The 115343-nt window shown below is 51.7% G+C and carries 79 protein-coding genes and 1 tRNA gene (1 of these 80 only partly in view); 51 read left to right on the top strand and 29 right to left on the bottom strand.

Annotated features, from left to right (window positions below):
* The first annotated feature begins 850 nt into the window (after positions 1–850).
* The gene (locus B212_RS0126560) at positions 851–2092 is read left to right on the top strand and encodes an ISL3 family transposase (protein WP_019909810.1); all 1242 of its coding nucleotides are present in this window, start codon (positions 851–853) and stop codon (positions 2090–2092) included.
* Positions 2093–2234: 142 nt separating this feature from the next.
* Positions 2235–2987: a hypothetical protein gene (locus B212_RS0126555; RefSeq protein ID WP_198015895.1), complete on the top strand. Its 753-nt coding sequence runs from the start codon at positions 2235–2237 to the stop codon at positions 2985–2987.
* Between the two features lie 200 nt (positions 2988–3187).
* On the opposite strand, the gene B212_RS0126550 is transcribed toward B212_RS0126555, so the two are convergent.
* A complete protein-coding gene (locus tag B212_RS0126550; protein WP_019914308.1) occupies positions 3188–5632 on the bottom strand; it encodes a TOTE conflict system archaeo-eukaryotic primase domain-containing protein in 2445 nt (814 codons plus the stop codon).
* A gap of 460 nt (positions 5633–6092) precedes the next feature.
* On the opposite strand from B212_RS0126550, the gene B212_RS35570 reads away from it, so the two are divergent.
* A complete protein-coding gene (locus B212_RS35570) occupies positions 6093–6338 on the top strand; it encodes a hypothetical protein (protein ID WP_232231509.1) in 246 nt (81 codons plus the stop codon).
* A gap of 171 nt (positions 6339–6509) precedes the next feature.
* Here B212_RS35570 and B212_RS0126535 read toward each other — a convergent pair whose 3' ends face one another.
* Together B212_RS0126535 and B212_RS0126530 are read right to left on the bottom strand one after the other, a co-directional pair.
* Entirely contained in the window at positions 6510–8891 is a 2382-nt protein-coding gene (locus B212_RS0126535; protein ID WP_019914305.1) for a GH36-type glycosyl hydrolase domain-containing protein, read from the bottom strand.
* 769 nt (positions 8892–9660) lie between these two features.
* The gene (locus B212_RS0126530) at positions 9661–9966 is read right to left on the bottom strand and encodes a hypothetical protein (protein ID WP_019914304.1); all 306 of its coding nucleotides are present in this window, start codon (positions 9964–9966) and stop codon (positions 9661–9663) included.
* 336 nt (positions 9967–10302) lie between these two features.
* Here B212_RS0126530 and B212_RS0126525 point away from each other — a divergent pair, with 336 nt between their 5' ends.
* Positions 10303–12192 carry a helix-turn-helix domain-containing protein gene (locus B212_RS0126525; RefSeq protein ID WP_019914303.1) on the top strand — a complete coding sequence of 630 codons (1890 nt, stop codon included), beginning with the start codon at positions 10303–10305 and terminating at the stop codon, positions 12190–12192.
* A gap of 55 nt (positions 12193–12247) precedes the next feature.
* Here B212_RS0126525 and B212_RS0126520 read toward each other — a convergent pair whose 3' ends face one another.
* On the bottom strand, positions 12248–12643 hold the full coding sequence (locus tag B212_RS0126520; RefSeq protein ID WP_019914302.1) for a VOC family protein: 396 nt from the start codon (positions 12641–12643) through the stop codon (positions 12248–12250).
* Between the two features lie 514 nt (positions 12644–13157).
* Here B212_RS0126520 and B212_RS0126515 point away from each other — a divergent pair.
* The 6 genes from B212_RS0126515 to B212_RS0126485 all read left to right on the top strand — a co-directional run bounded on the left by B212_RS0126515 (position 13158) and on the right by B212_RS0126485 (position 22572).
* Positions 13158–13805, top strand: a complete 648-nt coding sequence (locus B212_RS0126515; protein WP_019914301.1) for a FusB/FusC family EF-G-binding protein — start codon at positions 13158–13160, stop codon at positions 13803–13805.
* Between the two features lie 287 nt (positions 13806–14092).
* Positions 14093–16792, top strand: a complete 2700-nt coding sequence (locus B212_RS33480; RefSeq protein ID WP_232231508.1) for a pectate lyase family protein — start codon at positions 14093–14095, stop codon at positions 16790–16792.
* Positions 16680–17102, top strand: coding sequence for a DUF6809 family protein (locus B212_RS35850; RefSeq protein WP_332258112.1), 423 nt, complete (start codon positions 16680–16682; stop codon positions 17100–17102). The genes B212_RS33480 and B212_RS35850 overlap by 113 nt, the downstream gene beginning before the upstream one ends.
* Before the next feature lie 174 nt (positions 17103–17276).
* Entirely contained in the window at positions 17277–17999 is a 723-nt protein-coding gene (locus tag B212_RS0126495; RefSeq protein WP_019914297.1) for a GntR family transcriptional regulator, read from the top strand.
* A 298-nt stretch (positions 18000–18297) separates the two neighbouring features.
* Positions 18298–20682: a phosphoketolase family protein gene (locus tag B212_RS0126490; RefSeq protein WP_019914295.1), complete on the top strand. Its 2385-nt coding sequence runs from the start codon at positions 18298–18300 to the stop codon at positions 20680–20682.
* Positions 20683–20850: 168 nt separating this feature from the next.
* Complete coding sequence (locus B212_RS0126485) at positions 20851–22572, top strand: sulfatase-like hydrolase/transferase (protein WP_028531053.1); 1722 nt, start codon at positions 20851–20853, stop codon at positions 22570–22572.
* Between the two features lie 33 nt (positions 22573–22605).
* On the opposite strand, the gene B212_RS0126480 is transcribed toward B212_RS0126485, so the two are convergent.
* On the bottom strand, positions 22606–23415 hold the full coding sequence (locus tag B212_RS0126480) for a TIGR03915 family putative DNA repair protein (RefSeq protein WP_019914293.1): 810 nt from the start codon (positions 23413–23415) through the stop codon (positions 22606–22608).
* Positions 23415–24725 (bottom strand): putative DNA modification/repair radical SAM protein, encoded by a 1311-nt coding sequence (locus B212_RS32530; RefSeq protein WP_232231589.1) that lies wholly within the window; start codon positions 24723–24725, stop codon positions 23415–23417. Before B212_RS32530 ends, B212_RS0126480 begins: the two co-directional genes overlap by 1 nt.
* Positions 24726–24907: 182 nt before the next feature.
* On the opposite strand from B212_RS32530, the gene B212_RS0126470 reads away from it, so the two are divergent.
* The 7 genes from B212_RS0126470 to B212_RS0126435 all read left to right on the top strand — a co-directional run bounded on the left by B212_RS0126470 (position 24908) and on the right by B212_RS0126435 (position 38785).
* Positions 24908–25093: a hypothetical protein gene (locus B212_RS0126470; RefSeq protein WP_019914291.1), complete on the top strand. Its 186-nt coding sequence runs from the start codon at positions 24908–24910 to the stop codon at positions 25091–25093.
* Positions 25094–25378: 285 nt separating this feature from the next.
* Positions 25379–26437 (top strand): LacI family DNA-binding transcriptional regulator, encoded by a 1059-nt coding sequence (locus tag B212_RS0126465; RefSeq protein WP_019914290.1) that lies wholly within the window; start codon positions 25379–25381, stop codon positions 26435–26437.
* A gap of 75 nt (positions 26438–26512) precedes the next feature.
* Complete coding sequence (locus B212_RS0126460) at positions 26513–28945, top strand: hypothetical protein (RefSeq protein ID WP_019914289.1); 2433 nt, start codon at positions 26513–26515, stop codon at positions 28943–28945.
* Positions 28946–29084: 139 nt separating this feature from the next.
* On the top strand, positions 29085–30506 hold the full coding sequence (locus B212_RS0126455) for an ABC transporter substrate-binding protein (RefSeq protein WP_019914288.1): 1422 nt from the start codon (positions 29085–29087) through the stop codon (positions 30504–30506).
* Between the two features lie 57 nt (positions 30507–30563).
* On the top strand, positions 30564–31544 hold the full coding sequence (locus B212_RS32525; RefSeq protein ID WP_019914287.1) for a carbohydrate ABC transporter permease: 981 nt from the start codon (positions 30564–30566) through the stop codon (positions 31542–31544).
* Positions 31541–32419, top strand: coding sequence for a carbohydrate ABC transporter permease (locus tag B212_RS0126445; protein WP_019914285.1), 879 nt, complete (start codon positions 31541–31543; stop codon positions 32417–32419). The genes B212_RS32525 and B212_RS0126445 overlap by 4 nt, the downstream gene beginning before the upstream one ends.
* Positions 32420–32437: 18 nt before the next feature.
* On the top strand, positions 32438–38785 hold the full coding sequence (locus B212_RS0126435) for an S-layer homology domain-containing protein (protein ID WP_019914283.1): 6348 nt from the start codon (positions 32438–32440) through the stop codon (positions 38783–38785).
* Between the two features lie 474 nt (positions 38786–39259).
* On the opposite strand, the gene B212_RS0126430 is transcribed toward B212_RS0126435, so the two are convergent.
* Positions 39260–40351, bottom strand: a complete 1092-nt coding sequence (locus B212_RS0126430; protein WP_019914282.1) for a helix-turn-helix transcriptional regulator — start codon at positions 40349–40351, stop codon at positions 39260–39262.
* A 121-nt stretch (positions 40352–40472) separates the two neighbouring features.
* On the opposite strand from B212_RS0126430, the gene B212_RS32520 reads away from it, so the two are divergent.
* The 5 genes from B212_RS32520 to B212_RS0126405 all read left to right on the top strand — a co-directional run bounded on the left by B212_RS32520 (position 40473) and on the right by B212_RS0126405 (position 46590).
* On the top strand, positions 40473–41198 hold the full coding sequence (locus B212_RS32520) for a class I SAM-dependent methyltransferase (RefSeq protein ID WP_019914281.1): 726 nt from the start codon (positions 40473–40475) through the stop codon (positions 41196–41198).
* Positions 41195–42322: a saccharopine dehydrogenase family protein gene (locus tag B212_RS0126420; protein WP_019914280.1), complete on the top strand. Its 1128-nt coding sequence runs from the start codon at positions 41195–41197 to the stop codon at positions 42320–42322. The genes B212_RS32520 and B212_RS0126420 overlap by 4 nt, the downstream gene beginning before the upstream one ends.
* 81 nt (positions 42323–42403) lie before the next feature.
* A complete protein-coding gene (locus tag B212_RS0126415; protein ID WP_019914279.1) occupies positions 42404–45190 on the top strand; it encodes a glycoside hydrolase family 3 C-terminal domain-containing protein in 2787 nt (928 codons plus the stop codon).
* Positions 45191–45338: 148 nt separating this feature from the next.
* A complete protein-coding gene (locus B212_RS32515) occupies positions 45339–45785 on the top strand; it encodes a DUF1569 domain-containing protein (RefSeq protein WP_019914277.1) in 447 nt (148 codons plus the stop codon).
* A gap of 166 nt (positions 45786–45951) precedes the next feature.
* Entirely contained in the window at positions 45952–46590 is a 639-nt protein-coding gene (locus tag B212_RS0126405; RefSeq protein ID WP_019914276.1) for a guanylate kinase, read from the top strand.
* An 88-nt stretch (positions 46591–46678) separates the two neighbouring features.
* Here the strand turns inward: B212_RS0126405 and B212_RS0126400 are convergent, their stop codons facing one another.
* A complete protein-coding gene (locus B212_RS0126400; protein ID WP_019914275.1) occupies positions 46679–47086 on the bottom strand; it encodes a hypothetical protein in 408 nt (135 codons plus the stop codon).
* Positions 47087–47272: 186 nt separating this feature from the next.
* Here B212_RS0126400 and B212_RS0126395 point away from each other — a divergent pair, with 186 nt between their 5' ends.
* On the top strand, positions 47273–48178 hold the full coding sequence (locus tag B212_RS0126395) for an AraC family transcriptional regulator (RefSeq protein ID WP_019914274.1): 906 nt from the start codon (positions 47273–47275) through the stop codon (positions 48176–48178).
* A gap of 145 nt (positions 48179–48323) precedes the next feature.
* Here B212_RS0126395 and B212_RS0126390 read toward each other — a convergent pair whose 3' ends face one another.
* On the bottom strand, positions 48324–49511 hold the full coding sequence (locus B212_RS0126390; RefSeq protein WP_019914273.1) for a HupE/UreJ family protein: 1188 nt from the start codon (positions 49509–49511) through the stop codon (positions 48324–48326).
* 237 nt (positions 49512–49748) lie between these two features.
* Here B212_RS0126390 and B212_RS0126385 point away from each other — a divergent pair, with 237 nt between their 5' ends.
* The gene (locus B212_RS0126385) at positions 49749–56474 is read left to right on the top strand and encodes an S-layer homology domain-containing protein (RefSeq protein WP_019914272.1); all 6726 of its coding nucleotides are present in this window, start codon (positions 49749–49751) and stop codon (positions 56472–56474) included.
* An 88-nt stretch (positions 56475–56562) separates the two neighbouring features.
* On the opposite strand, the gene B212_RS33475 is transcribed toward B212_RS0126385, so the two are convergent.
* Positions 56563–58350 carry a helix-turn-helix domain-containing protein gene (locus tag B212_RS33475; protein WP_019914270.1) on the bottom strand — a complete coding sequence of 596 codons (1788 nt, stop codon included), beginning with the start codon at positions 58348–58350 and terminating at the stop codon, positions 56563–56565.
* Positions 58351–58565: 215 nt separating this feature from the next.
* On the opposite strand from B212_RS33475, the gene B212_RS0126375 reads away from it, so the two are divergent.
* A tRNA-Leu gene (locus B212_RS0126375) sits at positions 58566–58649 on the top strand.
* Between the two features lie 88 nt (positions 58650–58737).
* Here the strand turns inward: B212_RS0126375 and B212_RS0126370 are convergent.
* Entirely contained in the window at positions 58738–59649 is a 912-nt protein-coding gene (locus tag B212_RS0126370) for a helix-turn-helix transcriptional regulator (RefSeq protein ID WP_019914268.1), read from the bottom strand.
* A gap of 163 nt (positions 59650–59812) precedes the next feature.
* Here B212_RS0126370 and B212_RS0126365 point away from each other — a divergent pair, with 163 nt between their 5' ends.
* The 17 genes from B212_RS0126365 to B212_RS0126285 all read left to right on the top strand — a co-directional run bounded on the left by B212_RS0126365 (position 59813) and on the right by B212_RS0126285 (position 84238).
* The gene (locus B212_RS0126365) at positions 59813–62953 is read left to right on the top strand and encodes an alpha-mannosidase (RefSeq protein WP_019914267.1); all 3141 of its coding nucleotides are present in this window, start codon (positions 59813–59815) and stop codon (positions 62951–62953) included.
* 40 nt (positions 62954–62993) lie between these two features.
* Positions 62994–64109 carry a glycoside hydrolase family 88/105 protein gene (locus tag B212_RS0126360; RefSeq protein WP_019914266.1) on the top strand — a complete coding sequence of 372 codons (1116 nt, stop codon included), beginning with the start codon at positions 62994–62996 and terminating at the stop codon, positions 64107–64109.
* A gap of 194 nt (positions 64110–64303) precedes the next feature.
* Positions 64304–65323 carry an inositol 2-dehydrogenase gene (iolG, locus tag B212_RS0126355; RefSeq protein WP_019914265.1) on the top strand — a complete coding sequence of 340 codons (1020 nt, stop codon included), beginning with the start codon at positions 64304–64306 and terminating at the stop codon, positions 65321–65323.
* Between the two features lie 65 nt (positions 65324–65388).
* Positions 65389–66219, top strand: coding sequence for a 5-deoxy-glucuronate isomerase (iolB, locus tag B212_RS0126350; RefSeq protein WP_019914264.1), 831 nt, complete (start codon positions 65389–65391; stop codon positions 66217–66219).
* A 420-nt stretch (positions 66220–66639) separates the two neighbouring features.
* A complete protein-coding gene (locus B212_RS34795; protein ID WP_156830225.1) occupies positions 66640–66930 on the top strand; it encodes a hypothetical protein in 291 nt (96 codons plus the stop codon).
* 67 nt (positions 66931–66997) lie between these two features.
* A complete protein-coding gene (locus tag B212_RS0126345; RefSeq protein WP_019914263.1) occupies positions 66998–68008 on the top strand; it encodes a LacI family DNA-binding transcriptional regulator in 1011 nt (336 codons plus the stop codon).
* Between the two features lie 361 nt (positions 68009–68369).
* A complete protein-coding gene (gene iolC / locus B212_RS0126340; RefSeq protein ID WP_019914261.1) occupies positions 68370–69380 on the top strand; it encodes a 5-dehydro-2-deoxygluconokinase in 1011 nt (336 codons plus the stop codon).
* Positions 69381–69475: 95 nt separating this feature from the next.
* Positions 69476–70936: a CoA-acylating methylmalonate-semialdehyde dehydrogenase gene (locus B212_RS0126335; protein ID WP_019914259.1), complete on the top strand. Its 1461-nt coding sequence runs from the start codon at positions 69476–69478 to the stop codon at positions 70934–70936.
* 21 nt (positions 70937–70957) lie between these two features.
* A complete protein-coding gene (gene iolD / locus B212_RS0126330; RefSeq protein ID WP_019914256.1) occupies positions 70958–72913 on the top strand; it encodes a 3D-(3,5/4)-trihydroxycyclohexane-1,2-dione acylhydrolase (decyclizing) in 1956 nt (651 codons plus the stop codon).
* Between the two features lie 91 nt (positions 72914–73004).
* Positions 73005–73901: a myo-inosose-2 dehydratase gene (gene iolE / locus B212_RS0126325; protein WP_019914255.1), complete on the top strand. Its 897-nt coding sequence runs from the start codon at positions 73005–73007 to the stop codon at positions 73899–73901.
* A 272-nt stretch (positions 73902–74173) separates the two neighbouring features.
* The gene (locus tag B212_RS0126320; protein WP_019914253.1) at positions 74174–76426 is read left to right on the top strand and encodes a helix-turn-helix domain-containing protein; all 2253 of its coding nucleotides are present in this window, start codon (positions 74174–74176) and stop codon (positions 76424–76426) included.
* Between the two features lie 392 nt (positions 76427–76818).
* Positions 76819–78432 carry an extracellular solute-binding protein gene (locus tag B212_RS0126310; RefSeq protein ID WP_019914252.1) on the top strand — a complete coding sequence of 538 codons (1614 nt, stop codon included), beginning with the start codon at positions 76819–76821 and terminating at the stop codon, positions 78430–78432.
* A 74-nt stretch (positions 78433–78506) separates the two neighbouring features.
* On the top strand, positions 78507–79409 hold the full coding sequence (locus B212_RS0126305; RefSeq protein ID WP_019914251.1) for an ABC transporter permease: 903 nt from the start codon (positions 78507–78509) through the stop codon (positions 79407–79409).
* A 24-nt stretch (positions 79410–79433) separates the two neighbouring features.
* Positions 79434–80306: a carbohydrate ABC transporter permease gene (locus B212_RS0126300; RefSeq protein ID WP_019914250.1), complete on the top strand. Its 873-nt coding sequence runs from the start codon at positions 79434–79436 to the stop codon at positions 80304–80306.
* 32 nt (positions 80307–80338) lie between these two features.
* Positions 80339–81001: a hypothetical protein gene (locus B212_RS0126295; RefSeq protein ID WP_019914249.1), complete on the top strand. Its 663-nt coding sequence runs from the start codon at positions 80339–80341 to the stop codon at positions 80999–81001.
* 50 nt (positions 81002–81051) lie between these two features.
* Positions 81052–82785 (top strand): hypothetical protein, encoded by a 1734-nt coding sequence (locus tag B212_RS0126290; protein ID WP_019914248.1) that lies wholly within the window; start codon positions 81052–81054, stop codon positions 82783–82785.
* 61 nt (positions 82786–82846) lie between these two features.
* Positions 82847–84238: an MATE family efflux transporter gene (locus B212_RS0126285; protein ID WP_019914247.1), complete on the top strand. Its 1392-nt coding sequence runs from the start codon at positions 82847–82849 to the stop codon at positions 84236–84238.
* Between the two features lie 161 nt (positions 84239–84399).
* On the opposite strand, the gene B212_RS0126275 is transcribed toward B212_RS0126285, so the two are convergent.
* Positions 84400–85686, bottom strand: a complete 1287-nt coding sequence (locus B212_RS0126275; protein ID WP_019914245.1) for a Gfo/Idh/MocA family oxidoreductase — start codon at positions 85684–85686, stop codon at positions 84400–84402.
* A gap of 123 nt (positions 85687–85809) precedes the next feature.
* Between B212_RS0126275 and B212_RS0126270 the strand changes: the two genes are divergently transcribed.
* The 3 genes from B212_RS0126270 (at position 85810) to B212_RS32500 (ending at position 88654) form a co-directional block, all read left to right on the top strand.
* The gene (locus tag B212_RS0126270) at positions 85810–86628 is read left to right on the top strand and encodes an AraC family transcriptional regulator (protein ID WP_019914244.1); all 819 of its coding nucleotides are present in this window, start codon (positions 85810–85812) and stop codon (positions 86626–86628) included.
* Positions 86629–86717: 89 nt separating this feature from the next.
* Positions 86718–87314 carry a hypothetical protein gene (locus B212_RS32505; protein WP_019914243.1) on the top strand — a complete coding sequence of 199 codons (597 nt, stop codon included), beginning with the start codon at positions 86718–86720 and terminating at the stop codon, positions 87312–87314.
* A gap of 620 nt (positions 87315–87934) precedes the next feature.
* On the top strand, positions 87935–88654 hold the full coding sequence (locus tag B212_RS32500) for a bZIP transcription factor (RefSeq protein ID WP_198015893.1): 720 nt from the start codon (positions 87935–87937) through the stop codon (positions 88652–88654).
* Positions 88655–88727: 73 nt separating this feature from the next.
* Here B212_RS32500 and B212_RS0126255 read toward each other — a convergent pair whose 3' ends face one another.
* The 12 genes from B212_RS0126255 to B212_RS0126195 all read right to left on the bottom strand — a co-directional run bounded on the left by B212_RS0126255 (position 88728) and on the right by B212_RS0126195 (position 102282).
* Entirely contained in the window at positions 88728–90062 is a 1335-nt protein-coding gene (locus tag B212_RS0126255; protein WP_019914241.1) for a 6-phospho-beta-glucosidase, read from the bottom strand.
* 6 nt (positions 90063–90068) lie between these two features.
* Positions 90069–91064 (bottom strand): N-acetylglucosamine kinase, encoded by a 996-nt coding sequence (locus tag B212_RS0126250; RefSeq protein WP_019914239.1) that lies wholly within the window; start codon positions 91062–91064, stop codon positions 90069–90071.
* A complete protein-coding gene (locus B212_RS0126245; RefSeq protein WP_019914238.1) occupies positions 91061–92077 on the bottom strand; it encodes a LacI family DNA-binding transcriptional regulator in 1017 nt (338 codons plus the stop codon). Before B212_RS0126245 ends, B212_RS0126250 begins: the two co-directional genes overlap by 4 nt.
* A gap of 88 nt (positions 92078–92165) precedes the next feature.
* On the bottom strand, positions 92166–93551 hold the full coding sequence (locus B212_RS0126240) for an ABC transporter substrate-binding protein (protein ID WP_019914237.1): 1386 nt from the start codon (positions 93549–93551) through the stop codon (positions 92166–92168).
* A 65-nt stretch (positions 93552–93616) separates the two neighbouring features.
* Complete coding sequence (locus B212_RS0126235; protein ID WP_019914236.1) at positions 93617–94495, bottom strand: carbohydrate ABC transporter permease; 879 nt, start codon at positions 94493–94495, stop codon at positions 93617–93619.
* A complete protein-coding gene (locus B212_RS0126230; protein ID WP_019914235.1) occupies positions 94492–95349 on the bottom strand; it encodes a carbohydrate ABC transporter permease in 858 nt (285 codons plus the stop codon). The genes B212_RS0126235 and B212_RS0126230 overlap by 4 nt, the downstream gene beginning before the upstream one ends.
* A 943-nt stretch (positions 95350–96292) precedes the next feature.
* On the bottom strand, positions 96293–97564 hold the full coding sequence (locus B212_RS0126220) for an IS110 family transposase (protein WP_019914233.1): 1272 nt from the start codon (positions 97562–97564) through the stop codon (positions 96293–96295).
* Positions 97565–97762: 198 nt separating this feature from the next.
* The gene (locus B212_RS34790; RefSeq protein WP_156830223.1) at positions 97763–98005 is read right to left on the bottom strand and encodes a hypothetical protein; all 243 of its coding nucleotides are present in this window, start codon (positions 98003–98005) and stop codon (positions 97763–97765) included.
* A gap of 174 nt (positions 98006–98179) precedes the next feature.
* Positions 98180–99874, bottom strand: coding sequence for an SWIM zinc finger family protein (locus B212_RS0126210; protein WP_019914231.1), 1695 nt, complete (start codon positions 99872–99874; stop codon positions 98180–98182).
* Positions 99875–99907: 33 nt separating this feature from the next.
* Positions 99908–100345 (bottom strand): UPF0158 family protein, encoded by a 438-nt coding sequence (locus tag B212_RS32495; RefSeq protein WP_019914229.1) that lies wholly within the window; start codon positions 100343–100345, stop codon positions 99908–99910.
* A 93-nt stretch (positions 100346–100438) separates the two neighbouring features.
* Positions 100439–101074 carry a uridine kinase gene (gene udk, locus B212_RS0126200; protein WP_019914228.1) on the bottom strand — a complete coding sequence of 212 codons (636 nt, stop codon included), beginning with the start codon at positions 101072–101074 and terminating at the stop codon, positions 100439–100441.
* A gap of 314 nt (positions 101075–101388) precedes the next feature.
* The gene (locus B212_RS0126195; RefSeq protein ID WP_019914227.1) at positions 101389–102282 is read right to left on the bottom strand and encodes a LysR family transcriptional regulator; all 894 of its coding nucleotides are present in this window, start codon (positions 102280–102282) and stop codon (positions 101389–101391) included.
* Between the two features lie 137 nt (positions 102283–102419).
* Between B212_RS0126195 and B212_RS0126190 the strand changes: the two genes are divergently transcribed.
* The 5 genes from B212_RS0126190 to B212_RS32490 all read left to right on the top strand — a co-directional run bounded on the left by B212_RS0126190 (position 102420) and on the right by B212_RS32490 (position 107786).
* On the top strand, positions 102420–103199 hold the full coding sequence (locus tag B212_RS0126190) for an ABC transporter ATP-binding protein (protein WP_019914226.1): 780 nt from the start codon (positions 102420–102422) through the stop codon (positions 103197–103199).
* A complete protein-coding gene (locus B212_RS0126185) occupies positions 103196–103978 on the top strand; it encodes an ABC transporter permease (RefSeq protein WP_019914225.1) in 783 nt (260 codons plus the stop codon). The genes B212_RS0126190 and B212_RS0126185 overlap by 4 nt, the downstream gene beginning before the upstream one ends.
* Positions 103979–104074: 96 nt before the next feature.
* Entirely contained in the window at positions 104075–105280 is a 1206-nt protein-coding gene (locus B212_RS0126180) for an aminotransferase-like domain-containing protein (RefSeq protein WP_019914224.1), read from the top strand.
* Positions 105281–105311: 31 nt separating this feature from the next.
* The gene (locus B212_RS0126175; protein ID WP_019914223.1) at positions 105312–106628 is read left to right on the top strand and encodes an LLM class flavin-dependent oxidoreductase; all 1317 of its coding nucleotides are present in this window, start codon (positions 105312–105314) and stop codon (positions 106626–106628) included.
* 69 nt (positions 106629–106697) lie between these two features.
* On the top strand, positions 106698–107786 hold the full coding sequence (locus tag B212_RS32490) for an aliphatic sulfonate ABC transporter substrate-binding protein (protein WP_019914222.1): 1089 nt from the start codon (positions 106698–106700) through the stop codon (positions 107784–107786).
* Between the two features lie 242 nt (positions 107787–108028).
* Here B212_RS32490 and B212_RS33470 read toward each other — a convergent pair whose 3' ends face one another.
* The 5 genes from B212_RS33470 to B212_RS0126140 form a co-directional block, all read right to left on the bottom strand.
* The gene (locus B212_RS33470; protein ID WP_019914219.1) at positions 108029–109345 is read right to left on the bottom strand and encodes a glycosyltransferase family 2 protein; all 1317 of its coding nucleotides are present in this window, start codon (positions 109343–109345) and stop codon (positions 108029–108031) included.
* 521 nt (positions 109346–109866) lie between these two features.
* On the bottom strand, positions 109867–111402 hold the full coding sequence (locus B212_RS0126155) for a lipopolysaccharide biosynthesis protein (protein WP_019914217.1): 1536 nt from the start codon (positions 111400–111402) through the stop codon (positions 109867–109869).
* Complete coding sequence (locus B212_RS0126150) at positions 111392–112525, bottom strand: polysaccharide pyruvyl transferase family protein (protein WP_019914216.1); 1134 nt, start codon at positions 112523–112525, stop codon at positions 111392–111394. Before B212_RS0126150 ends, B212_RS0126155 begins: the two co-directional genes overlap by 11 nt.
* Complete coding sequence (locus B212_RS0126145; protein ID WP_019914215.1) at positions 112522–113577, bottom strand: glycosyltransferase family 2 protein; 1056 nt, start codon at positions 113575–113577, stop codon at positions 112522–112524. Before B212_RS0126145 ends, B212_RS0126150 begins: the two co-directional genes overlap by 4 nt.
* A gap of 30 nt (positions 113578–113607) precedes the next feature.
* Complete coding sequence (locus B212_RS0126140) at positions 113608–114513, bottom strand: glycosyltransferase family A protein (protein ID WP_019914214.1); 906 nt, start codon at positions 114511–114513, stop codon at positions 113608–113610.
* A gap of 389 nt (positions 114514–114902) precedes the next feature.
* Between B212_RS0126140 and B212_RS32480 the strand changes: the two genes are divergently transcribed.
* Positions 114903–115343, top strand: the start of a protein-coding gene (locus tag B212_RS32480) for a cadherin-like beta sandwich domain-containing protein (protein WP_156830222.1). Its footprint extends 5748 nt past the window's final position; only the first 441 of its 6189 coding nucleotides appear in the window; it begins with the start codon at positions 114903–114905; the stop codon falls past the right edge of the window.

Genomic DNA, 115343 nt, shown 5'->3' with positions numbered 1-115343 from the left:
TCTCGTACAATTCCAGTAGCAGCCCCCGCCGAATTGTGGCTCTGCATGTCCACGCCTCGGCTCCATATGGAGTATCAGTGAAGACACCTTTAAGGGTGTCTTTTTTTGTTTTAGCGGTTGTTTTGGTCTATACGTGGTGGTTAAAAAGCTTGCCACTACGCGGTTTCTGTGGCTTGCTATTAATGGATACAGTGAGTTTCACTGAAGGCTATGAAGGTTTTGGCCGCCAGCAATATCTAAGTTAGGATTCAGAGGCCAGACGTTTGTATGAAGCCAGACAGAAGTATTTGCACGATGAGGCCTTCATGCTGGGAAGTGCTAAATTGGCAGGTAAAAGGAAGTAGCGAAGAATATGCTTGATTTGAATCTGGACATAATGACCCTTGTAAAGGCGACTGGATTAACAAAACAGAGATCAATGCTTGAGAAATTAAAGAATGAGGGGGCACATTTATATAAATCATATTCGAGACCGTAAGATGAATTGTATCGGGCTTATTTATGATTTTGATATTGAATACGGGAGAACCTGATTTACATTCAATAAACCGAGATCGGTTATCCTTAATATACAGTGTGATTGTAATGGCGTGCTAGGAATGATTACTCAATTAGCAGGAATATGCACTAGAATGTGGAATATTTATAGAATTCGAGAAATGGAATTGATTAAGCTGTTCTATGAGGCATCTTAAAGTTGAGAAGGTGAAGGAAATGAAAAAACTTAAACAAAAAATCGGCTCAAAACAGAAATCAGTGCTTGACGAAATGAATATCGGATAAAATTGGAAAAACATCTGCTAATCCTGTATTGTTGTAAGTCCCCACCCACAACAAAAGGAATAGACAGATGCCAACTCAGTATATCAACGAACTGCTCGACATACCAGAGCTAAAGATTCACCAACTGTTATCCGTTCATGAGGATGAAGTTCACATAGAAGCCGTGCCGTTAGATGACAAGCAAATCTGCCCATGCTGCGCTTCGGATCAAGAAGTCATTCGGAAGGGAAGCAATGGTATGCGAACCGTCCGACATCTATCCGTTTTTGAAAAGAAAACCTATCTGCACGTGCCGACTATTCGCATGTTTTGTAATAGCTGCGAAGCCGGGTTCGTATGGATATATGATTTCGTTGGTCCCAAACAACGTTACAGCAGGCTTCTTCGCTCCCACACGGTCGAACAGGCTCTTGGATCCACGGCCGCGCATAGCGCCAGGATGCAGCAAGCGCCGGCAAGTACCGTACAACGTATGCATAACGAGGCGGTTCCTGACGTTAGCGATGCGCTCTACGAACAAGTGTGGGAAGAAGCCAAAGGAACGTCTGAATTGGTTCTGGGTGTCGATGACTTCGCGATCAAGAAAGGTCATACGTATAACACCGGCATTCACAACCTTAAAGGCGAGACGATGCTGGACCTGCTGCCGGGCCGAAAGCTGGAAGCCCTGCGGGCGTATGCCCAGGCACATCCGGAGTTCCTTCTGCTTCACCCGAAGGCAGTGGTTATGGATCTGGCTCAGGCCTACCACACTTGGATTGGCGAGTGTTTTCCGAAAGCGATTCGCATCGCAGATCGGTTTCATGTTCACGGTTATGTAATTGAAAGCGTGCAAGAAGTTCGGAAAACCGTTCAGCCTACACTGTCGCCGCGTGCCAAAGCATACCTGAAAGCGAACCATCGCCTCCTGAATCCGCCTGCCGAAGCGCTGAACGAGGAAAGCAAAAAGAAGTTGGACGCCATACTGAGCTACTCCCCGCTGCTGCGCAGCGTGTGGGAATGGAAAGAAGCGTTCACGACTTGGTATGATTGCTCGCCTAGCTATGTCGTTGCCATGCTGGGATTTGAGCGTTGGTGTAAGCAAGGCGATCAGATCGACCACGCCGCCGTCCAAAGTGCGCTAAAGACCATGCGTAATTGGCAAGAGGAGATCGTAAATTACCATCTATGCCGATGGACAAACGCAACCGTAGAGGGCCGCCACAATCGAATTAAAGCCTTTCAACGCCGCCATTATTTTACAAGGAATCGCAGTCGCTATAAGGCGGGTATTCTGATCGAATGTAACCGCCATCGGATGTTGTGCTAATAATCAAGCACTGATTCTGAGGTTGAACCAAAAAATCAGTACGATAATAGTGTTCGAGGCTATCTTCATACTATTAAGTTGCTTAGGGATTTCCTTCAGTGTATATGGAAAAGTTTACTTTATATTAAATGAAAATCAAATAATGTATTTATATTCAACTGGGGCACAAGTTATTGCAGGATTATTCGGGCTTACCTTAGCGGGATACATTTTTTTTAACGATCGATTAGAAAAAGAAGTACTAGCAGATGATTCTTTATACGATGTAGTTGAAACCTTGAAAAAAGGATATTATAGATCTATTATAAAAATGGGAGTCGTGTGTGTATTTGCAGTGGCTCTATGTATGTTAAATATAGCATTGAATTCTTTTCTACAAACGTATGAGGGAATGCATATATTTTTATTGAATCAAACAGTCTTGTTTATTTTGATTGAAATATTATATATAGTTGATTTTGTAATTAAGGTAGCTGACCCAAACAAAATATTAAAATTAAGTAATGCTCGAAAGTCGGAAATCGAGGGTAATGATGAAGATGCTGGAGATCTTTCTGAATTTTTGAAGTATTATAATAATATGCAAGATTTGATTATTTCAACTGCCGACTATCTAATTAATAAACAGTCCTTACAATTCACACAAAAAAATCATAAAGAGTACAAACCTCCAATCCTCCAATCATTAAATATACTTCAATCTAAAGAAATTTTAACTAAGTCCCTAATAAATAAAATTAACGAAATCAGAAAATATAGAAACTATACAGTGCATAGTTCTGAACCAATGGTAACAATTTCTAAGTGTCAACAAGCAAAACAATTATATGAGGAAATTAAGGATCAAATTGATAATTATTTTGATATGCTCAATAAGCAAATCGATGAAAGCTAGTCTTTCATTAAGCGTCTTCTTTCAATCTTTATAAAAGAGATCTCGACTTTCGAAGATGCTAAAAGTCTCTCATATCGCTTGATGTTACTCGTGTACATCCAAACTGTAACTACACTTGTAGAAGCTTATATGCCGTTATCTTCTCACAGTAGTTCGACTCCCTTCAGATTCAAACGCCTATTCTATTATTACGCACTTTCCTACAATTCGGCCCCCTTGTATCCCATCTTCCGATATCCCTTCACTCTTTTCTTGAACATCGCCATCAACACTGGAACCTGAAGGTCAACATAATCATATATCTTCACTTCTTCTTTATTCACATGACTTCGATGCAAGCGGCCTGCATATTGCTGCAAGGTGCCTGTCCAGGAGATGGGATGGACCAGGAACAAGGTGTCTAGTCTGGCATCATCGAAGCCTTCACCGATTAGCTTACCCGTAGCAATAACTACACGCTCCTGATCTTCTGGAATAGAAGCAATTTGGGCGCGTAGAGCTTCTCTTTGCTTTTTCCCCATTCCGCCTCTCAGCATAATTACGTTCTTGGCAAAGGCATGTAATCTCTCTGCAAAATATTCAGCATGAGCGGTCCGTTCAACCAGCAGCAGTGGAGAGCGGCCTTCATCTAAGCAGGTAAGCAAATCGTCAAAAATAAGAGTGTTGCGCTCCTCGTTGTCTACAAGTTGCTGGTAAATGTCCTGAATACCTGAAACTGCTTCACCTGACTTGATCCGAAATGTAGTATATCTGGGGACAACTCTTAATAAAAATCCTCTGGAACTGCTTAAGGTTTTAGCATCTATCTTCATAAGTAATGGCCCAAGCTGGAACCGTACGATTGCTTCTTGTCCGTCTTGCCGTTTAAGTGTTGCAGTTAAACCTACTACATACTTTGCTTTGACTTCCCGCAGAACCTGTTCGAAACTGTAGGCTGATATGTGGTGGCACTCATCCACAATGACCTGACCGTATTCACTAACGAAAGGTTTAACATTCCCTTTATAGTTGAGGCTCTGAATGACAGCAATGTCGATAATTCCGGTTCGTTTATTTTTGCCGCCGCCGATCATACCGATAGATTGTTTAGGAATTTCGAGAAAGGTTTGCAAACGTTCCTGCCATTGTTCCATAAGTTCCCGGCGATGCACCAAGATAAGAGTGGTTGTCTTTCTTGAAGCGATGATGCTGGCTGCTACGACAGTTTTACCGAATGCGGTTGCTGCTGAGAGAACGCCTATGTCCCGGCTTAGAATCGCTCTTGCTGCTGTATCCTGAAGAGTGGTCAGCGTACCGGTGAACTCTGCCTCTATGGGAATTCCAGGCGTGCGTTGATCGTCAAGCGATATTGTGACCTGATTAAGCTCGAAAAAAGATAATAACTCCTGCAAGCATCCCCTCGGAAGAACCACGTAATCTTCCTGGTCCTCTGCGCATGAGATAACCCGGGGTTTACCGTAGGTAGAGAGCCGCATCGCTTGTGCTTTATAAAAATCAGGGTTGGAGAAGGAAGCTATTTTGATTAGAGCATGAATTGCACCTGAGGGAAGTCCAGTTTTAGGGATATAAAGACGATCCGATTGCAGAATTTGTATTTCAGCAGGCAAACGTTCCATCATAACCTCTTCTATCTGAGACGGGTTCTCTTTTAACAAGTTCAATCCATCTGCGTCGCGGTCTGTTCCCGCTGTAATACGGTCATTGTTAAAAAGCCCACGTTCCCCGTGCTTGTATATAAATTGCTTCACCAGGTTCTCGTCCATCTTGCTAAGTTGGGATAATATATCCCATTGGTCAGCATAGGGCTCAAAGTGGTCATCAACAAAGATACTGTTTCCCTGTTTACGCGGCCCACCTTGAAGGGGGAGAGCAATGAGGTTACCAAATCCGCCTTTGGGCAGTGTATCCTGATTGGGGAACAGACGGTCATAGGATTCCATGCCGATCTGATATCTTTTGTTCATGGTCAAACTCAGCAAAGTCATTCCAAACCTTCTGGCTGTAGCTGCCTCGATATTTTGACTGAAGAAAATCCAGATATGGCCCCCATTTCCGGAACGCGAGCGCTCTAAAAGAGCGGGGATTTCATGGCTTCTACATAGCTCCATCACGGCAGTAACATCCTGCTTCCAATCATGTTTGTCAAAATCCATGGCCAAAAACCAGCAGGTCTCATCCGGCAGCATTGGATAGATACCAATCGTTCGGTCTTGCCGTGCATCTAAATGGGCTGACAGCACTTCGCTTGTAAGAGGCATGAAGCTCTGGTGTTTGCAAACCGAACATTTCACGCGGGGTTTCTCACAAACGGAAGTCCACTCATTGGCGCAGGCGGGCGAATATCCGGACTTGCCTTGCTTGTTGGTCCAGCGTACCGGGTATACATCTTCTCTGCCGCGAAAATAGCTTTTATATAGAGTGAGCTTGTCCTCAACGGTAGAGTACTGATGAACAATAGTTTCTCCAACAGTTGTCTCTTTGCTTTCTTTTGCCGTTGAGGTGGAACAAGGCGTTATTTGTTCATTAGTACTTATTGTATTGTCGTCATCCAAAAGCCCCAGTAGACTTCTCAACCGGGTGACTTCCAGCTTAAGTTCCTCAATCTGCGCCAGAGCCGCATTATATTTGTCCTCCATATTGTCCATTTATAAGCCCTCGTAGTTTTATTTCTATTATACTCTGTAATAATTGGACTGCAGGTTGACAAAATTAGGTTAGGCTCTAGCTGTAGCCAGGTTAATTAGTTGACCGAAAGGATTTTGCTATAATATTATAAATAAAATTCGAAATTCAAGCGAGGTGCTATCCTAATGCTGCCCCAAAGGGAAGAATTGCAACGGTTATTAAAAAAGGCCAATCAGCATGCGGATACGTGAAGATGCTACTGGGAAAAAATTGGAGATTGCTTACGATCTAGCCGGAAATCGCACTGAGCTTATAAGTCATGACTGAACCTGAATCTGTAATAACGGTTTTTGCTGGCACTAATGGAGCCGGGAAAAGCACAATCAGCTTTCAGATGAGGGATTATGTCGGAATCATTATTGATTCTGACCAGATTGAAAAAACTTCGCAATAGAAACTACTCTTTCGGGAATTTTTGTTTTGCGTCATATGAAGACAGCTAAAGAACAGGGAAGACACTGGATTGCCGAAGAAGATATCCGCTACAGATATGGTCAATCTTTAAGTAACCAAAAGCCTGCTTTGGAGATTTCAGATGAAGTTACCATTATCGACAAAACCAGTGAACCTGAGGTTGTGGCAGAGATCAAACGTTCACAGATTAACTTTTGCCGGGATGAGATTCCTACATGGGCTAGGGGAACTTTGGAATTGTACTTGCAATAAGCTGCTCCAGATTAGGCTTATTAAGCCAGAGCAAGGGACATGGAGAGTCTTTGCTAAAACAGGCGACCACAGAAAAGAGCACCCTAAGAAAGAGTGCTCTTTTCTGTGGTCGTTTATCAAGAAGATTGTATTCATATGAGATTCAGAATCTCTGTTTTCTGCCTTTGATACTTACCCCATAATAACCCGCACATCATTCTCTTCTCCCATTAGGCCAACAGGGATCAGATTGCCTTGAATTTCTTCGCCGTTAATGATGATATGGGAGACTCCTTTTTCTACGCCGTGCTTATTATCCACCTGGATATTCAGCTTCTTGCCCCGGAATTCGCGTGTCATGGAGAACTCCTTCCAGTCAGAAGGCACGCACGGGTTGATGCGAAGTCCATCCTTTTGCGGCTGAACTCCCATGATGCCTTCCACCAAGGAGACCATCACCGTCGAGGCAGTGCCGGTGAGCCAGTGGACATGCGCACGGCCTTGATACGGGCTGTCCTTGGACTCGACGAACTGGCCGTGCACGTAAGGCTCAAGCTTGCGGATTTCTGCCTTATCGTTCATGCTGGCCGGGCTGCAGTTCAGGAAGTATTCAAACGCGCGGTTACCGTTGCCGATCACAGTTTCCGCCAGGATGAGCCATCCCTGCGGCTGGCTGAAGATGCCGGCGTTCTCTTTGGTAGAGGCATTGAACAAGGCCATTAGCGCTACAGGTAAACCGTACTTCCGGAACGGCGGGTAAAATAACATGGTGCCGTAATCCGTCCGCAGATTCCCGTATACTTTGTCCATGGCGAGCTTCGCTTGATCGGGGCGGGCGGCACCGCTTAGTACGGACCAGCTTTGCGGATTTAGCCAGATTTTTGCCTCATCGTTCTCCCAGGAGCCGATTGTATAGTTATCTTCTGTAAAGCCGCGGACAAATTGATCATTCTTCCAAGCATGCTTCTGAATATTTCCGTCCAGCTCATCAAGAAGACCTTGCGCCCACTCTACCTCCTCAGGCTTGTTCTTGTTCTGGGCAATGTCAATGAATATATTAAAGGCCATGTACAGTTGGAAGGCAACGAATAGCGACTCTCCCTTAGCTCCAAGGCGCAGACAATCGTTCCAGTCAGCATGAAGACCGACAGGCATACCGTGGGCACCCATATGGTCCAGGCTGAATTGAAGAGCTTGGCGCAGATGCCCGTAAACCGTGGCTTCGCCTTGATCTGAATAAGGAATCACTTCATCCATGAAGTCCCAGTTACCGCTTTCATTCAAGTACTTGATGACGGTCGGGAATAGCCATAAGGCATCGTCGGCACGATAATGAGGGTGACCGGTCTCACGCACGTATTCCGGATCGTCAGGCGTACCCTCGTGTCCGGGGTTATGGTTGAATTTCACGAGCGGCAGACCGCCGCCGTTGGAGACCTGGGCCGAGATCATCAGCCGCAGACGCTCGAGTGCCATCTCATGATCAAGATGAATGATGCCTTGAATATCCTGCACAGTATCCCGATAGCCTAGTCCATTGCGCAGGCCGCAGTATTGGAAGGAGGCAGCACGGGACCAGATGAAGGTAATGAAGCATTGGTATGCGTTCCAGGTGTTAATCATGTTGTTGAGATTTTCGCTTGGCGTCTGAACCTGAAAACGGTTAAGCTTGCTGTGCCAGAATGTCTTCAGCTCTTCAAGCTCCTTGTCCACAACCGACAAATCTTTATAATGGCTAAGAATCTCGGACGCGCCTTTCTCGTCATACTGTCCGAGGAGATATACAATTTCCTTCTCTTCTCCCGGCTGCAACTCCACGTTGATCTGCAGGGCACCACAGGCATTGGTGTTATAGTTCAGCGAATTGGCACAGTGGCCCTTTTCCACAGAGGATGGATTGCCGTAACTGCGGTAATCGCCGAGAAATGTATCCCGGTCGCCATCGTAGGCAGTTACCTCCGCACCGGCAGCGCCGAAAAATCTCCAGCTTTGCTCCTCGGGTGTGTTTTCGTTGATCACTTGCAGAATCTTATTATTGTTGTAATAGGTCCGTGAAATAAACAAAGTGTATTGAAGGTTAACGGTATCCTGTTCGTAATTGTTATCGTTGGTGAATTCGACAAATCCGAAAAGTGCCAGCTTCCGGGCCTTGTTGCCATCATTGCGGACCTTCAGGCGCCATACCTCATAGGTTTTGTTCAGCGGCACATAATACAAGGTTTCCGTCCGAATACTGTCATACTCCGCAACGATATTCGTGTATCCGGTTCCATGATGGCATACGGATTGGTATTGATCCAAGTCCTTGCCTACCGGCTGCCAGGAGCCTGACCAATAATCCCCGTTCTCCAGGTCCCGTACATAAATATAGCGCCCCGGCTCATCTTTGGAATTGAAATGATAGCGGATATGCCGTCCGTTCGCGCCGGATTTTACAAAGCTGTACCCTCCTGCGTTACCTGAGATGATGGCGCCGTACTCCGGTGAGCCGAGATAGTTGGCCCAAGGGGCAGGCGTGTCCGGCTTCGTAATGAGATACTCCTTGTTCTTCTCGTCAAAGTAGCCGTATTGCATGACCATTCCTCCTAGAAAGTGGATGAGGGCAGGACAATAGACGCGCGTTCACAAAAAGCTGAAGTATCCCGCCCCAATTTAATAATAATATAGTTTTTACTAATCTGAAACCTAATATTTGTTAAGGGTGGATATAGAGGATGTGATGATATAGTAGTAAACACGTGTTCATCATACGATATAGCTAAAACACGGAACCTGGGAGGATAGCGCATATGCTGGATAAGATCAGCTTGGCTGGAAGCTTGAACTGGATAGGGATAAGAAGCAGTGCCTCATACGCTGACGATTCGCGTGGACGATACGGTTAATGCTATTACGAGACAATCTCCGGTGAACTGTCTTCCAGTATGCAACAAAAGCCTTAAACTCGTTTTTCTTTTTTTAGAAAACAACAACCCAGCACCTTATCGGTACCGGGCTGCCATTTTCTTCTCTAAAAACATGTAAATGACACGATACTTCTTAAATCGACTCCGGTAAACACCCACATCCGGCCGGTCCATCTAAAACCTGCAACAGATGTGCGCCCTACAAAGGTTGGGAAGAACCAGAACGCGTTCCCGTTTCTCAGCCACACATATGTGTTGCGGAATAAACAACCGGAAATGGCCCCGGGGTCGATGGCGAACGCTGTAGCAGCGGGTTGCGGTGGTGTGAATTGTGGAGGAGGGGAAGATGGCGGCTGCTGCATTCCTTGAGGTCCTTGAGGCGGTGTAAATGCCATAAGATTTCACTCCTTAATTAGAGGATTAGGCTTGGATCAGGCCTATATTAACGAAATGGCTAGTAAATTGAACAACACCAGAGGCAAAATTACATCATTTTGGAAACCAGGAACAAAGCCCCGACTAGTCATAGAGTTTGGTAGTCTTAAGTATACAATTCCCCTTTCGCAGTGGATAAGTAATCCTTCAAAAACATCGCCATCTGCTGTCTCCACCCGAACAAGTGTATTAACATGGCTTTTACATATATTTGTTACATGGTCTTGAATGGAATTTAAGTTCTGCCTAGTATTCGGGTCCATTCGAAACAGTGTTTGCTCTTGTTGCCCCTGCATTTGCAAGCTCATTGTCGTGACCTCCATTTTAGATTCATTCATTTTCTCCATCATATGCAGAAGCCTATAGGGAAGTGACGATTCTACACTTTACAAAAGAGCTCCAGAAATCGGGCAGAGGTCTGACGCTGGTTTTGAAGATCCACTCAGTATGCTATGATAATAGTGATTCTTTTACCGGAGGTGTCCAGTTCTAACAGCGGCTCCCGCCGAAATGTGGCTCTGCATGCCCATGCCTTAGCTCTATATGAAATAAAGTAAAAGACACCTTTTCGGGGTGTCATTTTTAATACATATCAGGTGAAACGTTGCTTGAACTCATCGAAACAGCGAGGGGGAGAAGAACATATGGATTGGGAAGCCCACATTGAGCGGTGGAGCCGAACTGCCGTTAGGCTGCTGGATATTCGACAGTATTCTGCGGAGAAAGGAGTTATTCCCAGGCGTTATACGGCACATATCAGCTTCTTTTTGGTTACAACCCGAGGTGAAGCAAATGTAAGTCTATCGGGAACAGTCTATCGAACGCGTTCGCCTCACATCCTGCACGGAGGAAAGGCAGCGGAGCTAAGTTTTATGCCGCTCGGAAACGATTTTGCCTGCTATTTAATTCTGTACAAAGCCGATTGTGAATCGCCGGAGGATGGGGAGAGCTTCCATAAAACCTATGCATTCACTCCCTATGCGCTATTGCCGCTGCAGGAAAAGTGTCAAAACATGAACCGCCTATGGCAGCAAGCCACCCCGCTGGACAAGCTGCAGGCGCAGTCTGCCTTTCTTTCTTTTGTATATGAGGTGATGCGGCAAGTCCGCACATCGGCTGCGGAAAACAGCAAGCCCAATTTGGTAACCGAAGCCATCCGCTATATTCATGAGCATTACAGGAATTCAATTACAGCCGAAGAATTAGCCGGGATGTACAGTTGCAGCGCAAGCTACTTGTCCCGCTTGTTCAAAAACCAGATTGGAATCGGTCCGATTGAATATCTGATTCATGTCCGTATTCACAAAGCGAAGCAGCAACTGCTGAAATCGGAGGCTCGAATCCAAGAAATAGCAAGTAGCGTCGGTTATGAGGATGTTTATTATTTTAGCCGCTTGTTTAAGAAGTATGCGGGCTGCTCCCCGCTTCAATATCGTGAGGACAACCGGCAGACGGTTCAGAATAATCCATTACGTCTGTTGAAATCGTCCATTGTATCCCAAATGCCTTTTTCTCATAATGATAATGATAATTATTATCATTATATAGAGAAAGGGGACGCATCAATGTTCAGATTTTCAAGACCCGCGTTCGGCGCAATGATGTTATTATGCACAGCTCTGCTCTTGAATGCCTGTCAGGCTGGCAGCAATACAGGGACGGGGGCCACCCAGCCTGCTTCAGCAGAGGCCGCTGAGGATAACACAACTGCAGAAACACGTATGTACAAACATTTGAAAGGCGAAACGGAGATTCCTGTGAAACCCCGGCGTGTGGTCAGCCTCTTTCATTTGGGCGAACTGATGGCACTTGGGGTAAAACCGGTGGGCACAACCACCCACATTTTGAAGAATCCGTTGTTAAAAGATACTTCCGGGATTACAGATGTTGGAGTTCCGCCCGATGGGGAGAAGATTCTGTCACTGGAGCCTGACCTGATTGTTACAACGGCGCCGTTTGCAGAGGTAGTTGAAGGCGGATACGAAGCACTTAGCCAGATCGCACCGACAATTGTTGTGGAACAGTACGACGACCCGGTCAAGGACATCGAAATGTTTGGCGATATTCTCGGCAAGCAGGAGGAAGCGAAGCAATGGAATGAGGCTTTTGCGGCAAAAATAGCCGAATATAAGAAGAAGATTAGCCCGTTTGTCGGGGCTGAAGAAACCTTCTCGATTCTGAATGTGCGTCCAAATTCTGTATTTATTTACGGCGATACCAATATGGGCGGCAACATTATTTACAAGTATCTGGGTTTGAAGCCAACCGAAAAAGTAAAAACCGACGTTATTAATGGTGAAACATGGGAAATACCTGCGGAAGTGATCCCCGATTTCATAGGTGATAGATTACTTCTGGCCGTCAATAAAGGAGCAGAGGAAGAGCTGAAGAACGTCGAAAAGCTTATTCAAAATTCGCCGGCAGGGAAAGCGGGGAAAATATACAATATTGACTTCGATCAATTTCTCCCCAGCGATCCGATTTCAGTAGAACAACAGTTGGATATCATCGTTAATTTGCTGGTTGAAAAATAATACACCAAAAAGCCCAGCTAGTGTGCTGGGCTTTAGTCTGTGCGATTACAGCACTCTATTTGGCATGCTCATCCGGTTGATGAATGCCGAAAAGATTTCCTTCTGTATCCATGTAATAGCCCTGCCATGCCATTCCAGGCAGCGCATACTTTGGCATTGCGAGCTTGCCCCCAAGCTTCAAAATTATTGCTTCAGTAGAGTCGTAATCCGCCACTCCCATAGTACAAGCATAACCATTCAAAGCTTGTCCGGGCTCCGGGGAAGCACCTTGACGCTGCATCAAAGCTCCATTGATACCGAGTTCACCGGCATCTCCAGTAGTCGCTCCGAAATAGGGCATCCCTGCATATTCGCTCCAATCCTCAAAAGTCCATCCAAATACTTCACCATAAAACTTCTTAGCACGTTCCATGTCATCCACATGAATTTCGAAATGAACTAATCGGCCCATAATATCCTCCTATGTGTTTTGACTTCATGCATTTCTCTATTATTATACTTTCCTTATTTGCAGAATATATAAAATTTTAATTCAATTTTTTATAGCCAACCTTAAAATCGGTGCTTGACGGCCGGCCTTGGGAACTGAGGATCACAGCCCGGGGCTTTCGGTTTTGGGCCTTTTTTTATGAGCCGAAAGGCTAAAAAGTCGTTTTTTAACGTTGGAAATGTAATTGGGCCTGTTCTCGCTGTCTCTCAATTTTTCAGGAAGGATTTTTAATCTTTGGGATGTTTGCCCGCCTGCATGATTTTCTGATATACTGTTTGGAAATATGGGGGTGATGCAGATGGCAATTCGCAATTGTTCATTAGCTAGGGGGTCCTCATGCAAAGCCTAATCTAGGGCGATACTTTGCGTGAGGTGCGATAGGATGGATATGTGATCGCCCGAGCTGAATTTATCGTTTCTAATTAATGGGCTTTGCACCTTATGATCTTTTATGAACAATAAGGAGCTGACAAGCATGAGTACACCATTCATTAGAAACCACCAGTATAACTTTATTAAGAAGCAAACGAAATTCGTTCTGCATACACTCCGAACCGTTGCGGATCGCAGAGTCTTGGAGACCGTAAGATATCGTGCTGCGAGGAACATTATTGAAGATTTCCCTTCTCTTACAGAGAAGCAACAGCAGATGCTGGAGCAGGTATCAGTCTACGAGAAGGCAGACGAGTTCGAGCAATATATCAGCGAATTGGAGCCGTATCTGGATTCCTTTCCGCCCATTACAATCAAACAGATTCAGAAACTCTTCCCTAAGAATAAGAAGCTGAAAATCCCTGATTTATCATCCATCGACTTTAGATATATAACATATCTGAGCTGGGTAGATATTACCACGAACAGATTATTCATTGTATATCCATTCGAAGGACGGTTCATCGGTATTGAGGGAAGATTGACGCCTACCCACAAGAAGGGGTACTGCTTATTCTGCAACCGCCAACAGGAGCTGGCCTATTTCGTGGTTAAGAACAAGCCTGCACACTCCTCGCCGGGTGACTATCATTCTACCGGTCAATATATATGTATGCAGAGCCATGAATGTAATCAGAGCATTACGGACACAGCATCACTGGAGAAGTTTCTTCTTTCGGTTCAAAAATAGCGTTAAATCTAGCAAAGGCTGCCCTTAAAGGCAGTCTTTTTTGTTGCGTCCAAGGGTCAGTCTCATAGAGAAAATTAGTGAAGAGATCAATCGGAAATAAAATTTTCTTTATTTTACCAAATAAAAAATATATCACGATCTTATTACACTATATTAAATAAATTACAATAATTTCCGATGAAAGAATAAGGCCGCGAAAAGTATAGATGAGGAGGTGGATAGAGCAGTTTCGCAGCTTTTTATAAAGAAATCAGTAGTTGAGAGAAATCAGAATGTGGAGGAAAAAAATGAAGAAGAGAATTGCAAAGATATCTAGTATAGTTTTGATGTTTTCGCTTGTGTTGTCTTTAATAGCAGGTGGATGGGGAAATACGATAGTGCACGCTGAGGGTCTTTCAATTACGGGTAGTGGGGGCTGGAACGAAGCCGCATATGTGGAATGGTCACCAGTAAGTAATGCAACGGGATACAATGTATATGTGAAACCGGCAAGTGCAGCAGATTCTGAGTATCAACAAATTAATAATGAATTGACCCGTAAATACGCTTCCTCTTGGAGAGCAGATGCTGTGGGGCTTGCCGCGGGGGATTATGTAATGAAGGTTGAAGCCCTGCTGTCAGATGGAGAGGCGGTAAGTGCGGTTTCCAATACGCTGTCTGTAGCTTCATTTGACCGGTCTGGATTTGCTTTTTCGGCCAACTCGCAATATGGAACGGGTTCGGGTGCTTATAATGAGGATGGAACGCTGAAGAAGGGTGCGCAGGTTCTGTATGTAACCTCTCAGAATGCCCAAACTGTAACGCTTGGTGTGAAAATCAACAGCTCAGGTGCTAAACAAACAGGCGTTGGGCTTGGCGAGATTTTGGCACTGAGACAAAAAGGCTATGATAAAACCCCATTGGCCATTCGGATTATTGGAAAAGTTACAGCCGCCGACCTGAGCGGACAGCTTAGCAGCAGCGGATATCTTGAAGTTAAAGGTAAGGGCAACTATGCGGAAATGAATATGACGATTGAAGGTATCGGGAACGATGCTTATGCGTATGGCTGGGGGCTGCTTCTTAGATATGCCGGTAATGTGGAAGTAAGGAATCTGGGGGTGATGTTATTCCCTGACGATGGTATTTCAATGGATACCGGCAATGTGAATGTTTGGGTGCATAATAATGATATTTTCTACGGATCTGCCGGAAGCGATGCGGACCAGGTCAAAGGCGATGGTTCCACAGACCTCAAAAAGGGGTCAAGTTATATTACAATCTCGTACAACCATTACTGGGATTCTGGAAAAGCAGCTTTAGTTGGCCTGAGCGAGTCGGCTGAATTCTTTGCTACCTTCCACCATAACTGGTTCGATCATTCGGATTCCCGCCATCCGCGGATCAGAGTGGCCTCTGTTCATGTCTATAATAATTTCTATGATGGCGTCTCAAAATATGGTGTCGGTGTTACCACAGGAAGTTCAGCTTTTGTAGAATCCAATGTGTTCAGACATGCGAAATATCCGATGATGAGCTCGCTGCAAGGTACTGACGCTCTGGGAGAAGGTACATTCTCAGGGGAAAACGGAGGTATGATCAAAGCATACAACAACAGTGTTGTCGATGCTTCGAGTCTGATTTATGCAAATTCCAATGCTGGAACGGCTCCGGCAAAAGCAACCTCATTTGATGCATACTTAGCAGCGTCGAGAAATGAGACCGTTCCAAGCTCATACCAAACACTAAAAGGCGGCACTACTTATAACAACTTCGATACGAGCGTTGATACAGGAGTTAACGTAGCTGATATTGATAGCGTAGACGCTGTCCAACAGATTGTTACGACAGAGGCCGGACGTCTGGCTGGCGGAGATTTTACATGGAAATTTAATAATTCAGTGGACGATACATCGTATGTAATTAATACAGCGCTGATGTCCAAAATAAGAAGCTATACAACGGGGCTTGTATCTGTAGGAGGCAACTCCAACCCAACAGAGCCTACGCCAACAGCAACTCCAGCGCCAACAGCAACACCGAAGCCAACAGCAACACCGAAGCCAACAGCAACACCGAAGCCAACAGCAACACCGAAGCCAACAGCGACGCCGACGCCGACTCCGGCGGCAACTCCAGCGCCAACGGCAACGCCGACACCAACAGCAACACCGACACCAACGGCAACGCCGACACCAACGGCAACACCGACACCAACGGCAACGCCGACACCAACGGCAACACCGACACCAACGGCAACGCCAGCGCCAACAGCGACGCCGACTCCGGCGGCAACGCCAGCACCAACAGCAACTCCGGTGCCGACAACTGGAGCATATGTTCATAACTTTACTACAGATGGTATAACAAGCGACTTCTTCAATATTCACGGGAACCTTTCAACAACTAAAGGAACTGTGAAATATAATGGTTTGACGCTAACTCAAAGCTTAAAAATCGAGAATTCAACCAGCATTGAGTTTACCACTACTACTGCTTCAACCTTAACATTAGTGCTTAATACGGCAGACGGAACCAAAATCAAGGTGGATGGAACAAGTTACACCATGACAGATGGCATTGTCAGCGTATCTATTGAGGCGGGTGCACATACCATTGCCAAAGATAGCTCTACCAATCTTTATTACATGCAGTTAGATCCGGTACCGACCACAGTGAAATATGTCCATAATTTTACCGCAGACGGAACAGCAAGCGACTTCTTCAATATTCAAGGCAATCTCTCAGCAACTAAGGGGACAGTCGTATATCAGGGTCTAACCCTAACTCAAAGTCTAAAGATCGAGAGTTCAACCAGCATCGAATTCACAACTACTACAGCTTCAACCTTAACATTAGTGCTTAACACCGCAGACGGAATCAAAATCAAAGTGGATGGAACAAGCTATTCCGCAACGAATGGCGTGTTCACTCTACCTCTTGCGGCGGGCGCACACACCATTACCAAAGATAGTTCTACGAACCTGTATTATATGCAGGTGGAGTAAATCGGTTTCTCGGTTTCATATGAAAGATAGTGAAGACATCTTAACGGGTGTCTTTTTTTGTTCTTCAAATTACAGGTATTCATCTAATTTCTCTTTCTTTATTTTCCCCATTCTTCTTCTATTACACCTAAGCGTAATCCTCGAGTCCCTAGAAACTTGGAAACAGAAACTGTCCGAAGGCGAGTTCGAGGAGCTGGAGCTTTTATTAGAACTGTATTCTCAGGCCCAGGGAATGGAGATGACGGCTGCGTTTGTGTGTGGGTTTAAGAACGGGACGGCGATGATGATTGAAGTTATGGTTGATGATTAAGAGTGACGAAGCCAGATTTATAGTGAACTGCCTCTCGGAAAGTAGACGGAAGGCTCAGATCATTCAGCTTTATATTTATTAAGCGGCAGCGGACAATCCTCTGTGTTATCCCTCCCACGAATATGATATATTTAAAGTTGAAACTCAATGGCCGATCTGATAAAGGAGTACCCCATGACACAGTTTGTCTATAAGCAAATTATTGATGACCTCAAAATGAAGATTTTCGCGGGGCAGTTTGCGGATATGAGATTGCCGGATGAGCGGAGTCTTAGTGAAACGTACCAGGTAAGCCGCAGCTCCATCAAACGGGCGTTGACCAAAATGGAGAACTCGGGAATTATTTTTAAAAAACGGGGTTCAGGCACTTTCATCAACCCGTTATACATAAAAAATGAATCCATCTTCAACTACGAAGGTTCTAATCTGGGGGTTACTGACAATTTCCAGATGGATGGCAAAAAGCCCAAGGTCAAGGTGCTGAATTTCGAGGTCATCCGGCCTACGGAAGAGCTGCAGCGGGATTTGTTCTTACAGCCCCATGATTTTGTATACAAAATTGTGCGCCTGCGTCTGTTCGACGATGAGCCGTTCATGATTGAGACAGGCTACATTCCGATAAAAATTGTGCAGAATCTGGACCAGACAATTATTGAAGGCTCGATCTTTCATTATTTGGAGGAGTCGCGCAATCTGGCGGTGACCAAGTCCTTTTTATCTATTTTTGCCGAGCCCTCGGGAGTTAATGATCAGGAGCTGCTCCATCTGCAGGAGAATGAGCCTGTGGGGATTATGGAAGGGATATTCTTTCTGGATAATGGGACGCCTTTTGAATTCTCGCATATGCGCTTCCACTATAAGTATCTTAAATTTAATACATTTGTTTCTGTGCATTGATGAGCTAACGATGAGGCCGGGGAATTTATCCCCGGTCTTTTTTTGCTTTTGCGGAGAATAATGACGCGCGGGAATGCTCAGGTAACCTCGAAATGGAATAGTATATATTTACATTTTTATAAAAAAGAAATGTTTTTTACAGGGGATATGCAATGATTTTCATACTATGTTCAAAATTTCACAAAATTGGACCGTATCAATTGTTAAAAAGATTGAATTTCACTCGCGCAGAGGTATGATGTATTTGTAGAAGATATTGACTGACAGAATGTATTAAAAAAAATAGGGAGTGGACGGAATGGGATTGTCAACCATACAGAAGGATTACTCGTCTAAAACGTATTTAGAAAAGCTGGACGCATACTGGCGCGCAACTAACTACATATCGGTGGGGCAGCTTTATTTGAAGGATAACCCGTTGTTACGGGAGCCTTTGAAGGATGCAGATGTAAAAGTAAAACCGATTGGACACTGGGGCACGATTCCCGGCCAGAACTTTATTTATGCGCATCTGAACCGTGTAATTACCAAATATGATTTGAATATGTTCTATATTGAAGGACCAGGCCACGGCGGTCAGGTTATGGTATCGAACTCGTATCTGGATGGAAGCTACACCGAGATTTACCCGGAAATTACTCAGGATATCCCTGGTCTGAAAAAATTGTTCAAGCAGTTCTCATTCCCTGGCGGCGTAGCATCCCATGCGGCTCCTGAAACTCCAGGATCTATCCATGAGGGTGGAGAGCTCGGTTACTCCCTGTCGCACAGCGTTGGAGCAATTCTGGATTATCCGGATCTGATCTCGGCAGTTGTTGTAGGTGATGGAGAAGCTGAAACCGGACCGCTGGCTGCTTCCTGGCTGTCCAACCGGTTCATCAATCCAGTTACAGATGGTGCGGTGCTGCCGATTCTGCATTTGAACGGCTTCAAGATCAGCAACCCGACTATTCTGTCCCGTATGTCGAGAGAAGAGTTAACCGCGTACTTTACAGGCATGGGCTGGGAACCGTTCTTTGTTGAAGGTGAAAAACCTGATTTCATGCATCCGGAAATGGCGAAGACTCTGGATATTATCATCGAGAAGATTGCAGCCATCCAAAAGAATGCGCGTGAAAATAATGATACTACCCGTCCATTATGGCCGATGCTTGTGTTCCGTACTCCTAAAGGCTGGACCGGTCCTAAGGAATGGGATAAAGTGCCGAACGAAGGCTCGTTCCGTGCTCACCAGGTTCCGATTCCAGTAGATCAAAAAAATATGAAGAACGCACCGGCATTGCTTGAATGGCTGAACAGCTACAGACCTGAGGAATTGTTCGATAAAAATGGCCGTTTGAATGCTGATCTGGCTGAAATCCTGCCTACAGGCGACAAACGTATGGGCATGAATCCTGTGACCAACGCCGGCAAACTGATTAAAGACCTGCACAAGCCGAATTTCCGCAACTATGCGCTGGATAACTCCGTTCCAGGTCAAGTGATTGCACAAGATATGGCTGTACTGGGGAAATATCTGAAAGAGGTTGTAACACTCAATGAAGACAACCGCAACTTCAGAATTTTTGGACCGGATGAAACAATGTCGAACCGCCTGGGCCCTGTGTTTGAAGTAACCAAACGCCAATGGATGGATGAAATCAAGGAACCACACGATGAATTCCTCGCTCCTTATGGCCGGGTAATTGATTCGCAGTTGTCCGAGCATCAGGCGGAAGGATTCCTGGAAGGTTATGTATTAACAGGCCGTCATGGTTTCTTTGCAAGCTATGAAGCGTTCCTGCGGGTGGTAGATTCGATGATCACTCAGCACTTCAAATGGCTGCGCAAAGCAACGGATCAGAGCTGGCGTGAAGATATCCCGTCCTTGAACGTCATTGCAACATCAACAGTGTTCCAGCAGGACCACAATGGCTACACTCACCAAGATCCGGGCTTGCTGGGTCACTTGGCTGACAAGAAGCCGGAATTTATCCGTGAATACCTGCCGGCTGATGCGAACTCCTTGCTTGCTGTTTTTGATACAATCCTGAATGACCGTCAAAAGATCAACCTGATTGTGTCGTCCAAACATCCGCGTCCGCAATGGTTCTCGGCGGATGAAGCGCAAGAGCTGGTGGATAAAGGGCTGAAGATCATTGACTGGGCAAGCACCGACAAGGGTGGAGAGCCTGATGTAGTTATTGCTTCGTCCGGTACGGAGCCTACTATGGAGAGCTTGGCTGCCATCTCTATTCTTCATGAAAAATTGCCTAACCTGAAGATCCGTTACATCAACGTGGTTGATCTCTTGAAGCTGAGAAGCCAGAAGCTGGACCCTCGCGGGTTGTCTGACGAAGAGTTTGATCAATTTTTCACAAAAGATAAACCGGTTATCTTCGCATTCCACGGTTATGAAGGTCTGATTAAAGATCTGTTCTTTGACCGCCATAATCACAATCTGCATGTGCATGGCTACCGGGAGAACGGCGACATCACCACTCCGTTTGATATGCGTGTACTGAATCAGATGGACCGTTTCGACCTGACGAAGGAAGTCGTACTGAGCTTGCCAAAAGCTGATCAGCACAAGGCAATCGCAGATGAAATGGATGCTATGGTGAAGAAGCATAATCAGTACATCCGTGAGGAAGGTATTGATTTGCCAGAGGTTGAGAACTGGGTATGGAAGGCTTTGAAATAAAGAGTAAGGTAAGCTGCATCGCTTAACTTAATAGATCTCCTCTTAGAAGAGGTGTCCTGAAAGTCATGAAAATGACTGTGGGCACCTCTTTTGTGCCGGAAATGGGACTACACAATTGCCCTGTAACATAATTTAGAGTAAAAACGTGATCAAGGGCGTGTGAATGGTATGGAGAAACCCAATTTCCTTATCCTTCTTGTGGATGAGGAACGATATCCCCCTGTTTATGAAAGTAAAGAAATTCAAGCCTGGCGTAAAGAAAATCTCATCACTCAGCAATTGCTAAAGTCTCACAGCGTGGAGTTTCATAGACATTATATAGGAAGCACTGCATGCAGCCCCAGCCGGGCGACATTGTTCACGGGTCAGTATCCATCGCTGCATGGTGTCAGCCAGACGGAAGGAATCGCCAAGGAAGCGTTCGACTCCGATATGTTCTGGCTGAATAGAAATACGCTGCCTACGATGGGCGATTATTTTCGCACAGCCGGGTACCAGACGTATTATAAGGGGAAATGGCATATATCGCATGAGGATATCATCTCTCCCGGCAGCCACAAAAGTCTTCCCAGCTATAATCCCTTGACCGGTGTACCCGACAGAAGATGGGGAGAGCTGTATTCCCGCGCCAATCGCTTGAATGATTATGGTTTTAATAGCTGGATAGGCCCTGATCCTGTTGGCAAAAACCCCCGCAACTCCGCTTCTTCCGCTGCTTTCGGATTAAGCGGCAGAGATGAAGTGTACGCTGCGGATACAGTCCAGCTTATTGACGCTCTTGACCGCAGGCACAGCCAGAACAATAATATCCAGCCTTGGTTAATCGTGGCCTCCTTTGTAAATCCTCACGATATTGTGCTATACGGCGATCTTACAGCACGGCTGCCTAATTTTAAATTTGAGGTAGATCCGATGCCGGCGGTAGACGCTCCTCCGACAATTAATGAACAGCTAACCACGAAACCGCGTTGTCAGGCGAGCTATAGAGAAATTTATCCGAGAGCTTTACAATCCATTACCGATCAGCCATTTTACCGTAAGCTATACTACCAACTGCAAAAAAATGCGGACCGGCAAATGTTCAAGGTATTTCAGGCGCTTACCCGGTCCTCTTTCTATGAGAATACGATTGTTATCTTCACATCGGATCATGGGGATCTGCTGGGCGCGCACGGTAATCTTCATCAGAAATGGTACTGTGCCTATGAAGAGTTCCTTCATGTCCCCTTACTGATCCATCATAAGCAGCTATTTCCTACACAGAAAAATATTCATACGCTGACAAGTCATGTAGACCTTCTGCCCACTATGCTGGGTCTGGCGAATATGGATATTTCTGAAGTACAGGGCGACCTAAACAGCAGATTTAGTGAAGCCCGTCCTTTGGTTGGCCGTGATCTTACACCTCTTATTGTGGGGAATGGGCAGGCGGTGATGGAGAGTCAGCCGATTTATTTTATGACCGATGACGATGTCACCCGCGGACAGCACCAGACGAATCCGCTTGGCGAGCCTTATCCTTCTGTAGTTCAGCCTAACCACATTGAAACCGTAATTTCTACTCTGCATAGGGATAACAGGGAGGAAATTTGGAAATTTTCCCGCTATTTCGATAATGCTCAATTCTGGAGCCAGCCCGGAGTAAAGGATGTTACCTTTCAGCCAATCGCAACCCCGACTTCGGGACAATGGATGGAAGTTGTGAAAACACAACCCGTGCATGAAGAGTATGAATTGTACAATTTAACGGATGATCCGCTTGAGATATGCAATCTTGCCCACCCCGCATTGGCGACTCAGCATACCCTAAGCATTCAGAAGCGGATGATGCATCTGCTGGACGAACAGCGCAGGCAAAAGCGCTTGTACCCTGTTCAGCCAAAGATATAAGTATGTATTTCAAAAAAGGAGTACTTTGCGCTTCTACCCAATTCGGGGGGAACCTTCTTCAAGCTTCGGCTTACTGTTCGCCGCGGCTGTTCTGCTGCCGTTCATTTCCGGCAGTTGCTTCCAGTACCGCTTAGGCATCTGCGAGGAGCGCAGGCGGTCGTTGCGGCGCTCCTTAATCCCTATGGCGTCGTAGAATCCAGTCCACAGGCGGCGGTAATGCTCTTCCGCAGCATCCGGCTCCGGGGGCACCCATTCATCAAGGGGGATGATGGTTTGTTGTCCGGGCTGGTGGATCAGCGCCATCCGGTGGGTTTTGTCGTAGATCATGAAGCTTTCGCCGTGGAACCGGTCACAGAAATGCTCCTGAATAACGGGTAGCACGGAGCTGCGGGGTTCGATAACCGCCGCCATGACCGGACCGTAAACGGAGAACCGGACAAACCCCAGATATAGATGGGCTTCCCGCTGAAGCTGCTGAACGGCCTTGAGCAAGGCGTCAACTGTATCATTGGCAAGCATGTTCATCACCTTGCGGCCGTGCGTGAAGCCGAGATACAAGAAGTTCAGCAGCAGCAGCTCCTTATCCGGCACACATGTCAAGAATCCCAGACGGACCAGATCTTCAGCTTCAGGAGAGATACGCAGCGGGATGGAGCGCAGCACCCGGTCTGCCTTGGTGATGTCAGTATCAATCCATTTCGATTCCAGCAGCAGCGCTTGCCCATCCCCGTCAGAATGAATAGCCAGAGGGATCTCCTTCCATACATAGCTCTCGAATACGCAGCACAGCAATCCTTCGAAGCTGCCGTCATAGGTATATGCCAGTGGGGATGCTGCAAACATCAGGCCCGCCCTCCGTTCATTAAGGAGGCTGCTTCCGGCGCCGGCAGAGCGGCCAGATAGGCATCGTCGAACAGGGAGAGCTGCTCGTACTGCGGCTGCTGAAACTGCGCAAGCTCATGCCCGGACATGAGTGAGCGAAGCAGGGTATGCTCGCCTACTTTGAGGCCTTCGAGTGTCTTGCCCTTGCAGGTGATAAAGAATTGGGCGCGCTTGAGCACGACGCCGAGCTTCTTCAAAGCGTGAAAATCCAGCGCTCCGGCACGGCGCGCCTTCACGATCCGCTGGGCGCTTCTTACGCCGATGCCCGGTACCCGCAGCAGCATTTCATACGGCGCTTGGTTGATCTCAACCGGAAACTGCTCCCGGTGGTTAATGGCCCAGCTACATTTCGGATCAAGCAGCGGATTGAAGTTGGGAGCCGCTTCATCCAGCAGTTCGCTGGCCCGGAAGCCGTAGAAGCGCAGCAGCCAGTCGGCCTGATACAGCCGGTGCTCCCGCAGCAGCGGCGGTTTGGTATCCAGGGAAGGCAGCAGCGAATGCTCTACCACGGGGGTATAGGCAGAGAAGAAAATACGCTTCAAGCCGTACTTGCGGTATAAGCCCTCCGTGAGGTTCATAATCTGGTAGTCGGTGTCGGGCGTCGCGCCCACGATCATCTGCGTGCTCTGTCCGGCAGGGGCGAAACGGGGAGCGTGGTTGTATTTGACCAGATCGGAGGAATTCTCGGTGATCTTGTTCTTGATCAGGGCCATCGGCTTCAGGATGGAATCCTTGCTCTTATCGGGAGCCAGCAGGCCAAGACTTTCTCTGGAGGGCAGCTCGATGTTGACGCTCATGCGGTCAGCGAGCAGGCCGAGCCTGGACAGCAGAGCATCGTCTGCTCCGGGAATGGCTTTTACATGGATATAACCTCCGAAGTGATGAACATTGCGCAGTAGCTCCAGGGCGGCAATCAACTGCTCGGTCGTATAATCGGGGTTGCGCATAATCCCGGAACTGAGAAACAGGCCTTCTATGTAATTGCGGCGGTAGAATTGCATGGTCAGGTCCGCGATCTCCTCCGGCGTAAATGCGGCCCGGCGGGTGGGGTTCGATTTGCGGTTGATGCAGTAGGCGCAATCATAGATGCAGCCGTTAGTCATGAGCACCTTCAGCAGCGAGATGCAGCGGCCATCCGCCGCGAAGCTGTGGCAGATGCCCATACTGACCGCATTGCCCATGCCTCCCGGCTGGCTCTTGCGGCTGGAACCGCTTGAGGTACAAGCTACATCATATTTGGCCGAAGCGGTCAAAATTTCAAGTTTCTCCATAACATCCACGGTCAACTCCTCCTCATAAGGAGAAGTATATACCGAACGTGTGTTCTTGTCAAAATGGGATTGGAGCTGCGGAAATGTATGCGCATTCCTACTTGTGCTATAATAGCAACTGATAGCTGGTTGCATGTGAGAGCTTTGGTTGTATTGATAAATAGGCCGGGAGTGTTGCAGAGATGAGATATAATATTTGGCGTCCATTAATGTTGATTTTGGTCGCGATCGTTACAAGAACATTAGTGAACAGTGTATGCCTTATGTTTGGCATGTCGCCTGATTCAGCAAGCAGCGTCGCCATGATCGGGATGATTATTGCCGCGCTTGTGATGTATAACCGGATGATGAAGCCGCGCCGGAAATAACGTAAGAGTGAACCGGACAGAGAGAACTGTCAGACATAGGGAGGAATGTCCTTGAATCCTGAAAATCATCCTTTTCAGCGGGATTGGCGGCGTTGCTCCCTGTACTCTTAAAGGCTGATCTACATTGTCTGTGGATAGGCGGTTTTTTTCTGAGAAAATAGCAATATAGCGATGTAAGAGCTTGCAGAATTGTATTTTATGTGGTAAGTTTTAGGTGTCACTTACAAATCTAAACGTTTAAATGGCTAATGGACTATGGTTCCGATGCTTAGACAGGAGAATTCCATGAGGAAAACCAGCATTAAAGACATAGCTCTCAAGGCCAATGTTTCCATTGCTACCGTCTCCTATGTGCTTAACGGCACCCGTAATGTCCGTCCCGAAACGCACAAGCGGGTGACAGAGGCCATAGAAGAGCTGAACTACAAACCGAATGAGATTGCCAAGAGCCTCAAGCGCAACCGCACGAATACGATCGGCGTAATCGCAGAAGATGTGACCGTGTTCAATGCACCTGAAATTATCGACGGCATCAATGACTTCGGGGACCGGAATGACCAGCATATCCTGCTCGTCAACCTTCGTCTGGATAAGCGGATTGGCCGCAATTTCAGCGATACGGAGGCTTACCGCAAGTATGCCGTCAACGCCGTGTCCGAATTGCTCAGCAAACAAGTGGATGGAATCATTTATATCGGTGTACATACCCGTGATTTGACAGGCCTGATTGATGCCGAAGGCAAACCTATTGTATATACCTACGGTTATACACAGGATGATATATCCATCCAATATAATGATGAGCAGGCTTCCTATGAAGCGATGTCGTACCTGGTCCGTAAAGGGCACAGCCGAATCGGGATTATCAGCGGTCTGATGGATTCCATTCCGTCCAGACAGCGGCTGAAGGGCTACTACAGAGCGGTTACCGATTTCGAGCTGCCTTTTGATCCTATGCTGATCAAGATGGGGGATTGGGAGCGGGAATCGGGGTATCGCCTGACAGGCGAGCTGCTTGCGCTGCCGGAGCCTCCAACGGCCATTCTGTCGATGAATGATGTGATGGTTGTCGGCGTATTGCAGGCGGCGGATGAGCGTGGTGTCAGCATCCCGGGGGATCTGTCGGTAATCGGCTTCGATAACCGGGAATTCAGCGATTACCTGCGCCCGCGTATCACAACGATGGGATTGCCGCTGCATGAGATGGGATATCAGGCCATTGAAACGCTCTACGATTTAATTAACGGGAACAAGGTGCAGACGCTCGTTATGCCGGAATGCCGCTTGATTGAGCGCGATTCGGTGAGCGAATTGCACAGCGATGTGGAACAGCAGCAGGAGTGATGTTTCACATCGTTTATTTTGCCAATAATTTAAACGTTTAAATTCAGTGACAGGATGTGAAAGAGGTGATGGCTGATGACTATACTGAGCAATGAAAGATACAGAATTGAACTAAGCGGACGGGGAGCGATGGAGTCTCTCGTCATGCGGGACGATCCCCATGAGATGAACTGGGTGATAGATCCGGGTTATTTGCAGCAGGCCGGATATACAGATGATGAAGACAAGCTGTTCGGAGAATGGACGATGCGGTTGAACGGGCAAACCTTGCGCAGCGTTGACCTCACACCGGAAATTATACAAGAGGGCCCCTGCCACGCAACTGTAGAATTTAACGTCTCCCTGGCTGTGCTCACGGTGGTGTATACTTTGGAAGATGAGCAACTGCGGTGGGCGGTCAAACTGTCGAATCGTTCGGATGAGCCTGTCTGCATCAGCGGGCTGCACGTCTGGTTTTCACTGGCTTATGTAATGTACCGTGACGGGAATGTGCTGCGCAATATGCGCGAATCGTGCGCGGTGTTCACGCATCCTGGGGGAGATTTCGCCAAATTCGCCGCCGTCCGGCGCAGCAATGAAGGGCCGCATCTGGGCGTATACGGCATGGAAGGCAGAACGGTGACAACGGGTTCCTATTGCCGATATAGCAACCGCTTTCTTGAGCAGGTTTCACCTTCGCTGGACGGACTGCTCTACCATCGGCTGTCGCTGGTCGAGGATGGGGCTTCAATGAGCGAATCAGCCGCGGCCGATTGGATTTATGGTAGCGCTTACCAATCATTGCAGCTTGCGCCGGAACAGACGAAGGTGTGGGAATATGCCTTTGTTCCGTTCCGAGATATGGACGATTTCTACCGCCGGGGCGAGGCTCTGGGGCATCCGTGCTGGAGCTATACGCCGGTGCTGCCTAAGGGCGGGGTGTTCCAGGCTTCGCTCGACCTGCCGGATGGCCAGGCCCTGCGCGGGCTGCGGTTGTTCAGTGCGCTGGGAGGCTCGGATGCTATCCGCGAGGAGGATGTTACGGCGCAGGCGCAGGCGCTGACCGGAGCCGGGCAGAACGGCAGAGGCAGCGGGTATACGCTGTCTCTTTACCGGAGCGAGTCGGGAGAGCACAAGCTGGAGCTGGTGCTTGAGGATGGACGCCGCGATGTGCTGGTCTGGAACGTGCTGGAGCCGGTCAGCGACCTGCTCCAGCAGCGGGCGGAGTGGCTGGCCGCGAACAGCTATGAGGGTGCCGAGGCGGCGGAACGGCCCCACGCGTTCCGGCCGCTGTCCAACCAGGGCGAATCACTGGGGAAGCTGGCGTTTCTGCTGATGAACAACAGCATGACCACCCCTGTGCCGGAACAGGTAGCCAAGGCCGAGGCGGCCGCAGTGCTGGATATGAAGCTCCATTGGTTCGCGGACGGAGATTTTTCCCGGCCTCGCCCTTTATACGGAGACTTCTACCGCATCTACGACTTTGATTATATCGGCCACGTTTTCTACCTGCTGTCGCGGATGGATGGCAGGCTGCTGAAGCTGAATCCGCCCCGGGTATATTTAGGGTGGGCTGCCGAAGTCATGTGCATGCGGTTGGACCCGGATTGCCATCCCGGCCAGCGCGAGAAGGACGAGTCAAGCCTGAACGGCGTATTTATTCTCTATATCCGGGAGTTGCTGAAGGATTTGGAGACTGCGGGATTGACCGAATGGCACGGGCGGCTGCTGAAGCTGTGGGAGCGGTTTGGCCGCAGCATGGAGATCGGCGTGCAGCAATACAGCGGGGCGATTACGGAGCATTTCTACGATAATGCCGGCTTCGGCCCGACCTGTGAAACCCTGTGCCATCTAGGCATTACCGATGAAGCTTCACGTTACGGCCAGCTTATTCTGGCCAACATCGGATTCAGCAATGATTACCGGCTGCAAAATCCGGATCGCTGGTGGGAAGCGTTGTCTCCCATGATCCACTCCTTATGGGGCGGCCTTGTGGCTGCGTCGGCGCTGGTCGCTTATGAGCATTTGGGCGACCCTGAATATCTGGAAGCGGCTTACCGCTCCACGATGGCAGTGTTCAACTGCTATGACTGGAACGTGCGCTCCACGCCGCGCCGTCTTGCGCCGGGAGAAGCGGCTTCGACCTACAGCGTAGCCGCACCGAATCTGAACATGCCGGAGCTGTCGCGGAACCGGTTCGGACAATCGGTGTTCGTAGGCGCAAGCGATCCGCTGTTCGCCTCGCTGTTCTCCGGTGTGTCCGGGGATGATTGGGATATGGGCGAGGAATTGGTCGCTTATCTGCTCGGCTTCGGGACAACGGCTTACCTGTACCGGGATGGCAGCGGTCAGATGCGCTGCGTCAACGGGTTCATTACTGAAGAGGAGAACGGCTGGATTGTGACAAGCTATGCGGCCTATCCGTCAAGAGTTCTGCTGCTTGAGGACAAGCTGGAATTCCGCGCTCCCCAAGGAACGCTGCAGCCCCGCGTCCGGCTTCAGGGCGGACGGTTCAGCCCCTGCCCGTAAAGGGATTTGTTGCTTGTATCCCGCCTCCGTATGCGCCGGGGGGACATCCGGTTTATGCAGATTTTTGTTGCTTTTAAGTTAAACGATTAAACTCGTTTGGCTTGAAATAAATAGCTTTGACAAAAGGGAGGAAACAAACATGAAGGTTGGCAAACGTAATCTGGTTTTGTCTCTTGCACTGACGATGGCGCTCTCCGCGCTGGCGGGCTGTTCGGGCAATTCGAACAACTCGGGCAATGCCACAAATGCCGCAACAGACGCCCCGAAGGCATCGGAAGCGGCGGCAGACAACAAGGATGCGTCCGCGAAGGACGTTACCCTGGAACTGCTGTATTGGGGAGACGATGTGCAGAAGAAGCTGGTTGAAGCAGCCGCAGAGAAATATACGGCCGATACCGGAGTCAAAATCAATGCGCAGGTGCTGCCGGCGGACGGTACCTTCGACACCTTTATCCAGACCCGGCTGCAATCCGGTGAGCTGCCGGACATCAGCTACATGGGTGAAGGCGACATTCAAAAGTACAATGAAATGGGCATTCTCGCGGATATCTCCGATCTGCTGAAGGATGGAAGCATCCCTGAGAAGCTCCCGGCGATTACGATTCATTCTCCCGAACAAAAGGTAATCGGTGTGGGTCTCTCCAACCAAATGGAGCTGTTGTTCTACAGCAAATCCAAATTTGACGAAGCCGGTATTGCTTACCCTCCTACCAAAGTCGAAAACGCCTGGGATTGGGATACTTTTGTAGCCAACGCCAAGAAGCTGACTAAAGATTCGAAGGGTAAGACGGCTGCCGATGCCGGGTTCGATGCTTCGCTGACCGAGAATTATGGCCTGGGCTTCACTGCCGGCCGTGAATTCCATCATTTCTGGGCAGCCAATGCGAACGGCGGCGGTATTGTATCGCCGGACGGCAAGGAGTTCCAATGGGATTCACCGAAGAGCGTAGAGGGCATTCAGAAGCTGGCCGATCTGGTCAATAAGGATAAGGTAGCTTCGCCATTCACCTACACCTGGAGCACGGGAATTGGCTCCGCTGTGGACGCACTCAGCGGCGGATATGCCATGGCAATCAGCGGTTCCTGGGATTTGGCTAACATCAAAGGCAATGAGGACATCGGGGTTGGCGTGCTGCCGAAAATGGAGAAAGCGGTAACAATGAACGCTGGCGCTCCGCTGGTGGTGTATAACACCTCGAAGCATATCGAAGAGGCCAAGAAATTCTACGCCTACATGGTTAGCCCTGAGAACAGCCTGGAGCTGCTGAAGAGCGGGGCATGGCTGCCGAATCAGGCGGACTGGTACACCGATCCTGCCCTGGTAGACAAGTGGACTGCCGATCTGCCGGAAAGCGCCAAAGAAACGATTCTCAGCTACTCCACCACCAAGGATGCCATCGTGCAATGGCCTGCGTATTATGTTCCGGCCTACCTGAAGATGAATACGGAATATGAGAAATCCATCGACCAGGCGTTGTCCGGCAAGAAGAGCGTCAAGGAAATTTACGATTCGATCATGCCTGCGATCAAGAAGCTGTGGGAAAGCGGCAAAGTGTCCTAGAACTGATATCACTATTACAAAAGTATAAAGCTTTTATTTGAAAAGAGGGCTGTGCTTATGAACCCAGAGAGCAAAACCGGTGTGGCACCCGTCTATGTCAAGAAACACGCCAAAGGCGCCACCAAGGAGGCGGTTGCCGGATATTTGTTTGCAGCACCCGCCATTATCGGATTTTTGGTGCTGACGCTGTACCCGATGCTGGCCAGCTTATTTTACAGTTTTCATAAAATTACGATTTTGAGCGGAAGTCAGGTAATGGACTGGATCGGGCTGGATAACTACAGATATATCTTCAGCAATCCCAGCTCCGAATTCAAAAAGTCGATAACGGTAACCTTGATCTACGCGTTTGTCAATGTGGTGCTTGTTATCGTCTTTTGCCTGATCGTCGCGCTGTTGTTGAACCACAAGTTTATCGGCAGAAATATGCTGCGGGCCATCTTCTTTCTGCCGTCCGTGGTGCCGATGCTGGCGACTACGATTGTGTGGCAAATGCTGCTGCAAAATCAGGCCAAAGGCGGACTTGTCAACTGGCTTTTGCTGCAGATGGGAATAGCGCCCGTAGAGTTTCTGACGGACCCGATCCGGATTTTCGAGACCCTGTTCATCATGAGCCTGTGGACCTGCGGCGGGACGATTGTTGTCTTCATCGCCACACTGCAGGATGTTCCCGGCGAACTGCTGGAGGCCATAGAGATGGACGGCGGCAATGCGTGGCATAAATTCTTGAAGGTGACTTACCCGACGATCAAGCCGGTGCTTTTCTTCCAGTTGATTATGTGCATGATGACTTCCATCCAGATTTATACCCAGAGCGTGGTGCTGTCGAGAAACGGCGCGCCTGACAGGATGACCTATTTCATCAACGTTATGATCTATGACCATTCCTTTGTCCAAGTGGGCATGCGCGGGCTGGCGTCCGCCGAGGCCTGGGTCGTCTTCCTGATTACGATGGTTATTACCGGCGTATTGTTCTACTTCCAGGGTGCGCTTAAGCGGGACGATTCAATGGGCAAAAGAAAGAAGGTGAGATCATGACAGCAACGGCAACTATGAAATACTCCAGCATTAAGCGGGCAAAAAGCAGAAGCAAAGCTATTCACGCTGCGCTCATTACGCTGTCCTGCCTGCTTGCGGTTGTCTTCGCTTTCCCGCTGTACTGGCTACTGCGCGGAGCTTTTGTCAGCCATTCGGAGATTCTGGCGCGTCCGCCCGTGTTCTTCCCGGAGCAACTGAATGCGGACAACTTCAAGCTGGGGCTGGAGCGCATTCAATTCTGGCGGCAGCTCTGGAACTCGGTGTCCATTGTCGTTCCTTACGTGATCGGCACCGTGCTTACGACAAGCTTCGCCGGTTATGCCTTTGCCAAGCTGAAGTTCCCGCTGCGCGGGATGTGGTTCGTGCTTGTCATCAGCAGCATGATGCTGCCGAGCGCTGTAACCCTGCTGCCGCAATTCTCGCTGTACACTTCGCTTGGACTGGCCGGCAAGCCGGCGCTGATCATTCCCGCCTTTTTCTGTGCGGGCGGTAATGCGTACTTTGTCTTTCTGCTGCGGCAATTCTTCATGACCATTCCCGGCGAATTAAGCGAGGCGGCCAAAATTGACGGCGCGGGCCATTTCCGCATCTATTCCCGCATTATGCTGCCGCTGATTCGCCCGGCGATGATTGTTGTCGCACTGTTCAGCTTCATTAACTGCTGGAATGAATTTTTCTACACGATGATTTATTTGAAGACGGAAGCCGACTACACCCTGCCGATGGGTCTCTACATCGTCAACGGGATGCGGATTCCGAACTATGAACAGGTCATGGCGCTTGCACTGGTTGTTACGGCTCCCTGCCTGGTGTTTTTCCTGATCGGCAACAAATATTTTGTGGAAGGTATTACGTTGACGGGGATTAAAGGTTAGAGAGGAGACAAAGCAAAGATGGCAACGAAGAAATGGACTCGAAAGATTTGGGTAGCAGCCTTGTGTACGGCCGTTACTCTGAATGCCGGCATTGTGCCGGCATCGGCGAACTATACGACGGATTTTGTGCATAAGGGTGTAGGTACGGATTATGGTCCGGCGAAGTGGAAGGACGGCAATAAGATCGCCAAGCAGCCGGTGGATTTCAGCCAGGAGACCATCGGCCAGATGCTGCAGAACATTCAGGATTTTGATTTTGCCAAGTTCGCCAAAGACAATGCCGACCTGCCGTGGCTCGATTCACTGCTGGTCAACAACGGCGTCATTCCCGATGATAATACCGGTGACGACAGCAGCGCCAATATGCTGTTCAGCCGCGGCAGCGCCCTGTACATGAAGACACAGGACAATTCGCAGCTTGGTTTTGTCGGTACGGTGCATTATGCGGATACGCTCAACAAGGATACGATGTACAACATCTCCCTGTCGACCGGCGGGGTGGATGAGGTCAAGGACAAACGCAAAAATTATCCCAGCCACGAGGAGCAGACCTACAGCAGCGGCGGGCTGGAAATCAACCAGCGCAAATTCATTTCCGCCTACAACAGCGCCGTTACCCTGCTGAAGCTTACCAATAAGGGCAGCCAGCCGGTCACGGTAACGATGACGGTCAAATCGCCATTTGTCTCCAAGGCGGAAGGCGATGAGCTTATTGGCAATCGGGTTGCTGCTCCGATTATGGTCGGACGGGCCGGTGAAAAATATGTGGAAGCGATGTCCTATGTCGATGTTCACTTAAGCGGGGACGGCATGAGTCCTGCGGGCAACGATCTCGTCAAGGAGATTACCGTTCCGGCAGGCGGATCGGTGGACCAGAAGGTCGTTATGGGCTGGCTGGCCGAGGAGATACCCGCCTCGAAGACGCAGTACGCCGATTTTAAAGCAGCCAATAATGAAAAGGCTTTCTCGGATCAGGTCAAGCAATACAACGAGTGGTGGGCGCAAAACATTCCTTACATTGATGTTCCTGACGAGAATGTAAAGAAGGTGCTCTACTATCGCTGGTGGAGCAACCGCTACAATCTGCTGGAGGCCAACATTCCCGGCAATGACTGGCAGTTCCCGATGAATATGGAAGGGGTGCTCGGCTATAACAACGGCATCACGGTCAGCGTGCCTTGGGCGATGCAGGATTTGAAATGGCTGCGCGACCCCTCCTATGCTTACGGTACATGGCTGGCCCAAGGCGAATACTCCGAGAACGCCAACTATAAGAACAACCCCGGACGGCCTAATATCTGGACCTGGGATATGATGCAGAACTCGTCGCAGGTAGGCTGGGAAGCCTACAAAATCTACGGCGGCGGGGATAAGGTGCTGAAGAAATTTGCGGATTTCTCGGCGAATGATGTAACCGGCACGCTGGCTCATTTCAAGGGCACAGACCCCGATCTGGTCTACTATAACCACGGGCCGATTACCGGCAACGACGGCGATACGGTCTCGATGCACTGGAAAGGCGGCGGCAACTATGCCCGTCTGGACGGTTCATCCACGGAGTATGCCAATGCAGTAGCCGCGCAGCAAATGTATGAGCAGCTCGGCGATACGGCAAAAGCCGCACAGATGAAGGACATTGCCGGTAAAATCCAGCAGGCTATTTTAACGAATATGTGGTACGACAATAAGGACTTTGACGGCGACGGTAAAGCGGATACCAACGGAGACGGCAGCTTTTTGCATAAAAAAGTGGAAGGCAGCAAGGATGTATTCGATCCGTGGCGCGACAACAACATGTTCGTGTTCAATTTTGGCGTGGTGCCAAAGGCAGGGGAGAAAGGGTATGAATCCAAGTATCTGACCCAACTGTATGATTACGCTGATCCGGATTACTATCCGATCTTCCCTTTCTTCACTGCTGATCAGAACAGCATTATGAAGCGGGTGGATGCGTTCAAGAACGGCGAGACGGATGCCTTCGGCACCGACCAGTTCGCCTGGTGCAACTTCGGCAATTATATCAATACCATTCGCGCTTCGCTGCGTTATTACCCGGTGAACAACATCAACAGCGACACCTATAAAACACTGTTCGACTGGGGCGCATGGCTGCACACTGTGAATCCGGGCAATACGGATTATCTGGATTCCAATGAGTTCTTCTGGCTGCAGGATTATTTCTTCGGTACGCCTTGGACCAAGGACAACCCGCCGAACCCGAGCGGCAAAATGGTGCGGGCGTGGATTCACCACGATACGCTGGGCATGATGAATTACACGGTTATGGAGGATATGGCCGGATTGCAGCCGAGAACGGATGATAAAATCGAGCTGTGGCCGATCAATGTAAAATATGACCACTTCGCAGTGGACAATGTGCGTTATCATGATGCCAACCTGTCGATTGTCTGGCAGGACCCGGCTAAGTATACCGACAGCAATGCTTACTACAAAGGTATTCCGGCCGGTTATTCACTCTTCATTAATGGCGAACTTGTGATGACCACTAACGAAATGTCGCATATCATTTTTGATACGGCTACAGGCAAAGTAGAGAAACCATCGGGTGATGTTAAGGGCGCTGTAGGCGATAACTCGAAGACCCAGGTCTTATTTGAAAAAGGTAGCGCTGTCAAACTGGCCGCAGCCGATGACACTTCGCTGGCTGGCAATGCAAAAGCGGTTGATATGTTCAACAAAGCCGGCGTTGACGTTGTGCACAGCGGCGAGAATCTGGCGCTTGCGGCTGGAACTACTGTTGAATCCAGCTATATCAAGAGCGGCTCGGATGTGAAAAATCTGGCCGACGGCTCAACGATTGCTTCCATCAATCATACGTCCAATACGGCTTTGTTCGGCGGCTCGCCGAATCCGTCCGATACGGTGACCTTCAAGTTCGACAGCACTCATAAGGTAGATAATGTGAAGGTCTACTTCTACAATGACCGGCGTCCTAACGGCTATGACGCTCCGCAGACGTTCGGCGTGGAATATCTCGATGCTGACGGCTCGACCTGGAAGCCGGTAGACGGGCAGTTCCGTTACCCGGATTATGTAACCTCCAACTACAACAATGTGGAGTTCAATGCGGTGGATACGGCAGCAATTCGCGTCAATTTCACCCATGCCTCAGGTTTTGCAACCGGTATCAAGGAAATTCAGATTTACAATAATAATCTGAAGGTTACGCCTGCGGCCAATCGTGCGCCGAAGGTGATGCTGGAAACGCCGGTGAAGGTGGAGCAGGACGCTCCGCTGACCCTTGTGCCGACAATTCAGGATGACGGCCTGCCAAGCGGCAAGCTGACCTATCAGTGGAAGCTTGTCTCTGGCGAAGGCCAGGTCGAAGCGCCTGATCTGGATCAGGCTGTGCTCCAAGCGACATTCAGGACGGTAGGCGAATACAAATTCGAGCTTAGCGTCAGCGACGGTGATCAGGTTACCAAGGTCGATGTGCCGGTTACCGTATTCGTAGCTACCGCCGAGCTGTCCGACATGATCGCGAAGTTCGCGGATCGGAATTCGGCGCAGGGACCACTTGTGCGGAATCAGGCCGACTTTACGCCTGAATCGTGGCGGGGGCTGCAAACTGCGCTGACTGCGGCCAAGGCGCTGCTTGCCAAAGACAAATACACCCTGGAGGAAGTACAGACCACAACGGATGGGCTGCGCTCGGCCATAGACAATCTGCGCTATAGAAATGCGGCCCTGCTGGCAACGCCAAGCGCTTCGTATACTTCAGCTTGGGAGAACGTGTACGCGGTGAATGACGGCTATATCCCGCTTATTTCAAATGCTCTTGGCGACAAGGACATTGAAACCCAATATGGAAACTGGGGCGGTCCCGGCAGCAGCCACTGGGTGCAATACTCGTGGAAACGTCCGGTGACGCTCTCCGGCAGCTCGCTGTATTTCTTCGATGATGGCGGCGGAGTAGTTGTTCCTTCCGACTACAGCTTCGAATATTGGGACAGTGCGGCGGGTAAATTCGTACCGGTCAGCGGTCTGAGCGAGAAGAAGATGGCGAAGGATTCCTTCAACGAGGTCACCTTTGACGAGATTACGACTGACAAGCTGCGGCTGACGATGGTGAAGCAAGGCGGCTCCTATACCGGACTTAAGGAATGGCGCGCTATTTCGGCCAAGGCTGGCGGGGAAGAGCCGATTCCGGCCGATCACGGAGCAATTGCAGCCATTGAGCCGGTCTCGGTCAATACAACCGTGAATGTGATGCCGGTTCTGCCTGCCAAAGTGACCGTGACCTATGCGGACAAAACAAGAGGCCAGGCAAGCGTGGTATGGGATGAAATCCCAGCGAACAAGCTGACCATTGCCACCGACTTTGTTATTCTGGGCAAGGTGGAAGGAAGCGAGCTGCGGGCAAGCTGCCGCATCTACGTCAAGTATGACAAGAGTCGTCTGAAAACAGCGATTGATACAGCCGCCGACCCGGCGGTGAACGAAGACAACTACAGCGCAACGCCGGAACAGTGGGAAGCGCTGCATGCTGCTCTGCTGACCGCGACAGAGGTCTACAAGAGTGACTCGTCCACCGAAGGCGATATTGATACGGCTTACAAAGCGTTGAAGAACGCTTTTGAAGCGCTCAAGCCGGTGGAGGAGCACAATGCTTCCATCAGCGGCATTACGATTGCGGGCGGTTCGGTAGATCAGGTAGCGCAGGAAATTATTGTGCCTGAAACTACGACCCTGAAGCAGTTGAATGAGGGATTAACTGTACGGGCTGGAGTTACCTTTGCCGTCTATGAAGCAGATGCCGTCACTTTGGCAACGGATTTGAAGACAGGCTACAAAGTGAAGGTAACGGCTGCCGACCAGACTACAACGCGTACCTATACGCTGACGCTTGTAGCTGTGCAATCGCCGATAAATACCAGTCTGTTGGAGGAAAAGCTTAAAGAAGCGAAAGCTTTGAAGCAGGCGCTGTATACCGAAGCGAGCTGGAAGGCTCTCGCAGAGGCTATAAGCCAAGCTTCGCTGCTGCTGGAGAGCGGTTCCGCTACGCAGGCGGATATTGATGCGGCGCTAAGCGGGCTGACGTCGGCAATTAGCGGATTGAAGCTGCTTCCGTCAGCAACGCCGACACCATCGCCATCAACGACACCAACGGCTACGCCGTACGTTCCATCGTCCGGTTCCAGCACTACACCGCAGCCAAGCCCTAGCGCGGCCGCAACGCCTGCTGCTGTAAGCAAAGGCAGTATCGCCGTGCAGCCGGTGGTGCTGGCGGATGGAACGGTTAAGGCGCAGGTAACCGCCGGTGATATCGAAGCTGCCGCCAAGGACATCAAAGACGGCACGTTGACAATCACCGTTAAAGCGGCGGCGGATGTGAAGCAAGTGGCGGTAGAGCTTCCGCTGCAAGCGCTGGCCGCAGCGAAAGCGGTGACTACGCTGAAGCTTGAAACTGGCTCGGCGAATGTAATTCTGCCGCAGAGCTTCCTGAAATCGTACACGGGTAACAGCGGCCTTGCGCTGCTCGTGAAAGCTGTGGACGCTGCGGGCCTGCCAGCGCAAGCGGGCGCGGTCAAGGGAGCGGGCGCGGTCAGCGATATTACGCTGAGCGTTGACGGAGCGGCGCTTCCGGCTGCCGCGCTGCAAGCGAAGGGCATCAAGCTGGCGCTGCCGTATGTGCTGAAGGCTGGCGACAAAGGCCATCAAGTGGTCGCCTACACGCTGAATGATGCCGGAGCAGCCAAAATTGTAGCTGGCGGCAAGTACAATGCCGCCACCGGAATGTTTGAATTCAGCATGAAGCATAACGGAACCTATGCGATTCTCTGCCCGAACGTTGCCTTTACCGATGTAGGTAACGTGGGCTGGGCAGCGGACAGCATTGAAGCATTGGCCGCCAGAGGGGCTATCCAGGGAACGGAGGCAGGTGCGTTCAAGCCGGGGGCCAACGTGACCCGTGCGGAATTCATCAAGATTCTGATGAATGCGTTCGATCTGCTGGATGAGACGGCTGTTCCTGCATTCAGCGATGTGAAATCGGGAGCCTGGTACACCGGCCCGATTGCCAGCGCACAAAAGCTGGGCATTGTGAAAGGAAAAGCCGACGGCTCCTTCGGGGTCAATGAGCAAATTACCCGCCAGGAAATGGCCGTAATGATCTACCGCCTCGCAGGTATCGTGAATGCTCCATTGAAGGGTGAAGCCGGAGCGGCAGCCACTTCGTTCACCGACCTGAAGCAATTGCCGCAGGATGCCGCCGAAGCTGTGGAAGCGGTGCGCAGCGGCGGGCTGATCAACGGCATGCCGGATGGACGTTTTGTCCCTGAAGGACAAGCTACCCGGGCGCAAGCAGCCGCTGTCATCTACCGGCTGCTGAGTCAAGCCGAGTAAGCGGCCTGCTGGGGCTGGAAGTCGGACATGCCGGGATTGCAACAGTACCCGGCATGTCCAATCCATCCACACATACCCGGCTTACCAGTATGCTTGGCGAGCATAAGCAAATCTGAAACCAACGAAACGGCTGCCTCCAGCAGATTTTTCTGCTAGTGAGGCAGCCGTTTTTATTTTTTGAAACAATGAAAATGGTTAGAATCTGGAAGTCCTAATACAAATAAGAGGAAAAAGCCCCGCTACTTCGTATGAAAGCCCCAATATTCAAGAGTTAAGGGGAATTCTTCCCTGTATAATCGTCTAAACTGCCACGTAATGGGTGATCGACCCAATTTAGAGGGATTATTTCCTGCTCTTTTTCTAAAGCGTTTGTTCCCTCCTATAATAGAGGGCGATTTTCCCGCTATATAAGTGAACTTTAGATTTTCATTTATGATTTCTAAGTTCAGTTTGTATAGTTTGGTGTTCGCTCCTTTAGCTTTGATGCAGTGACAGCGTGTATTGTGAGTTTAGCTGCGAAATAAGCTCTCTGCGGCTGCTGACGCCCGCTTTGGCGAAGATGGATTTCAGGTGGTCCTGTACCGTATATGCAGAGATGTGGAGGCTTTGGGCAAGCTCCTTGGTCGATTTTCCTGTTAGCAGATGGTCAACGATTTCTTTCTCGCGTTCGGTAAGGCCGTATGCCTCTGTAATCAGGGGAAGCAGGTCTGAAGGTTTGGCCTTCGTAAAAGAAACCGCAAGCTGAATAAGGCCGGAAGGTCCCTCAAGCTTGCTGGCTGTAAGTGTCAGGAATTGTCCTTCCTCGGCACGGTAACACAGCTTGGCTGCCGGGAGACCACGGGCTGGAAGCTTCTCCTCCGCTAACGCTCTTAAGCTCACCGCCCGAATCGGGCCGGGCAAGGCCTGCTGTGTCTGACGCTCCATGAGCTGCAGCTTGTTCAGCCAGTATTTGCCCCCGGCATTAAGGCTTACTGGATCGAGCTGCTCGTTAAGTACAATAATACCTTCCTCCACAGGCTGCTCAGGTTCAGACCCGAGAACAGGCATCCGGCTTAACGCCTTTGCTTTTAACTGGCTGGCTATTAAAGGGCCAATCTCGTTTATCAGTGTGATTTCCTCCGGCCGAAAAGGGCCAAGCTCCTTCTTGCGGAACAGGGTCAGAAACCCCCAGGCAGCCTCTCCGGTCTTAAGCACCGCCCTCAGCTCGTCACCAAAGCCCGCCTTGTGAAGCACCTCGCGGTAACGAAGACTGCGCATCGGCTGTCCGGCGGTTGCCTCCCACAAGGACCCTGCCGGAACCGGAGCATCTGCCAGTTCGGTGAACTTGTTGTAGTCGTCGTGCAGATATTCATTATCGAGAAGATGGCCATGAATGGCTTCAAGCCCCTGTTCAGTCATAGCGCCCGTAGTGAGCATGGTTAAGGGATCGACAGTCGTACAGCAAGCCGCATCAAAGGGCAGTACAGTTCTTAGCCTTGTTAACATGATCTCTCTGTACATCAAGGATGACAGCCCCTGATCCAGCTCTTCAAGAAGTCTAGTAATCGTAATAGATGCTTCTTTCATGATCCGGCCCCTTCTAAAATCCCATAAATGTGGGATGGTGTATTTGCTGCCCAGTCCTGATAATTGAGAATAGTTCTTATTATATAGGATGGCACCCGGTCATCACAATGGAGGGAATTCAATGGAAGATTACACGGATAACCGTGACAGTCTCTGGGAGCAGGCGGCGGCTGATCAGTATTCCGATAATATAGCACTCAAAATACCAGGCTATCAGCTTCAGTACGATCTGATGGATACGCTGCTGACAGCGCTGTTCAAGGAGCGGATCGGCCCGGAGGTGCTGGCGGTTGGCGCAGGGGGAGGGCAGGAAATTCTGACGCTGGCCCGGAAACACCGGGACTGGAAATTCAGCGGGCTAGATACCTCCAAGCGGATGCTGCTGACGGCAGAGAAGCGCATCGCGGAAGCGGGTGTGGAGAACAGCGTTCAGCTCCATCATTGTGAGCTGGCTGCATGGGAGAACAGCAGACCGTTTGCTGCTGCAACCTGCATGCTGGTGCTGCATTTTGTGAAGGGGCGGGAGAACAAGCTTGCATTTCTTCAAAAGATTGCCGGACAGTTGGAGGCTGGCGCTCCATTGTTTATTTCTGCCATCAACGGCGATGTAGCTTCTCCGGCTTGGTCCCTTCAGATGGCGGGCTGGAGGCTTCATATGCTGAATCACGGGATTGAGCAGAAGGACTGGGAACGATTTGAACAATCGTTTGGTATGACCTCCTATCCGCTCCCGGCTGAAGAGATGGAGCTGCTGCTGCGGCAAGCGGGCTTCACTACTGTGACCAGATATTTCGGCTCCTATCTGATTGACGGATGGATGGCGGTTAAAGGAGGCAGTGCCGAATGAGGACAGATATTGTTGTGATTGGCGGCTATGGTCATGTGGGAGCGCAAATCTGCACGCTGCTGAGCGGCAGATTTCCGGGAGCCGTCTACGCGGCAGGCAGAAGTCTGGAACGCGCCGAGCAGTTCTGCAGGAGCACCGGAGGCAGGGTCAAACCGCTGCAAATGGATGCCGCCGGAGCCTTCTCTGCGGACAAAATGCGTCATGTGAAGCTGGTTGTCATGTGCCTGGACCAGCGAGACAGCTCTTTCGCAGAGGCTTGCCTGATGGAGGGGATTCATTATATAGATGTGACGGCAAACCTTGCTTTTTTCGGCCAAATGGCGCAGCTTGTCCAGTCCGGCAACAAGTATGGAGCCACCGCGCTGCTTAGTGTCGGGCTGGCGCCGGGGCTGACCAATTTGCTTGCAGGGGAAGCTAAGCTGTCGATGGATAAGGTGCAGCAGCTTGACATTGCCGTTCTGCTTGGGCTGGGCGACAGTCACGGCCAAGCGGCTATCGAGTGGACCGTTGACAACCTTGCTGCACAATTTGAGGTGATGCAGAACGGCACAGCCGTCAGAGCAGACAGCTTCACGGATGCCAGAAGAACGGATTGGGGCGCAGACCTCGGAACACGCCGGACCTACCGCTTCCCGTTCGCCGACCAGCAGATCCTGCCGCAGACGCTGGGCATCCCCACAGTCTCGACCCGCTTATGCTTCGATTCCAGGGCCGCTACATCCGGCATAGCAGCGCTTCAAAAGCTGGGGCTGCTGAAATGGCTGGGGCACAGGCGTTTTCGCAAGGCGACTGTGCGTTCTTTTGGCAAAATCCGCTTGGGTACCGAACGGTATGCCATTAAGATAGAAGCATTGGGCCTAAAGAATGGAGCTGCGGCAACCGCAGAATATGTGATTCAAGGCTTGCGGGAGTCTACAATTACAGCCCAAGTAGCGGCTATTGCCGCCGGAACACTGTACAGCAGTGGCTATGCCACCCCGGGAATCTATCACCTGGAGCAACTGCTCCGGGTACGGCTCAGTGAAGACCGCCTCTCACTCTATTTGTCAGGCCAAGAGGACGCGGGTATATATGAGGAAATCACAGGTCTACGGTGCTGGTCCCGCCACTCCTATACAGATTGACCACATTACCTTTGATTCTTGAAAGTGGATTCTTTATAGTAGGATATGGATAAGGAAATGACATTCAGGAGGAAATCAAAGTTGAGTACACAGAGTCTTGGAATTCCACTCGAAGGATTTGCAGAGTTCAGCCGGACCGTAGGGTCAGAAGGTGCGGTGTTGTTACAAAATGATGGACAGGTTCTGCCGCTGCGCGGCGGTGAAACCGTTTCGATTTTTGGCCGGACCCAGGTGAATTACTACCGCAGCGGCACAGGTTCGGGCGGCAGTGTGCATGTCTCGTATACGACTAATTTATTGGACGGGCTGCGCAGCCAGAAGAGTCTTGCGGTCAATGAAGAGCTGGCGGCAGTGTATGAGAAGTGGATTGAGCATAATCCCTTTGACAATGGCGGCGGGGCTTGGGCGGCAGAGCCGTGGCACCAGAAGGAAATGCCTTTAACAGATGAACTGGTATCGCAGGCGAGAGCCAAGTCGGACAAGGCGGTCATCGTGATCGGACGGACGGCGGGAGAGGATCAGGATAATGCCGACGCGCCGGGCAGCTACCGATTAACAGCGGATGAGCAAACGATGCTGAAGCAGGTGACGGCTTATTTTGAGCAAACCATCGTCGTGCTGAATGTGTCGAATATTATGGATATGAGCTGGCTGGACGATAACAGCTACGTACACCCTATCCCTTGCGTGATCTATTCCTGGCATGGCGGTATGGAGGGCGGCAATGCCATTGCCGACGTACTGGCCGGAGAAGTGACGCCAAGCGGTAAATTGACTGATACGATTGCTTATTCGATTGAGGATTACCCTTCAACCCGCAATTATGGCAATGAATTCAAAAATATATATCAGGAAGATATTTATGTGGGCTACCGGTACTTCGAGACATTTTGCCCGGATAAGGTTCATTTCGAATTTGGTTACGGGATCTCCTACACCACCTTCACTATCGAGCCGGAGGAAGCCAAGCTGGTCAGCCGGAATGGACAAACCTTTGCCGAGATCGCTGTAACCGTAACGAATACGGGAAATACTTTTGCCGGAAAAGAGGTCGTACAGGTCTATTACGAAGCGCCGCAAGGCAAGCTCGGACAGCCGTCCAAAGCGCTCGCAGCCTTCGTGAAGACCCGCGTCCTTCAGCCGGGAGAGTCGCAGCAGCTTACCGTGAGCTTCCCGATTCATTCGATGGCCTCCTATGACGACGCCGGTGTGACCGGGCACCCATCCGCTTATGTGCTGGAAGCCGGAACCTACCGCCTGTATGTGGGAAGCAGCATCAAGCAGGTGGCGGAAATCGCGGTAGAAGGCCGCAGCGGTTATGTGCTGGAAGCTCTTGAGGTGGTGGAGCAGCTTCAGGAAGCGCTGGCGCCAACCGAGCGTTTTACAAGAATGATGCCGGGTGCCCGCAAGGAAGACGGTTCGTATGAACTGCTGTATGTTGAAGCGCCGACGCGCAAGGTTTCCATGAAAGAACGGATCGAGAAGAACCTGCCCGAGACGCTTACGCAGACCGGCAATCAAGGCCACACCCTAAGAGATGTATTCGATGGAAAAGTGGAGATGAAGACCTTCATCGCCCAGCTCAGCGATCAGGATCTGGCGGTCATCGTCAGAGGCGAAGGGATGAGCAGCCCGCTCGTTACACCGGGTACGGCTTCAGCTTTTGGCGGAGTCAGCGACCAACTGTTCAGCTACGGAATTCCTGTAGCATGTACGGCAGACGGCCCTTCCGGGATTCGGATGGACAGCGGGCACAAGTCAACTCAGGTTCCGATTGGCACCCTGCTTGCGGCGACCTGGAATGCGGAGCTGGTAGAAGAGCTATATGTGATGGAAGGCCGGGAACTGGTCGGAAACAGCGTGGACACGTTGCTTGGACCAGGGCTGAATATCCGCCGGAGTCCGCTGAATGGACGGAACTTTGAGTATTTTTCCGAGGACCCGCTGATTTCCGGGGTTTTTGCAGCAGCGTGCACGCGGGGGATTATGAAAGGCGGCTCTAACGCTACCCTGAAGCACTTCGCCTGCAACAACCAGGAGAAGCACCGCAGCAAGGTGGATGCCATCCTGTCAGAACGCGCCCTGCGGGAGATTTATCTGAAGGGCTTTGAGATTGCAGTCAAAGAGGGCGGGGCCAACTCAATCATGACCTCGTATAACCCGGTTAACGGGCATTGGGCAGCTTCCGGCTACGACCTGAACACCACGATTCTGCGCGGAGAATGGGGTTTCCAGGGTATCGTGATGACCGACTGGTGGGCCATTATGAACGATGTTGTCGAGGGAGGACCGGCGGACCGCAAATACATGAACTGGATGGTCCGTGCGCAGAATGACCTTTACATGGTTGTCAGCAACTACGGTGCAGAAGTCAACGCATATGATGACAATATCCTGGAATCCCTGGAAAATGGCACGCTGACCCGGGGAGAACTGCAGCGTTCTGCCATGAATATTTGCCGGTTCATCATGAACGCGCCGGTATTCTCCAGACCGCATGTAAGTGAGGAAACGGTAGAGAGCTTCAAGGCGAATCCTGCCCTTTCGGCAGAGCTGGCGCAATCTCTGGCTGAGAATGCTCAGGTGAAGCCTGCCGCGACCGGATCGACCTTTATGAAAGCAAAACAAGCGGGTGAGTACCGGATTATCGTGGGCATCATGTCCACGGAAACGGAATTGGCTCAAAGCGCATGTAATGTGACCCTGAACGGCCAGATGCTGGCGACCATTCAGACGAACGGCACCGATGGCAGATGGATCAGACAGAGGCTTGTGAAAATCAGCCTGGAAGCGGGTCTGTATGAGCTGAAACTGGATTTCGTGAAGCCGGGACTTCAGATCGACTGGATCGAATTCAAACAGGTGTAAGCAAGCGGGAGAAGAGAGTATCTTACGGGATGCTCTCTTTTTTTGTCCGGGAATAGAAGTCCGCTCCTTGCCTCACCATGAAATATGGACTAAATTAGAGTGAGGTGGAAAAACCTTGCAATCATTTATGTGCTTTGGAGGCGAAACCGTGGAAACTGTTCAGTTTTCTTCATTGGCTGATGTCAAAATAGAACTTGTAAAAATGCTTGAACAAGAGGATATTCAAACGAAGCAATGGTCACTCTTTGAGATGCTTACCCATTGTTCCCAGACCATCGAATATTCGATGGTGGGTTATCCGCAAATGAAGCCCAAAATTGTAAGGAATACAATCGGGCGGATGGTGATCAGGAAATTTTTGCGGCAGGGATTCATGAAGCATGACTTGGCAGCGCATGTACCCGGAGCGGCTAAGCTTGAGAAGCAAGGAACGGCAAAGGAAGGGATTGAAATTCTCCTGAAATCTATAGACAAATTTACTGCCTACAACGGGCCGCTTGCTCCCCACTTGGTATTCGGCGCGCTGTCTAAGGAAGAGTATGACAAGTATTTCACGATGCATATTGCGGATCATTTCTCCGAATTGCTATATTGATGTTTGCTATAACACACGCAAAAGACACCTCAAGGGGTGTCTTTTTGCTGCGTGGTCCTAGAGGGATTTGGAGATTTCTGTCGAATTAGTCAAGTATAGCTTGTATGTGAAGGAGGTGAATCCCGGTGCTGCTCGCATAAGCTTGCACAGGCACACGGGAGAAGCAATGTGGAACTGGCTGAAAACATCCAAAGCATCGGCGACCAAACAGGAGACTGTGAACCAACCTGCTGAGACTGAGACGGCAACAGAAGCTCCTAGTCCCAAGATCATTATCATCACCGGAACCAGCGGTTCGGGGCGGAAAAGCATTGCCAGGCAGCTCAGTGCTTCACTTGGAATTCCCAATGTGATCCCTTATACGACACGCGAGATTCGCCCGCAGGAGCAGGACGGGGAGAATTATCATTTTATCCCTGACGGGGAGTTTCAGGCGATGGCGGAGCGGAATGCATTTCTCCAGACGGTCCATTTGGAGCGGGGGTGTTACGGAATTGCAGTGCAGGAGCTTGAACAAGGCCTTGAGCAGCATAACGCTGTTATTGTTGTGGTGAATCACGAAGGAGCTAAGGCATTCCGGGAGAAATACGGCGAGGATGCTGTGCGAGTGTTTATATACGTGACAAAGAATGACATCCAGCTCCGGCTGGAGCGGGAAGGCGTACCGTTCGCCATCATAGATGAATACCTGGGCAATTATACGGAGCAAGTGGCCTACAAAAGAGAATCGGAGTATTTATTGCAAAATATGGACCCCGAGGTCACGCTTCAGAAAATTAAGGAGTTCGTGGAGACAAAAATATAGGCCGCAGACTGGTGGAACAATAATCAGCCGCATACAAAAAGACACCTTGAGGGGTGTCTTTCCTATTGTGCTTATCCGCATGACAAGCCTACTCGCTGCTCGTGCCCATTAACCCCTTAAGTCCGTTGAAGAAAGGCCGAATGGTTTTGATCATACCGTAGCCCATCTTCATCACTGGCATTGCTCTCTGCATAAACCCAAAGAAGCGTAAGCCACCGCTGAGTGCTCCCGCGATTCCTCCCCCGGCAGCACCTGCACCTGCTCCTCCAAAGAACGATCCCAGAAGCGGCATGAACGCGGAGACTTCGGCTTTACGCGAACGGGAGGATGATTTTTTGTTCGGTATTTTGCCTGTTGCCGGTCTGGAGAGGATCAGTACATCCTTCTGGAGTCCGGTTATATATCCTACATACGAACGTCCGTCATGAAGCGTAATGCAGACTGGCCGGCCCTTCAGCTCCTTTGCCCGCTTGCGGATCTTGGTTGGCTGTCCCATATGTCATTCACCTCGTTGTTATATTTACTACATATTACTCAGGGATTAGAGTGGAGCTTGTGCGAATAGGAAAATTGTTTTGGCTGAATAAATGAAATAGAAGTCTATACTTGAAGTATTGCAATTCAAGTCAAAACTCCAGTTATTCCCTCTGCTAAGATCAATAGGGAAAGGAGAGAACATGGCGTGTACGAATGGAATGAAATGGTTCAGCTTATGGTGGATTGGATCGAAGGGGATCTTGCCGCTGTGCCTTCGCTTATAAAAATGTCGGAACAGCTTGGCTATTCGCCGTACTACTGCACGAAGCAGTTTCACTCGCTGACCGGGGTGACTTTGCGGGATTATGCCTGGATGCGCAGGATCAGCCGTGCTGCGCTGGAGCTGCGTGATACGGATGCCCGTATTCTGGATATTGCGGTGAAGTTCGGTTTTTCCTCACAGGAGGCGTTCTCGCGGGCGTTTGTGAAGGCTTTTCAGATTACCCCCCATGTCTATCGCAAAGCGCCCCGGCCCATTCCGCTGGCGATTCGCGCTGAAGTGTTCTCCCCTTATCACTATCTGATCAAGGAGCGGGATAAAATGAGACAGGTGCATTTACAGGAAGCGGAGATCAAGATCGAGCGTATACCGGCCCATAAGTTCATTGGGATCTGGGATGCGGACGTGGACAATTACGGTCAGTTCTGGGAGCATGGCCATGATTGCGACGAGGTGTCGGGAACGCTGGAGAGTATGTCGCACCATACGCTTCCCGGTCAAATTGGCCAGACGGCGGGCTGGTTCTACCAGAATGGGCAAAAGGGCTACCTGTACGGCATCCCTGTGGCGGCGGACTATGCTGGTGAGATTCCTGAGGGAATGGAGGCCAGGGAGATCCCGGAATCGGAGTATCTGGTCTTTTTCCATCCGCCGTTTGATTACTTGAAGGACAATGGCGAAGTGATGCAGACGGTCGAACAGGTGGCCTGGAATTATGACCCCAAGACTATGGGCTACACCTGGGATGAGGATACGAAGCAGGATTACCAGCGTCACTTCCCGGAGGGCTACGGCTATGCCGTGCTGCGGCCGGTGAAGAAGCTCGGGTAAGGGGATAGGAGAGAGGAAGGGAAAACCGCCTCGAACAAAAAACACCCCGCAAGGTGTCTTCAGGCTCGGCAGCAGCCATAGAAGAACCCGTGACGGGAATAAAAACAGCAATCCCCCTTGGAAGCACAAGGGGATTGCTGTTTTTTTACAGAAATATTCTTTGCACGAGCCAGACCGCCCCCATAACCGTAATCAGCCAAGAACCATAGGTGACAACCGGCTTGAAGAAGCTTCTTTTTTGCATAAAAACCAGGAGCGGCAGCAGTAGCAGCACAATACACAACTGGATGAATTCAATACCTACATTGAAGCTGATCAGGTCAATGGCCAGATGGGTTTTGGGAAGATTCATTTCACGCAGAATATCCGAGAACCCGATACCGTGAATAAGTCCGAACAAGAAGGTAATGACCCAGCGGAAGCGGATCTCCCTACGGAAAATATTCTCCAGAGCTACGTAACAGATGCTGAGGGCAATAACCGACTCCACTATTCTTGACGGCAGGGTAATCCACCCCAGAACGGCAAGGGTCAGGGTAATGCTGTGTGCTAAAGTAAACGCGGTGATGATGGAGATATACTGTTTGAGTTTTTGCTTTCTCAGTAGTAAGGCGAACAGAAATAATAAATGATCGTACCCGGTAAGAATATGGTTCATCCCTAATTTGAAAAAAGAGAACCAATCCGAGCCGCTGCTCATCGTGGTAGCCGTTTCTTGCCCATTGGATGGCGCGGAAGCCTGGTTTCCCGAATCTCCCGCACCTGTAAGCTGCTGCTCCTGCTGATCTTCGGTGAGAAGCAGCGTCCACGTCCGGCTTTTTCCCTGCAGTACAGTTTCGCTCAACTGGCTCCCGTTGCGTGCAGTAACCAGATTAACATAGGGAGAACTGGTGGCTTGTGAGTAAAGGCCATCCTGAATAGAGATCGTCTGTCCGGATGTAAAGGCCGGATAGGTAAAGTGCCAGGTTAAGATTTCCTTATTTTCTTTCTTTTCCAGCGTAAGGTCTACAAGCTCGCCGGCCTGCTGCCGCTCGTTCATTTCCAGCACTACGCTGTCGTCGATCCATTCTTCCAGCTTATGCCGGTTGGCTTCGACCTCCTCCTTTTCAAGAATCCCGTTACGGTTGGTATCGACATCCATGCTTTCAAGAATAGAAATGACATCGAGTGAAAATAAGAGGTCCGTTTTGTTCTTATCGAACGTAACCGTGGTAAAACTGGCACTAAGCGCATGTGCAGATGCGGTTGGGTTAGCAAAAATTGCAGAAATGAAGAGGGCCATAATGAACGTTAGGAATGCGAATCGGCTGGAGCGGTGAGTGTGGGCTGGCAAAGTACTTCCTCCTTGATGTATGAACTGTGTAGTTGTGATAAATCACCTGACCACCATTATAGCGAAGAGTTATTTTCGCTATATATGCGTATGTAATGAAATATATTAAATTTACATATTTGATACAATGAAATAATATGGATTTTACATCTCAGGCTTATGGTTAATTCAGCCGTGTCTTGATGCATACCGCAGCTATCAGCAGGGATCCACACGACTAGAGGAGGAATTGTACTCATGGATTTACGTATCAACCGCTTGAAAAAAAGGATGAGCCTGAGCCTGTCTGCTCTTATGGTTCTGTTCACCGCAGTTCCGCAAGGCATTTTGCTGCCGCAGGCTTATGCCGCTTCAGCTGATTCACCGCATGTTGTCATTAGCCAGGTTTTTGGTGGTGGCGGCAATGGCGGAGCGCCGTACACGTATGATTTTATTGAATTATACAATCCTACAGACAGTGATATTGACCTTAATGAATATGCTGTTCAGTATGCCTCCAAGGCAGGAACGTTCACCGGTGTTTCAGCCGGAAGCGGCGTAAGTATGACGGTTCTGACAGGAAAGGTGATTAAATCTCACGGCTTCCTTCTGATACAGGAAGCGAAGGGGACAGGCACTCCCGCGGATCTTCCTACACCTGATGTTACGGGATCTATTGCCATGGCGGCAACAGACGGGAAAGTTGCACTCACAAGTACACAAGCTGCAATTTCCGGTATCAATGATGTTGCCGTTGTAGACTTTGTAGGTTACGGCAGTACCAATGAGTATGAAGGCACCAAATCAGCGGCGTTATCGAATAGTACCAGCGCGCAAAGAAAATCGGAGGACGGCAGCAATTCCGGTCCCGGAAAGGGCGCCGGACTCGATACTGACAATAACGGTACTGACTTCGTTGTTGCCCCTGTACTGACTCCCAGAAATTCAGCAACTCCTGCTGTCGTCATTACCAAGAGCGCACAGCCTCTGGGACAGAACATCCAGTTCACCAGTCAAGCCGGTACAGGTACTATCACAGGAGATGCAACCTCCGTTACAGCCTCTACATATGTCTCCCTGTATGTAAATAACCCGGCCAATTCATTAGTTCCGGTTACAGAAGCCGTATATGCAGATGCTTCCGGAGCCTTCAGCTTATCATTCGACAACTCCAGTGAGTACAAACAGGTCTACCTTACGGCTACTGAAGCCGACAAAGCTGCAAGTACATCTGTTGTCATTAATGCGGCTGTACCGAGTACTGCGCCTGATGCCGAGAAGCTGACCTACTATTTGGACACCGATGGCGGGGGCAGAATTGTCGGAACGGCGGGGGCATCCGTGCCGAACTCCGTAATCTACAGCTATAACAGTGCTACGGGCGGTGCAAGATTCGCCAGCACTGAAGGCGGCAAGGATTATGTCGTCTCAGGAGCGGACGGATCGTTCTCGTTTACCTTTGCAGGCGGAACCGATGATGTATTTGTCGCACAGCTGACAACGACTTCAAGCGGCAAAAATCTGGAAAGTGCGCGCACATCCATTACCAAGGAAGATACCACTGTCATTACACCAATCAGCACGCTGCGCACGAATGACAGCACCGGTAAATCGGATAAAATCAATCAGATTTTTACGATTCAAGGGGTAGTGATCGGAAATAATGCCGTTACGGCTGCCAATACCTTCTATATGCAGGATGCGACCGGGGGCATCGCTGTATTTGGAGCGCTTCCGGCAGGTGTTACAGTCGCTCAGGGGGATCTGGTTACAGTAACGGGTGCAGTTCAATTTTATAACGGGCTGACGGAAATTACGCCGACCACCATTGTGAAGAACGGTACGGCTGAACTTCCGGTTCCAGCCGAATCTACACTGCTCGATCTGATCAGCTACGAGAAGGCCGAACCGCTTGAAGGCTCGCTGGTCAAGTTCACCGGTAAAATCACCAATATCCCGGCGATTTCCGGTAATGGCTATAACATTACCGTAGCTGAGACAGCAACGAATAAGACGATTACTGTACGGGTAACCACTGCGAGCGGCATTGATGTATCCAGTCTGCTGCAGAAGGATTCCAGCTACACCTTTACCGGGATTTTCAGCCAGTATGTATCCGGCAGCACGTATAAGAGCGGATATCAGGTCTTCCCAAGATCCAGTAAAGATGTGCAGGAGGTAAAGGAGCTTGCCCTTTCCCATCAGGCAATGACCCAGGCCTATAGCAATACCGATATCCAGTTCAAGGCCACAGCTAAGAATGCTGATTCGGTCATATTGTATTACAGAACGGCAGGCGGAACTTATACGGCTCTGCCGATGAATACATCCGACAGCAGCAACTACACTGCAGTGTTGAATTCAAGCTTTGTGCCTGCCGGAGGCAGCTTTGAATATTATATTGAGGCTGCAATGGGACAAGCTACGAAGTCATCGGGTTCGGCGGCCGCACCTTACAGCGTTGCTGTAGTCGATGATACGTTTGCTCCTGAATTCTATGAAGAAACGCCGATTTCAGGTACGAAGATCGAGGACAGACAACCGCTGATCTCCATCAAATATAATGAGCCAAGCGGTCTTGATGCAGCTACTTTGAAGGTTACACTCGACGGCGCAGCGGTGCCGGCGACAATTAACGGTGACACAATCACTGCCGGCATTTCCTCCGATCTGTCAATTAGTGAGCATACCGTTGTGGTGAAGGCCAGCGATACCAAGAAGAATGCCGGCTCTTACAGCTGGAGCTTTACGGTTACGCCTGTGTTTACAGGAGGCAACCACTACCGGGGAACGACGCATAACCATACGGATATTTCTCATGATGCTGCCGGTACCCCGGAAGATGCCTTGAAGGCGGCGGAAGCTCATAACTATGACTTTTTTGCTTTCTCCGATCACTCGCATGATATTGATGCTTCTTTGGTTAACCAGGATACAGTGGATCATAAAGGCTATCCGGAGCGTACCGGCGGCGCTGATTGGCAGCTGACCAAGGATCTCGCCAAGAAATACACCAAGAATGACAGCTTTGTGGTCTTCCCTGCGTTTGAGATGACCTCCACCACTTGGGGACATTCCAACGTGTTCGGTACGGACAACTTTATCGACCGCAAGCAGAATTCTGGCAAATATCAGGATTTGAGCCAGTACTATGCATGGGTAATGACCTACGATGATGTCGTGGCGCAGTTCAACCACCCTGATATGTCGGCTAACGCCTTCAATAACTTCACTCCTTATGACCGGAACGTGGATAAATTGTTCACCATGTTTGAAGTGGGCAACGGATCGGGCCATTACGGTTATGCCAATGCGGAGAAAAAGTTCTTCAAAGCGCTGGATCTGGGCTGGCATGTGGCTCCTACTTATGGCGAGGATAATCATGACGGCACGTGGGGCCAGACGAATGCCAGAACGGTAATCGTAGCCAGTGACCTGTCTCAGGAATCACTGCTGCAATCCATGCGCAATATGCGTGTGTATATGACAGAGGACCCGAACTTTACCCTGGATTTCCTGGCCAACGGAAGCTACATGGGGGCAACAGTCAAGGGTGATACGCTGAACTTCACGATTTCAGGAAAAGATGATGTTGTCGAAGAGAAAAGCAAACCGGAATACAGCTATCTCAGCAGTACCTACAAGTCTGATGACCGTATCGCCAAAGTCGAATTAATCAGCAATGGCGACAAGGTCATTGACTCCATTACACCGATGACCACCGGCTTTACCTGGAATCCATCCGTTGCGGTTACCGGCGGACAGCAGTGGTACGTAGTAAAAGTAACGCAGATGGATGGCGAACAGGTATACTCCGCACCAATCTGGTCACAGGATGTCACAACCGATGTAAAGGTCAGCGGTATTAATGTAGTCGGCAACAGCCTGGTTTCAGGCAGCCCAGCCACTCTGGAAGCAGGACTGACTAACCTGGGTTCCCAGGATCTGAGCAATCTGAATGTCAGCTTCTATTATGATGTGGTTGACGAGGCGCACTTGATCAATAAAGCTGCTGTAGCTGCGATTTCGTCAAAAGGCACGGCTACCGCAGCTGTGACCTGGACCAATCCTGTAGTGGGCAATCATCAGCTGATTGCGGTTCTGGATACGCCGCCGGGCGATTCTCCGGCAGATAATCAGTTCAAGCTGGCGGTAACGATTAAGGCCTCGCTCGGCGTTAAGATTTTAATTGATGCCGCTCATAAGAATGAGAATACTTCAACAGATTCAAGTACCTATAAAGACAACCTGAAGAGCTTCACTTCCAAGCTCCGGCAGGAAGGCTACACTGTTGTTGAGAACACAAGCGCCATTACGGCTGCAAGCCTGGCGGATGTGCAGATACTAATGTTCACGCATCCGGCGGTTGCATTAACTACCGAGGAGAGTCTAGCGATTGCCGGTTTTGTACAGCAGGGCGGTTCGTTATTCCTGACGGAGAAGAGCAATAACAGTACGAACCCGACCATTGCGAATAGCCTGCTGCAAGCCATCGGCTCTACAATTCAGGTGAGCAACGACGGTATTTTTGATACTAGTGCCGAGGGGAACTTCTGGTCCCAGCCGATCGGAACGAACACCTATACCGTCAGACTTCATCCGGGTCTGGTGAGCAACTACATTACAGACCGGTCGCTCACGCTCGAATATTACAGCGGAGCCAGTCTGGAGAAGGTAGGACATCAGCCGCTTGTCGATACGGATAAGGTGACGCTGCTGGTAAAGGGGAATGAAACGACCTTCCAGGATAAGGTTGCTGCGGGCGGTTATATCTATGACAACGTAAATGACGGTGTTGGCGGTTCTGCGATTCCGGCGGTTGCCTCTGAAGCGGTAGGGGCCGGAAGAATCATTGTCTCGGGCATGAACTTTGTTAACGATAAGCAGCTTGACGAGTCCTACAATGCAAAGGGCAATGATGAGCTTGGAATAAATGCGATTAACTGGCTGGCCCACCGGGGAACGACAATCAATTCGGTTGAGGATGTCCGTTCAATGCCGGATGGCACACCGGCGGTCATTGAAGGAACCGTAGTTACCGGCTCCAATATCTTCTTCGATGCGTTCTATGTGCAGGATGCCACCGGCGGTATCATGGCCTTTAATGAAGTGCCTGAGGATACGCTGGTTGAAGGGGATACGGTCAGAATCTATGGACAGACCAAGACCTTTGAGAATAACAAAGAGCTTGAATTTGGCGCATTTGCTACAGATGTTATCAAAACGGGACATACCACTCCGGTAGAGCCGCGTTTAATGACTACCGGTGACGCCAGCCTGGAGACGAACCAGGGCTTGCTGGTAAAAGTTAAAGGTAAGGTTGTATCCCAATTTGACGAGAACTCTTATGTAATTGATGATGGCTCGGGTAAGGTGCTTGTCTTTACCGACGGATATATTGCCAAGCAGAGCGGGCCGGTTCCGGTGCTGGCTGCCGGAGATACGCTGGAAGCAGTGGGCATTACCGGTAAGAATACAGAAGGTATCCGGATCCGGGTACGGAATACAACCGAGCTGGTGAAGACTGCCGGAGACTCCACGGATCCGACGACACCGACCGATCCGACGACACCGACCGATCCAACGACACCGACGGATCCGACGACACCGACCGATCCGACGACACCAACGGATCCAACGACACCGACGGATCCGACGACACCGACCGATCCAACGACACCGACGGATCCGACGACGCCAACAACTCCGAGCGGCTCGGGGACTTCGACGGATAGTACGACTAACACAACGATTCCGGCTGCCAGTGATGAAACAAAGATTACAACCGCTAAGGAGACCGGCGCGGATGGGGTAACCTACAGCAAAGTGGTAATTGATGCAGACTCTCTCGGGAAGTCTCTGCAGGCGAAACCGCAGGTAGTTATCTCTCTTCCGGAATCAGGCGATCCGGTGAAGGTTGAAATTCCGCTTCAAGTCTTTGCACCAGCGGATGGTTCACGGAAGGGTTCAAGCCTGCTGATTCAGAGCAAGGAGTTCTCCTACACGCTGCCTTCCGGTGTAATTTCTGCTGCTGGGCTGGTACAGAGCCTGGGTGCTGATCTGAAGGACATTACCTTGTCACTGGTGATTACACCAGCGGGAACAGTTCTGAAAGCACAGTTGGACAAGGCGGCGGGGCTGAGCCATACGAAGCTGCTGACAGATGCTGTCGAGTTCAAGATTATTGCTGAGGGTAACAGCAAGACCCTGGAGCTTAACAATTTTGGTACAACCTATGTGTCGAGGGGCTTAACTATCAGCTCCATACTCGATTCCCGTTACAGCACCGGCGTACGCTTGGATGAAGCCAGCGGAGAATTTGTATTCGTGCCAACCTACTTCACGGTAAACGGCGGCGAGACGAAGGCTGAAATGAAGCGTACTGGGAACAGCGTCTATACCGTTGTTAACTCCAATGTCACCTTTGATGATATTAAGGGACACTGGGCGCAGAGCAGTATTGAGCTGATGGCCTCCAAGCTGATCGTGAAGGGACAGACCGCAACGAAGTTTGCCCCTGATCAACAGATTACGCGTGCTGAGTTCGCTGCGCTGCTGGTTCGCTCTTTGGGATTGAACCAGTCCGGAAGCAAAGCCGGCTTTACGGACGTATCGGAGAAAGACTGGTTCAATGGGGCTGTTGCTGCAGCAGCAGAGGCTAATATTGTTACTGGTTTTGCAGACAACAGCTTCCACCCGTCAGCTTCAATCAGCCGCGAGGAGATGGCGGCGATGACATTGCGGGCGTTGGTTTATGCCGGACGCACTTCAGCTGCCGTGAATGCCGATTCAATCCTTTCTGCCTACAAGGACAACGGGTCTGTAGGAGACTGGGCAAAAGAATCCATCGCTGAACTGATGAGCAGCGGAATCATGAGCGGAATGAGTACGACAGCGATTGCTCCAAAATCGCTGGCGACCCGTGCCCAGGCTGTTACCATTCTCAAACAAGCGCTGCAGTCGATTCAATTTATTAACAAATAGGTTGTAGTTGTGCAAAGAGCTGCCTGAACCCTCAGGCAGCTCTTTTTTTCATGACCTATGCGGAATCTGTTTTAGCAGGCTGATGCTGTTAATGTTCCCGGTTCTCCAGCACCACTTGTGCCAGTGCATCGCCTTGACGCTCCAAAGCAACAAGCAATTGCAACAGTTCGGCCTGCCGTTCCCGCTGTTCCACGGTCCATAGCTGCTTAGGAGAAGCGCTGCCTGAGAGTGAGGCCGGATCGGTCATGCTCCCGTAGAATTCTGCAAGCAAGGCAGAGACTTGCCCATTGACTTCGGCCAGCTCCGACAGCGCTTGATAGGCCGGCGGGTGGTCCAGCAGCGGCATTGATTCTGTTAAGTATGCGGCGGCGCTTCTACGGGCATCTGCTAATGCCATCATACAAAAGTGGTTCACTCCCATCCTGCGGACGAAAGCTTCATCATCTGCGGCCTTGTACCATGAGTGGTCAAGCAAGCTGTCCCTCCAGCCCTCTATCGCTCTGTACCCTAACCAATAGCCGTTGCGCTCTGTGGCATTCATTGATTCTACTTTTACGCGGAGCGAAGCATACAGATTCTCCTGTGCTGACGGTTGATTCTCCTGACTGCTGAAATGAACAAGCCTGTAAGGCCAATGATCCACATAAAAATAACCTTTGCTGAGCTTCATATCTTCCAGAAACTCTGAATTGTCCTGAAGGTCGCTATAGGTTTCGTCGTCAAAGTAGCTGCGGCACAGCAGGGTGCGCCCGTCATCCAAATAACCCGTGATCACCCCCCACTCGGGAGCGACCCGCAGATTTATAGCGATCGGCAGCCGGTGCTTGCGGATACTGTCCATGATGTGGTGTTTCGCCAATTTGCGCTCCTCAGGCTGTAATCTGTCAGCCCAACTGGCAGTAAGCCCAAAGGCGGCGCAAGCCGGAGCAGAATAGTCGTAGGCGACAAGAGCATCCGCAGAGCTGTAGTCCCACATAGGGTTAAAAGCTATTCTCCAGCACGCCCCCGACACTCCCATAATCTGCTCATAGGTGGTGTCTATTCCTCTGGCAGTTAGAGATGAATATAGCGCTCCCGCCCAGGAGCAATCCATTCCCCTGCCAAAGCCTAAGCGGTCTACGCCCTCTACAATATATTTTTTAAGCGGAGAATCACTTTGAAACAGCCGGGTTCCGTCTGCGCTATAGTGAATCTGTTCGCCTTCGGCGCAGCTTACGGCATGAATACCTTCTGCATTCAAATAGAGGAGCAGCAGATAATCGTTGCCGCTATTGTCGATCAGGCTGGGAAAAAGCTCGTGATTCGCAGTGAACTCCTTCCACTGAAAAAATGCATAATGCTTCAGCTTATTCAACACACTGACATTCGCCCGTTCATTGCCGTAGGCCGCAAATACAATGTCCAGTCCGCTGCTGCTTGCAGTATAACCTGTGGAATGAATATCAAGGGTGAGCAGTTGGCCGCTTAGCGCGTAGGCTGATCTGATCCCGGAAGGGGTCTCGTATTTAACGAGCAGCAGCTTCAGCCGTTCGCTCTCGATGGATTGGGGAAACGTTAGCTCGCTGACGGTTAAGCTTAGTGCGCTGCCGGTAACGAATTGGTTCACGAAATGGGTGACATCATGCTCCACCTGACCATCCGTATAAACGGCTTGAAGTACAATCAGCTCCTGAGGCTGTAAAATATGATCAATAGAATGGCCGAGCACACGGGAGAGCTGCGGAAGGTTGGCCGTTTCGGGCAGGGCTTTGCCGGTTTCCCATTTGGACACGGCTTGGGCGCTGACATTCAACTGTTCGGCTAGCTGCTCCTGGGACAGTTTTTTGGCTTTGCGGAAGCTGGCAATGCGCTTGCCTACTTGTTCACTGTTGATCATTGTACATCTCCTTATTTATAATTCGACGTCGTAAATTTATTATAATTCGGCTCTGAGGAAAGAACATGGATTGCAGGATGGAGAAAAGCTTAAATATTCAACCGTGAGTTGACTATGCTGTGCAAGTTAACCCATGAAAATCTATTCTTCAAAAAAACCTCTTGCCCTTCCGGCGCAATCATGATATATTACTTCTTGCGTTGCAAAATTAATTTGCGGTCGTGGCGGAATTGGCAGACGCGCACGGTTCAGGTCCGTGTGGTAGCAATACCGTGGAGGTTCGAGTCCTCTCGACCGCATACTAATAAGAAAAGCTTCTGTACTGCTCATCCGGGCAGCTCAGAAGCTTTTTTTTATTTGTTCAAATAGCCGTTCCCGCTTGTGGCTTCAATAAGACAGCAGAGTTGAAGCGGAGCCCGACGAGGCCATCTGCTTGCGGAACTCGGATGGGGACATGCCGCTAAGCTTATTGAAGACGCGGTTGAACTGCGAGAAGCTGTTGAAGCCGCACTGCCCGGCGATTACGGAAACCTTCAGCCGACTGTAAATCAATAGCTGCTGGGCATTGCGGATACGGATCATTTGGATATACTCGGTCAGTGTAAAGCCGGTAACCGCTTTAAATTGATGCGACAAATAATAAGGGCTGATATAAAAATCCCTGGAGATGGAATCAAGGGATAACTCACCGCTGTAATGGCTGTGAATGTATGCGGAGATTGAATAAATTTTTTGCATCATTGAATTGCCGATTTCTTCGAGAACATAACAATTCTTGTCCCGCTGCTGGTACAGCGCACACAGAAATTGCTGGAACAGGCTGTGAATCAGCACAGGGTTCAGAGGGGAAGCGTCGTGTGACAGGGTGAAGATTTTGTTAAGAGGCTCAAACACGGCTCTGCGCGGCCCGTTATTCAGACGGTAGATCGGCACTTCTTCCCCGAACGAGAGGAACATATTATTGTAAGCGGTTTCGAAACCAGGCGTATCTTTGGGCATCGCAAAGTTGATGATCAGGCGCTTATGCGGCGGGCCCACCGGATATTGTGTCTTGTGCAGCCGAAAAGGGGAGAGCAGAACGATATCATATTGCTTGAGGGCATGCACACTTCCTTCGATGATATGGGTCGCTCTGGAATCGAGTAAAATATGAATCTCGTAAAAATCATGGAAATGCTGAAACTCCATATTAATATTGTGAGACCGCTCGTCGTAATCAAAATAATAAAAAAGGGAATCGGCCGGAGTGTTGATGCTGACGCTATACCCTTGCTCATACAATAAATCGCTTTCAAGCATATGCTCACCGCCCTGGTCGTAATATCCACCCCATTATACGTCATATATCCGGAAAAGCAATATGTGCAATGTAGGAGGGTCAATACAGCAAATATAACGTAGTTTTTGAGCGGAGAATTTTGCTATAGTGGCATTATGAAAACGGATACAAGGAGTGAACAGGATGTTTTTCACAGAAGAAAAGCTGATCAAACGCCAGGCTGAAATCGGGAACTACAGGTATTGCAAGGTACTAGAGCTTGAGGAGCTGGAGCTTGCTGAGGATGAGGATGGAGCCAACGGGGTGTATCCGAAGGCTGTTTCTTTTGACGGCAAAATCAGAATAAATGAGCACTGGCGCGGGCGAGACCGTTATGTCTGGCTGCGTGCCGTGGTGGTGCTGCCCACAAGCAAAGCGGGCTTCAAGATCGCCGGAAGATTTGACTTCGGGAAGTCGGGGGCCTTCAACAATTCCGGGTTTGAATCGCTGCTGTTTGTGAACGGGGCGGCTTATCAAGGCGTCGATACCAACCACAGGGAGGTTGTTTTTGGTGAGGAGCTTAGCGGGCAGACGGTGGAGCTGGTCTTCCGGCTGTGGTCCGGTCTTGAGGGTGGGGGTAAGCCCGTTATCCAGGACCACCGGATCAGCGAAGCGATGATTGGTTATCTGGATGAAACGATTGATGATTTGTGTTATCTGTCGCAGGCGGCGCTGGACACTTACCGCTATCTGGGAAGCGACCAGCCGGAGAAGCAGTGGCTGAAAAAGGCGCTGAACGATGCCTTCCGGGAAATCGACTGGTCGGAACCCGGCTCGGAGGCGCACCGGATCTCGCTGTACCGCGCGGGCGCCAGCCTGAATAATGCTGTGGATGCCATGCCCAAAACCTTTGATGTGACGATTACCGCCGTTGGCCATACCCACATTGATGTTGCCTGGCTGTGGCGGCTTAAGCATACACGGGAGAAAATTGCACGTTCCTTCTCTACCGTACTGCGGCTGATGGAAGAATTCCCGGAATACCAGTTCCTGCAGACACAGCCGCAATTATACGACTATCTGGAGGGGGATTATCCCGAGCTGTTCGGGAGAATCTCGGACAAGATCAAGGAAGGCCGCTGGGAAGCGGAAGGGGCCATGTGGCTGGAGGCAGATTGCAATATCCCTTCCGGCGAATCCCTGGTCCGCCAGATTGTGGCGGGCAAACGCTACTTCCGCGAGCATTTCGGCATCGACAGCAAGTATTTATGGCTGCCGGATGTGTTCGGTTATAGCTGGGCGCTGCCGCAGATTTTGCGCAAGTCAGGCATCACTACGTTCATGACGACCAAAATTAGCTGGAACCAGTTCAACCGCATGCCGCATGACACCTTCTGGTGGCGGGGGATTGACGGTTCGGAGATTTTGACGCATTTCATCACAACCTCGGAGAAGAACGGGGATACGTATACGTACAACGGCAGGATGACTGCGGCGCTGCTGCGGGGAATCTGGAATTCGTATCAGGACAAGGAAATTAACGATAACCTGCTGTTTACCTATGGCTGGGGTGACGGGGGCGGCGGGCCGACGCGGGAAATGCTGGAGCTGAGAAGACGGTTCGACAAGCTTCCGGGGATTCCGAAGCTGAATATGGGCAGCGCAGGAGAGTATTTTGACGGGCTGCATGAACGTATTGAGAATGCAGAGGCGTATGTGCATACATGGAACGGCGAGTTATATTTCGAATGCCACCGGGGGACCTACACCTCGCAAGCCCGTAACAAAAAATACAACCGGCGCTTGGAATTGCTGCTGCGGGATGCAGAGTGGCTCCACACGCTGAATGGTGTGCGACGCGGCGATCTGGAAACCGGCTATCCGGCGGAAGAGCTGCGCGGGATATGGGAAATCCTGCTGCGCAATCAGTTCCATGACATTATCCCCGGCTCGTCCATTAAAGAGGTGTACGAGGACAGCGACCTTGAATATGCGGAAGGGGAGGCGCGGTCGCTGGCCTTAATTAATGGCTGCAGCGAAGCCGGAAGCGGCTCCGCCGGGCAAGACTGCCTCACGCTGCTGAACAGCTCAATCTGGGATCGCCCGCGTTATGTTGAATTGCCGGGAGTAGCTGCGGATGCAGCCAACATTTGCGATGCCGCCGGGCAGCTCTTGGAGCAACAGCGGACGGCAGACGGCGGCTGGCTGGTGTATGTTCCTTCCGTGCCTGCGCTTGGCACAGCGGTATTGCAATATAGACCAGGGGGGCAGGAGAACGTCCGCCTGGATATGGAAGCACTGCTTGCGGAAGTCAGCAGCAACCGCCTGACAACACCGCTGTATGAGGTGGTCTGGAATGAACAGGGCCATTTCACCTCGATGTACGACCGCCGGAACGGCCGCGAGCTGCTGGCGCCCGGGAAGCGCGGCAATGTGCTGCAAGTATTCGAGGATAAGCCGCTGGATTTCGAAGCCTGGGACATTGATATTTTCTACCAGGAGAAAATGACGGAAGTCTCGCAGCTTGCCGAATGCGCTCTAATAGAGAATGGTCCGCTTAGAGCTGCCCTGCGCATGGTCTGGACGTATAACCGTTCGACAATTACCCAGCAGATCGTGTTCTACCGCGATACCGCGAGAATCGACTTCAAGACAGAGATCGACTGGCACGGGCATAATCAGTTGCTAAAGGTGGCCTTCCCGGTTGATATCCATGCTGTGGAGGCGACCTACGATATTCAATTCGGCAATGTTAAGCGGCCGACACACTGGAACACAAGCTGGGATTATGCCCGTTTCGAAACGGTGGCCCACCAGTGGGCGGACGTCAGCGAGAAAGGGTATGGCGTAGCCCTGCTCAACGACTGCAAATACGGCTATGACATCAAGGACAGCGTGCTGCGGCTGACACTGCTGAAATCGGCGGTTCATCCAGATCCCGAGCAGGATCAGGGCCGGCATGACTTCACTTATGCGCTCTATCCGCATACAGGTGATTTTGTGGATGGGGGAGTAGTCCAGGAGGCTTGGGAGCTTAATAATCCTCTGCGCACCATACCGGGAGAATTGAAGGGCGAGGCTCTATTTTCCATTGAGGGCAACCACGTGCTGGTCGATGCGATTAAGCGTTCGGAGGATGGCAGCCATGTGGTGCTGCGCCTGCATGAATATGCCGGTTCGCAGACCCGGGTCGACGTGAAAAGTGTCTATCCCATAGCGTTATGGCAGGAATGCAATTTGCTGGAGGAGCCGCAGGGGGATTGGCGGGAGGATGAGCTGGCATTTCAGATCAAGCCTTATGAAATCAAGACTTTTAGAATAAATATGGGGAAGAGACAGAACTGAGGGAAGGCCAGCATACAGCGGGAGAGGGGCGGAACAATAGATGAATAAGTGCCTGGTGAACAAGGCCGAAATCATGGAGAAGCTGAGTCTGGTGACAGATAAGCTGCTGAAGCTGGAGCGGCCGGGCAACGAAGCCGAATTGCAGCGCTTGGGGGAGGATGCGGGACGACGGGGATATTTTGCCCGTGACTTCGGCATGGAAGAATGGGACTGGCCGCAGGGCGTGGGGTTATATGGTCTGCAGAAGCTTGAACGGCATTTCGGGGACAACCGGTACCGGGATTATGCGAAGCCGTGGATGGCCCGGCAACTGGAGAAGGGACTGCCAAGCCGGAACATCAATACAACCGCCCCGCTGCTGTCGTTGATGGAGCTGGAGGATGCGGAGAAATTAAGTCTTGAATGGGTCGATTGGCTGATGACTGGCCTGCCGCGGACGATGGAGCTTGGGTATCAGCATGTCACTACAGGGGCAAGCAAGCATGAAATTAACCTGCATGAAAATGAGATCTGGATTGATACGCTGTTTATGGCTATTCTGTTCACGGCGAAGATGGGGGTGAAATACGACAATCCCGAGTGGCGGCAAGCATCGCTGCACCAACTGCTGCTGCATATCAAATACTTGTATGATAAAAAGACAGGGCTGTTCTTCCACGGCTGGCATTTTGGCGGCCGTCATAATTTCAGCGAAGCGTTCTGGTGCCGCGGCAACGGCTGGTTCGCGCTCGGTCTGCCGGAATACCTGGAGCTGATGCGCCCGTATCTGGACAGCGGAGTTTTTGCTTGTCTACAGCAGACCTTGCAGGCCCAGACGGAGGCCTTATTGGCCTGCCAGAGCGGGGATGGGCTGTGGCATACGCTGCTGGATGACCCGAAGAGCTACACCGAGACATCCGGGTCAGCGGCTATCGCGGCTGGTATTCTGAATGGTGTCCGCAGAGGGCTGCTGCCGGAGGCGTATACAGAGCAGGCCATGAGAGCGATTCAGGCTGTGCTGGACAGGATTGACGGTGAGGGCACGGTGCTGGGCGTTTCCGGCGGTACACCAATCGGGGCCGCTAAAGAGGATTATAAAGGAATTATTATTGCCCCTATGGCCTATGGGCAGGCGATGGCTTTGGTCGCGTTCGGAGAAGCGTTGCAGCACTGCTGATTCCCTGTTAATCCCCGTTGACCCCCGTTGGAGAGTAAGTCCGGCGGTAAGAAGAACGGGCTGAACCGCCCTGAAAGGGGGGTATCCGGCTCTTTAGGAAGCTACAGAAAGATGTGCTTGTCGCTTCAGGGGAGTTGGAGTATACTGATCTCGGGAAGGGTTAAGCGCTTACCCTCCAAGGAGGATAAGCGAACATGGTAAAGCCAATCGTAGTAGGCATCATCGGCGCAGGCAGAATTGGCCGTCTTCATGCGGACAATCTGCGTGTGATGCCGTCTTTTAAATTAAAATCAATCGCTGAGGCTGTAGTAGGCGAGGAATTGCTGGCCTGGGCGGAGAGCCGGAACCTGGGCTCCGTATTTGTGAATGGGGAAGACCTGCTGAATGACCCTGAGATCGAAGCGGTGTTCATCTGCACGCCGACGGATACTCATGCCACCTGGATTGAGAAGGCTGCCCGTGCCAAAAAGAATATTTTCTGCGAGAAGCCGATCAGCCTGTCATCCGCACAGACCAGCCGTGCGCTGAAGATTGTTAAGGAAGAGGGCGTATTGCTTCAGGTTGGCTTCAACCGCCGGATGGACCCGAGCTTCCGCAAGCTTAAGCAACTGGTTCAGTCAGGTGAACTGGGCAAGCCGCACGTTGTGAAGATCACGTCGCGTGATCCGCAGCCTCCGGGCGAGGCTTATGTCCTCTCTTCCGGCGGAATGTTCATGGATATGACGATTCACGATTTTGATATGGCCCGTTACCTGATGGGCGAGGAAGTGATTGAAGTGTACACCCGTGGCGCCAATCTGGTCGATCCGATGTTCGGACGCTGTGAAGATGTGGACACGGCTGTAATTACGCTGACCTTCGCCAGCGGCGCGATCTGTGTGATTGATAACAGCCGGAAGGCCGTCTACGGCTATGATCAGCGGGTGGAGGTGTTCGGCTCCCACGGATCGGCAACCGCCGACAACTGCCGTCCGACTACGGTGGAGGTTTCCACTGCGGCATCGGTCACGCGTGATCAGCCGCTGCATTTCTTCCTGGAGCGGTATAACCAGGCCTTCACGGATGAGGTGGCCGCGTTTGCCCAGGCGGTTCGCTTGCAGGAGCCAATCATTTGCAGCGGTATTGACGGGCAGCAGGCGGAACGCCTTGCCGAAGCGGCAAAGGAATCGCACCGTACCGGGCTTCCGGTCAAGCTCTCTCATGGTGCCATATAGGAATAACGCCGGCAACACGGTTTTGTAAGCGGATGCACATATAAAGGCAGAGGAGGCCGGTGAAGATGCCCGATTTAGTCATTAAGGCGGGAGCGCCTGGTAAGGATGGACTGGTGGCGGCTGTAAGCAAGGAGACCGCCGGATGGAAATATGTAGGTTTTGAAGTATATCAGCTACAGGCTGGGGACATTCTGAGCCGCAGCGCGGAAGGGAATGAAGTCTGCCTGGTGCTGCTGGCGGGCAAGGCAGACGTAAAGGTAGACGGTATACTTTTCGCTGGGATCGGCGGGCGCATGTCTGTGTTCGAGGATGTGCCGCCGTATGCGGTGTACGTTCCAGCGGGAGGGCAATATGAGGTTAGCGCGCTGACAGAGCTGGAGCTTGCCGTCTGTCTTGCACCGGCAACGGGCAAATATGCCCCGCGGCTGATCACTCCGTCCGACGCTGTGGCCGAAGACCGAGGCTCCGGCAGCATGTCGCGCCGGGTGGTCAACATCCTTCCTGAGCAGAGTGAAGCCGAGAGCCTGCTGGTCGTTGAGGTGCGCACGGGCGGCGGCAACTGGTCCAGCTATCCTCCGCACAAGCATGACCAGGACAATCTGCCGGCAGAGTCCTACCTGGAAGAGACGTACTATCACCGGGTAAATCCCGCCCACGGCTTTGTAGTGCAGCGGGTGTACAATGACGACAGAAGCCTTGACGAGACGATGGCCGTGGCGGACCGCAGCATTGTGCTCGTTCCGGAAGGCTATCATCCGGTATCCGCGCCGCCGGGTTATGATTCTTATTATCTTAACGTGATGGCAGGACCGGTCCGTACCTGGGTCTTCCATAACGACCCGGATCATGAGTGGCTGTTCGGGGCGCAGCAGCACCGCCCGGACAAGCGGGAATAATCAAGGGTAGACACAAGGGGGGCTTCCGGTATGGGGGAGGCCCCTCTTTGCGCAGAATTCGGGTTACAAAGATAAGCTCCAAGCAAGCAGGTGCTCGCTTACGAATTATTGAGCCCCTGTACTCAAAGTTTCGGGAAATAATCGCTTTGGAAGCGTTAGTCCTATTTGCCAGGTAAGTGAGGGGGGGAAGTCTTGCTCTAACAGCGGCAATTCTGCCGTTGTTTCAGGCCGCCCGGGAAGTCTTGCTCCAACAACGGCAATTCTGCCGTTGTTACAGGCCGCCCGGAGAAGTCTTGCTGTAACAACGGCAATTCTGCCGTTGTTACAGGCCGCCCGGGGAAGTCATGCTCTAACAGCGGTAATTCTGCCGTTGTTTCAGGCCGCCCGGGCAAACTTGCTCTAACAACGGCAATTCTGCCGTTGTTACAAACCACCCGGGGCAGTCTTATTCTAACAACGGCAATTCTGCCGTTGTTACAGGCCACCCGGGGCAGTCTTGCTCTAACAACGGCAATTCTGCCGTTGTTTCAGGCCGCCCGGGGAAGTCATGCTCTAACAACGGCAATTCTGCCGTTGTTACAGGCCACCCAGGGCAGTCATGCTCTAACAACGGTAATTCTGCCGTTGTTTCAGATTAAACTAACCAACTCCCCGGGTAGTCTTGTTTTCCCTGTTCTTAGCTTTGGACAACTCCCCGGCGCGGCTTCATAGACACCGTATGGCGAGTTCCCTATAATCGAGGTATAAGATTGCATGAACGCAAAGGCGGGCTTACACGATGAAACCTACGATATATGATGTGGCACGGGAAGCGGGAGTCTCCATCGCTACGGTGTCCAAGGTGCTGAACAAGAGCGGGAGGATCAGCGACAAGACACGGCAGAAGGTGGGCCGTATCATGGAGGAGCTGAACTACCAGCCAAGTCTGGTGGCCTCTGCGCTGACGAGCCGCCGGACAGGAACGATTGGACTGATGATTCCCGATATCGCCAATCCCTTTTTTGCGGAGGCGGCGCGCAGCATTGAGGATTATGCCCAGGAACAAGGGAGCGACTTGATCGTGTGCAGCACGGACCGTAACGATGAGAAGGCGGCCAGGTACATCTCGCTGCTCCTGCGCAAACGGGTGGACGGCCTAATCATTGCCTCTCATACCGGGAACCCGGACATGATCCGCCGTCTGCTGGCTGATCATGTGCCGCTTGTGCTGTTCTCGGCTGATATCCGTATGATAGAGAGCAACTCTGTCACAGTGGATGATTATAAAGGCGGCTATCAGGCGACGGAATACTTGCTGTCCTTGGGACATCGCAAATTGGGCATTATCTCCGACAATTTGCCGGGGAGCAAGCTGCGTGCTGAAGGGTTCCTGGATGCGTTGAAGGCGGCGGGTGTACCGTTTGACAACCCGGCGAATATCACGCATACCTCGGCCACACTGGAGAACGGCCGGAAAGCGGCTGCGGCGATGCTGGGCCAGACGGAGGCAGAGCGGCCGACAGCGGTGTTCGCCTGCAACGATTTGCTTGCTATCGGGGTATTGAAGGAGGCGCGCACCGCAGGGTTGTCCATTCCCCGCGATCTGTCTGTAGTGGGCTTTGACAATACGATGCTGGCCGAGATTTGCCATCCCGCCTTAACCAGCATTGCCCAGCCCCTGCGCGAGATGACGGAGCAAGCCATGATTCTGCTGAACCAATCCATCGACAACCCGGATAGTCCGAAGCGCAAAATTATGCTGATGCCCGAGCTGGTTGTCCGTCATTCCACAGGCCCGGTGCCGGGTTAAAAAAGCAAGGGAACTGCGCCTAATTCAGGCGGTGTTCCCCCTCATATCCGCTGGCCTGTCTCCCGCTTTGCAGCGGAGGGCAGGCCTTTTGCGTTTCTTTGAAGGTAGAGGAGGAACAATTATGACAGCGCTTTAAATTTAGGATTGCCAAACCTGAACTTCTAACCTATACTTAAAGAGAAAATTAGGTTAAGCGCTTACCCTCCCCCAATGATGTTTATTTTCTCAAAAATGCACAGGAGTTTTCTCACCATTGCCTTTCAGTTAATTCATTAGCCGATTTCAATTCAATTCAATTCTTCATTTCGCTCCATTCTTCCCGATTTATCCTTTTCTCGGAACTTTTCAAGGAGGCGTCACTATGAACGGTTTACAGTTTGATCCTGCCCGGCCGCTGGATTTAATCGCCGTCGGCAGGCTCTGTATTGACCTCAATGCCAATGAAACCGGAAGACCTATGGAAGAGACGATGACGTTCACCAAATATGTCGGCGGCTCTCCTGCCAATATTGTAATCGGCACGGCGCGGCTGGGCATGCGCACCGGCTTCATCGGCAAAATTGCCGATGATCAGATGGGCCGCTTTATCCGCACCTATCTGCAGAAGAATGGCATTGACGACAGCCAGGTGGCCGTTGACCGGACCGGTGCGGTGACAGGGCTTGCGTTTACTGAAATCAAGAGCCCTCAGGAATGCAGTATCCTGATGTACCGCGACCATGTGGCGGATCTGCTGCTGGATACGAATGAAATTTCGGAGGATTACATTCGGAAATCTAAAGCGCTGCTGATCTCGGGCACTGCCCTTGCACAAAGCCCCTCCCGCGAAGCGGTATTTCTGGCGCTGGAATTTGCCCGCAAGCATAATGTCACTGTATTTTTTGATCTGGATTACCGCCCTTATACCTGGAAATCAGCCGCAGAAACGGCGGTTTATTATAATCTGGCTGCAGAGAAATGCGACTGCATCATCGGTACCCGTGAGGAATTCGATATGATGGAGAATCTGTACAATGTGACTGGCGCAGACGATGAGGCAACCGCCAGCCGCTGGTTCTCGCACCGGGCGAAGCTGGTTGTGATCAAGCATGGCGGCAGCGGCTCCATCTCCTACACGGCGGACGGGCAGAAGCACCGCAGCGGTATTTTTCCCGCCAAGGTACTGAAGACGTTTGGCGCCGGGGATTCTTATGCCTCGGCTTTCATCCACAGTCTGATGCGGGGCGACAGCGTCAGCGAGGCTATGCGGCGCGGCAGCGCGTCGGCCTCCATCGTCATTTCCCGGCATAGCTGCTCGGATGCCATGCCGACTTTGGAGGAATTGGACACATTTTTAAGCACCAATGAGGAAATCGCTTCAGGCGCGGAGTAAGAAAAGGTGCGGGTCGGAGAAGGCAAACTCTGATTGCACAGTCGGCAGCGACACATAAGCAGCAACACAACATTAGAGCTAAAGGAGTGGACAGGATGGGGCAGCAGACGGTACAAGTGCTGAACAACTATATTGACGGGCAATGGGTGGCAGCGGCTACGGCGCTTACGGAGGCGGTGTATAATCCGGCTTCGGGTGAGGAGCTGGCAAGAGTGCCGCTGTCGGGCAAAGACGATGTGGACCGGGCGGTGAGGGCGGCGAAAGCGGCTTTTGAAGGATGGTCCAAGACGCCGGTGCCGCGCAGAGCGCGCATATTGTTCAAATATCAGCAGCTTTTGGTGGACCATTGGGATGAACTGGCCAAGACCATTACGCTGGAGAATGGCAAAAGCTTCAAGGAAGCTTACGGCGAGGTGCAGCGCGGCATAGAGTGTGTGGAATTCGCAACCGGTGCGCCGACGCTGATGATGGGCAGACAACTGCCGGACATCGCGACAGGCATTGAGTCCGGGATGTACCGCTACCCTATCGGTGTGGTTGGCGGCATCACGCCGTTTAATTTTCCGATGATGGTGCCTTGCTGGATGTTCCCGCTCGCGATTGCCTGCGGCAACACCTTTGTGCTGAAGCCCTCTGAACGGACACCGCTGCTGGCGGCGCGTCTTGCGGAGCTGCTGGAGGAGGCTGGGCTGCCGAAGGGTGTGCTCAATGTGGTGAACGGTGCGCATGATGTGGTCAACGGCCTGCTGGAGCATCCCGATGTGAAGGCGATTTCCTTTGTTGGCTCGCAGCCGGTGGCCGAATATGTGTACAAGAAGGGAACTGCGAATTTGAAAAGAGTCCAGGCTCTCGCAGGAGCGAAGAACCATTCCATCGTGCTGGCGGACGCGAACCTTGAGGCTTCAGCAACGCAGATTGTTAACGCAGCCTTCGGCTCTGCCGGGGAACGCTGCATGGCCTGCTCCGTGGTAACGGTGCAGGAAGAGGTAGCGGATGAGCTGATCTCGATCCTGCTGCGTGAATGCGACCGGATGAAGATCGGCAACGGCCTGGAAGACGGCACATTCCTTGGACCGGTTATCCGTCAAGGCCATAAGGACAGAACGGCGGCTTATATTGAACAGGGCGTGGCTGAGGGGGCAAAATTGCTCAGGGACGGCCGGGCGGACGCCACTGTGCAGGGACAGGGTTATTTTATTGGACCGACGGTGTTTGACGGGGTGACCCAAGCCATGAAAATCTGGCAGGAGGAAATCTTCGCGCCTGTTCTATCGGTAATTCGCGTCAAGGATGTGGAAGAGGGCGTTGAGATTGCCAATGCGTCGCGGTTTGCCAATGGTGCTTGCATCTTTACGAACGACGGCGGCAAGGTGCGTTATTTCCGGGAGCATATCGAGTCAGGCATGCTTGGTGTGAATGTCGGCGTACCGGCACCGATGGCCTTCTTCCCCTTCTCCGGCTGGAAGGATTCCTTCTACGGCGATCTTCATGCGAATGGAAGCGACGGGGTTGAATTTTATACACGCAAAAAAGTTGTCACTGCCCGCTGGCAGTAAGGTGAGGAAGGAGGAGTTCATGTGGATAGGATCAGATTAACGACGGCGCAGGCACTGGTGAAGTTTCTGGAGCAGCAGTATGTGGACTTTGGCGGCGGGCCGGAGCGGTTCGTACACGGCATATTTACTGTCTTCGGCCACGGCAATGTGCTCGGCTTGGGGCAGGCGCTGCAGGAGGCCTCGGGAGCGCTGACGGTCTACCAGGGGCGGAACGAGCAGGGGATGGTTCATGCGGCGACCGCTTTCGCCAAGCAGAGCCGCAGGCGGCAGATCATGGCCTGCACCGCTTCGGTGGGGCCGGGCTCGGCCAATATGCTGACGGCTGCCGCTACCGCGACGGCTAATCAGATTCCCGTGCTGCTGCTGCCCGGCGACACGTTCGCTACCCGCCAGCCCGATCCGGTGCTGCAGCAAATGGAGCATACCCATAACCTGTCGATTACGGTCAATGATGCTTTCAAGGCTGTGAGCAAATATTGGGACCGGATTTACCGGCCGGAGCAACTGATGACGGCACTACTGAACGCGATGCGTGTGCTGACCGATCAGGCCGACACAGGAGCGGTTACAATCGCGCTGCCGCAGGATGTGCAGGGAGAGGCCTGGGACTACCCGCTTGATTTCTTCCGCAAGCGCGTTCACCGGGTCGCGCCCCGCCTTCCAAGGCCGGATGAAATTTCGGCGGCGGCTGATCTGATTGCCAGCAAACAGAGACCACTGCTGGTCTGCGGGGGCGGAGTCCGGTATGCGGATGCAGGAGCGGACTTGCGTGCTTTTGCAGAGCGATTCGCCATTCCGTTCGGTGAAACGCAAGCCGGCAAAAGCGCGGTGGCAAGCGGCTGCGCCTACAACCTCGGCGGCATAGGCGTCACCGGCAACGGCAGTGCGAATAGCCTGGCCGCACAAGCAGATCTGGTAATCGGTGTCGGCACCCGGTTTACGGATTTTACCACAGGCTCGAAGAGTCTGTTCGCGCATTCTGAGGTAGAGTTTCTGACGATCAACGCGTCTCCTTATCATGCGGCCAAGCTGGATGCGCTCGCCGTGGTCTGCGATGCCGCCGAAGGTCTGAAAGCGCTGTCTGCGGCCCTGGAGGAGCGCGGCTATCGCTCCGCTTATACGGATGAAATCGTATCGGCCAAGGCGGCGTGGGAAACGGAAAGAAAACGCCTGGCTGGTGTGGAGTATACCGGGAATGAGGGTGAGGACAGCATTGAAGGCTCTTTCGTACCTGAAATCGCCGGACATCTTGATGAGAAGCTCCCTGAATATGCGGCGGCGCTAAATACTTCACTGACGCAAACGCGGGTACTAGGAATCCTTAATGAATATATTCCGAAGGATGCCATTGTCATTGGGGCCGCAGGCAGCCTGCCGGGCGATATGCAGCGGATGTGGAATTCGGCTGTGCCGGATACTTACCATATGGAATACGGATTTTCGTGCATGGGCTATGAAATCTCCGGAGCGCTCGGCGTGAAGCTGGCGGAACCCGAACGGGAGGTATACGCGCTGGTAGGCGACGGCAGCTATCAAATGCTGCATTCGGAGCTGGTGACGAGCCTTCAGGAGAACAAGAAGATCAACGTCATTCTGCTGGACAATGCAGGCTTCGGCTGCATCAACAATCTGCAGATGGAACAAGGCTTGAACAGCATGGGCACAGAATTCCGCCACCGCAGCCCGGAAGGGCAGCTCAGCGGCGAACTGATGCGCATCGACTATGCCGCCAGCGCCGCAGGTTATGGGGTCAAGACCTTCCGTGCCGCAACGGCTGAGCAGCTTTACAGCGCCTTGGAGGAAGCCCGGAAGCAGGAGCGGTCCACGCTGATCGACATCAAGGTGCTGCCAAAGACAATGACTCATGGCTACGGAGCCTGGTGGCATGTCGGGGTACCGGAAGTGTCCGGCAGCGAAGCGGTGCAGGCGGCTTACGGGCAGAAGCGCGGGCAACTGGAGAAGGCGCGCAGCTACTGATATAGCCTAAGGCTGACGAATTCTATGAATGCAACAGCGCAGCGGCAGGGCTACACCTGCCGCATGGTGATAATGGAAGGGGTAGACGACGATGTTCAAAGAACATGCGGTCAAGCTGGCGATAGCTCCTATCGCCTGGACCAATGACGATATGCCTGAGCTTGGACGGGATAATACCTTTGAGCAGTGCATCAGTGAGATGGCACTGGCCGGGTTTCAGGGAAGCGAGGTGGGCAACAAATATCCTCGCGACCCCGACCGGCTGCATAAGGCTCTGGAGCTTAGGGGACTTGAGATTGCCAGCGCCTGGTTCAGCGCGTATCTGACGGTACGCCCGTACGAGGAGACCGCTGCGGCCTTTTGTGCGCACCGTGATTTTTTGCATGCGATGGGGGCCAAGGTGATTGTAGTTTCAGAGCAGGGGCGGAGCATTCAAGGACAAATGGATACGCCGCTGTTCGCCGGTAAGCCTGTGTTCACGGAAGCGGAATGGACGGCTCTTGCGGAAGGGCTGGGCGGGCTGGGCAGATTGGCTGCCGAGAAGGATATGGCGCTTGTGTATCACCATCATATGGGGACAGGAGTGCAGACGGCGGTTGAAATTGCCCGGCTGATGGAGCTTACTGATCCGAATGAGGTGTCCTTGCTGTTCGATACCGGGCATCTGGTCTTTGCCGGCGAGAATCCGCTGGAGGTGCTGCGCTTTCATCTACCCCGGATTAAGCATGTGCACCTGAAGGATATCCGGCCCGAGGTTGTCGAGCGTGTCAAGCGGGAAGGGCTTAGCTTCTTGCAGGCTGTAAAAGCGGGAGCGTTCACCGTGCCCGGCGACGGCTGCATCGCTTTTGCAGAGATTTTCGCCGAGTTGGACCGCCATTCTTATACGGGATGGTTCGTGGTGGAAGCAGAGCAAGATCCGGCGCTTGCCGATCCCTTGGAATATGCGATCAAGGCGCGCCGCTATATCAGGGAAATCGGCGGGTTGTAAACCGCAGGCGGGCAGTTATCAGCCGCTTGGCGGCTGCCCGGGCGGTATATATGCGGGGTTGCACGGCTGAGTGCGCCCCGCCTTTTTTCATGGGCAGGGACAGTGTGGGATGGAACAAGGCGTTGTGTAAATCATTGGATGGCCTCGTTGGTGCTGCTTCTTTGACCGGGTTCAGGCTGCACGTGCTATAATTGCAATTCGGAAGTATAATTGTTGCATCAACGGCCGGACTGCGGCCTGGTATCCTGCGGTTGAATTAAGGGGGTAGTCTATTGTTCCGTACATGGTATCACCGCTTGCTGCTGTCTTACTTTCCTATTTTTTTGCTTACGGTGACGATACTGATCTTTGCTTCATTTGTGTTTATCAACGATATTTCACGAATGGAGACCAAGAAGGCGGATCGTATCACTGCCAGCTATCTCGTGGATAACGTAGACCGTACGATTAAGGAAGTCCAACTGTCAGTGCTGGACACTGCCGAAAGCAGCGATGTGTATAAGCGATATTTCAACGATGATGGCCAGACAGATGCGGGGGCAATCTATGCAATTGCCCAGAGCCTGCGCAACCTGACTGACAAATCGCCTTACATTGAATCCATTTATCTATATGACAAGAGAAATGAAAGCGTTTTAACGGAAACTGGTTTAAAAAGCCTTTCAGGATTTATAGACGAGGACTGGATTAAGCGTATTAACTCCGGTTCATTGCCGGAAGGCTGGCAGCCGGTCAGGGAATACAAGGATGAGTTCATTCAGCGCACGCCTGTGCGTGTGCTTACCATAAATAAAGGCATGCCTCTGCCCTTCGGCTCGCAGGGTGTGCTTGTCATCAATATTAAAATGAGCGCGATTGAACAGATTGTCGATAGCATGGTCAACGAACAATTGTCCTACCTTACTATTGCCGGGAGCGATGGAAAGACTATTTATCAGGCGCATTCGGACAGCGAAGGGGCGGCGAACGGCAAGTTGCTGAACACTCTGTACCTGGAAAGATTAGGATGGCAGTTTTCCAGCGGAATCAAGACGGGCAATCTGTTCAGTTGGGTTTCTGTGATCTCCTATCTCTGGGTGGCGGTTGCGTTCGGAACCGTGGTGTGCGCGGTGCTTTACCTCATATATGTGACCCGGCGCAACTACAAGCCGATTCAGGTGATTATGAACCGGATTGAAGGCCATCAGATTAGGACGATGGACAATTCCACCAACAGGCCGGACGAAATGAAGCTCATTGACGGGGTGCTGGAGGATCTGATCAACCATTTGACGGATTATGACAAGAAGAGCAGGGAGAACCTGCTGCTTCAGCGTAGCAAGCTATTCACCGATCTGCTGCGCAGCGAGCGGACGGATAATATCGTCCAGCGAATGGAGGAGCTGTCGCCGCTCTCCGGTGCTCACTCCTCGTCCCGGTTTACGGTTGTGCTCAGCGAAATCAACCGCTACGAGGAGGTTTTTCAGGAGCGCTACACAAGAGGCGACCAGAACACGCTAAAGTTTGCCCTGATGAATGTTTTTCAGGAATTGGCGCGGGGGGCTGACTTGCAGGGCTGGGTGGAGTGGATCAGCACCGACCGGGCAGCAATTCTTTTCCTGGCAACCGGAACAGATGAGAAGATGACCGGGAACATACGCATATTCGCCGAGGAATGCCGCACCTGGGTAGAGCAGAATTTGCGCATCTCCCTCAGCTTCGGCATCGGGCCGGTGGCGACGGGTCCGGGTGCGATCCGGGATTCCTATGCGGCAGCGGAGAATGTGATGCATCATAAGCTCTTGATGCACGAAGATATCGCTTTGGCGGAAGGCGTGGAGGCGCGTCAGCCGCTGCTTGAGACTTATAAGTATTTACAGATGATTGCCGAGTTCGTCAAGCAGTTTCGGATGTCGAGCAGCCAGTGGCGGGAACGGCTGGAAGAGATTTTTGAAGCGTTTGAACGCGATTTTTTGCAGGATGATGATATTCGCTCTCTAATCCAGGCCATGCTGCAAATGCTGAGCCGTGAAGTGGCCGTGATGTCGGAGCAATTGCAGGATGAGCTGTCGGCGGAGAATACCTCGCTACGGCTGAAGCTGCTGGGAGAAGCCGAATCCATTGATGTAATGAAGGGGATTCTTTTTGAATATTTGACTGATTTATTCCGTACCTATGTCGCCGTCAGTGAAACCAAAAGCTACAGGGCGATGGTCAGTGAGATCAAGAACTATATTGAAGAGAATTTTGCCAATCCCGATCTTTCCCTGAAGCATTTAAGCGACCGGTTTCAGGTATCCGGCAAATATGCCAGCTATCTTTTTAAAACGGAGTTTAATATGAAATTTGTGGACTTCCTAACGGAGCTGCGGATGAAGGAAGCGGAGCACCTGCTGCTGGAGACGGACTATTCGTTGCAGGATATAGCGCTCAAGGTTGGCTATGCCAATGCGATTTCGTTCGGAAGGGTATTTAAACGGGTCTCCGGCATCACGCCGGGGGATTACCGCGTTATGAAGCGCGGACGCCCGAACTCCAGAACATGAGCAGCACGGTTGTTCAGATAGACGTCAACACCTGAGCTTGCGCTAAATATTCAGGGACCGCAATCCTTGCCCGCCAGCCTCTGTCAGGAGGTTCAAGCATGGAGGCGGTCTTTATTTTTGGTATTTTTGAAAGCGGTTTATTGCACGAAAATGGTTGTATGGATAAACAGGAAGTCTGAATTAACGGCCAAGGGAACATCCGAAACGGGTTTATTGTCAAACTGCCGAAATTCATGGAATACTGTGGGCATCCCCAGAACAGCAAGCGGCCGAGTCGTGCATTGGTAACGCTTACTTGGGAGAGATCCAGCATCAGTGTTACACGGGTTTTAGGTTGGGGGAATCATGAGGACACCATTAAAAAAGCCTGCAAAGGCGAAGGAGATGGAACGATGACAGTGAACGTACACAAAGGAGCTCTGAAGAAAGCAATTGGGGTCGGATTAACTGCGGTAATGGGGGTTTCCCTGCTGGCCGGCTGCTCCTCCGATTCTAAGAGCAACACGGCTAACGGGGGTTCGGCAGCAGAAGGTAACAGCGCCAAGCGCGTTACGCTCAAGGTAGAAGTGTTCGACCGCGGCAACAGTCCGGCGCCTAATACCATTACCAACAACTATCTAACTAAGCTGGTGCAGGAAAAGTTCGGTGATCCAAACAACATTGATGTCCAGTTTGTACCGATTCAGCGTTCTGAGGAAGTTACGAAGCTGAACGTGCTGATGGCGAGTGACAGCGATGTGCCGGATATTGTGTTTACTTATGATTCGAGCGTATTTTACCGCTATGCCCAGCAGGGCGGTCTGACTGATGTAGGACAGCTCCTCGACGAGCATGGCCAGAACCTGAAGAAGTTTATTGGCGACGAGACCTTGGCATTCGGCCAGCTTGAGGGCAAGCAGTTCTCCATCCCGGGCAAACGTGCGATCACGGGCCGTTATAGCTCCTACATCCGTCAGGATTGGCTGGATAAATTGGGCTTGCCTGTACCTAAGACGACGGATGAGCTGTACACAACTCTGAAAGCGTTTAAAGAGAAGGACCCCGGCAAGCTCGGCAGCAAAAACATCCCAATGGGCTTTGCGCTTGCTCCGGCTCAGTATGAGACGCTGATCTACTCCTTCATTAAGCCAATCAGCGGCGATCTGACTTACAGCCAGCGGTATGAGATGCCGCTTCATGACGGCTTCAAGGATGCAATGCAGTTCCTGAACAAGCTCTACAATGAAGGGCTGATCAGCAAGGATTTCGGTCTGGATAAGGATAAGGGCCAATTGGCTAAGGATATTCAGAACGGCAACACCGGCTATTGGTCGGAAGATGTGGATGCCCAGTTCTACGCGGACGGCACGATGGATAATCTCCACAAAAATGTGCCGGGAAGCAAGGTCACTCCGGTAGACGTTTATACGAATGCCAAGGTTGACAACAAGTTCATTAAATCCCGCTATGCCTCCAACGGTATGTACATCATGATTCCAAAAAGCAGCAAGCGTGCCGTAGAAGCGATTAAATACCTGGATTGGATGGCTTCGGGCAACAACCTGATTGATATGTACAGCGGGGTAGAAGGAGAGAACTATGATCTGGTCGATGGGATTCCGGTGGTCAAAGCCGACGCCTCCCAAGAATTTAAAGATCGGATTTACAACTCCGGCGACATGGCTATCATCTCCAACGGCAAGAACATCGGCGACCAGGCAACCAACGAAAAAGCATGGGTAATGGGCTTCCCGGAAAATAATCAGGAAATGCTGAAGCAGTCAATTGCTATCGCCAACACGGACACCGTAGGCCCGATTGTCTTCGGCAAGCCGATTGAAGCGGAAGCGCAATATGGCACCACGCTTACAGATAAGATTGATGTAATCATTGTAAAAACAGCAATGGCTAAACCCGATCAATTCGATTCGGTGTACGAGCAGGAAATGAAGGATTTCATGAGTTTGGGCGGAGCTAAGCTGAAAGAAGAACTGGATCAGGCAGTGAAGGAGCTTCCGGCAAAATAAACAAATACAGTGAGAGCCGGGGGGGAGGTGTGATGCCGCTCTACCCGGTTTTTCTAAGATAGGAGGAAACCAACTTGAGCAAAGCGTCATACTTCAAACGGTATTGGCAGCTATACGCGCTGCTTGCGCTGCCTATTACTTATTTCGTGATTTTCCGTTACGGTCCAATGTATGGTGTGCAGATTGCCTTCAAGGATTTCAATCTGTTTCAGGGGATCGGGGGCAGCGAGTGGATCGGCTTTGACGCCTTCCGCCAGGTCTTTGGAATGAGGGAATTCTACACTACCCTGCGCAATACCTTTATGCTGAATTTTCTGGATTTGCTGGTCTCTTTCCCGGCCCCGATCATACTCGCGATTATGCTGTATGAGATCCGGTCGGTATGGTTCAAAAAAATATCGCAGACCCTTTTGTACATTCCCCACTTTATTTCCTGGGTGATCATCGGGGGGATCGTATACCAATTGTTTGGCAACCAGTCCGGTATGGTGAACGAAGTTCTGGTAAGTCTGGGACTGAACCCTGTTCCGTTTCTGACGGAAAAAAATCCGTGGCTGATCACGTATCTCTTCACAGGTGTCTGGCAGAGTGCCGGTTGGGGAACCATCCTCTATCTGGCCGCGCTAACGGGTGTCAACAGGGAGCTGTTCGAGGCTGCCGAAGTGGATGGAGCGACAAGGCTTAAGAAAATCCGCTATATTACGCTTCCGAGCATCAAACCAACCATCATTACCCTGCTTATTCTCAATCTCGGGAAGATGGTCAGCATCGGCTTTGACCGTCCCTATGTTATCGGGAATACAACAGTCCGTGAATACTCTGATGTGCTCAGCACCTTTGTATACCGGATCGGTCTGGAATCGGGACAATATACGCTGGCTACCGTAATCGGATTGTTCCAGGCGGTGGTGGGTCTGGTGTTCATTCTAGGTTCTAACTATATTTCAAAAAAAGTAACCGGCGACGGTATTTTATGATAAACGGAAAGGAGATGGAGTGTTATGAGTGAACGTACCTCAAACCGGATATTCGATATTGTTAATATTACCTTTGTGGCCCTGTTCGTTTTGTTCTGTCTGGCCCCGTTTTTACACATTATCGCGGTATCACTAAGTTCTAACCGGGCGATTACATCCGGCGAAGTAACCCTTTTCCCCATTGAAGTGAACTGGAACGCATACATTCAAGTATTTACTAACAATTCCATGATCCACTCTCTGATCTACACCATTGTTCTGACGATAGCCACAACGGTGTTATGCATGCTTTTCACCATCGCAGCAGCTTATCCGCTGACCAAAAAGAATCTGAAGGGCCGCAAGCTTTTTATGTACCTTATTGTCATTACCATGTTTTTCAGCGGCGGCATCATTCCCGAATATTTACTAATCCGTGATTTGAAAATGATTGATTCGGTGTGGTCGCTTATTCTTCCCGGCCTGGTCAGTCCGTTTAATCTTATTATTCTCATTTCCTTCTTCAATAATATTCCTCCCAGCCTGGAGGAGTCGGCTGAAATTGATGGCAGCTCCCATTTCCACACACTGATGCGTATTGTGCTGCCGCTATCCATGCCTGTTATGGCCACGCTCGCGCTCTTTTATGCCGTAGGACGGTGGAATGGCTTCCAGGATTCCCTGATGTACATCAATAGCCCGGAGCTGTATCCGCTTCAGCTTAAGCTGTTCCAGATGGTGCAGAACAATATGGTCTCTGAACTGACACAGATGGAGGGCTCGAACCGGACCGCACTGACACCGGAGAGCCTCAAGGCGGCCACCGTTATCTTCGCTACAGTACCGATCCTTGTGGTCTACCCGTGGCTGCAGAAATATTTTGTCAGCGGGGTTATGCTTGGCGCTGTCAAAGGCTGAGCGGCAGGGCGTAAGGAAAGGAGAACACCGATATGCTGAACGATGCGGACCGCAAGCTGGCTGCAAGGTATGCTCCGCGCTTATTCTTCGATCATAACGAGCCGTTCTTCCCGGTTCGCTTCGGCATAACGGTGCTGCGTCAGGACGGGGACTCTCCGTCCTTCCCGCGCCGTCTGGCGGTGAACCGTGCGGAGGTGGAGGCCGTTGTGGAGTATGCCATATATTACGATTATGATATTCAGCATCTATATGACCTGGAGCATGTGTGGGTGTACATCGGCAGGAACGGAGAGGTGGCCGATGTCGAAGCCAGCTTCCACGGTAAATACCTGAAAGGGCTGCTGCGCGGCCGCACCAACCTGAGCGGAACACGGGCCGGTCTATATGTCCAGCCCGGCAAGCATGCCCTCTCCCCGCTTCCCGAAGTATTTGAGCTGCTGCCGGGATTTGCCTCCTGCACGCAGGAGGAGGCAGGGGCGGACGGCTTGATTTACGGCCGCTTTCTGGAAGGAATTCTGGCGACGGACGATGAGATTAATCAACGGGTCCGCGAGTTTTTGCAAACCTGCCGGTTCACGCCATCCTTGTCTTACGGGAGTTGGAAGTACGCGGACCGGGAGGAGCTGTTCGTTTCCTGGAGCGAGCTGCTGGCGGAAATTCCTGAGCGTATCGGGAAAGAGCTGGAACGCCTGTAGATCATGGCTCCGCCGGAGCAACGCAGAATGTTTATTTGGAGGGAATCACAATGTACAAGCAACTGGTGGACAGCAATGACAGAGCGGTAGCGGAAGGGTTATCCCGGCAGGAGCTTGACCCGCAGAGCCGCTGCTATGGGGGAACGATTGATCCCGGAACGGGCATTGCCTGGGTCAATCACACGACAGGCACCCCGACTGAGATGTGTTATTGGGGAGCGGCGCTCGCCAACCCGGATTCTGCGTATTACCGGGATGAGGAGCTGCTGGCGCGGCTGCTGCTGGCGACAGAGTTCGTACTGCGCGCACAGCATGAGGACGGGTCCATCTCCCCGGGCTGGACGAACTTTCACTCTCCGCCGGATACGGCTTTTGTCGTTGTGGGCTACGCTCAGTTGTACCAATTGCTGTCGGGGCAGGACTGGCTGCCGCTGCAGCCGGTGCTGGACAATATGCGGCTGTTCCTCGAACGTACCATTCCCGTCATGCTTACGGGCGGCTGCCACACGCCGAATCACCGCTGGGTGCTGTGCGCTGCACTTGGATTTCTGCATGAGCTGTTCGGGCTGGAAGCGGTCGTTCAGCGGGCGGATGAGTGGCTGGCGGAAGGGATGGACATTTCACCGGACGGGGAATGGACCGAGCGAAGCAACGGCATCTATAGTGCAGTCAGCGACATTATGCTGATTCATGCCGCCCGTTCCCTGGATCGGCGGGGGCTGCTGGAACCGGTTCGTCAGAATTTGCGCATGATGGTCTACCTGGTCCATCCTTCAGGCGAGATTGTTACCGATTATTCCGGGAGGCAGGATCTGGGAAGCGTTCATGATCTGGCTCCGTATTATTTGCCTTATGCGATCCTGGCCCGTTCCGATGGCGATGAGATGTTCGCGGGGATGGCCGAATGGGCCGGCCATGCACTTGAGAGTCCAGGCGCATGCTCAGTCAATGTGCTGGTGCGGATGCTGCTGGAGCCGGAGCTTCAGCAGCCGCTTAAGGCAGCGGCCCTTCCGGTGAAATACGAGAAAATGCTGAACGGTGATTTCCTGCGGCACAGCTATTTACAGCAGATAGAGGCCGCCGGCCATAACGGGAAAATCTATCACAGCCGGCTGCACACCGATTTCGGGGCGCCCGTTGCCCGCTACCGGGATGAAGATACTAGTGTCACGCTAATGACGGAGACACCTTCTTTCTTTGCGCTGCGCCACGGCTCTGTAAGACTGCTGGCTGTTCAGATGGCGTCTTACTTTTACCCGGGATATGTGCCGATGCAGGAAATGACCAAGCTGCCGGACGGATACCGCCTGGCGGGAGAGCAGAAGAAGGGCTATTACGGTCCGGTTGAAGGAGTGCTCCTTCCGCAAACCGCTGAAACACCGGTCAGCCCTTGGTATTTGCTCCCGCACCAGAGCCGTCCGCTTACGCATGAACAGACATTCCGCGTACAGGCGGAGGTGCAGCGCATAGGGGAGGACTGGACGATACGGCTGCACAGTGAAGAGCCGGGGGAAGTGATGACCCAGATCTCCTTCATTTTTGGCCGGGAGGGAAGCTTCACCTCTGGAGAGCTGCGGGCTGTAGAAGAGGACGCTTATCTCTGGAGCGGCGGCAGCCTCCGCTATACATGCGGCGAGGCGTGGATTGAATTGACGGGAGGCGAGATGGGCCATCTGGCTGCCGGGGTGCGAGAGGCCAAGCTGCAGAATAACTGTAAAGCGGTGCTGGTCAACCTGGTGACTCCATTCGACAAAACGTTCACAATTAAATTGTCTCCTTCTTGACTTATGCACCTCATATGTTAGAATAACGGGGCCCTAAATTCTAATATAAAGAAGTGAACTTATGCTAGAGCCCAAGGTAAATGTGAAGCAGGGCCGCCTGTTTCTCAACAAGTATTTTTCTGGAGAATCTATTGACTACCGTCAGATTATAGCTTTATTTATTCCCCTTCTGGTAGACCAGGCCTTTGTAGTGGGGCTGAACGTTGTGAATACGGCGATGATCAGCTCGTCCGGGGTGGCGGCAGTCAGTGCGGTGAACATGATTGATTCGCTGAATATTTTTCTGATCAGTGTGTTCATTGCCGTGTCCACTGGCGGAACCGTTGTTGTAGCCCAGTACAAGGGGAGCGGCAACGACCTCATGGTGTCCAAAGCGACCGCGGGTGCGGTATCGTCTGTGTCTTTGATGGCTTTTGCCATTGGGATGTTCGGAATCATCCTGCATGGTCCGCTGTTAAATATTCTGTTCGGCGCGGCTTCGCCGGAGGTCATGGCAAATGCCCGCACGTATCTGATCGGCAGCAGCCTGTCCTACTTGGGAATTGCCGTCATGGAAGCAGTGTGCGGTGCGCTGCGCGGCATCGGGAGGACCCGTGTATCACTGGTGCTCTCGCTGATTATGAACTTTTCTTATGTGCTCCTAAACTTTGTATTTATCAACGGACTGCACATGGGTGTGCTCGGGATGACCATCGCGGTTAATGTCTCCCGGTATTTGGCGGCGATTTGCTCGCTGATCTATTTGTTCAAGCTCGACAGCAGCCTGCATGTGAAGCTTCGTGATCTGCTGGTTCTGAACTGGTCGATGCTCAAAAGAATCATGTTCATCGGCCTGCCGTTCGCAGCGGAGCAGATGTTCTTCAACGGCGGTAAGATTCTGACGCAAATCTTCATTGTCAGTCTGGGCACCTACGCGATTGCCACGAATGCAATCTGCTCCGCGCTCGCCGGGGTGATGCAGATTCCTGCGAATGCTCTGTCTCTGACCCTCATTACGGTCGTCGGCCAATGTATGGGGAGCCGGAATACGAAGGATGCGCGCAAATTCGTTAAATCCTTTCTGTGGCTGTCCTCGGGCTCCTTTGTGCTGATGGCGCTGCTGATCTTCCCGCTGTACAATCCGCTGGTATCGCTGTTCCATCCTCCGGCTGAGATTCTCAGGGACATCTTCATCGTCTTTCTGATCAATTCTATCGCTCAGATTCCGCTGTGGTCGGTCAGCTTCATTACGCCTTCCGCGCTTAGAGCGGCGGGCGATTCCAAGTTCACCTCTATGGTCTCCATGCTCTCCATGTGGCTGTTCCGCGTGGTGCTGGGCTACATTCTCGGCATTGTGCTCCACATGGGCATTATCGGGGTATGGCTGGCGATGAACTGTGAATGGGGTGTGCGCGGCGCTATCTTCCTCCGGCGTTTTCTTGGGGAGAAATGGGTCCGGCACCGCGTTATTTAGGGCGTGGGGTAAACAATTCATGGTAGAAAAAGAACCCGGTGTATACTGTGTGACCCGTAAGATGGAAGCTTTGAAAAAAAGCGGCCCTCTTGCGGGTCATTTGTATTTAACCGGACTGGAAAACAAGCCTGTTCTTGTATAAGTTACTCTATATTAAAAAGCTACATCCGCCACAAATCGTCAACCTTCACCGGCTGTCCTGTGCGCATGGAGCGGTTGGCGGCAATGCCGGTCATGATCGACATCGCGCCGTCCTTGTGGGAGGCAGCGCGGTTGAAGCGGTCCTCCTGTTTTTTATCAAAAATGTCGCGCAGCAGCACCGGATCACCCCCGCCGTGTCCGCCAGCGGCGCTCTCAAGCTGAACGCGGTAAGGCTCCCGGAAATGCGGATAGATAGTAATATTGACCGCCTCAAGCGCGCCCTCATTTTCTTTTGTGCCGCCGGAATTGACGTAGGATTGTTCGGTGATGCGGACCTCCATCCGGCCGAGCGTGCCATTGAAGACGATAATGAAGCCTTCCCACGGCATATAAGCGTTCAGCGAATAGTTCATGACGGTCTTGTTCTTGTATTTGACCATCACATTCATCGTATCCTCGATGCTGATGTTATCGCCGAAGACACTCTGGTCGCGCTGGTAGCCATCCTCATGCTCGGCATCCAGATACATACGCTTCAGGGTCTCATTGCGGTCCAGGTGAAGGGCAAAGGGATCATTCTCGGCGGCCTTGCTGCCATAAGCGCGCTGGTAAAATTCCGTGATTCCCCGCTTCTCGGCATTCTCCCTGCCATAGAACCGCAGATCGCCCATAGCGAACACGGTATCCGGCTGCGAAGCCAGCCAGAAGTTCATGAGGTCGAAGTGATGCGTCGATTTGTGCACCAGCAGGCCGCCGCTGTTCCGTTTGTCCCGGTGCCATCTGCGGAAATAATCCGCCCCATGCCGGGTATTCAGCAGCCACTCGAAATTGACGGACAGGATTTCGCCCAGCACGCCGTCCATAATAAGCTCGCGGATCTTCGTATTATGCGGGGCATACCGGTAGTTGAAGGTGACGCGCAGATTCTTGCCGGTACGCTCAATAGCCTCGAAGATGTCACGGCATTTCTCCTCATCAATGGTCATCGGCTTCTCGGAAATAACATCGCACCCCAGCTCCATCGCACGGATAATATACTTGTGGTGTGTGCGGTCAATGGTGGTTACCAGCACGAAATCAGGCTTAGTCTCCGCAATCATCCGGTCGAAATCCCCGGCTGTATAGGTTGGCACTTCATGATAGCTGTATTTATCCGTCAGCCGTTGATTGGCATAATTCATCCGGGTCTGATTAACATCGCACAAGGCCACCAGCTCGGAGGTTTCTTTGTAAGCGGTAACAAGTTCGCCATAGTAAAATTCTGCCCGGCCGCCGGTGCCGACGATGGCATATTTCTTTTTGGACAAGGGGATCACTCCATTTACTTGGATTTGTTTCTATTTTATAGTATAGAAAATGTTAAAAGTGAACGGTAATTAGTCTGATATAACAAAAAGTATACATATATTATTCTGATGTGGAGGCGGAGGATGGACGCTATATTTGAGGTGGAGCAAATCAGACGGACCGGGAATTTCAATATGGATTCCGACCATTTTCATGATTTCTATGAAATCTATTATTTGCTGTCCGGGGAGCGGCATTATTACATTCATAACAGGATTTATGCGCTGCAGGCAGGAGATATCGTGTTTATCAATAAAAATGAGCTGCACCGCACGACCAGCCGCAACCGTTCGCCGCATGAGCGGATTCTGATCAGCTTCGATGAACAGTTCCTGAGCCCGGTGGCCGGAATGGATATGGACCGTCTTGGGATACTGGCGGGAGAGAGCTTTCTGCTTCGGCCCACCGCCCATGAGCAGGGGGAGATCGTTGACCTGCTTCAGGCCATGCTGCGGGAGCAGCGGGACAACCAGCATCGGAGCAGGCTCTATTTGCAGACGCTGCTGCTTCAGCTCTTGATCCGGCTGGACCGTATCCGGGACGCGAAGCCTTCGGCGGTGAACCCTGAACAAAGCGAGGGGCAGCGCAGGGTGTACGATATTATCGAGTATCTGGATGCGCACTATCGCGAGAAACTGACACTTGGCGGAATTGCCGAGCATTTCTTCATCAGCACCCCGTATTTGTGCCGGACGTTTAAGCAGACGACAGGGTTTACCGTTGTCGAGTATCTGAATTATGTCCGCATCCGGGAGACGAAGGCATTGCTGAAGGACACGGGGTGGAGAGTAACCCGGATTGCCCGGGAGACGGGGTTCGAGAGCATTGCTCATTTTGGACGGGTCTTCAAGGGAGTCACCGGACGCACGCCGCTGCAATACCGCAAGCAGAACCGGGAGTAGTGAGCTGTGTTATGGTGATGCGCCGGGGTCACGGATTACACTGCAGGTAGGTAAGAACGAAGCTGCATTCCTTTATAAGGCGGTGGGTTATGAAAAGAGTCATGTTCACGCTGGTTGTTGCTGTTATGTTTCTGAGCGGCTGTTCATTTGCTGGAAATTCGTCTCCGTCGAATTCTCCGGCCCCTGTCTCCGTTACAGTGCCGGACAATCTGCCGTACTCCGTGCGAATTGCGATGTCTATCGCGATAAGCAGTACGGATAACGAGAAGCAGCTCGGCAAACCGGCGATTGTCCGGTCAGGGAAGCCCTACACATATGAAATCCGGAACCTGCCGGATCAGAGCCGGCTGATTACTGTCTATGACCAATCCCTAAGGCTTCTCGATCAATGGCGGCTGGATAAGCTGCTGAACAAAGAGGTTTTTGATGGACTTACCCCCGGGCTATCCACAAGTGCGGATGTAGAACAGCTCGACCGCTTCATATATCTGGTGGAATACCCCAAAGGGAAGGCGCTGAGTGAACACCGGCTGGTCCAAGGGACAGTCACCGTGAACTATGAGAACAAGGATAATACCTGGGTTGTTAAGGACATAGAATACGGTTCCCCGGATAGCCCGGCCAACCTCAGCCGTATTCTCGAACCGGAGGACCTGAAGGAGATCCTTCCTGATACGGCCAGTTAGATCGTCAGACGCTACATGTTGGTGTTCAAACGATACTCCGCCGAACGGATTAGGGCGTGGAACTCACGCTGCAGGCGTATCCGGCCCCGCGAACAGCATCATCTCCTGATCGGAAGAGTCTGCCCATGTGTAAACATTCCTGTATACGCTAAATTTTCGACTTAGACAAAAACAAGGGCGCCTCGTATGATGGGGGGTGTAGCGGACCGAGCAGCTCTTATTACTACTGGAAGTCCTTTTTCTGCAAGTGAACGGACTCCAGCGCCGTTATGGGCGGACATGTACACCAAATATACCTGCCGAAGAGGCAATAAGGGCTTTTCGGTCCGCTAGCTGGGTAAATGTACCCCTTTCAAGGGAATAAGGCTTTACGGGTCCGTAATGAACAGCGGGCTGAATACGACAAATTCCCTCGCCCCGAACCACAAAGGCTCCATAATCAGCCATACATTTAGAACGGATACCGCTAGCTGGAATTGGTATGGTTCTGGCCGAAACCGGATTTTCGTGGGGGCTGCTTGTTCTTCCGGCGGTTCCAGAATTCCACATATTGTCTATCCCTAAGCGGTTGTTCTAATTTATAATGTAAAAGTTCAAATATACAAAAATTGGGGTGGCTTATGAAAGTGAAAACAGCAGGTCTCTGGATGGCTGCTGCTCTGCTGGCGGTATCCGTGGCCGGATGCTCTTCGGGGAATTCAAGCTCCGCTGGAGAGAACACGGAGAAGCTGAAGACTGAGATCAGCAAGCTTCAGGAAGAGAACAAACAGCTCAAGGAAGAGAACGACAAGCTGAAGCAGGAGGCTTCGGCGGCAGCGGTGGCCGCAACAGGAAATACGGAGGCAGCGGATTCAACGAATGAAGGCGGCAGTACGAATACGTCCGGCTCCGAGGAACAGGACAAGGCCATTGTCAAAGGCCAGCCGCTTACCATCGGCGGAATTGCGGAGTATACGATCACCAAGACGTCTTTTGCCAAAAAGGTCATTCCCTCCAAACCGGGTTCATTCTATACGTATTACGAAGCCAAAGAGCCGGGAACCACTTATTTGGCCATCACGCTGAAGGTGAAAAATTTGGGCGGAGAAGGGAAAGCTGCGGATTCTTTTGCCGAAATGCAGGTCAAATATGATAATCAGTATGAGTATAAAACCTTCTCTACCTTGGAAAAGAACGGCGGCGAAGACTTCACCTATACCAATATTTCGGATGTGGAGCCGCTCAAGAACGGTACGCTGGTCTACCTGGCGGAGGTTCCCGATGAAGTGCAGACTGGTGACAAACCGCTGTATGCGGAGGTAAAGATTGAGGGTCAAACCTACCGGTACACCATACGTTAATCCAGTAAAAGAGAGAGCCTGCCCTATCCGTAGTCATCATCTGCGGATGGGCAGGCTCTTCTGTTATTCAGACCTATTTCACTGGCGCGGAGGCGGCCTCTTTGGCAAAAAAGTTCGGCAGATACTCCTTGTTCGCCTCCAGCATTTCGTCCAGCATCGCTATGGCTACCTCTACGGAAGGCACAAGCGGATGGTGCGCCAGCGCCTGGATCGCCAGGCTGCGGTCTCCGGTTACGGCGGCGTCGATGGCGAGCTGCTCGTAGGTTTTGACGGCATGGATTAGCCCCGTGGCCATTGGCGGAATCTTGGTCAGCGGAAGCGGAAGCGGCCCGGTCTTGGTGACAACGCAGTTGACCTCAATGCTGGCATCGTCCGGCAGGAAGCCGAGAATGCCGCGGTTCGCAACGTTCAGCGTCTGGATGTCGTTCGTCCCATTGTGGAGGGAGCGCATCAGGTTAACCGCAGCCTCGGAATAAAAGGCCCCGCCGCGCTGCTCAAGCTGCTTCGGCTTCTCGCTTAGCTCAACATTGCTGTAGATTTCGAACAGCTCTTCCTCTACGCGCTTCACTACCTCGGCACGGTTGCCGCCTTGCTTGAACGACTCCAACTGCTCTGCGAGCATGGCATCGGTCATGTAGAAATATTTCAAATAGTAGGAGGGCAGGGCGTGCAAGGATTGCAGGAATTCGGGATTCCACTCCCGGGCAGGCACATTCTTCGCACTGTAGCCGGCGGTATCGGCCAGCATTTCATCCAGCTTGTCTTCGCCTTCCACATCAATGCGGGTGATCCAGTGCAGATGGTTCAGGCCGACGAATTCAGCATAGATCCGGCCAGGAGCGGCATTGTACTTGGCTGACACCTGCTTGATCAGGCCGATGGGGGCGTTGCACAGTCCGATGCTTTTTACATTCGAATATCTGAGAACAGCTTCAGTAACCATACCCGCCGGATTGGTGAAGTTAAGCAGCCAGGCGTCCGGGGCGAGCTCCTCAATATCCCGGCAAATGTCCAGAATTACGGGAATCGTGCGCAGCGCCTTCAGCATGCCGCCGGGACCGGTTGTTTCTTGCCCGATCACGCCATATTTCAGGGGGATTGACTCGTCGCGCGCGCGGGCATCCAGCATGCCGACACGGATCTGCGTGCTGACGAAATCCGCGCCTTCAATAGCCTCGCGGCGGTCAGTGGTGAGGTGGACCTCTATCGGAAGCCCGGATTTCTCGACCATCCGCTTAGCGAGGCTGCCGACGATGTTCAGCTTGCGCAGGCCGGGCTCGATGTCCACAAGCCACAGCTCGCGGACAGGAAGCTCCTTATGATGAAGAATGAAGCCTTCGATAAGCTCCGGGGTATAGGAAGAGCCGCCGCCGATCACGGCGATTTTAAGACCTTGGGTAGCTGCCAAGTTACATCACTCCTGTCTGGTTGAGATAGGGATCGCTTCGAATTCCTGAAACATACGCATCTTCTGATGAATATCTGCCGTCACGGTGATGCCGTCCTGCTCCAGCGCCGACCAGACGGCGCCGACAACGGGCTCTGTGGCTAAAGTGACAACGGAAGCGCCCGGGGCCGCATTATGCACTGCCTGCTCAATAGGCCTGCGAATCCAGCCCTGGTCGCCCCGGGTAAGCAGACTTCCGGCAAGAACCACATCAAAGGTTTCATTCTCCATGCCCAGCCTGTGAATGACTGCCGTTGCGGCCTTGCCCAGCTCCACGCCCTGGCGCTCCAGAATAGCAAGCGCGGCGGCATCGCCCCCCGCCGCCGCCGGGAACAGCAGGCGGGCGGCATCCAGCGGCACGGACTTTCCGTGGTCAAGAAAGTCATTGTACATGTCCTCCACCCGTCCATAGCCGAGCAGCTTCAGCAGCGGCTCCGTAAGCAGCGTGGGTGCCTCGCGCCCGTCCCAGGCCCGGAGCACGGTGCGGAACACCTCGATGTTCAGCGCCCCGCCGCCGCCGAAATCGCCGTACATATAATCGAAGCCGCCGCATTGGAAATGCCGGCCTTCGCGGCTGCGTCCGGCGGCGTTCGTGCCGGTGCCGCAGATCAGGGCCACGCCGTAAGGGCGGTCCGTCCCCGCCCGCAGGCCGATCATCGGGTCGCCGCTGATCGTATACCGGGTGAAGCCGATGCCGCGGATCAGCGGATGCAGGATAGCATAATCCGTCTTGCGGTCAGCCCCGGCGAGTCCCAGGTAAGCATGGCTGAGATCGCCAAGCTGGAGTCCGGCTTCCGCCAGCGCCGCGAAGGCGGCGGCACGGATGTTGGCTGTGGCCTGCGCGGCTCCCGTCTGGTGGTTCCCGTTCCCGCTCCTGCCCTTGCCGAGCACATTGCCGTGCTCATCGCAGAGCAGGGCGTAGGTCTTGCTTCCTCCGCCATCGAGCCCCAAGTAGTAAGTCAATGGTCGTCACTCCTAAAGTTTTGTGGCATACGCGAGGTGGATTCACGTACAATCAGCTCCGGGTCAATCCGAATCCCTCCGCCGCGTTTCATAGTTCCATTGATGCGCTTCAGCAGCATGTCGGCGGCGGCTACCCCGATTTTGTCTGCGGGCTGGCGCAGGGTCGTCAGATGCGGGCGGAGCTGGGAGGCGATGATATGGTCATCATAGCCGATGACAGCCACATCATCCGGCACGCGCACTCCTGCTTCCATTAAAGCGTTGATTACGCCGAGGGCGATATTGTCATCGCCGGCAAATACGGCGCTGGGCAGCTTGCCCTCCGCCAGCCAGCGCCGCGCGGTGTCGTAGCCTGCAGCGATTTCGAAATTGCCGTGAACGATTTCAAACGGCGCAAGGCCTTTTTCCTCCAGCGCCTTCAGGAACCCTCCCCGGCGCTCTCTTGTGCTGCGGAACATCTCCTGCCCGCAGAGATGGGCAATTGAGGTATGGCCCAGCTCCAGCAGATGGCTGGCGGCGGCATACCCGCCTTTGAAATTATCGACGGTTATGGAATAGCTGTCATTCCCCGGCTGCTGATTGTCGATCAGCACATAAGGGATGCCGCGCCGCTTCAGTTCCACGATATAGTTATCCTCCTGCATCGGGGAGAGCAGAATCAGGCCGTCTACCCGGTCCTCCTGGATCAGATAATGGCTCTCGTCCGAGCCGATACCGGTAGAGACGGAAATCGCCAGGAAATATCCGTGCAGCGCCAGCAGCTCATTCAGCTCTTTGACTACAGCATCGAAGAAGGAGTCCTGCAGGGTGGTTACAATCAGGCCGATGATGCCGGTCCTGCCGCTGGCCAGGCTGCGGGCCGCCGCGTTGGGGCGGTAATCCAGCTCTTTTATCGCCTCCAGTACCTTCTGGCGGTTCTTCTCGCGCACCGAGCCGGCTCCGTTTATGACCCGGGATACCGTGACAACGGATAATCCGGATTTTTTGGCTACATCAAAAATACTCACTTTCATCTTAGGCGCTCCTTGCGGCGGATTTTCCGAACCTTGTACTCTACCTTCAGTATACAGGGCCTGCCGGATATCCGCTAAACGTATGGGCTTATCTTTTAATAATCCCGCTCACCTTCTGCTGAATCACCGGCATCACTTCTTCCAGCGTCTTGTGTCCGGTCTCAACCGGCTGCATTTCGTTAATGAACATGTCATTGATCTGCGAGTAGTTGGTGATCAGATGATTGTAGGATTCATAGCCATATTTGACCGCGCCTTCGTAGACCTTCTTCACATCCGCCGGGTCGATGCCGTCAAAATGCTTGTAGTAGACTTCCGCAGCCTCGGTATTCACCGGCGGGTTGCCGCCGCTCAGCTCGATGGATTTCTCCTGAACCTCAGTGGTCATCAAATATTTGATCCATTCAAAAGCTTCCTTCGGATGCTTGGAGTCCTTCAGAATCAGCAGCGGATCGACGAACAGCGTGCTGCGCACCTTGTCATTGCCGCCCCACGGCACCGCGGCTACGCCGATTTTGAAGGGGAAGTCATTGGCGCCCGCAAGGTTCCAGGAGCCGCCGATGGACATGCCGATTTTGCCTGCGACGAAGGGATCGCCGTTCTGTCCCGCTACGCTTTTGCTCCACTCGGAGGTAGGAGAGACCTTATCCTTGAAGATCAGATCGAACAGCTTCTGGTAAGCGGCAATCACCTTGGGGGAGTCAAAATAGGTCTCGGAAGGCACGCCGCCGTTCGTCCAGGTATCCGCGGAATAAGGCTCAGCTCCAAAATACAGCGGCCGCATATCGCGCTCGGCCCAGGTGAAGTCCACGCCGTACTGGGTTTTGGCAATGTCATCAGAGACGATGGTCATTTGCTTGGCCTCTTCGACCATTTTGTCAAAGGTCCAGCTCTTGTCCTCGTAGTCGCTTGGCGGGTAGGGAAGCTTCGCAGCATCGAACATGTCTTTGTTGTAGAGCATCAAGGTGACATACATGTTGACGGGGATGCCGTAGGTGCGGTCCTTGACGGTGTAGATTTTCATCAGATTGTCCGGGATATGATAGTCCTCCGGCTTGAAGCCGTCTTCCTTGATCAGGTCGGTCAAGTCTAGCAGCATGCCTTTGTTGTAATATTCGGCGAAGCCGCCATACCCGTAATGGCTGGTCACGTCCGGGGACTTGCCTCCGGCAATCAGGGTCTGGAGCTTGCTGTCGAACTGCTCATAGGGCGCTTTTTCCACCTTCACCTTGATGTTCGGGTGCGCCTTCTCGAAGTCGGGAATCAGCTTCTCAATGAAGGTCCGGTCCTCGGAATCAATGGTGTAATGCGTAATGGTCACCGGTTCACCCACGCCGCTGTTCCCGGAAGCCCCATTGCTCCCCGTGGCGATGCCGCCTGCCGATTTGCCTCCGCTGCAGCCGGATAATGCCGCCATTGTGAGGCCTGCTGCAAGCAGCAGCGCGGAGATCTTCCTCTTACGGTTGTTGTTCATCAGTCAATCCCTCCATGAATTCAAGTATATTATTTCTGAAATGAACCGCCGGATTAGGGCGGAGATTACTTGATGCCTGTCAGTACGATGCCTTCCACGAACTGCTTCTGGGCGATGGCGAACAGCGTCACGATAGGAAGCATCGCCAGTACGGAGGCGACCATCAAGAGATGCCACGGCGGAATACGGAAGCGCGATGAGGTAAGTGAGGCCATGCCTACCGGCAGCGTGAATTTGTCCGATGAGCTTAAGTAGAGCACCGGTGTAAGCAGGTCGTTCCAGCTATAGATAAAAGCAAAGATGGCCACGGTCGCCAGTGCCGGGCCGGACAGCGGCAGAGCGATGGTCCGCCATATCCGCAGCTCGCCGCAGCCGTCGATCCGCCCGGCATCGAACAATTCCTCGGGCAGGGTGGAGAAGAACTGCCGCAGCAGAAAGATATTGTACGCCGAGCCGAAGAATGCGGGCACGATCAGCGGCAGGAAGGTGTCGATCCAGTTCAAGTGGGAGAAGAGCACAAACTGCGGAATCATGATCGCCGGATACGGCAGCATCATGGTGCTCAGCAGCAGGATGAACAAGAAGCGGTTGCCTCTGCCCTTGAACCGGGCGAACCCGTAAGCGACCAGCGCCGAGGAGATTAGGGTGCCAATGACGGTGAGCACGGCGATGATCAGACTGTTCTTGTACAGAGTGCCGAACTGCAGCGTCTCAAAAATATCTCTGTAATTGCTCCAAGCCCAGCTCTCCGGCAGAAAGGTCGGCGGAAACTTCAGCATTTCGCGCTTCGATTTCAGTGAGGTGGAGACCATGAAGAACAGCGGCAGCAGCATAAGGAAGGTGGTAATCAGCAGGGTGATGAAGCTGGCTGCTTTTACGGGGTCCACTCTTCGGCGGTGCGCAGATGCGGCGGCGGGGAATTTTGTCATTTTGACGGTGCTCATCGGGGTCCGCCTCCTTCGTAATGAACATAACGGTTCGACAGCTTCATAATAATGCCCGTGCATAACATCACGACGATCAGCAGCACCCAAGCGAGGGCGGAGGAGTATCCGGCGCGGTATTCCTTAAAGGCGCTGGTGTAGAGATTGTAGACGTAGAACCAGGTGGAGTAATTGGGACCGCCTTGTGTCATGACAAAAGCCTGGGTAAAAACCTGGAAGGAGTCGATTAGGCCCATAATGAGCTGGAACAGCAGCACAGGCGAGATCATGGGCAGCGTGATATTCAGAAAAATGCGGAACCGTCCGGCCCCGTCGAGATTGGCGGCTTCGACTAGACTTGCGGGCACACCCTGCAATCCGGCGAGGAAAAGGATCATGCCTGAACCGGCGGTCCAGAAGGACATGATGATCAGGGCGTACAGCGCAGTATCCGGGTTCATCAGCCAGGCCGGGCCGTGAATGCCGAACCAGGAGAGCATATAGTTAAAGAGGCCGATCTGCGGGTTGAAGATCCAGTACCAGAGGAGCGACATCGCCACCCCGGACACCATACTGGGAAAATACATCGCAGTACGGAAGAAACCTCTAAGCGGAATGGTCTGGTGCAGCAGCAGTGCGAAGCCGAGGGCCAGCAGGAGCTGGATGGGTACGCTGATGAAGGTATATTTTAGCGTGACCGTGACCGATTTCCAGAACAGCTCATTCTGAAACATCTCCGTGTAATTGGCGAGTCCGATGAACCTGGGCGGGTGGATAATGTCATAATCGGTGAAGCTGTAGTAGAGAGACGACAGAATAGGGTACAGGGCGAAGATAAGAAACCCGATCAGCCAAGGGGAGATGAACATATACATGTAAAAAGTCTGCCTCCGGCCTTCACTCTTAATCACAGACACACAACCCTTCTCGTTAAAAGTATAAGCGCTTTAATTTTAAGGACAAACAGATATTTTGTGATACTTAAAATAAGGGATCGCGGAAGAATAAAGTTTAATCGCTTAAACTTTTTGAACGGGCTGTTGAGATTATCATAGAGGATGGGCAGGAAATAATCAACCCTAAATTCACGAAATGAAGCGCTACCAGTAAGGAAACATGACGTATTTTGTTTTTTTTATCTTGTTTTGCGGCGTGCTTTTCAAGAAATTGAATTAAATGCGTTAGATAATATGACATCTATTGGGCTTAAATTGGAGAGGGGTGCATTATTCATTCAGGTCGGTCGTGCACGCTTCAGGTCTATCGGCCCCCGCGAACAGAATCATCTCCTAATTGGAAGAGTATGCCACTTTGTTGCGGACTGAGCCGCTCTTATCCCTACTGGAAGTCATATTTCCGTTAGTGAACGGACTCCAGCGCCTTTATGGGCGAACTTTCAACCCAAATATACCTGCCGAAGCGGTAATAAGCGCATTGCGGTCCGTCCCTCGTATTTAAGGGGTATTCTCACGAATACTCACTCATTCGCAGGATTTCATCGCAATGAAGCGGTGGAGAAGGTTCGTTTGGGGTGGAGAAGGAGCCGCCAGCATGCTAGCGGGCATGCAGGAACAGAAGCAACGCATGACGTGCTTTTGGGTCCTCGATATCCTGCACACTCCACATGGCCCACGGGGGTTTACCCTCCCAGATCTCAACGGGTCTATGCCCTTACATTCCTTCGTTACACCTGCCCATGGCGTGGAGACCGATCGCGTTTAGTTAACGGGTCTATGCCCTTTCGGACCGAACATTCGGTTCTCTTATGCACATTCTGCTGTACACTCCTGCGAATAAGTCAATTCTCGGGGTTCGGGTTTACGCGGCAACCGGAGCTGCACTACGGTACGTTTCCCCGCGCTGCACCATGCCGATCAGGATACGAGCCCACTTGCCAATCAACTTAAAAAGTGAAGCTTGCTTCTTCATGCCCCGCGCCTGGTTGTGCGCATGCCAGCGCTTGAAATCGGGGTTTTGCCGCACCAGACTCAGCATCCCCCAGTACAAGTATTTGCGGAGGGTACTGTCGCCGCGTTTGGAGAGCTTGATTTGACCTTTGAACTTGCCGGAGGTGCACTCGGCCAGGTTTAGGCCGGCTCGTCGCAACAATTGCCTGCCATGGGCATAGTGGCGCAGGTCGCCTGCTGAGGCCAGAATGGCTGCCAGCGTGATGTTTCCTAGCCCGCGGATGCTTCGCAACTGTTCGGCCAAGGGGATTTCCGCCAAGATCGATTGGATGGCCTCATCCATTTCGCCGAGCATGGCGACCACATGCTCGTAGGTTTGAAGCAGGCGGCGAATGTCTTGCCGCGCCTCCTCCGTTGCCCTCGTATCACTAATACTGCGCGTGGCTGCTGCCAGCAATGCGGCTGCTTTCGCCCTGCCGCTGACACCGGAGGCGCGTTTCATCCCTTGCTTACGCCAATGGTCAATGACTTCATCGATGCTCAGTCTCTTCAGCTCACACGGCAAAGGGCAAGCGTGGAGCGACGCGAGCGACCGGAGTACCGTCCAATCCGGGAAGACTTGGCGAAATTCCGGGAAGTACAGGTCAATCCAGCGGACGATCCGGTTGCCCAGACTTGTCGATTGCTTGACCCAATACTCCCTGTCGCTCATGAGCGTCTTTAGCCGCTCGAATGAAGCGGCCTGAGTCACGTAGTCCGTGTAGTAGCCACCGCTTACGACGTCCGCGATGACAAGCGCATCCTTGGGGTCGTTTTTGGAGGGACTGTTGTCCCGGTTTTCCTTGTTGCGGTGGGTCGTCACCGGATTGACCAACACCACCTCGATGCCTTGCTGAAGCAACCAGTTGGCGAGGTTAAACCAGTAATGGCCGGTGGGCTCCAGACCGATGAGAAGGGACGTTAGCCGATGCTTCGACTGAGCCACTCTGACCCAGCGCAAAAGTGTCTCAAAGCCGTCCAGCGTGTTCGGGAAAGACAGATGACGGGGAGTGAGCGAACGACCGCGAAAATCGGTCATCTGCGCGGCATGCGTATCCTTAGCGATGTCGATCCCAACCACTGCATGCTGCAGGGTAATTCGTTCAATGCGTTGATTCATTGTCTCATTTCGGTTAGACTTCATAGTAAGCGCCTCCTGATGGGTTTTTAGGACTCTGATCCCTTACACCCCCATCATACGAGGCGCCCTTGTTTTTGTCTAAGTCGAAAACTTAGCGTTTACAGGAATGTTTAGCACAGCTAAATGTATCCCTTTCGGGAGAATAAAGCCTTCACGGTCCGTAAGATCAGGAGGATGAATACCACGAATTCCTCTATATAGTTACTGAGAAAACACAACGGAAATACCGTTGTTGGGCACGCCGAGGCTGGAAGTAGCAGAAACAACAGCAGAAATACCGTTGTTGGGCACGCCGAGGCTGGAAGTGGCAGGAACAACAGCAGAAATACCGTTGTTGGGCACGCCGAGGCTGGAAGCGGCAGGAACAACAGCAGAAATACCGTTGTTGGGCACGCCGAGGCTGGAAGCGGCAGGAACAACAGCAGAAATGCCGTTGTTAGGCACGCCGAGGCTGGAAGTAGCAGAAACAACAGCAAAAATAACGTTGTTAGGTGCATCGGAGCCGGGATTGGAGGAAACAACGGCAGAAATGCCGTTGTTTCCTCCGCCGAGGAGTTGTTGCAGCGCCGAAGCTTCCGAGGTACGCCAATAAAATGCGTACCTGCATCTAAAAGCTGCTCAAAAGTTCTCGAGCAGCTTAGTCAGCTCGTCTTTAAAAGCTGGCCGATTGGGGTATGCGGCCAGCAGTGAACGCACGACGGGTTCGGCAGCGGCGGAGCCGGCGGCTTTGCGGATTTTTTTGATGGTCCGGCAGACCTGCTGATATTGCTTGCGTTCAGAAGATTGGGCAGCCGACCGCTCGATATGGGTGCGGAAGATACCGATCACCTCCTGAAGATAATCAGGAATAAGGTGCGGATAATATTCTTCGACCTCATGAGGGTGTTTCTGCACATAATGCAGCAGGCGGTCGAATTCCTTCTCCTGGATCAAGAGCTTCGTATACACATTATCAAACGAGTTGTGCCCTTGCTCCAACCTGTCCAATATCAAGTTGTAGATGGTCGGCCACTCCGAAGCGGGATAGGCCGATTTAACAGCAGAGTAATAAGACAGTTCTCCGCCGCAGAGCAGCTCCAGACCAAGTTCACGCTGGGACAGGGTATCTCCCGACAGCCTATAGGCTTCATAGCGCAGCCGCGCCCACTTGTGGACGAGTCCCGGCAGACGGTTCTTTGTATCCTGGGCTTCCCCTTCAAGGGCTAGACGAATCGCCTCATTATATCGGGCGTCATCCATTGCCTGGGTAATGGCCTGTTCCCGGAAGCTTTCGAAGTGCAGGTGGCTGTGCAGATAAGCCTGGAATTCCTGCTCGCCAGCATGCTTCTGCAGCCGGTCCAAACGGATGTCACCCAGTTTGGCTGCAAAATTTTGAGCACTCCAGCTATTGGAATCCTTCCCTTTGCTCAATTGGTCAGCTAATGCTTCCCACTCTGCCCCCTGGCGTTCCGAAACGGCCAGATCGGCAGAACAGCGGAGCAGGACAAGCTGCCAGTCAGACCAGCCGTCAATTTCCGGGTGCTGCACCATGTCCATCAGCAACTCAAACAAGGTCTCCGCTTCCGTGGACGACAACTGCTCTCCTAACTGAGCAATCTCGTAGATACGGTCCAGGCTGTCCTCTATCATGCCGCTCACGATGCCATCCGAGTCGTCGGTGGCTTGCAGCAACTCCAGCATTTCTTCAAAAATGCACAGATTGATTCGCACTGCCTGGAGCGGCTCATTTTCTTCGAAGGCCTGGACTGCTTTGGCCGCGGCCAGTTCGGCCCCCTGCACGGCCCGGTCTACTTTTCCCCAACCAACAAACCCGTCTCTGTCGGCATACTGGTTAATATAAGAGCGGATCAACCCCCTATATTCTTCAAATCCAGTGGTGTTCCCTGAATCAGAGAAGTAAAAGCGTATTCGCTGTTCCGTCTGTTCCGAGTCCAGTGCCAGGGCTAACAGCAGCGAGACCAGCTCGCTTTTGTCCTTCGCTTCCAGTATTTGCTGCAGGCTCGCGGCCGAGGCAGATTCGATTGCATCAGAGATGGCATCCTCTCCCATATAATCCCTCAAATACATCAGCACTGCTGCCTGATGCTTGCAGACAGCATTCATATCGAATGGACAAGTGCATGAAGAGGAAAGAACCTCGTCCGGCTCCCCAAGCTGGACCAGCACCTCGTGGAGCTCATTTCCTGCGACTTTTGCCCGGTAGAGTCCGGGCTTCAGCTCGCGTACAGACTCCACGTGGCCGGAGAGCAGGTAGTCCTGTCCTCTTTTTATAATCACGCTGCTAATACTTTTGCCAAGATTACGAAGGTTCATATGAGCCGTTCACTCCTACTCGTGTAAGGGTTATCAAGGATGCAGGGAGATGTACTTTTCGTTCAAAGTATTGTAATCCAAATTCTCTTCTTGCAGCCATTCATGAATGGCCTTTTCTGCACATTTCTCCTCAAAGGCGTCCCATTCATCCAAGAGATCGAGTTCATAGAGTGCATCTTTAAAGCTGCGGAAAGGCTTGCGTCCATTAAGTGCCTCCATCAGCTTCCCCTTCGGGTCCGATTCCGTCTGACCAGCAAAATCCTCCATAACCTCGTATCCTGTATTGCTGTCGGATGTTGGGATGTGGATATACCGCTCTTCACTCTCTTCATCCTCCCAGTCAATCTCCGGTAATCCTGTCTCGAATTCGCTGGCATCCATAATAGTCTCCATAGTTTCCAGGTCAAGCACGTAAGAGTGTTCGTTGGAATGGTGCAAATACACAAAAATAAGCTCCTCCATCAGCGTCATGAGATCACCGCATTTTGACCCAATTATATCAAAGGTGGTTCATACAAAAAAAGACCGCCGGGTAGTCTCGGCAGCCTGTATAAACGTTAACCCTTACTTTCCGGTCCACTGCTGGTCGCCCGACAAGTACTTCTCGGTGAGCACGGACAATAGCTGAATGCCAACTTCATTCTGTCCGCCTTCGGGGATGATGAGGTCTGCGTATTTTTTGGACGGTTCAATGAAGGCTTCGTGCATCGGTTTGACCGTAGTCAAATATTGTGTGTGGATCGAACGGATGGTGCGTCCGCGTTCCTCAATGTCCCGCAAGACGCGGCGCAGGATGCGCACATCCGGGTCGGTATCGACAAAAACCTTAATGTTGAGCTGCGCGCGAAGCAGTTCATCGGAGAGGACATGCAGTCCTTCAACAATGACGATGTTATTGGGCTGAAGCTCCACCGTTTTGTCCGAAAAACGGGCATGAACGGTAAAATCATACACCGGGGCATACGCGGCTTGTCCGGCTTTGAGGCAATTCAAATGCTCGATCAGCAGCTCGGTGTCAAAAGCAAGCGGGTGATCGTAATTAATCGCTCCGCGCTCCTCCAGGCTGAGATGCGAATGGTCTTTATAGTAGTTATCCTGAGATATGAACGTCACTTTATCTGTTCCCAGACGGTCGATGACGGAGCGTGCTACTGTTGTTTTGCCAGAACCGGTCCCGCCGGCGATACCAATAATAAGCATGGTTTTGTAATAAACCTCCCTAAGCAATTGCCTTTGCAATTCCAATATTGTAGCACAGCGGTCAATTATTTTCACCTTGGATTAGAGGAACAAAACGTGAACTTTAGAAAAAAGCAGGAATTTGGGGCGAAATGATATAATTTGTAAAGATTATTTCAGAGAACGCCTGGTTTGAGAGGAGAATTGTGCCAATGAATCCGAAGAATTCTGAGCTGGACGCGGCGCTCGGGCTGCCGGATAGGCTGCTGAGGGAGGCTTGAATGCGGAGAGTCAAGAAGCGGGACGTGAGCGTGCCGCTTCTTGATGGTCGCTTCCTATATGGATTTCCAGCGGTTGAACTGATTGACCTGAATCAGAAATTCACGAATAAAAGCTTCACCGGCCACAGACAGCTTCTTCCGGGAATGCAGCCAGTACAGCTTCACTTCAGGGTCTTCCTTTACCGGAATGGGAATGATCTGCCCTGTTTTCACGTATGGGTCATTCTTCAAAGATACATCGAGATAAAAGCAAGTTGCCATTCCCTCTGCAATAACATGCTTCGATGCTTCCGACCAGTTGGACAAAAATACCTCTTTGGGCGTGCCGTATTTCCGAAGCTCCTTGCGCATATGATCTGATGATGCAATCACCGGATGCTTCACGATGTCGTGAAAGGAAACTTTATCCTTCGCGGCCAAGGGTGAACCTGCACCCACACAGGCGAGAATCTTGCCTACCATGAATTGGTGGGCATGTAAATGCTTGAATTCATAATCCCCAGGAATACCCACCAGCCCAAGATCGAGCTTGCCTTGAATAACCCCCTCCTCTATTTCACCGGAATGGCCTTCCTGAATGACCAGCTCCACATTAGGATATTTTGACTTGAAGACTGACAGTGTCCGGGGAAGAAAGCTGGTACAGATTCCGGAGATGGCTCCGATGGTCATTATTCCCTCAATCAGTGAACCGTGGTTACGGGCAGTATTCTTCAGAGCATCAACCTGATTCATAATCTCTTCAGCATGCTCAATAATACTTGCGCCGATCTCCGTAAGCTCGCTGCCTGCCCGTGTTCGATTGAAGATCACCGCTCCAAGCTCCTGCTCCAATGAAGAGATGGCATGGCTAATATTAGGTTGTGACACATGGAGCTTGTCCGCAGCTACCGTAATGGAACCGCAGTGAGCGACCTCAATGATGTATTTTAACTGTTCCAGACGCACAGCAATCTCCTCCAGTGTGATAAATGTCACTTATGCAAGCATAGATATTACGTATTTTACATCACACTGCTTTATATGTGTTAATAATAATAACTTTATTGCCCACTAAACTTATCGGAGAAATGAAGGTGGTATAGATGTCAGCAGCAGGAGCTCTCGACATCCAGAAAGTCAACAAATCCTATGTTCACGAGGGACGCCCCAAGCTGGTCCTGTCAGATATTAATATTCATGTAGAGCCTGGCGAATTCATCACGGTTATTGGACCAAGCGGCTGTGGTAAAAGCACCCTGCTTAAAATTGTGGCCGGATTAGAATCCAAGGATGCCGGAACGTTGCTGCTTAGCGGCGAGCCAATCACAGGCCCGAGCCAGAATAAGGGCGTCATCTTTCAGGAGCATCGTCTCTTCCCTTGGCAGACCGTTGAGGAGAATATTGCCGCAGATCTGTCGCTGAAGAAGTCGGAGATCAGGCGGAAGGTAGATTCCATGATTGAACTGGTGCGGCTTCAGGGCTTCGAAAAGGCATACCCCAAGCAGATCTCGGGTGGCATGGCCCAGCGGGTGGCTATTGCCCGTACGCTGCTGCGCAATCCTAAAGTACTGCTGCTGGATGAACCCTTTGGTGCACTGGATGCTTTTACAAGAACCCATATGCAGGAAGCTCTCCTCGATATTTGGCATACCAACCGGACAACGATGCTGCTCGTTACACATGATATTGATGAGGCTGTATTCCTGTCCAACCGTATTGTGGTGATGGATGCCCAACCTGGAAGAATCAAGCACATCTTGTTTGTCGATCTTCCTTACCCGAGGAATCGTCTAAGATCATCCTTCCAGGAGCTTCGCACCCTTGTGCTGCGGGCCCTGGAGCATCATCTGGACAGCGGCAAGGAGGCCGGCTGGGAAATATGAATATAGACCGCAAGACTAGCAGACAGAGATTATTTATACGCGGTTTGGTTCTTCCTGTTTTTATTCTCGCTATCTGGCAATTGTTGTCGCAGCTTGGCTGGGTATCGGAGCAGCTTTTTCCCTCACCCTGGTCGATCTTCAAGGACTTCGCCGATCTGCTGCGTTCGGGTGAGCTGCTGCATCATTTGAGGGTCAGCATTGTTCGGGCATTGCTCGGCTTCCTGATCGGGGGACTATTAGGTCTAATGCTCGGACTGTTCGTCGGGTTATTCCGGCGTGCTGAAGAATACCTTGATCCTACAGTTCAAATGCTGCGCACCGTTCCTCTGCTAGCCATCACGCCACTCTTTATTCTGTGGTTCGGCTTCGGGGAATTATCCAAAGTATTGCTGATTGGTATGGGGGCCTTCTTCCCGCTCTATGTGAATACCTTCCTTGGTGTCCGCACGGTGGACTCCAAATTGTTCGATGTCGCTAAGGTACTGGAATTCAGCCGCTACAGCTTGATCAGGAAGCTCGTCCTTCCATCGGCGCTTCCCCAGGTTCTGCTGGGCCTCCGCTTGTCACTCAGCACGGCGTGGCTGTGCCTTGTGGTCGCGGAGCTGATGGGTGCTGATCAAGGTGTGGGTTACTTGATTCAGGATGCCCGTTCCTTTATGAGGACAGGGGTTGTCTTCGTAGGCATCTTCATCTTTGCCGCTGTCGGCAAGCTGACTGATTCAATGGTGCGGCTGCTGGAGCGCAAATTGCTTGGCTGGAGAGACAGCTATAAAGGCTAGGTCTGCTCCTGTACCGATTGAATCGCCGAATCCAAGCCTTTAGTTGGAATTGGCCATATCTCTTCTTACATCTTCCGAATAAGGTGGTTAACTCTAATGACCTCGCACTTAAAGCCATTTGCCTTTCCCAAACGTCTGCCAGCCGCGCCTCCCGTCGGAGCGGCACAAGCATCGAGCCGGTCGGACATTATCCCGCTTTCCTATGGAACCCCCTCGTCCGATGCCTTTCCTTATGCGGAATTGCAGGCTGCATCGGCGGCTGCCATTCTGCATGAGGGGCGGGATGCACTGCAATATGCCGGAGCAGGCGGACCCGGGCGCGTCCAGCAGTGGATAGCTGAACGGGCAGCCCTCCGCTCGATTCAGGCCGCTCCGCAGCAAATTCTCGTTACCTATGGTTCCCAGCAGGCAATCGACTACGCCGCCAGAGCATTGCTGGAACCAGGGGACCACGTCTGGGTGGAAGCGCCGACCTACTTCGGTGCAGTCAGCACCTTCAGAGCAGCGGAGGCGGTTATTACTTCTTTCCCCATTGACGCGCAGGGCATTCAGGTGGAACGCGTGGAAGCCGCGCTGGTGGAAGCCTCCCGGCAGGGCACGCCTCTTCCCAAGCTGCTCTACTGCATGCCTAACTTCCATAATCCCGGAGGTATAAGTCTGTCCCCCGAGCGGCGTGAGCGGCTGGCGCAGCTTGCTTATGAATACAACTTCTTCATTCTGGAGGATGATGCTTATGCCGAATTGGTCTACGAAGGGCAGCATCTTCCGGCGATCTACAGCTTCGGGCCTGAGCGGGTGGTCTATCTCAGCTCCTTTTCCAAAATCATTGCCCCAGGCATCCGCCTTGGCTGGGCCATAGGCTCGGCAGAGGTGATTCGGAACATGAACTCCTTCTTCCAGGGCAGCAAGGCCAGTGTCTTCTCCCAGGAGATTGTCGCCCAGTTGTTCGAACACCTGTCCTTCCCTGAGCATCTGCAGCGGCTTATCGAAAGGTATAAATCCAGCCGCAATGTCATGGTTGATGCCCTGCGTGAGCAATTCGGTAATGAGGTTCAGTTCCAGGTTCCCGCCGGGGGATTCTTCATCTGGCTGGCCTTCCCCGAGGATGTCCGGACATCTGAATTTGTGCAGGATGCCGCGGGGCGGGGAGTCAGCTTCCTGCCTGGCAGCCAATTTTTTGTAGAGCCGGAAGGAGGTCATTATGCAAGGCTGTCCTTTAGTTATTGCAATGAAGAAGACATCCGTCTGGGAATCGCCCGGTTTGCTGAAGCTTACCGGAGCTATAAGAACAGAACGGTCTGAAACATAATTCAATCTGATGGAAGTGAAGCTAATGACAAGAGAACATGAACAGATGAGACTTGGAGCTTTTTTATTCGATTATGGGCATCATTATGCAGCTTGGCGCCACCCGGAATCCACGACCAACGGTGCCATTAATCTGGAATTCTATCTCAAGTCAGCACAGGCGGCGGAGCAAGGCAAATTCGATATGGTCTTTCTGGCCGACAGCGGCTCCATTCCCAGCATTTCCGATCTGGAGACGGATGTTAGCTTTCTCTATCCAGAATCGGTTACTCTGCTCGGGGCACTAGCTGGGGTGACACAGCGGATTGGACTAGCCGGAACGGCATCCACTACCTTTAATGAGCCCTATAATCTGGCGCGGCGGTTCGCTACGCTTGATCATCTGAGCAGCGGGCGTGCGGGATGGAATGTGGTCACCTCCACCAAGGAAAGTGAAGCCAGGAATTTCAATGCCGACCAGTTGCTCGAACACGGGAGGCGCTATGAACGGGCGTCTGAATTTCTGGAGGTCGTCAATGGCCTATGGGATTGCTGGCGGGATGATGCAGTTGTGGTGGAGCGCGAGAGCGGACGTTACGCCAATCCCGAACACATTCACCGGCTGAATCATAATGGCACCCACTTCCGGGTCGAGGGGCCGCTGAATTTGCCGCGTTCTCCGCAGGGAAGACCGGTCATTATTGAGGCGGGCACCTCTCCGACAGGTCAGAAGCTGGCCGCCCGCACCGCCGATGTGGTGTTTACTGCCTGTGACAACAAGGAAGAAGCCATTGCTTTCTACCGGCAGCTTAAAGGGCAGCTTCCCCAATACGGCCGGCAGGCGGATGAGCTTAAGGTAATGCCCGGCCTGATGGCCTTCATTGGAGCCACGGAGGAGGAGGCCCGGAAGAAAGAACAGCTCTTCAATGGGCTGATTCAGCCTGCTGTTGGTGCACGTTATTTGTCCAAGCTGCTCAATTATGATCTGTCGGGCCATCCCATTGACGGCCCGCTGCCGGACATTCCTGTGGAGGGGAATACCAGCAGGGCCGTGATGATTATCGAGCGTGCCCGGCAGTCGGGAATGACAATCCGTGAGCTGGGACTGCATTACGCGGTTGCCCGCGGGCATCTGACCGTCACCGGTACGGCGGAGCATGTCGTAAATGTAATGGAAGATTGGTTTACCAGTCGAGCATGCGACGGATTCAATATTATGCAGCCGCTGTTGCCTCAGGGGCTGGAGGAATTTGTGCGGGAAGTTGTGCCGCTATTGCAGGCAAGAGGATGCTTCCGCACCGAATATACAGGCAGCACATTAAGAGAGCATCTCGGTTTATTGCGGCCTGCCGGCCGCCGCTGATCAACCTGACAAGCAGGACAAGCTTTTGACATATGCAATACCATATTTAAGACAACAGGAGGAACAATAATGAAGGCATGGAGTAAAAAGGGGTTCACGGGTCTGGCGCTTGCAATGATACTGATTATGCTGTCTGCTTGCGGGAACTCATCCAGTAATGCAGGACAGGCTAAGAACAACGCAGCAACTGAAGCAACAGCAACCACAGCACAGGCATCGGCGGAACCGTCTGCATCACAAGACAACGGCAGCGATGCGGAGAAATACAAGGATGTTGTCGTGAACATTGATGCCAGCCAGATGGGTCCGCTGCTGATCGCCAAGGAAAAAGGGTATTTTGAGGAGGAATTCGGCAAATTCGGGGCAAAGGTTGAGTATCAGACCCTTCAGAGCTCTTCTCAATTCCTGGAGGCCATCGCCTCGGATCGTCTGGACTTTGTACGCATTGGCTACATCGGCACAATTACCGGCCAAGCGGCGAAGGTAGGCTTCACCTCCATCAGTGAAGGAAGTGACGGCGGCGGGGATGGCATCATCGTTCCGAAAGGCAGCTCTATTCAATCCATTGCAGATCTGAAGGGCAAAAAAATCGGTGTAACCAAGGGGAGCAGCTCCTGGGGACTACTGCTCCGTGCCTTGCAAAGCGCAGGACTAAGCGCCTCGGATGTCCAGCAGATCAATCTTCAGCCAGATGAAGCCCAGCCTGCATTCCAGAGTGGACAGATTGATGCCTGGGTGATCTGGGAGCCCTTCCGCAGTTCACAGATTAATACACAGGGGGCTAAGCTGATTGCAGAAGGTAAAGGCATTGGCGCCTTCAATCCCGCCTACAATATCGTCCGCACCAAATTTGCCAAACAATACCCGGAACTGGTTGTTGCATACCTGAAGGCTTACGAACGCGCGCTGGAATGGCAGAACAGCAATCTGGATGAAGCTATCACATTGCTGGCGGGTCTCAAGAATCTCGACGAAGAGACCGTAAGGGTCTCCCTGAAGAACAACGTGGCTACCAACAACCCCATCTCGGATGAAGCCACCAAGAACCAGCAAGAGGTTGCGGACATTCTGTTTAATTTGGGAGAGCTGAAAGAGAAAGTGGACGTTTCTCAAGTGGTTGACAATTCCTATATTAAGCAGGCGCTGGCTGACAAATAAAACATAGCCCCGGCATACTGCCCGAAAAAAAGGGTTGCACAGTCCCTCGGTTATTCCTGGCGTATCCTACAAGGGAGCGTCAACGAATACTCATGCCGGGGGATCGCTGCAATCCCTAAACTGCAAAAAAACAAGCTGTCCCGTCCATACAGACGAAGCAGCTTGTTTTTTGTTGTCATTGCGATGGCGTTGCGATCTCTATCTTGAGCAAAGAAAGAGCTACTCTGCTGCACGAGTTCAGCTTACCGGTTCAGCAACGCCCTAACAAACGATACGCGCAGCAACTGCTTTTTCAGCAGCCTGGTGCGGAACTGGCGTTTCAATTGGCTGTAGGCCTTGGGGCTGTGAATGCTGGACCAGTTGTACATCGACTTGAAGTCGGTGTGGCTTTTGGCGGAATTCATCAGGTAGTAGGAGATGGTGTCATACACATTGTGGTTGAACCATTCGTTCATTTCTGCCTTGCTGTAGCCGTAGCGTTCGATGGCCATGTTGCGGATAAGGCGCTTCTCCTCCAGATTCTCGATCAGGAAAGACTGGCTGAGGTGAAAGGTAATATTGTTGCCGTGAATCCGGTAGACTCCTGCGAGGGTGTCGATAAACCCGGCGTCGCCGATCAGCAGGGCCCGGAGATAAATGGATGCGTCGTTGACCATACTCATGTTCAGGATATCCATCTTCATGAGCGCATCCCGTTTGAAAATTGCAGTCAAGGTGGAGGCGGGCTTGGGATAGCCTTTTTGCTCAAAATTGCTGAAATAAGCCTCCTTCGGGGTAATCCGGCTTAACTCCAGGCTGGAGGGCTTGAACTGGCCGGTGGTGGAATACTCCAGGAATACATTGGCGGCTACAAAAGCAAGCTCCGGGTGCTGCTGATGAAAATGAACAGCTCTGCTGAAATAGCTGCGGTCGATCAGATAATCATCGTCGTCCAGGAACAGAATGTATTCGCCGTCGCCGTGGGCGGAAAGCGCCTTGCGCCGGTTATTCCCGGGTCCGCGGTTGGTTTCGTTCTGCATGTAGATCACACGCGGATCATCTCCGAAGCTCCGGCTCATCATGTCTGCGGTCCCGTCACTGGAGCAGTCGTCAATAACTGTAATCTCTTTATGGGGATAATCCTGCCGCAGGATGCTTTGAACGGCCTGGTGCAGGAATTCTTTTCTATTATAAGTTGTGATGATTACGCTGATTTTGGGCAGGGTGGAGGGATCGGCGGCCGTGTTCAGGGGGTTCGCCTGTTCTCCGTCAGCCGTTCTTAATTCAGCAAGGTTGTTCAGCAGCTCGCGGATATTCGTGGCTTCAATGTTGAATTGCTGAGATAAATAATACTCCAGAGCATCCTCCGAAGCCCGCTCCAACAAGTAAGCCCGGATCACTCCGATTAGCGTCTCGAGATTCTGCTGGATACCGGCGTTCGCTTCGCTGCTAACAGTAGCCCTGTATCTGCTCAGCAGATCTGTATTCTGAAGCCCTCCGGCTTGCGGCTGCTGAATATCGTCATCGAGCTGTGTCAATAATCGGTACCCAGCCTGGCGCAACTCCTCGCTCTGAGCCATAATCAGTCCTCCTTAAAGTTTTGTGAGCGTTACTTCATTGAATCCTCTTCGTACAAAACTGGCTCCGTAAGCATAAGCTTAAGTTTTGTGAGCATCAGCTTCCTCGAAATCTCTTCGTACAAAACTGGCATCGTAAGCATATGCTTAAGTTTTTGTGAGCCTTTTACCTGAGTAACCATCTACGCCGATGTGTTAGTAGGATTTTCTCCATTTAACTTCTTCTGAGCAGGAGAATTATAAGTGCAAAGTGGAAAAAGTCCACTTAAATCATCGGAATCGAGAGAATTTAGGAGAAATATAGAAAATTAGATATACTTTTTCCGCTTAAATACTCAATTAGCGCTGGAAACGGCGAATTAAGCGTCCATTTTCCACTTAATCTAGTCCGAAACGCCCGAGCGACCCGAGCAAACGAATCTACCGCTCTGAGACGCTCAAGCGCCCCGGGCAAACGAATCTGCCGGGCCATGCAGCCCGGACAAACGAGACCATCGCTCCGTCCAATCCACTCTCCCCGGCACTCAGCCCTGGCTCGCAGCAACCTTGCCCCGTGCCTTCAGCTTGCTGCGGAAGCGCTTGGCATAACCCCAGGCGTAGAGGAAGGCTTCGCGCTCCAGCAGGGAGCCGACTGCGTAGTAGATCGGCAGGATGATCAGGCCGAGCGCTGTGCCCCAGAGAATTACGCCGGTGTAGGAGGTGATGCTCAGGCCAAGCTTCGTGGTGATGAAGACAATAGCCGCGAACACGGCGACATTGGTCAGCCATCTGCGGAACGTGACCCAGGAGCTGCGCTCCAGCAGCACCCGGTTAGCGTACACTACGATGTCGATGGAACGGTACAGCAGCGCGGCAATCGTACCCATCAGCACGCCGTAAATGCCGAAGAAGCTCACGAAAATAATCGAAGCCCCCAGGTTGATGGCCGACTCCATAATCGAGCGGAACTGCGTGTTGCGGAAGTGTCCGGCGATCGTAATCAGATTATTGGATGAGGTGCGCGCATTGGTCAGCAGCTTGATCACCACGAACAGCACCGGCAGCCAGAAGTTGATATAGTTCACATCGTTGACCCCTGCTGTATACAGCCGCATGAACGGCAGGATCAGAATGTATACCACCGTCAGAATGGCGAAGATCAGCCCCATGAAATAGACCTCATACGCATCATAGAGCTTGACAAAAGCCTCTTTACCCTCATGATAGCTCTGCCCCAGCGCCGACTTGACGCTTCCGTTGATGGTCTGCACGATGTTATCGACGATAGTGAAGATCATATTGTACATAACGTAGATGCTGACAACCTTCAGATTCGTAAAAATCGTCAGGATCAGCACGTCGGTGTTGCGGAAGATGAGATAGGAAATCTCATGCACCATGACCGAATTTTTTTGCCCAATGGCGGCGAAATCCGGCTTCTCGCTCAGGTCGATCCACTGATAATTCCGCTTCGCATAGATATGGAAGGCAACGATCTGCAGGACGGTCAGCACGAAAAAGGATGCCTGTACGGCGATAATGTCCACGCCCTGCAGCAGCAGAACGATCCGCACCACATTGTTCAGGATATTCGCGATGGTGACGATGGAGGTCTCCACATAGCTTTTGCCTTCAGCAATCAGCAGTACCCGGAATTTCCCCTGGTAATAATAATTGATCGCTCCGCCCAGGCCCGAGAACAGGATGATTGCCATTATGCTCAGCTTATTGATCTCCGAGTGGATCACCAGCGGATAAATGACCGCCAGCAGTACGACTGAGATGAAATAATAAATCCCGGTTTTTTTGTAGTAGCTGGAGGTGGCGGTGAGAATCGAATTGATCTGCTTGTGGTCGTTCTTCGCGACCGGCTTATACAGGGCTTGCAGCGAAGCTGCGCCGACGCCTGCTTCGAGCAGGGCGAAATAGCTGATGATCTGCACGATGGACGCAATCAGGCCGTTGGCCTCGGAGCCGTAGTTGACCATGATCAGCCGGGGGATGAAAAAGCCGAGAATAATCGTGATCACCTGGCTCGTAAGCCCAAAACCCAGGTTCAGCATGCTCCGTTTAGCTTTCATAGCTTCGTCTCCCTTCCACAAGCGGCGCTGGGGACAGATAGGCATCGAGCTGCTCGAAATGCTTCTCCGCCTGATTCGCCTGCAAGGTTACATCCAGGCCGTTCGTAGCCATGCTGGCGTACACCTGCTCCGGGGTAACCTCGGCTAAATGTGCGAAATCCGTGTACTGCCCGTGAAAATGAGCGTCCTGCATGACATTGACCATTTTATTGCTGTAGGCGACAGGAAAGACCGGTTTGCCGAACACCCAGCCCAGAATCATCGCATGGAAACGGGAAGCGACAATGAAGCTTGCACCCGCCAGCGCTGCGAGAATCCCATCTATATCCGTTTGGTAAAAGTGAACCTGCGTCCTCCGCTGAAGTTCTGCCGGAATAAGCCCCACGATCTGACCGATAGCCTCCTGATCCCCTTCATGCTGGCAGAACGACAGGAAATGCACGGCATAACCCATCTGAATGAAATGGACTGCAACATCTTTCATTTTTTCATAATAGAGGTTGTCAAAACCGCTCTGGGCTTTGGCGGAAGGCTTGATGACCGAAATCGCGATATACCGGCCTTCGGCGGCAGGCTCCGCAGCATTTGCATATTTGAGCTGAAAAATAATATCCGGCGCCATCCGCACATGGCTCAGCTCCTTGAACAAATCATACGAATACTGCTCTCTGAACGAGATGTCCGTATATTCCCGGAAAATCCGCCGGTGCGCCTCGTAGTAGGCCTTATCGGTAAAGGGGCCGAAGTTCGCGCCCATCAGATAATACGGTTTGCTTTTATTGCGGAGGCGCTCATTATTCGCCACATATTCGGCCCAGTGCTCGCCCTGCATAAAAATCGACCCGCCGATATGGACGGTGCCGTCCCCGTGATCCGCCAGAAGCTTCTGCATAAAGCTTGGGTGCAGCTTCAGTTTGCGGAAGAAATAATTGATGCCCTTGAACAGAATGGAGTCCGAAGCATAGACCGTCAGGTTGGGGAGCTTCTTGAAGACATCCTTATATAGTCGCGGAGCAATGAGCATGAACCGGGTATCCGGGTAACGTTCGCACAGCACCTTGATGAACAGATCATCGCCTAGATTGAATTCCGTGTATGCGTAGATCATTATTTTCTTCGTCATATCTTAATTTCCTTTCTGCTGATCACGGCTTTGAGCCTGTGTTTGAACCCGAGCCAGCTCCTGTCCAGATGAATCAGCCGCCCGTACAGGTCCGGTGAAATTAAGAAGGCCTTGATCTGAAAAGCGAGCTGCCGGTCATCGCCCTGATACACCCGCATAATCTGCTGCATTTCCTCGTTCACGCCGGGGTAGGCAAGATCAATATCCTGAAGCAGCTTACGGGTGCCGATGCCGCTTGTGCCGTTCAGGCAGGTCTTGAGATTATAGAAATAATTCTCCGTCAGTTCCCGGCTCAGCAGCAGATGGGATATCGTCTGGACCTCGCTGAACGGATGGGCGCGGAAATATTCGTCTACCCGCTTGAAGGCGGCGACTACATCGAATTTGTTCACATTGTACGTGCCCGTGATCGACGACGTCCGCTGCAAATAGTAGGACAGCACATCGGGAATCGTGATCACCCGGGCGGCCCGGGACAAGGCTTTATAGATAAACTCCTGATCCTCTCCGTTCACACAGCGCTCGGTATAACGGATGCCGTTCTTAAGCAGGAAGCTTCTCCTGAAGGCAATGCTGCCGGTCCAGACTCTCAGGCTTTTATGCACAAAAATATTCTTCAGCGCCTCGCTTCCCGTAGTATCTGCAGCGGCTGAAGTGAAGCTCACAATCGTTGACCGGTCCTCGCGGACCAGGTTATGGCCCCAGCAGAGGATATCCGTTGCCCCGCCGGAGGTGCATTCCCGGACTCGCTGTACCAGGCCCCTGTCTGCATAATCGTCGCCGTCCAGGAACAGCACATAGTCGCCGGTTGCTGCGTCCAGTCCCGTATTTCTTGCGGCACTGACCCCGCCATTGGCTGTGCGGATCAGCTTGGCCCGGAGAGTGGGATGGTGCGAGAGGATTTCTTCGGCAACCCGGGAAGTAAGGTCCGTCGAGCCGTCATCGACCAGAATCAGCTCGAACGCTTGCTCGCTCTGATCCAGGAGTGAATTCAGCAAGGGCGTTACATACCGTTCTAAATTGTACATGGGAACTACAATGCTTAAGCTCATGCGGCCACTCCCTTCCTAAAGTGAGATGGATTATCTGGCAGTCTGCCCGGAGAGGATTTCCTTCAGCCCTTTTTTGTAACCCCTTATGGCGGCGATATTCTTCTTGGGCTGCTCCCGGAGAATGAGGTAGGTGGTAGTCCATATGAGAGCGACATAACCGATAGGTCCTGACTTCTTATCCTTTAGCAGATGCACATGGTTCAGCACCCGGGTATAGGCGACCTCTTCAAGATTGTCTCTGGATGCAGGCGACTCATGGTGCAGGAGCTTCAGCTCGGGATTGATGTAGAGGGGGCCGGATTTCTCCGCGATGCGCGACATGAGAATATCTTCACCTACGCTGTAGCTTTTGAGCCAGGGGACGGGTCTTAGATTCTTAATCGCCTCTTTCCTGAACGACATGTTGCAGCCGTGCTGGAACTCGGTTTTGAAAATTTTCCGCGCCTTGTGCCAGTTGTACATGGAGCCGGCTTGTCCGCTCAGAGAGAGCTTGCCGCTCGAAAGGGATTGCTGAAAGGAGAGCAGGCAACGGATTGTACCAAGGAAGCTGTTGCTCATTCCGATGGCAATGCCGCCGACTCCTGCGCAGGTTGGGTAGTCGAGGTAGGTTTGTATGAGGGTGGACAAGTAATGTACGGGGATTTCGACGTCATCGTCGAGGAAGAGGACCTTATCCATAGTGGACAGCTCCACGGCCTTGAGCCGGGACAGCCATAATCCCCGGTCAGTCTTGTGGTGATAGACGAAAGAATAACCGCTTGCGGTCAGTGAAGTCTCGAATTTTGTAAGAATTTCAACGGGTATAGCACCATCATCAATAATAATAACTTCTATGGGGGTTGTCCGGCCGATGTCCTGATTAGTTATAGAATGAATGCACCGTGTCAGGTCCTGTACCCGATTCCTCGTGCAGATAACCACTGACAATCCTTGCATATACTCCACTCCTTTATCCAATTCTCCCATTCTTTTTTTATTATTATTACTTGGGATTATAAGCTAACTTAAGCTTACTATTGGCAGAGAAAGGTTGTATATACTACTTTAGTTTACTTGTTGGCAGCCACCGTCCAGATGGTCAACGGGCTGAATCAACGGGCTGAATTTCGATGATTAAATGGTCCTGGGACCAGGCGGATATTTTCGTTGAGTAATTAGTAATAGTTTTTTTAGTTAAAAAACATAAAATTTTATTTATTCAACATTAAGTGCAATGCGCAAAAATCCGATAGAGAAATATAGGTATTTTCTCATACAAATTCAGGGAGGCGGCATAAGTCAAGAGCAAACAGGACGGACATCATAATGAAAATGGGGCTGAATTTGTGAAATTAAAAAAGGGTTCAAGATATTTGATCATGGCATTAATCGCGATCCTGATCATTAGTAATTTTTACGGTATACCTCAAGTTGCGCAAGCAGCGTCATCCGGTCCATTGGATACAATATTGGAGGACACGCTGGAGCCTGCCGGGAAATCTGTTTCGGCCATTAACAGTAACGGGATTGGCATTACCGAAGTAGATAATACCAACGGACAATGGCAGTACAGCGCGGGAGGAAACTTCTGGTTGTCTATTGTGGCACCGGACCCAGGCAAGATTGCGGTGTTCGGCAGAGATGTGATGATCCGTTTTGTTCCAAAGAAGGATTGGAACGGAACCACACAAATTCAGTATCGGGGATGGCTTTCTTCAGGGGGGCACAGCAGTAATTATGTAAACGTAAATGCTGAATATACCGGAGATGCCGCAAGTTATAGTGAT

It is taken from the genome of Paenibacillus sp. HW567, from assembly GCF_000374185.1.
Lineage (GTDB): Bacteria > Bacillota > Bacilli > Paenibacillales > Paenibacillaceae > Paenibacillus_AQ.
This window is presented reverse-complemented; position numbering and strand designations above follow the sequence as displayed.

Coding starts and splice junctions, on each gene's coding strand:
- B212_RS0126560 (WP_019909810.1), top strand. CDS start 851: ATGCCAACTCAGTATATCAACGAACTGCTCGACATACCAGAGCTAAAG.
- B212_RS0126555 (WP_198015895.1), top strand. CDS start 2,235: ATGTATTTATATTCAACTGGGGCACAAGTTATTGCAGGATTATTCGGG.
- B212_RS0126550 (WP_019914308.1), bottom strand. CDS start 5,632: ATGGACAATATGGAGGACAAATATAATGCGGCTCTGGCGCAGATTGAG.
- B212_RS0126535 (WP_019914305.1), bottom strand. CDS start 8,891: ATGCAATACGGCTACTTTGACGAGAAGAACAAGGAGTATCTCATTACG.
- B212_RS0126530 (WP_019914304.1), bottom strand. CDS start 9,966: ATGAGCTTGCAAATGCAGGGGCAACAAGAGCAAACACTGTTTCGAATG.
- B212_RS0126525 (WP_019914303.1), top strand. CDS start 10,303: ATGGATTGGGAAGCCCACATTGAGCGGTGGAGCCGAACTGCCGTTAGG.
- B212_RS0126520 (WP_019914302.1), bottom strand. CDS start 12,643: ATGGGCCGATTAGTTCATTTCGAAATTCATGTGGATGACATGGAACGT.
- B212_RS0126515 (WP_019914301.1), top strand. CDS start 13,158: ATGAGTACACCATTCATTAGAAACCACCAGTATAACTTTATTAAGAAG.
- B212_RS33480 (WP_232231508.1), top strand. CDS start 14,093: ATGAAGAAGAGAATTGCAAAGATATCTAGTATAGTTTTGATGTTTTCG.
- B212_RS35850 (WP_332258112.1), top strand. CDS start 16,680: ATGGAACAAGCTATTCCGCAACGAATGGCGTGTTCACTCTACCTCTTG.
- B212_RS0126495 (WP_019914297.1), top strand. CDS start 17,277: ATGACACAGTTTGTCTATAAGCAAATTATTGATGACCTCAAAATGAAG.
- B212_RS0126490 (WP_019914295.1), top strand. CDS start 18,298: ATGGGATTGTCAACCATACAGAAGGATTACTCGTCTAAAACGTATTTA.
- B212_RS0126485 (WP_028531053.1), top strand. CDS start 20,851: ATGGAGAAACCCAATTTCCTTATCCTTCTTGTGGATGAGGAACGATAT.
- B212_RS0126480 (WP_019914293.1), bottom strand. CDS start 23,415: ATGTTTGCAGCATCCCCACTGGCATATACCTATGACGGCAGCTTCGAA.
- B212_RS32530 (WP_232231589.1), bottom strand. CDS start 24,725: ATGGAGAAACTTGAAATTTTGACCGCTTCGGCCAAATATGATGTAGCT.
- B212_RS0126470 (WP_019914291.1), top strand. CDS start 24,908: ATGAGATATAATATTTGGCGTCCATTAATGTTGATTTTGGTCGCGATC.
- B212_RS0126465 (WP_019914290.1), top strand. CDS start 25,379: ATGAGGAAAACCAGCATTAAAGACATAGCTCTCAAGGCCAATGTTTCC.
- B212_RS0126460 (WP_019914289.1), top strand. CDS start 26,513: ATGACTATACTGAGCAATGAAAGATACAGAATTGAACTAAGCGGACGG.
- B212_RS0126455 (WP_019914288.1), top strand. CDS start 29,085: ATGAAGGTTGGCAAACGTAATCTGGTTTTGTCTCTTGCACTGACGATG.
- B212_RS32525 (WP_019914287.1), top strand. CDS start 30,564: ATGAACCCAGAGAGCAAAACCGGTGTGGCACCCGTCTATGTCAAGAAA.
- B212_RS0126445 (WP_019914285.1), top strand. CDS start 31,541: ATGACAGCAACGGCAACTATGAAATACTCCAGCATTAAGCGGGCAAAA.
- B212_RS0126435 (WP_019914283.1), top strand. CDS start 32,438: ATGGCAACGAAGAAATGGACTCGAAAGATTTGGGTAGCAGCCTTGTGT.
- B212_RS0126430 (WP_019914282.1), bottom strand. CDS start 40,351: ATGAAAGAAGCATCTATTACGATTACTAGACTTCTTGAAGAGCTGGAT.
- B212_RS32520 (WP_019914281.1), top strand. CDS start 40,473: ATGGAAGATTACACGGATAACCGTGACAGTCTCTGGGAGCAGGCGGCG.
- B212_RS0126420 (WP_019914280.1), top strand. CDS start 41,195: ATGAGGACAGATATTGTTGTGATTGGCGGCTATGGTCATGTGGGAGCG.
- B212_RS0126405 (WP_019914276.1), top strand. CDS start 45,952: ATGTGGAACTGGCTGAAAACATCCAAAGCATCGGCGACCAAACAGGAG.
- B212_RS0126400 (WP_019914275.1), bottom strand. CDS start 47,086: ATGGGACAGCCAACCAAGATCCGCAAGCGGGCAAAGGAGCTGAAGGGC.
- B212_RS0126385 (WP_019914272.1), top strand. CDS start 49,749: ATGGATTTACGTATCAACCGCTTGAAAAAAAGGATGAGCCTGAGCCTG.
- B212_RS33475 (WP_019914270.1), bottom strand. CDS start 58,350: ATGATCAACAGTGAACAAGTAGGCAAGCGCATTGCCAGCTTCCGCAAA.
- B212_RS0126370 (WP_019914268.1), bottom strand. CDS start 59,649: ATGCTTGAAAGCGATTTATTGTATGAGCAAGGGTATAGCGTCAGCATC.
- B212_RS0126365 (WP_019914267.1), top strand. CDS start 59,813: ATGTTTTTCACAGAAGAAAAGCTGATCAAACGCCAGGCTGAAATCGGG.
- B212_RS0126360 (WP_019914266.1), top strand. CDS start 62,994: ATGAATAAGTGCCTGGTGAACAAGGCCGAAATCATGGAGAAGCTGAGT.
- iolG (WP_019914265.1), top strand. CDS start 64,304: ATGGTAAAGCCAATCGTAGTAGGCATCATCGGCGCAGGCAGAATTGGC.
- iolB (WP_019914264.1), top strand. CDS start 65,389: ATGCCCGATTTAGTCATTAAGGCGGGAGCGCCTGGTAAGGATGGACTG.
- B212_RS0126345 (WP_019914263.1), top strand. CDS start 66,998: ATGAAACCTACGATATATGATGTGGCACGGGAAGCGGGAGTCTCCATC.
- iolC (WP_019914261.1), top strand. CDS start 68,370: ATGAACGGTTTACAGTTTGATCCTGCCCGGCCGCTGGATTTAATCGCC.
- B212_RS0126335 (WP_019914259.1), top strand. CDS start 69,476: ATGGGGCAGCAGACGGTACAAGTGCTGAACAACTATATTGACGGGCAA.
- iolE (WP_019914255.1), top strand. CDS start 73,005: ATGTTCAAAGAACATGCGGTCAAGCTGGCGATAGCTCCTATCGCCTGG.
- B212_RS0126310 (WP_019914252.1), top strand. CDS start 76,819: ATGACAGTGAACGTACACAAAGGAGCTCTGAAGAAAGCAATTGGGGTC.
- B212_RS0126300 (WP_019914250.1), top strand. CDS start 79,434: ATGAGTGAACGTACCTCAAACCGGATATTCGATATTGTTAATATTACC.
- B212_RS0126295 (WP_019914249.1), top strand. CDS start 80,339: ATGCTGAACGATGCGGACCGCAAGCTGGCTGCAAGGTATGCTCCGCGC.
- B212_RS0126290 (WP_019914248.1), top strand. CDS start 81,052: ATGTACAAGCAACTGGTGGACAGCAATGACAGAGCGGTAGCGGAAGGG.
- B212_RS0126285 (WP_019914247.1), top strand. CDS start 82,847: ATGCTAGAGCCCAAGGTAAATGTGAAGCAGGGCCGCCTGTTTCTCAAC.
- B212_RS0126270 (WP_019914244.1), top strand. CDS start 85,810: ATGGACGCTATATTTGAGGTGGAGCAAATCAGACGGACCGGGAATTTC.
- B212_RS32505 (WP_019914243.1), top strand. CDS start 86,718: ATGAAAAGAGTCATGTTCACGCTGGTTGTTGCTGTTATGTTTCTGAGC.
- B212_RS32500 (WP_198015893.1), top strand. CDS start 87,935: ATGAAAGTGAAAACAGCAGGTCTCTGGATGGCTGCTGCTCTGCTGGCG.
- B212_RS0126245 (WP_019914238.1), bottom strand. CDS start 92,077: ATGAAAGTGAGTATTTTTGATGTAGCCAAAAAATCCGGATTATCCGTT.
- B212_RS0126240 (WP_019914237.1), bottom strand. CDS start 93,551: ATGAACAACAACCGTAAGAGGAAGATCTCCGCGCTGCTGCTTGCAGCA.
- B212_RS0126235 (WP_019914236.1), bottom strand. CDS start 94,495: ATGAGCACCGTCAAAATGACAAAATTCCCCGCCGCCGCATCTGCGCAC.
- B212_RS0126230 (WP_019914235.1), bottom strand. CDS start 95,349: ATGTATATGTTCATCTCCCCTTGGCTGATCGGGTTTCTTATCTTCGCC.
- B212_RS0126220 (WP_019914233.1), bottom strand. CDS start 97,564: ATGAAGTCTAACCGAAATGAGACAATGAATCAACGCATTGAACGAATT.
- B212_RS0126210 (WP_019914231.1), bottom strand. CDS start 99,874: ATGAACCTTCGTAATCTTGGCAAAAGTATTAGCAGCGTGATTATAAAA.
- B212_RS32495 (WP_019914229.1), bottom strand. CDS start 100,345: ATGACGCTGATGGAGGAGCTTATTTTTGTGTATTTGCACCATTCCAAC.
- udk (WP_019914228.1), bottom strand. CDS start 101,074: ATGCTTATTATTGGTATCGCCGGCGGGACCGGTTCTGGCAAAACAACA.
- B212_RS0126190 (WP_019914226.1), top strand. CDS start 102,420: ATGTCAGCAGCAGGAGCTCTCGACATCCAGAAAGTCAACAAATCCTAT.
- B212_RS0126185 (WP_019914225.1), top strand. CDS start 103,196: ATGAATATAGACCGCAAGACTAGCAGACAGAGATTATTTATACGCGGT.
- B212_RS0126180 (WP_019914224.1), top strand. CDS start 104,075: ATGACCTCGCACTTAAAGCCATTTGCCTTTCCCAAACGTCTGCCAGCC.
- B212_RS0126175 (WP_019914223.1), top strand. CDS start 105,312: ATGACAAGAGAACATGAACAGATGAGACTTGGAGCTTTTTTATTCGAT.
- B212_RS32490 (WP_019914222.1), top strand. CDS start 106,698: ATGAAGGCATGGAGTAAAAAGGGGTTCACGGGTCTGGCGCTTGCAATG.
- B212_RS33470 (WP_019914219.1), bottom strand. CDS start 109,345: ATGGCTCAGAGCGAGGAGTTGCGCCAGGCTGGGTACCGATTATTGACA.
- B212_RS0126155 (WP_019914217.1), bottom strand. CDS start 111,402: ATGAAAGCTAAACGGAGCATGCTGAACCTGGGTTTTGGGCTTACGAGC.
- B212_RS0126150 (WP_019914216.1), bottom strand. CDS start 112,525: ATGACGAAGAAAATAATGATCTACGCATACACGGAATTCAATCTAGGC.
- B212_RS0126145 (WP_019914215.1), bottom strand. CDS start 113,577: ATGAGCTTAAGCATTGTAGTTCCCATGTACAATTTAGAACGGTATGTA.
- B212_RS0126140 (WP_019914214.1), bottom strand. CDS start 114,513: ATGCAAGGATTGTCAGTGGTTATCTGCACGAGGAATCGGGTACAGGAC.